Here is a 115,343-nt window from a genome sequence, read left to right on the forward strand (position 1 = left end):
GGTGGATGTTGTGCAGGTTGACCAGGACGCGCGAGCCCGCCGGCATCCGGTGGCCGCCCAACTCGGTGTCCTTCAGGGTCAGTCGGGGCACGATCGGCGCCGACGGATACATCCGCAGCGACTCCTCGAAGACCTGGAGCGTGTACGGCATGGCGCGCAGGTCCTCGACGGTGGGCAGGCGTCCGCCGAGGGCGTCGTCGACCTCGCGCTGCACGGCCGCCAGGACGTCACGGTGGCGGGAGAGGAGGTAGAAGGTCCAGCTGAGGGTGACCGCGGTCGTCTCGTGACCGGCGGCGAAGGTGGTGATCACCTCGTCGCGCAGCTGGCGGTCGTCCATGCCCTGGCCGGTGTCCTCGTCCCGGGCGGCGAGAAGCATGTCCAGCAGGTCGTCGGACCGGACGTCCGCGCTCTCCGACTCCGCCTCGGCCCGGCGTTCGCGGATGATGCGGCGGATCAGCGCGTCGATGCCGTCCATGACCTCCCGGAACCGCCGATTGCGCGGGGTCGGCCAGTGCGTCGGCGGGCTGAAGGGGTTCTGGAGGCGGTCGAACGCGAAGTTGATCGCCACGTCCACGGCGTCCGGCCCGAGTTCGCCGAGCCCCTCGGTGATGTCGGTGCTGAACATGCACCGGCTGACGATGTCGAGCGTCACCCGCATCAGCTCGGTGTGCAGGTCGACGGCGTCACCGGTGCGACAGGTGGCCGCCATGTGGGTCAGCTGGTCCTCGACCGAGGCGGACATCGTACGGAACATCGAGGACAGGGCCTGTTTGCTGTAGATCGGCTGCATCATGCGCCGGTTGGTCATCCAGCTCTCGTGGTCGCTGCTGGTCAGCAGGCCCTCGCCGAGCACCAGGCGCAGCGGGTTGTCGGGGCCGAGCTTGCCGTAGGCGGCGCTGTCGGTCAGCACCTCGCCGGCCAGCTCAGGGCTGGACACCCCGTGCACGGAGACCGGCCCGAGCCGGTACCGGACGAGGTCACCGCCCTCGCGCCAGCCTTCGCGCATCGCGGCGAGGATGTCCCGCCGGAAGGCCGGCACACTGCCGAGCAGGGGCAGTCCGCGTACCTCGGGGGCCAGTTGGTGCTTCACCTGATGGTTCACGTGGCTGCTCATTTGCTGCCGAGGGCGCAGACCCAGCCCAGCGAACGGCGGGGCTCGGCGACGAACCGGGTGTCCTTGAAACCGGCGACATCGAGCAGCGCCACGAGTTCGGCGCCGGACAGGATGCGCAGCCCGTCCTGCTCGGACCGCTCGGTGAAGCGCCGCCCGAACAGCCGCTGGGCGAGCGTCGGTACGGTCGCCGCCTCCCGGCTCATCTCCAGGGTGATCGCCAACTGCCCACCGGACTTGAGGACTCGGTACGCCTCGGCGAGTCCGCGCAGCGGGTCGGGCCAGAAGTAGAAGGTCTCGATCGCGCTGACCCGGTCGAAGGCACCGTCTTCGTACGGAAGTTGGCCCACGTCCCCCTGCCGGATCGCCACCCGCCCCTGCCCGACGGCCGCGGCATTGCGCCGTACGGCCTGCCGGACCATGGTCGCCGAGTAGTCGAGCCCGGCGACGAACCCCAACTCGGCCCGCCGGGCGAGCAGTTCGACGGCCATCCCGCTGCCGCAGCCGAGATCGAGCACATGATGGGTACGGCGGACGTCCAGATGCTCGGCCGACCACCGGGTGAGCCCGCGATGCTGCACGGTCATCAGATGCCCGACCAGGGCACCTGGCGCACCTGCCGGGCGCCGGAAGTTCTCTTGTAGCAGACGGTAGGGACCTCTGGTCAGTGTGTTCGCACCAGGCATGGGGCTCCCCCTCATTTCTCTCTCGGTCTCCACCAGGTTTTACGATCTCTCGCCGTGACGTCCCTCGCGCGGATTTGCGGGGAATTGAGAGCGAGTGTCAGAGATACGCGAGTATCAGGGCTGTGTACGGCACCGCACGTTCCGGTCCAGCCGGTCGAGGTACCGGCGCAGCACCACCCGCCCCGCTCCACCGAGCGGCAGCGTCGGAGCGGCCGACCGATGCCAGGGCAGAGCCGGACCCCCGCCCTCCCCACCCCCGACCAACTGCCGTGCCACATAAGCCCCGTGGGCGATGGACAGCGCCAGCCCGTGCCCGCAGCATCCCCCGATGAACCACATCTCCGGCGTCCCGACGAGCGGCCCCACGACGGGCAGATCGTCAAGAGTGACCCCGATACGGCCGGTCCACTGATGCGTGACGGCGGTTTCGGCGAGGAGCGGATGCAGGCCGCGCATGCGCTCCGCGAGCCACCGCCAGGTCGCAAGGCGGGCCCTGTCGTCCTTCCGCGCCCCGCCAGTGCCAGGAGGCCGCCCCGGCAGCGAGGCCCGCCCGCCCCCCACCACCAACCGCCCGTCAGGCGTCAGCCGGAAGTACGGCGCCAGCCGCGCCACATCGACCAGCGCCGCCCCCGATCCCTCCCCGAGCGCCTCGCGCACCGTCGGCTTCAACGGCTCGGTGGCGATGGCGTGCACCTCGAGCGGGGCGACCGTGCCGACCGGGAGCCCGAGGGCCCCGGCCCCGCCATTGACCGCGAACACCCCGGCGCCCGTACGGAGTTCACCGCGCGGAAAGACCAGCCGGGTGCCGCCGCTGCCGGTACCGGACCGGCCGACGACCGGTGAACGCCCGTACAGCCGGGCGCCGTTGGCCACGCAGACCCGCGCGAGGGCGGCGGTCAGCCGGGCCGGGTCCAGGGTGGCCGCCTGGCGGTGGAGCAGCCCCGCCTGGCACGGCACGTCGATGCGCTCACGCACCCCGGCCGCCGACAGGGGCGGTACGTCCAGGCCGAGGGCGCGATAGGCCGCCGACTGTCCGGACAGCCGGGCCAGTCCCTCCGGTGAGCGGGCGACGACCAGTTGCTCGCCGGTGCGCACGGGCACGTCGAGGGTGCGGCACAGCTCCAGGGCGTCGGCCACCGCGTCCTCGCTGGCCCGGTGCATACGACGGGCCGTGTCCGGGCCGAAGCGGCGGATCGCGCGGTCGACGGGCGGGCCTGCCCGGGGGCCGAGGAGGCCGGTGCCGTGGCCGCTGGCGCCGACCGCCGGATGGCCCGCGTCCACGACGGCGACATCGGCGCCGGGTGCGTACCGCAGCAGGTGGTACGCGGTGGAGAGACCGGCCAGACCGGCACCGACGACAGTGAAGTCGGCGCTCACCAGGCCCCGTACGGAAGGGAGTCGATGATCCTCGGGACGCCCGCCCCGCCACGGCGGAGCCACCACCACAGGCACCCCCGGGTACGACCGCCGCTCACCCATGCCGTGCCCCGCTCCGCCCATGAAAGCCCCGGTCGTACCAGAGCAGCGGATGCCCGGTGCCGGTGTGGGCGGCGAGTACCTCGCCGACGACCAAGTGGTGGTCGCCGTACGCCCGTACGTCCGTCACCGCGCACACGGACCAGGCGAGGGCGTCGGTGCGGACGGGCACGCCATGGACGTACTCCGCCTGTTCCTCGCCGAAGCGGTCGGCGGCCGTGGCGAGGGGATCGGCGCAGCGCTCGGCCCAGGGGCGGTGCCGTTCGTCGAGGACGTGCAGGGCGAAGGAGCCGTGGTCGCGGAGGGCGGCGAGGGTGCGGGAGGCGTTGGCCAGGCACAGGGACATCAGGGCCGGTGCCGCCGAGACGGCCGCCGCCGAGGAGACCGTCGCGCAGGCCGGCCGGCCGTCGGCACCCCGGGTGGTCACGACGCACACGCCGGACGCCAACTTGGCGTACATGTCGAGGCATTGGGCGACACCGGGCCGCGTCGCCAGGGACGGCAAGGAGGACAGGGACGACACCGGGTCAGCCATGCCGGGACGCGGCGAGGTCCAGGGGGCTCATCGGGGTCACCCGGCCCATGAGCCCTTCGAGGATGCGCAGGATGTTGTCCCGCAGCGTGCTCTCGGCCACGGGATCGAGGATCTCCGCGAGGGAGGGGATGCCGAGATCGAAATCGGACCGGAAGGTGACCACGGCACCCTCGCTCCGCTCCTCGCACACCCAGGAGCCCTGGAAGACCTCGAAGTCGCCCTTGATCTGGTCGAACTCGACGGTCAGTGTCTCCGGGACGAACCGGTCGCGTTCGCTCCACCGCATCAGCCCGTTGCGGAAGATGACACTCCAGTCCGACCGGAGCGAGCCGTCGGCCTCCGGCGGATGCACGACGACCTCGTTCACCTTGTCGGTCAGCTCGGGATAGCGGCGGAAGTCGCAGATCAGCTCGTACGCCTGCCGGGCCGTGCGCTCCTCGGCGATCACCTGGACGATTACTTCGCGCATACGCGATGTACTCCTTTTGATTCAGAGGATGTTGGTTTCCCGCCCGAGCCGCCACAACGCACTCGGCCGCACTCCACCCTGAAAGGCGATGTACTCGGGCAGCACGGCATGCGGCGCCCATTTCTCCTTGTATTCGAGCTGCGCGGCGGCCGGATAGACCCGCTCGCCACGCTCCCCGAGAAGACGCACGACACACGCCACCATGCCACTTGCGCCGGGTGCCTCAAGGGACGGTTCAAGCCCGACGAAGGGAGTGAATCCGAAATGCAGCCACTCGCCGCCCTCTCCGATGAACCGCTCGATGGCGGTCGAGTTGAGGAGTTCCATGGTGCCGGGTGGGGCGTCGGCGCGACGGCGACTGAGATCGTGCAGCCGGCCCGGGCGGCTGCCGAAGGCGGGGGAGTAGCTGATGTACGCCACGATCCGTCCGTTGACGGTACCGGTGAAGACCCGTTGATGTTTCTGCTCGGGTCCACCGCGTTCCCCGACGAGAAAGCGGAGTTCCTTCGCGTGTTTCCCTTTCCCGAGGAGCCATTCCCGGTCGATGAGATCGAGTTCGCCCGAAACGTCCGAGAGGTCGACCTCGGTGACCTCCACCCCCGCCCGCCGGGCCCGGGAGATCTTGTTCCGCAGCCGCACGAACGGTGACCCGCGCAGGGTGAACCGCGCCAGATCGACGGCGTACGAAGACCCCATCTGGTTCACGGTGAACCCGTGGTCCGCGTACAACCGGGCGTCCTCGGCCTGGAGTTGTACGGCGATGACGCGCCGCCGTCCGCCCGCGGCCCGGTCGAGGAAGGCGTCCAGCAGCCCGGCGCGGTCGCCGGGGGCGGCGAAGGGACCGCCGAGCTGAAGCAGATGCCGTCCCGCCGGACGGAAGGCGCAGACGCCGTCGTACCGATCGTCGACGAAGAACTCGTTCCCGCTGTTGAGGGCGAGAAAGGCACTGGGATTGTCGGCGTGGGCCGACACCAGATCAAACGCGGACGGCATCGCTCCCCTTCCCGTCGTAGGCCCGCTGGAACGCTGCGAAGTCCGGATGGGTGCACGGCTCGAAGGGCACCCCGAAGGGTTTGAGGGAGTTCCCGAAGAGGGCCCGGTCGCCCATGAGATGGATAGGCAGGGCGAGCAACGCCCATTCCGCACCCACCAGCCAGCTCCACAGCCCCGCGAAAATCGCCCAGGTGACCAGTGAGTGCATGAGGTTGTAGGCGACGTAGTATCCGCGCCCGACCCGCCCGTCCGGGCTTCTTCGACAGGCGATGGCGCCCGGGACGTACCCGATGAGATCGATGACGAGAAACAGGGAGACGAAAAGCCACCAGCGGATCTCGGAAAGATGCGTCAGAGCGGCGACGGAGGAAACGGCGAGAGCGACCGACCACTCAAGTCGGGCGAGCCGAGACGTGGTTCTGGTGTAGAAGAGATTCCTGGCATCCACAAAGGCCCCCGTACACCCGGAGTGAGACATTCTCACCTGTCTTACGGCCCGGGGACGGGGCGTCCCTCGCGGGAATGTCGGACCCGGGTCAGTTCCCCGGCGGAGGCCCGTAGAGCTCGGCGGGATCGCCCCCGAGAGCGGCCTTCACGAAGCGGCTGGGGTCGTCGACCAGGACCTCGATGGTGCCGGCCTGTACGCCGTCGAGGCTGGCCCGGGCGACTTCGGTCGGGTCGATCATGGGAACGTCGCGTCCCGCCATCATGTCGGTGTCCGCGGCGCCCAGATGCACACCCTGGACAAGGGTCCGCTGACCGGCGAGCTCCAGGCGCACACCGTTGGTCATGTTCCACTCCGCGGCCTTGGCCACGGCGTAGGACCCCGTCCCTTCGGTGGCGACCCACGACAGCACGGACAGGATGTTCACGATCGCCCCTCCACCGCCCGCGGCGAGGGCAGGCGCGAAGGCGCGAATGACCCGGAGCGTGCCGAAGAGGTGGGTCTCCAGGTCCTCCCGGACGGTGTCCAGGTCGTCGGTCATGAGGTTGGCCCCGGTCGCGATGCCGGCGTTGTTGACCAGCAACGTGACGTCCTGTGCCGCCTCGGCGGCGTTCACGATCGACTTCTCGTCCAGCAGGTCCAGGTACAGCGGTGTGACCCGCGGGTCGGACGTGTCGATCAGCTCCGGGCGGCGGGCGGTCGCGTAGACCTTCCTGGCTCCCCGGGCCAGCAGTTGATCGACGAAGCGTCGACCGATCCCGCGATTGGCGCCTGTCACGAGCGCGGTGGAACCGGCGATGTCCATGTTCGTTCCTTTCGGCGGGCGGTGGGAGATCGCGTCCGCCCGGTGCCGCCTACGCTAAAACCTGACGTCAACGTGAAGGGCAAGTCGTGACGGGCGACAGCGCGAGCAGCGGGAGGGGCCGGATGCGTATCGGCGGACTGGCCCAGAAGGCCGGAGTCAGCACGCGTGCGCTGCGGTACTACGAGGAGCAGGGCCTGCTGTGTCCCCAGCGCACGGCCAGTGGCCAGCGCGTCTACCCGGAGTCGGCCGTGGACCGCGTGGGGCTCATCCAGGAGCTCTACACGGCCGGACTCGGCAGCCGTCTGATCGCGACCCTGTTGCCCGCCATCGACGCCCAGCACGTCGGCCCCGAGATGCTGGAGCGCCTGCTCGACGAACGTGCCCGGATCGGGGCCAAGGTCACCGAACTACAGGCGGCAGGCCGTCGACTCGACCTGCTGATCAGTCTCGCCACGAGCCCGGGCGCACAGCCGTGCCCGGCCTCACTGGACCAGGCGCTCACCGGAGGCTCCGCCTGAGCCCGAAACCGCCTCAGCCCGAAGGCGATGAAAAAAATCTTGGTTCCCCGTACAACCCTCCCCCCACCTCGCCGGTCGTACATGGCATCAGGACTTCTGGAGGGGGATCTGGGGGGATCGCTGGGGTTCTGATGTGGAGGGGAAGCCGAGGGGGCCCGGTCGACGGACCGGGCCCCCTCGAAGCTGTTCCCGGCCGTACCCCGTATCCCGTTCCGGTGGCGCACGGCGCGGCGGTCCGGGGAGACTGGACCGGCGGAGACAAAGGAGGCGTCAGCCATGTCACTCGCCCGCGTCCACAACTTCACGATCTCGCTCGACGGCTTCGGCACCGGTGAGGGGCTGACCCGTGATGCGCCGTTCGGCCACGCCGGCGAGCGGCTGCACCAGTGGATGTTCACCACCCGGTTCTGGCACGAGATGACCGGCCAGTCCGGCGGGACCGGCGGTATCGACGACGCCTTCGCACAGCAGTTCGCGCCCGGGATCGGCGCCGAGATCATGGGCGCCGGGAAGTTCGGCCCGCCCGGCTGGCACGAGGACCCGGACTGGAAGGGGTGGTGGGGGCCCAACCCGCCCTTCCACACACCGACCTTCGTCCTCACCCATCACACGCGCCCGCCGATCGAGATGGAGGGCGGTACGACGTTCCACTTCCTCGACACGTCACCCGCCGAGGCGCTCGAAACGGCCCGCAAGGCCGCGGACGGCCAGGACGTACGCATCGGCGGCGGGCCCACCGTCGTCCGCGACTTCCTCGCCGCCGGACTCGTCGACCACCTGCACGTCGTGGTGGCCCCGGTGCTGCTGGGCCGGGGCGTACGCCTCTGGGACGGCCTGGAGGACATCGAGAAGGACTACGAGGTCGAGGCCACGTCCTCACCCACCGGGGTCACGCATGTGACCTTCACTCGTGCGGCCCGCTGAAGCGCCGCACACCACCGGCCTCGACTCAGAAGAAGACCCCGCACCGCAGCAGCACATTCGCGTACGGCCGTGCCTCCCCCGTCCGTACGACCAGTCGCGCCCCCGCCGACAGCTCCTTCAGCCGCTCGTGCGAGACGAGGGTGAGGCCGCCGTCGGGAAAGTGCCCGTCCAGCAGCTTCGCGGCCCCCGGATTGGCTCCCCGTACCTCCGCCGCCGCTGTCGCGCCCTCCACGACCAGCTCCGTCAGCAACCCGTCGAGCACCTCCGCGAAGGACGGCACCCCGGCCCGGAAGGCCAGGTCGACGACGCGCGGCCCGGCCGGGATCGGCATACCGGCATCGCACACCAGCACCCCGTCCCCGTGCCCCAACTCGGCGAGCGCGCCCGCGAGATGACGGTTCAGGATTCCGCCGCGCTTCACTGGAACTCGCCTCGTCCGGTCCCGCCGGTTGGCTCTCCCCGCCCGTCTTTCCGGCCGGGGGTCCGGGGGTTGTCCCCCGGGAAAGCACAGTACAGAGCCTCGACCTCCTCAGCGGTGGGAAAGGAGTCCTGGGCCCCGGCCCGCGTCACCGCGACCGCGCCCACCCGGGCCGCGTACGCCGCCGCCTCCGCCAACGACTCGCCCGCGCCCAGCCGCCAGGCCAGTGCCGCGGTGAACGCGTCGCCCGCCCCGGTCGTGTCCACGGCCTCCACCGGCATCGACGGCACCCGCACCCGCTCCCCGGCCCGTACGGCGACCAACGCGCCCTCCGCGCCCAGTGTGATGACGACCGAGCGCGGCCCGAGCGCGAGCAGCGTCTTCGCCCAGTCCTCCGGCGAGTCGCCCAACTCGGCGTCCGCACCGGCGATCACCCGGGCCTCGTGCTCGTTCACGATCAACGGGTCGCAGGCGGCCAGGACTTCACGCGGCAGCGGGCGGGGCGGGGAGGGATTCAGCACGAACCGGCCCTCGGGAGCCAGGTTCCGTACGACCTCCACCACCGACTCCAGCGGAATCTCCAGCTGCGCCGACACCACCCGCGAGGCCTGGAACAGGCTCCCGGCGGCCCGGACGTCCTCGGCGACCAGCCGCCCGTTGGCGCCCGGTGACACCACGATGCTGTTGTCGCCGGACGGGTCCACCGTGATCAGCGCGACCCCCGTCGGCGCCCCGCCGACCAGCACCCCCACCGTGTCGACTCCGGCGCCCCGCATCGAGTCCAGCAGCAGTCGGCCGTGGCCGTCGTTGCCGACCCGTGCCAGGAGCGCCGTACGGGCCCCCAACCGGGCGGCGGCGACCGCCTGGTTGGCGCCCTTGCCGCCCGGGTGGACCACCAGGTCGGAACCGAGCACCGTCTCACCGGCCGCGGGCCGCCGCTCGACCACGGTCACCAGGTCGGCGTTGGCCGATCCCACGACCAGCAGGTCGTAGTCGTACATGAACTGTCTCCCCATACACATCAGTTGTACCGGCCGACAGGCCGGGCCGCCCCGAAAAGAGGCGCCCGGCCGTTCCTACTCCACCCGTTCGAGGTGCTGCTCAGACACTGAACTCAGCCGCCGAACTCCGCCACGTTCTCCTCCGTGACGACCTTCACCGGCACCATCACCGTCTTCTCGACACTCTTGCCCTCGGCGACCCGCAGCGCGTTCTCCACCGCGATCCGCCCGAGTTCCTTGGGCTGCTGGGCCACCGACGCGTACAGCGAACCGTCCGCGACCGCCTTCAGCCCGTCGGGCGTGCCGTCGAAGCCGATCACCGAGACCGACTTGCCGGCCTTGCTGCCGAGCGCCTTGATCGCGCCGAGCGCCATCTCGTCGTTCTCGGCGAAGACACCGTTGATGTCGGGGTTGGCCTGGAGCAGGTTGGTCATGACGTCGAGACCCTTGGTGCGGTCCCAGTCGGCGGGCTGCTTGGCGACCACCTTGATGCCGGGGTAGGCCTTCAGCCCCTCGGCGAAACCGGCGCCGCGCTCACGGCTGGCGGACGTGCCCGCCTGGCCCTGGAGGACGACGATCGTGCCCTGCCCGCCCAGCTTCTCGGCGAGCGCCTTCGCGGCCAGCACACCCCCGGCGGTGTTGTCGGAGGCTACGAGGGTGTCCGTCTCCGCGCCGTTGACCGACCGGTCCACGGCGACGAGCGGGATCCCGGACTTGTTGACCGACCGTGCGGCCGGACCCGTCGCGTCCGAGTCCACCGGGTTGACGATGATCGCCCCGAGGCCCGAACTGGTGAAGTTCTCCAGCTGGTTGGCCTGCTGCGAGGCGTCGTTCTGGGCGTCCGTGACGGTCAGGTCCACGCCCAGCTTCTTGGCCTCCGCCTGCGCACCGGCCCGGATCTGCACGAAGAAGGGGTTGTTCAGCGTCGACAGGGACAGACCCACCTTCTGGGTCGACGCGGAGGACGAACCGCTGTGCAGCAGGGACGTCGCGCCCACGATCGCCGCCGCGACCACGGCGGCCAGCACATATGTGAAGGCCTGCTTGCGCCGGTCACCACCGCCGGAGGCACCGGTTGCCACGGGAGTGGACCCGCTCTTCCGCCGCACCGTGTCGAACAGCACCGCCAGCGCGATCACGACCCCGATGACGACCTGCTGCCAAAAGGCGGACACGGAGAGGAGGTTGAGCCCGTTCCGCAGCACCGCCAGGATCAACGCGCCGATCAGCGTCCCGGACGCCTTGCCGGTACCACCCGCCAGCGAAGCCCCGCCGATGACCACGGCCGCGATGGCGTCCAGCTCGTACCCCTGGGCGGCCTGCGGCTGGGCGGAGGACAACCGCGACGCGAGCACGATGCCCGCCGCGGCGGCGAACAGCCCGGACAGCGCGTAGATCGCCAGCTTCTGCTTCTTCACCCGCAGCCCGGACAGCCGGGCCGCCTCCTCGTTGCCGCCGATCGCGTACATGGAGCGCCCCAGGTACGTACGGCCGAGGATGAACGCCGTGACGAGCCCCATGGCCACCATCACCAGCACGGGCACCGGCAGCCAGCCGCCCAGCGTGTCACCGAGGTGCGAGACCGACTCGGGGAACGCGATCGGCGAACCCTGCGAGATCACCAGCGACAGTCCGCGCCCCACCGACAGCATGGCGAGCGTCGCGATGAACGGCGGCAGTTTGCCGTACGAGATCAGGAAGCCGTTGACCAGGCCGCACGCGATTCCGGTGACGACGGCGAGGAGGACGGCTATCGCGACCGGTACGCCCTCCGAAGTCGCCGCCCAGGCAAGGACGGTGGCCGACAGGGCGGCGACGGAACCGACCGACAGGTCGATGCCCGCCGAGACGATCACGAAGGTGACGCCGAAGGCGAGGACGGCGGTCACGGCCGCCTGGACGCCCACGTTGAGCAGGTTGTCCGTCGTCAGGAAGTCGCCGGACAGCGCCGACATCGCGATGACGAGGACGATGAGCGCGGTCAGCGCGCCGTTGTCGAGCAGGACGCGGCGCAGGCCGCTCGTGGCGCCACTCGCGCCCGCGTTGCTCTTGAGCGTGTCAGTGGCCACGAGAGCCCTCCACAGCGGTAGTTCCAGTAGTTCCAAAAGAAGTCGGTGCGCTGACGGCGAGCGCCATCACGGAGTCCTGGGTGGCCTCGGCGGCCGTGAGTTCACCGGCGATCCGGCCCTGCGCCATCACCAGCACCCGGTCGCTCATCCCGAGCACCTCGGGCAGATCGCTGGAGATCATCAGTACGGCGGCACCGGCGGCCGTCAGTTCGTTGATCAGCTGGTAGATCTCGACCTTGGCGCCGACGTCGATCCCGCGCGTCGGCTCGTCGAGGATCAGCACCCTGGTGTTCGCGAGCAGCCACTTGCCGATGACGACCTTCTGCTGGTTGCCGCCGGACAGGGTCCGCACATGCTGGCCGAGCCCGGCCATCCGTACGCCCAGCTGCTCGGCGACCTTCGCGGCGGCGACCCGCTGCCCCTTGAGGTCGACAAGACCGCCCTTGGTCGCGGCCCGCAGGGTGACCAGGCCGAGGTTCTCCTCGACGGAGGCGTCGAGCACCAGCCCCTGCCCCTTGCGGTCCTCGGGCACGAGCCCGATCCCGGCGGCCATGGCGGCCCCGACATCGCTCCCGCGCACGATGGCACCCGCGACGGACACGGACCCCTTGTCGTACGGATCGGCGCCGAACACGGCCCGCGCGACCTCCGTACGCCCGGCCCCGACCAGCCCCGCGATGCCGACGACCTCACCGGCCCGCACCTCGAAGCCGATGTCGTGGAAGACCCCGTCCCGGGTGAGCCCTTCCACCTTGAGGAGAGCGGCACCCGTCTCCACGGCCTCCCGGGGGTACTGCTGTTCGATCGACCGCCCGACCATCAGCCGTACGAGTTCGTCCTCGGGCGTGTCGGCAGGCACCTGTCCGACGCTCTTGCCGTCGCGGATGACGGTCACCCGATCCCCCAGGGCGGCGATCTCGTCCAGGTGATGGGTGATGAAGACGATCCCGACGCCGTCCTCGCGCAGGGTGCGCACGATCGCGAAGAGCTTCTCGACCTCCTCGGAGGTGAGCACGGCGGTCGGCTCGTCCATGATCAGCACGCGCGCGTCCAGGCTCAGCGCCTTCGCGATCTCGACCATCTGGAGCCGCGCGATCCCGAGTTCACGCACCCGCGCGCGTGGAGACACGTTTACGCCCACCCGCTCCAGCAGCGTGGCGGCCTCGGCCTCCATCCGCCCCCGGTCGATCATCCCGTAGCGGCGCGGCTGCCGCCCCAGGAAGATGTTCTCGGCGACCGTCAGATCGGGTACGAGGTTGAACTCCTGGTAGATGGTGGCGATCCCGAGTCGTTCGGAATCCTGCGCCCCGTGGATACGGGTCTCCTCGCCGTCGACAAGGATGCGGCCGGCATCGGGGCGATAGGCGCCGGAGAGCATCTTGATGAGGGTGCTCTTGCCCGCTCCGTTCTCACCGAGCAGCACATGCACCTCGCCCCGGCGCAGATCGAAGTCGACGCCGTCGAGCGCGACCACACCGGGGAAGGACTTCCGTATGCCTTCGATGCGCAGCAACTCGTCCGGGTTGCTCACGACGTACTCCTGTTCGTAGCGGAGGGCTGTACTGATGAGGTCGGCGGCGGCTCACCGCACGACCGCCGTACGACGAGCCGCGCGGCCAGCGTCACGGACTGCGGGGGCCGTCCCTCGATCACGTCGACCAACGCCCGGACGGCGGCCCGCCCCAGCTCACCGGTCGGCTGCGCGATGGCCGTGACCGGCGGATCGGTGTGCACGAACCACGGGATGTCGTCGAAGGCCGCGAGCGCGATGTCCTCGGGAACACGCATCCCGCGCGCGCGTACGGCGTCCAGCGCGCCCAGTGCCATCAGGTTGTCGGCCGCGAAGACGACCTCGGGCGGCTCGGCCAGGTCGAGGAAGGCGTCGGTCACCCGGCGCCCGCTCTCGGCCTGGAAGTCGCCCTGCCCTATGTAGGCGTCGGGCAGCGGCAGCCCGTACTCGGCCAGGGCCTCCCTGAAGGCCTCGACGCGCTCACTGCCGGTGGTGGTGGCCGCCGGGCCCGCGATGATCGCGAGCCGCCGGTGACCGAGCCCGTGCAGATGGGAGACGAGATCCCGGACCGCCTGGCGCCCGTCCGCCCGTACGACCGGCACGTCCACGCCCGGGATCCAGCGGTCCACGAAGACCATCGGGGTCCCCGCGCGCGCGGCGTCCAGCATCAGCGGGGAGCCGCCGTCGGTGGGGGAGACGAGGAGGCCGTCGATACGGCGGTCCAGCAGGGTCCGTACGTGGTGGTCCTGGAGGTCGGGGCGTTCGTCGGCGTTGCCGATGATGACGCTGTACCCCAGTGCGCGGGCCTCCTCCTCGACGGAGCGGGCCAGTTCGGTGAAGTAGGGGTTCATCACGTCGCTGATGACCAGGCCGAGGGTGCGGGTCTGGTCGGTGCGCAGGGAGCGGGCCACGGCGTTCGGGCGGTAGCCCAGCGCCTCGACGGCGGCCAGCACGCGCGTGCGTGCGTCGACGCTGACCGACGGATGGTCGTTCAGGACCCGCGACACCGTGGCGACGGACACGCCTGCCTCGGCAGCGACGTCCTTGATGCTCGCCATCGCCGCTCCACCTCCTTGTGGATCGTTCCTTGCTGATCGTCGTCGTGGAATCGATTACACGACGACGTGTACCGAGGATTGGAATCGATTACACGGAGGTAAATCAAGCCCCTGAGGGGATCCTGAGACCTGATCGTGATGCGGCGGCCATGTGGTGGGGCGAGCCCCACGCGCGGGCGACCCGCTCCGCCAGGGCGTACGCGTCCTGCGCCCGCCGCTCCTCGCCGACGAACCGGTACAGGTCCCCGAGGGCGTGGGCCAGGGGACGCGTGGCGTAGGCCCCGCCGGCCGTCCCCGCGAACTGCTCCCGCAGCGGCAGCAGATGGCGGATCAACAGGTGCGCGGCGTCCCGGTCGCCCAGCAGGACGGCGAGTTCGGCGCGGTAGTCGAGCTCCATGCCGTAGAGGTGGTCCGTCACCGGACGCGCGGGGAAGTCGACGGCCAGGGCCTCCTCCAGCCGCCCCTGGCGGGCCAGGACGAGGGCGAGGGCCACCGCCACGGGCGTACCGATGGCCGAGTGCACCGCACGCACGTCGGCCTCGATCTCCGCCTCCCGGCCCTGCGTGAGCCGGATGGTCCACAGGCCCAGGGTGCGCGGAGCCGTGGCGTGGTGCGCCCCGACGCGCTGGAAGAGCCCGTCCGCCTCGGCGTACCGGGCCTCCGCCTCGTCGAACAGTCCGGCGATCGTGGCCAGCATGGCCGACGTGGCGACGTTGATGCCCTGCGCCCAGCGCATCCGGTAGCGGTGGGCCAGTTCCAGTCCGGCGGCGGTGTGCCGTCGTACGGCCTCCGGATCGTTGCGGGTCGCGGCCGTCAGCCCGTCGAGGTGCTCGCACACCCACAGGTGGGCGGGCAGGTCATGTGCGACGGCCAGTTCGCGCAGTTCGTCGACGAGCGGGGTGCGGACCGCGCCCTGCGTCTCGTGCGGCAGCACGCGCGCGGACGTCATCAACGCCGAGGCCAGCAGCCGGGGTTCGCCCGCGGCCCGCGCCAACTCCAGCTGGGTGTGCGCCGCGTCCAGGGCCCGGGGCGCGTCCTCGCCGGCCACCGCGTCCGCCAGGACCTGGAGCACCCGGGCCCGGGTCGGCCCGTCCAGCGCGGGGTCACGCGCGAGCCGCTCCAGATGGGCCAGCGCGGTCCGGTCCAGGAAGCCCTCCAGCCGGGTGCGCCAGGGCGAGGGCTCGGTCCAGCCGCCGTAGACCGCCGCGACCAGATCGTCCCGCCCGGCCCGCTCGGCCAGGTCCACGGCCCGCCCCCGGGTGCGCAGGGCGCCGCCCGTCGCCCCGGCCCGCACCTGCGCACCCAGCAGCCGCACCAGCAGCGCGACGGTCCCGTCCGGGTCGCCCTCGGGATCGGCCGTGGCCGCGGTGTGCGCCTCCAGCGCCTGCTCGATCAGCCCCACGGCCACGTCGTGGGCGTACCGCCGCTCGGCCCGCTCGGCCGCCCGCAGCGCGTAGTCGACGGCCAGGGGCGCGTTGGCCGTACGGCCCGACCTGGCGAAGTGGTGGGCCAGCGCGGCCAGATCGTCGGGCCGGTGATGGCGCAGTGAGGCGGCGATACGGTCGTGCAGCCGGGCCCGCCGGGTGCCGGACAGGTCGGTGTACACGGTGTCGCGGACCAGCGCGTGCACGAAACGGACCCGACCGGGCCCGGGCTCGGTCAGCAGATCAGCGGCCACGGCGGCATCGAGTCCCGCCAGCACGGCCTCCTCGTCGGCCTGGGCGGCGTCCACCAGCAGCGCGACATCGGACTCCAGCCCCGCCACGGCCGCGAGCCGCACGGCCGAGAGCGCGTCGACGGGCAGCAGTGCGAGTCGCCGACGCAGCACGTCCCGGACGCCCTGCGGCACTTCAGATACGGCGACCAGGGCGCCCTCGTCGGCCAGCAGCCGCGCGCTCTCCCAGACGTAGAACGGGTTGCCGCCGGTGCGCTCGGCAAGCGCCGTGACCGTGTCCTCGGCCACGGCCTCCCCTCGGACGGCCTCGACGACGGTGGCGACATCCCGCCGCGACAGCCCGCCGAGCGCGATGCGGTGCGGGAAGCGGGGCGCGAGCTGGGCCAGGGTCTTGGCCAGTTGCCCGTTCACCTCGGCGGGCCGATAACAGACGACGGTGAGCAGCGGCACACCGGTGACCGCGGCCGCCGCCTCCAGCAGGGCGAGGGTCTGCCCGTCGGCCCGATGCAGATCCTCGACGACGACAGCGACAGGCTGAACGCCCGCAGCGTCCCGCAGCCACGCGGCGAAGGCCCGATGGAGACGGAAACGGCCGGCGGTTGCTTCGTCGCGGGTGGTGGGGGTGCGGGTGGGGGTGGGGTGTGGGTTTGGCGCGTCGGGGGTGGGGGTGGTGCCTTCGGGGCGCGGGTGAGCCATGCCTGGCGTGGCGGTGGTGCTTTGGGGTGCTGGGTTCGCCATGTCTGGGGTGGCGGTGGTCTCTTCGGGGTGACGGCTTGGCAAGTCGGGGGTGTTGGCGGTGTTTTCGGGTGCTGGGTTCGCCGTGCCGGGGGTGTTGGCGGTGTTTTCGGGCGTCGGGTTCACCGTGCCAGGGGTGGTGGTGTCTTCGGGGTGTGGGCTTGGCAAGTCGGGTGTGGTGGCGGTGCTTTGGGGTGCTGGGTTTGGCATGCCTGGGGTGGCGGTGGTGTCTTCGGGGTGTGGGCTTGGCAAGTCGGGTGTGGTGGCGGTGCTTTGGGGTGCTGGGTTTGCCATGCCTGGGGTGGGGGCGGTGCCTTCGGGGCGGGGGCGCGGCACGCCCGGGGTGATGGCGGTGCCTTCGCGTGCTGGGATTGCTGCGTCAGGGGTGGTGGCGGTGCCGGCAGGGGCCGGGCTCGCCATGTCGCGGACGGTAGCGGTGTTGGCAGGGCCCGTGTTCGCCAGGTCGCCGGTCGCGGTGGCCGTGCCGTCGGACTCGCGCAGGAGGGCCGCCAGTTCCTCCGGCCGTGCCGGGGGTACGGCCTGGGCGAGTGCGCCGAGCGCCTCCGTCCAGGCCCAGGCCGGCGGGGCGCCCTCGTCCTCCGGGCAGCGGCCGACGACCACCGTCCAGCCCTCGCCCCGCAGACGGTCCGCGAGTCGGCCGAGCAGGGCGGACTTGCCCGCGCCCGCCTCTCCGGAGACCAGCACCATGCCGCCGGCTCGGCGGGCTGCCCGGGCGGTGGCGTCCAGGGCACGCAGTTCGTCGGTCCGGCCGACGAAGAGGCCGCCACCCGCGGTCGCCGCCCTGCCCGAACCGGCCGTACCGCTCCATCCGGGTGCCGCCCCCGCCCCGCTGGAAGTGGCAGCCGCAGGTCGCGGCACCGCCAGGCCGGGCAGAGTGGCCCCCGTCGGCGGCGATGCCGGAACGGCCGCGTGCAGTACCTCCAGGCGTTGGGTGAGGACCGCGTGTTCCAGTTCCGCCAGGGGCGGTGAAGGGTCGCAGCCGAGTTCGTCGCGCAGTATCGCCCGGGCACGGCGCAGTGCGGTGAGGGCGTCGGCGCGGTGGCCGGTCGCCCAGTGGGCGAGGGTCAGCAGGCGCCAGCCCTCCTCGCGCAGGGGCCGGTCCCGCACCATGGTCTCGGCGGCGAGGACGGCCTCGGCGGTGTGCCCGGTGCGCAGCGCGGCCGCGACGGCGAGTTCGTGGGCCTCCCCGCACAGCGCGTCCAGGCGGACCGCCTCCGGCACCGCCCACGTCTCGTCCGCGTGCTCCAGGAACGCCGGCCCCTGCCACCACCCCAACGCCTCGGCCAGCAACTCCCGCGCCCGCGCCGCCGACGCGTGCCGGGCGCGGCCCACCCAGATCTCGAAACGCCAGGCATCCACCGCGCCCTCGGGCAGCCGCAGGGCATACCCGGGAGCGGAGGAGACCAGGACCGAGGCGGGGGTACGGGGCGCCCGCCCGGGTTCGAGCACCCGGCGCAGATTCGACACGTACGCCTGGAGGGACACGGTCGCCTTGGCCGGCGGCGCCCCGCGCCACAGCTCGTCCACCATCCGGTCGACGGACACCACCCTGCCGCGCGCGGCGATCAGCAGCGCCAGGACAGCCCGCTGTCGCGGAGGCCCCAACTCCACCGGAGCACCCGCGACATCGGCACCCAGGGGACCCAGGACTCTGATGGACAGCACAGCGCCGGAATGTAGCCGAGTGCTGTGTCCGTCCCGTCAACAGGGGCTAAATGACCTGGTCGGGCACGTCATCGGCACCCGCGCCGACCCGCCTCCAAGCGGACGCCATGTCACCGCCAAGCGGGTACCGCCACCGTGGGCGCCATCTGTATCCGAACGTCGAAGGACATCCGCGTGACCCCCAGCAGTACACCGTCCGGCCTTCCCGCCGACGGCCGCCCTTACACCCACGAGATGGTCGTGGTGCACCGCGTCTTCCGCCGGGAGTCCGCGCTGCTGCCGCGCCTGGTCCGTGCCGTACCGGACGGGGCGTCGGCCCGGGCCGAGGAGATCTCGGCGTACCTGAACGACTACGTGACGGGACTGCACCATCACCACGCCCTCGAGGACGAGTTGATCTGGCCGCTGCTCCGCGCCCGTGCCGCCGAGCAGGACGACCTGGTGGCTCGCATGGAGGAGCAGCACGGACACATCGACCGGACCCTCGCGGCGGTCGGGGAGTGGGCACCCCAGTGGCAGCGGTCGGCCGACAGCATCGCCGGGCAGGAACTCGCCCTGGCCCTGGAGGAGCACCGTCTCGCCCTCCTGGACCACCTCGATGACGAGGAGAAGCTGGTCCTCCCGCTGGTCGCCGAGCACCTGACCGTCGCCGAGTGGGACGAGGTCGGCCGCCGAGGCCTGGAGACCCTCCCCAAGAACAAGGTCATGATCGCCATCGGCGCGATCCTGGAGGACGCCACGGAGGCCGAGCGGGCCTACTTCCTCGGCCGGGCCCCGCTGCTGGGACGTCTGGCCTGGCGGCTCGTGGGACGGCGGCAGTACGCCGCGTCCTGCCGCGCCGTGCGGGGCCCGCTGACCGAGGGGACGGGCCGGTGACCGTACTCGACTCCGCCCCTCTGGACGTCCTCGACGCCTACCGGACCTGCGAGTTCGTCACCCTGGGCCGGGACGGCACACCGCTGGCCTGGCCGACGGCCGTACGGCGCCGCGAGGACGGCACCCTGGTGCTGACCACCTCCCTCGCCTTCGCCCAGAAGGCGCTGAACATCCGCCGAGACCCCCGCGTCGCGCTCCTCTTCTCCGACCCCACCGGCAGCGGCCTCACCGACGCCCCGCAGATCTTCGTCGGCGGCACGGCCGAGTGCCCCGACGACATCAGGACGGGCCCCGAAGACCTCGACGACTACTGGCGGACACTCTTCGAACGGCAGCCGCACAGCCGGTCGTACCTCCTCCGCCCGATGAGACGCCTGATGGACTGGTACTACCTGCGACTCGTCATCACCGTCACCCCGGAACAGGTGATCGTGCGACCTGCCGCGGAGTCACCCCGCCCGAAGGCGTCCGCCGAGCCGTCGACCGGCGAACCGCTGCCCGGCGCCGTACAGCTCTCCCGCCACCCCACCGCGGTCCTCGCCGCCCGCGACGGGTCCGGGGCCCCCGTCCTGGCCCGCACCCTCACGACCCCGTCGTCCGGCGGCTTCGCGGTACGCCCGCCCGACGACCACACCGTGGCGCCCGGCCCCGCCTCGCTCCTGGTCCACCGGCACGACGAACGGCTCAACCACATGCAGAACGCCCTCGTCCGCGGCGAGTTGACGCGGACCGACGACGGCTGGCTGCTGGTGCCGGAGAAGGTGCTGGAGCCGATGGGCTCGGGCCGGCCGACCGACGCGATACGGCTCCTGCGCAGCACCCAGCGGGCCACCGACCGGTATCTGCGACGCCGCGGTCTGTCACGGCCCCCGGTGGAGTGGGACCGCTTCCGCGCGCTCGCGCGGTCCGACCGACGGCGCGGCCCGGCCTGATCCATGGCGTACCTGGCAGTAGCGGCGAGTGTCCTGACCGTCGCGATCGTGGCGGTGATCCGGCTCGCCCGCCGACCCCCGGGCCCACCGGTCGACGAGGACCGGATGCGGAGCGTGATCCGCTCCCCGCACCACTGAACTCCCGCACCACTGAGCCCGCCTGTGGATACCCCCGCCCGTTGTCACACCCCACCGGTACCGTCGGATCATGGCTCAACAGGCGGGGAACCCCACCGGCGAACGACGACTCGCCGTCCTCGAAGGTGTGCTCGAACGCATCACGTACGCCAACGAGGAGAACGGCTACACGGTCGCCCGGGTCGACACCGGCCGGGGTGCCGGCGACCTCCTCACCGTCGTGGGCGCGTTGCTCGGCGCCCAGGCCGGCGAGTCCCTGCGCATGGAGGGCCGTTGGGGCTCCCATCCGCAGTACGGCAAGCAGTTCACCGTCGAGAACTACACGACCGTCCTGCCCGCCACCATCCAGGGCATCCGCCGCTATCTGGGCTCGGGGCTCGTCAAGGGCATCGGACCGGTCTTCGCCGACCGGATCACCCAGCACTTCGGCCTGGACACCCTCCGGATCATCGAGGAGGAGCCCAAGCGGCTCGTCGAGGTGCCGGGCCTCGGCCCCAAGCGCACGAAGAAGATCGCCGACGCCTGGGAGGAACAGAAGGCGATCAAGGAGGTCATGCTCTTCCTCCAGAGCGTCGAGGTGTCCACGTCCATCGCCGTGCGCATCTACAAGAAGTACGGCGACGCCTCGATCTCGGTCGTCAAGAACCAGCCCTACCGCCTCGCCTCCGACGTCTGGGGCATCGGCTTCCTCACCGCCGACAAGATCGCCCAGTCCGTCGGCATCCCGCACGACAGCCCCGAGCGCGTCAAGGCGGGCCTCCAGTACGCCCTTTCGCAGGCCACCGACCAGGGCAACTGCTATCTCCCCGAGGAACGCCTGATCGCGGACGCGGTGAAGCTCCTCCAGGTCGACACAGGCCTCGTCATCGAGTGCCTCGCCGAACTCGCGGCACCCCCGGAGGAGGGCGAGGACCCGGGCGTCGTACGGGAGAAGGTGCCCGGCCCCGACGGCGACGCGGAACCGGTGACGGCCGTCTACCTGGTCCCCTTCCACCGCGCCGAACTCTCCCTCTCCGCCCAGCTGTTGCGCCTCCTGCGCACCGGCCAGGACCGGATGCCCGCCTTCCACGACGTGGCCTGGGACAAGGCGCTGTCCTGGCTCCAGGGGCGTACGGGGGCCGATCTGGCCCCCGAGCAGGAGGCGGCCGTCCGGCTCGCGCTGACCGAGAAGGTCGCCGTCCTCACCGGAGGGCCCGGCTGCGGCAAGTCCTTCACGGTCCGCTCGATCGTGGAGCTGGCCCGCGCCAAGAAGGCCAAGGTCGTCCTCGCCGCCCCGACCGGCCGCGCCGCCAAGCGCCTCGCCGAACTCACCGGCGCCGAGGCCTCCACCGTCCACCGCCTCCTGGAGCTGAAACCCGGCGGCGACGCGGCCTACGACAAGGACCGCCCGCTCGACGCCGACCTGGTGGTCGTGGACGAGGCCTCGATGCTGGACCTGCTCCTCGCCAACAAGCTGGTGAAGGCGGTCCCGCCGGGAGCGCACCTGCTGTTCGTCGGAGACGTGGACCAACTCCCCAGCGTCGGCGCGGGCGAGGTGCTCCGCGACCTCTTGGCCGACGGCAGCCCGGTCCCCGCCGTCCGGCTCACCAAGGTCTTCCGGCAGGCCCAGCAGTCGGGCGTCGTGACCAACGCGCACCGCATCAACTCCGGGCAGCATCCGGTCACCGACGGCATGAAGGACTTCTTCCTCTTCGTCGAGGACGACACCGAGGAGGCCGGCCGCCTCACCGTGGATGTGGCCGCACGGCGAATTCCGGCCAAGTTCGGCCTCGATCCCCGACGCGATGTCCAGGTGCTCGCGCCGATGCACCGGGGCCCGGCGGGCGCCGGCAACCTCAACGGGCTGCTCCAGCAGGCGATCACGCCGGGGCGCCCGGACCTCCCGGAGAAGCGGTTCGGCGGCCGGGTCTTCCGCATCGGCGACAAGGTCACGCAGATCCGCAACAACTACGACAAGGGCCAGAACGGCGTCTTCAACGGCACGGTCGGCGTAGTCACCTCCCTCGACGAGGTCGAACAGCGCCTGACCGTACTGACGGACGAGGACGAGGAGGTGCCGTACGACTTCGACGAGCTGGACGAACTCGCCCACGCCTACGCCGTGACCATCCACCGCTCCCAGGGCAGCGAGTACCCGGCGGTCGTCATCCCGGTCACCACGGGCGCGTGGATGATGCTCCAGCGCAACCTGCTCTACACGGCCGTCACCCGGGCCAAGAAGCTGGTGGTCCTGGTCGGTTCACGCAAGGCGATCGGCCAGGCGGTGCGCACGGTTTCGGCGGGAAGGCGTTGCACGGCACTGGATTTCAGGCTGCGGTCGCAGGGGTAACGGGACGGTTGCGGGACCGGCGTCGGAGCGATCGCGAAAAATGATCGATCAAATGAGTCACAAAGGTCACACAGCACTTCCGGAACCAGGGCGAAGGGGGGCAGGATGAGTAGGTTGGCGGCACTGAGTGCCGCCAATAGGCCCAATGGTCGACCCCGAGTGCACTCTCCTGCGCCAAATGGGGGATGGTAGAGACAGTCAGGGCACCTCGAAGAAGAGGCACTACGTCGGTGAGGGATGACGTGAGCGAGCACACCAATAACGCTGTAGTACTGCGGTTCGGCGACGGCGAGTACACCTACCCGGTGATCGACAGCACCGTCGGCGACAAGGGCTTCGACATCGGGAAGCTCCGCGCTCAGACCGGTCTGGTGACCCTGGACAGCGGCTACGGCAACACCGCCGCCTATAAATCCGCGATCACCTACCTCGACGGTGAGCAGGGCATCCTGCGGTACCGCGGCTACCCGATCGAGCAGCTGGCCGAGCGCTCCACCTTCCTCGAGGTGGCGTTCCTGCTCATCAACGGCGAGCTGCCGACCGTGGACGAGCTCGCCGTGTTCAAGAACGAGATCACGCAGCACACCCTGCTGCACGAGGACGTCAAGAACTTCTACCGCGGCTTCCCCCGTGACGCGCACCCGATGGCGATGCTGTCGTCGGTCGTCTCGGCGCTGTCGACCTTCTACCAGGACAGCCACAACCCGTTCGACGAGAAGCAGCGCAACCTTTCGACGATCCGGCTGCTCGCCAAGCTTCCGACGATCGCCGCGTACGCGTACAAGAAGTCGATCGGTCACCCCTTCGTCTACCCGCGCAACGACCTCGGCTACGTCGAGAACTTCCTCCGTATGACGTTCTCGGTGCCGGCGCAGGAGTACGACCTCGACCCGGTCGTCGTCTCCGCCCTCGACAAGCTGCTCATCCTGCACGCCGACCACGAGCAGAACTGTTCGACGTCGACGGTCCGTCTGGTCGGCTCCTCCCAGGCGAACATGTTCGCGTCGATCTCGGCCGGCATCTCCGCGCTCTGGGGCCCGCTGCACGGCGGCGCCAACCAGTCCGTCCTGGAGATGCTGGAGGGCATCCAGGCCAACGGCGGCGACGTCGACTCCTTCATCCGCAAGGTGAAGAACAAGGAGGACGGCGTCCGCCTGATGGGCTTCGGCCACCGGGTGTACAAGTCCTTCGACCCGCGCGCGAAGATCATCAAGGCCGCCGCGCACGACGTCCTCTCGGCCCTCGGCAAGTCCGACGAGCTGCTGGACATCGCGCTGAAGCTGGAGGAGCACGCGCTCTCCGACGACTACTTCGTCTCGCGCAACCTCTACCCGAACGTCGACTTCTACACGGGCCTCATCTACCGCGCGATGGGCTTCCCGACGGAGATGTTCACGGTCCTGTTCGCCCTCGGCCGCCTCCCGGGCTGGATCGCCCAGTGGCACGAGATGATCAAGGAGCCGGGTTCGCGCATCGGGCGCCCGCGCCAGATCTACACGGGCGTGGTGGAGCGGGACTTCGTCCCGGTAGAGCAGCGCTGATGAACGCCGGTGGTTGGGCCGACCCAGGGGCGCGGGGAACTGCGCGATCGGCCCCCACCGGCCCGCAGCCGAGAACGACCTGTAGTACCCCGGCTTGATCCGCGAAGCGCAAAGCGGAAGGCGCCCTGCCGACGGTCCCCCCACGGGCCGGCGTACAGGGCGCCTTCCCATGTCCCGGTGCGGATTCCCCCCACGGGATCCGGCCGGGCGTTCGAGAGGACAGCGCCTGAATTCGCTATCACTGGTGTGCAGGCCGCCGAAGCAACCGTTGTTGTGCGCACCGCCGGGTGGGCGGTGGGTTGAGCAGAACGAGCAAAACTCGTCGCACTCCTGCTGTGTGCGGTCTGCCGGGACGCGCACGCTGGGGTGGGCCGCTCAAGCTTCCCGGTGTACGTGTCCCGGCAACGCATCTCCGAGGACGTCCCCCAAGACATCCTCAGACGTCAGCCAACGCCCCCCAAGACGCTGTCTGACATCGCCAACTTAGACCTTCGAACCCCTTCGATGGTTACGTTCACAGCACTGTGATCTGCGTCTCTCGCATTTGTCCTTCAGATACGCCAGATCCCGGTTGTCGCGACCGGGACCCAAGCGTAAGGATGATGCGCGAGCCTTGTGAAGAGCTTATGTGAGGCTCGCGTTGGACTCCATAGGCACTTTGACAACGACTTGGGCATACTCGCGGTAACTTCGGGCAGATCCGGGTTGCCCTCAGCGGAACGTACGCAGTCGGAGGCTGTTCGTCACCACGAACACCGACGAGAACGCCATCGCCGCCCCCGCGATCATCGGATTGAGCAGTCCGGCGGCGGCCAGCGGCAGCGCGGCCACGTTGTAGCCGAAGGCCCACAGCAGGTTGCCCTTGATGGTCGCGAGCGTCTTCCGGGACAGCCGGATGGCATCGGCGGCCACCCGCAGATCCCCGCGCACCAGCGTCAGATCGCTCGCCTCGATCGCCGCGTCCGTGCCCGTACCCATCGCCAGGCCCAGATCGGCGGTGGCCAGCGCCGCCGCGTCGTTGACCCCGTCGCCGACCATCGCGACGGCCCGCCCCTCGCCCCGCAGCCGCCGTACGACGTCGACCTTCTCCTCGGGCAGCACCTCGGCGATGACATCCGCGGAGTCGATCCCGACGGCCTTCGCGACCGCCTCCGCGACCGCCCGGTTGTCCCCGGTCAGCAGCACCGGAGTGAGCCCCAGCGCACGCAGTTCGCGCACGGCCTCGGCGCTGGTCTCCTTGACCGCGTCGGCGACGGTGAGGACACCGCGTGCCACCCCGTCCCAGGCCACCACGACGGCCGTACGTCCGCCGCTCTCGGCCTCGGCCTTCGCGCGGGCCAATTCCTCCGGAAACGGTTCCGACAGCCCGTCCACGAGCCGCCCCACGGCCACCTCATGGCCGTCCACACGCCCTCGTACGCCCCGCCCCGGCACGTTCTCGAAGGACGCGACCTCCGGCAGCGCCCCGACCCGTTCCTCCGCCCCCGCCGCGATCGCCCGCGCGACCGGATGCTCGGAGGCGTGTTCGAGGGCGCCCGCGAGCCGCAGCACCTGCTTCTCGTCGGCGCCCTCGGCGACGTACACCTCCTGGAGGGTCATACGTCCCGTCGTCACCGTCCCCGTCTTGTCCAGGACGATCGTGTCGACGCGGCGCGTGGACTCCAGGACCTCGGGGCCCTTGATGAGGATGCCGAGCTGCGCCCCGCGCCCGGTGCCGACCATGAGCGCGGTCGGGGTGGCGAGCCCCAGCGCACAGGGGCAGGCGATGATCAGCACGGCGACGGCGGCGGTGAAGGCGGCGACGCTGTCACCCGTGCCCCCGAGCCAGACCCCGAACGTACCGACGGCGATCAGCAGCACCACCGGCACGAAGATCCCGGAGATCCGGTCGGCGAGCCGCTGCACCTCGGCCTTGCCGTTCTGCGCGTCCTCCACCAGCCGGGCCATCCGCGCGAGTTGGGTGTCCGCGCCGACCCGGGTGGCCTCGACGACCAGCCGCCCCCCGGCGTTCACGGTCGCACCGGTGACGGCGTCGCCGACACCGACATCCACCGGTACGGACTCGCCGGTCAGCATCGACGCGTCGACCGCCGAGACGCCCTCGACGACGGTGCCGTCGGTGGCGACCTTCTCCCCGGGCCGTACGACGAACCGGTCCCCGATCGCCAACTCACCTACGGGAACCCGCACTTCACGCCCACCGCGCAGCACGGAGACGTCCTTGGCGCCGAGTTGCATCAGCGCCCGCAGAGCGGCGCCCGAACGCCGCTTGGCGCGGGCTTCCAGATACCGCCCGAGGAGGATGAACGCGACGACTCCGGCGGCGACTTCGAGATAGATCTCGGAGGTGCCGCCGGCGCGGGAGGCGGTGAAGGAGAAGCTCTCCCGCACCCCCATCCCCTCCATGCCGTCCATCCCGGGCATCGCGGCTCTGCCCGCATCGCCCCAGAACAGTGCCCACAGGGACCAGCCGAAAGCGGCGAGCGTACCGACCGACACCAGGGTGTCCATGGTGGCCGCACCGTGCCGCGCGTTGGTGAACGCGGCCCGGTGGAACGGCAGTCCGCCCCAGACGACGACCGGCGAGGCGAGCGTCAGCGCGAGCCACCGCCAGTTGTCGAACTGGAGCGCGGGAATCATGGACATCAGGACGACGGGCGCGGCGAGCAGGGCGGAGACGAGGAGCCGCTGCCGGAGGGCGTCCAGCTCGGGGTCGTGATCGGCCGCCGTGCTCTCCTGGACGACGACCGGCGGAGGCGGCTCCTCGGCGGTGTACCCCGTCTTCACGACGGTGGCGATCAAGTCGTCGACCCCGACCCCGTCGGCGTACGAGACCTTGGCCTTCTCCGTCGCGTAGTTGACCGTCGCGGAGACGCCCTCCATACGGTTGAGCTTCTTCTCGACACGGGCCGCGCACGAGGCGCAGGTCATCCCGCCGATGGTCAGCTCGACCTCGTGGGGAGTGGCTATCGGGGCCTCGGTGCTGGTGCCGATGCTGGACATGGTCGCCGCGTCCGTCCGTACGGTCAGACCCGGCCGGCCAGCTCGAAGCCCGCCTCGTCCACCGCGGCGCGTAGGGCGGCCTCGTCGAGCGGGGCCTCGGACACGACGGTGACCTCGCCGGTGGCGGCGACGGCCTTCACGGAGGTCACCCCGGCCAGCTCCGAGATCTCGCTCGACACCGAGCCCTCGCAGTGCCCGCAGCTCATTCCGGTCACCTGGTAGACGGCGGTGACGGAACTCGGGGTGTCGGTCTGAGCGGTCATGTCGTTGCTCCTCTTCGAGGCGTCAGCGTGGCTCACGAGCCTTGTGAGTCTCACCCTACTATACCCCTGGGGGGTACTTCACTCGTGACAGTGGCAAGATCTCCGGTACGAGGGACGGCGACTGCGAAGGCGAGGGGCCCATGCGTGCGGTGGTGTTCGAGCGGTACGGGGAGCCGGCCGAGGTGCGGGAGGTGCCGGACCCGGTGCCCGCGCCGCACGGGGTCGTGGTGCGCGTCGAGGCCACCGGGCTGTGCCGCAGCGACTGGCACGGCTGGATGGGCCACGACTCCGACATCGCGCTGCCGCACGTGCCGGGCCATGAACTCGCGGGTGTCGTCGAGGCGGTCGGCGCCGGAGTGACCGGCTGGCGTTCCGGCGACCGGGTGACGGTCCCCTTCGTCTGCGCCTGCGGGAGCTGCCCGTCGTGCGCGGCCGGGGACCAACAGGTGTGCGAGCGGCAGACCCAGCCGGGGTTCACGCACTGGGGTTCGTTCGCGGAGTTCGTGGCGCTGGACCACGCCGACGTGAACCTGGTCGCCGTACCGGAGGGCATGTCCTACGCCACGGCGGCCTCGCTGGGCTGCCGGTTCGCGACGGCGTACCGGGCGGTCGTCCAGCAGGGCCGGGTGGCGGCGGGGGAGTGGGTCGCGGTGCACGGGTGCGGCGGGGTGGGCCTGTCGGCGGTGATGATCGCGGCGGCGGCCGGGGCGAGGGTGGTCGCGGTGGACGTGTCGCCCGGGGCCCTGGAACTGGCGCGGAAGTTCGGTGCGGTGGAGTGCGTGAACGCGGCGACGACGGGCGACACGGCGGCGGCGGTACGCGACCTGACCGGCGGCGGCGCCCATGTGTCCCTGGACGCACTCGGCTCCCCGATCACCTGCGCGTCCTCGGTGAACGGCCTGCGCCGCCGGGGCCGCCACGTCCAGGTGGGCCTGCTCCCGTCGTCTGCCGGCACGACCCCGGTCCCGATGGCCCGCGCGATCGGCTTCGAACTGGAGCTCCTGGGCAGCCACGGCATGGCGGCCCACACGTATCCGCCGATGCTGGAGCTGGTCGGGGCGGGCGTCCTCCGCCCGGACCTCCTGGTCACGTCGACCATCCCCCTGACGGAATCCCCGACGGCCCTGGCGGAGATGGGCACGGCGCCGGGGGCGGGGGTGACGGTCATCGAGCCGTGGCGCTGAAGCAGACTTTCCTCGCCCCCGCCGCTCCTACCCGTTCTCATCCTCGGGGGCTCCGCCCCCGAACCCCCGCTCCTCAAACTCCCCCAGAGGGGGGACCCCCAAGGGGCTGGATCTTTCAGCCCGTCCGGCGTTTGAGGACAAAGGGGGGTCTGGGGGCGCAGCCCCCAGGGATGGGAACGGGTAAGGGCGGCGGGGGCGAAACAACAGTCGCCTCAGTCGTCTCTTCGGCCCCGGTTGCCAGGCCGGGCCGCGACCCACGCCCGCACCGTATCCGCGTACCAGAAGGGTTTCCCGCTCTCCACATGGTCGGGCGGGGGCAGCAGGCCGTGTTTGCGGTACGAGCGGACGGTGTCCGGCTGGACGCGGATGTGTGCGGCGATCTCTTTGTACGACCAGAGCCGTCGGTCGGTCATCGGTGCACCTCCCTGCGCGCGTCACGGGGTCGGCCAGGGTCGGCCGTCGGGGGAGCCGGACGCGGCGCTTGGCGATCACAAGGCCTTTGCCCGGTGAACGGTGCGCGGTGACCCTAAGTAGGCATCTGTCGACACGACGTGACGCATAACCCGCGTACACGCGACATGTGTGACGGAAGGGGAGCGTTTGTGACACGAGTGAAGCAAAGGCGCACGCTCGCGGCCCGGAGTGGCGCGTTGACCGGCGGGCGTACGCCACGTATCGGGGGCGGGCGCTTGCGCCCCGCCAGGGGCGCGGGGAACTGCGCGACCAGCCACGACGGACCCGCAGCCGACCGATTACCCCTCGCCGCCCACCCAGCGGAGCTACGCCCCGCAGGACCGAAGAAACGCCCGAGTCCGCTGCGCGATGGGCAGTGGCTTGTCCGGCTCGCACGGATACATGTCCTGCTCGACGATCGCGAACAGCTCCACGTCCAGCTTCTGTGCGGCAGCCAGCACCGGACCCAACTCCGGTACGCCGGCCGGCGGCTCGCACATCACGCCGCGGGCGACCGCCGGACCGAACGGGACCTCGTTCGCCCGTACGTCGGCCAGGATCTCGGGGTCGACCTGCTTGAGGTGGAGGTAGCCGATCCGCTCGCCGTAGGTCTCGATCAGCTTGACGCTGTCGCCGCCGCAGTAGGCGTAGTGGCCCGTGTCCAGGCACAGCGAGACGAGCGACGAGTCGGTGCCGTCGAGGAAGCGTGTGACGTTCGCCTCGCTGTCGATGTGGGTGTCGGCGTGCGGGTGGACGACGATCTGGAGGCCGTACCGCTCCCGCACCTCGTGGCCGAGGCGCTCGGTCAGCGAGGTCAGATTGCGCCACTGCTCGGGCGTCAGCGTGTCCGGCTCCAGCACCTCACCGGTCTTGTCGTCCCGCCAGAAGGACGGGATGACCACCAGGTGGGACGCGCCCATGGCCTGTGCGAGTACCGCGTTGTCCGCGACGTGCGCCCAGGTCTTCTCCCAGACGGACTCGCCGTGGTGCAGCCCGGTGAAGACCGTACCGGCGGACACCTTCAGGCCGCGCTTGGCCGTCTCCTCGGTGAGGACGGCGGGGTCGGTCGGCAGGTACCCGTAGGGGCCCAGCTCGATCCACTCGTACCCGGACTGCGAGACCTCGTCGAGGAAGCGCTGCCAGGGAACCTGCTTGGGGTCGTCCGGGAACCACACGCCCCAGGAGTCGGGCGCCGAGCCGATCCTGATGCGCGACAGCGGGGAACCCGACGGGGACGAAGGGGACTGAGGCGACAACGTAGTCATGGGCGCCAGCTTCAGCCGATCCCGGGACGCGTGTCAAGGTCTGGTCCGAATGTCCGGACAAAGTATTGACAGGGCTCCGGGAGGCGGGCTAGACCTGACTGCGAGCCGCTGTGCCGCGAAGAGATGTCGCGAAGAGTTGTGATGAGAACCGAGGGGAAGTCGATGGCGTACGACCTGATCACCATGGGGCGGATCGGAGTGGACCTGTATCCACTTCAGACCGGTGTGCCGCTCGCCCAGGTGACGTCCTTCGGGAAGTTCCTCGGCGGATCGGCGACGAACGTCGCGGTGGCCGCGTCCCGCCTCGGGCGGAGCACCGCGGTGATCACCCGGACCGGCGACGACGCCTTCGGCCGCTATCTGCACGACGCCCTGCGCGACTTCGGCGTCGACGACCGCTGGGTCACGTCGGTCCCTGGGCTGAACACCCCGGTCACGTTCTGCGAGGTGTTCCCGCCGGACGACTTCCCGCTGTACTTCTACCGGCAGCCCAAGGCGCCGGATCTTGCGATCGACGCCCACGAGCTGGACCTGGACGCGGTCCGCGAGGCGAAGATCTTCTGGGTCACTGGCACCGGCCTGAGCGAGGAGCCCAGCCGCACGGCGACCCTGGCCGCCCTCACCCACCGCGCCAAGTCCGGTACGACGGTCTTCGACCTCGACTGGCGCCCCATGTTCTGGAAGGACCCGGCGGAGGCCCGGCCCTTCTACGTCGAGGCCCTCCGCCACACCACCGTCGCCGTCGGCAACCTGGACGAGGTCGAGGTGGCGACCGGCGTACGCGAGCCGCACGCCGCCGCCCGCGCGCTCCTCGATGCCGGAGTCGAACTGGCGGTCGTCAAGCAGGGCCCGAAGGGTGTTCTCGCGGTCAACAGCAAGGGAGAGAGCGCCGAGGTGCCCCCGCTCCCCGTGAACGTCCTCAACGGCCTCGGCGCCGGCGACGCCTTCGGTGGCTCCCTCTGCCACGGCCTCCTCGAAGGCTGGGACCTGGAGCGCATCATGCGCCACGCCAACGCGGCCGGCGCGATCGTCGCCTCCCGCCTGGAGTGCTCGTCGGCGATGCCCACCCCGACCGAGGTCGAGGCGGCACTGGCGGCGGGGGCGGTTCTGTGAGCGCCACCGCACCGGTCGGCAACGGCACCAACCCCGTTGCCCCCCTCACCCCGCTCGCCCCCGCCGACATCTCCGCCCTCGCCACCACCCGCGCCCGGCACCCCGAGGCCATCGCGGAGGCCGCCGCTCGCCGGACCCGGCGCCCCCTCCTCGGTGACTCCGGCCGGCTGATGATCGTCGCCGCCGACCACCCGGCCCGTGGCGCCCTCGGGGTCGGCAACCGCAAGCTGGCCATGGCCAACCGTGCCGACCTGCTCGAACGCCTGTGCCTGGCACTCTCCCGCCCCGGTGTCGACGGTGTCCTCGCGACCGCCGACATCCTGGACGACCTGCTCCTCCTCGGTGCGCTCGACGGCAAGGTCGTCATGGGGTCGATGAACCGCGGCGGCCTCTCCGGCGCCCGCTTCGAACTCGACGACCGCTTCACCGGCCACCGCCCCGAGGACATGGCCCGCCTCGGCTTCGACGCGGGCAAGCTCCTCGTACGCATCGACTACGACGACCCGGGCTCCCTCACCACCCTGGAGTCCACGGCCCACGCGATCGACGCGATGGCGGAGCGCCGACTCCCGCTCTTCGTCGAGCCGTTCATCAGCAGGCGCGGCCCCGACGGCAAGGTCCGCAACGACCTCTCCGCCGAGGCCGTCACCAAGTCCATCGCCATCGCCTCGGGCCTGGGCGGGAGTTCGGCGTACACCTGGCTGAAGGTCCCCGTCACGGAGAACCCGGACGACATGGCCGAGGTCATGCAGACCTCCACCCTGCCCGCCGTGCTCCTCGGCGGCGAGGTCGGGGACGACCAGGAGGGCGCGTACGAGAAGTGGCGCGGCGCGCTCCAACTCCCCACCGTCCAGGGCCTGGTGGTCGGCCGCTCGCTGCTGTACCCGGCGGACGGCGATGTGGCCGCGGCCGTGGACACCGCCGTCGGACTTCTGTGAGGCGCGCGATGACCGGCGACAACAGCAACCACCTGTACGTCGAACGCGGCACGTCCACGAACGCGCAGTACGCCGTCGACATCGACCCCAAGCGGGCCGGCTGGACCCACAGCAGCCTGCGCGTCGTCGAGTTGCCGCCCGGCGGTACGCATATGTTCACCACCGGTGACAGCGAGTGGATCGTACTGCCGCTGAGCGGCGGCTGTACGGTGCGAGTAGAGGACGGCACGGCGCACGACGAGTTCCAACTCCTGGGCAGGGAAAGCGTGTTCGCGTCGGTCTCCGACTTCGCATACGTACCCCGCGACGCCCGGGCACAGATCGCCTCCGGCGCGGGAGGCCGCTTCGCCCTGGCAGGAGCGAAGTGCGGGCGACGACTCCCCGCTCGCTACGGCCCCGCGCCGGAGGTCCCGGTCGAAGAACGCGGCAGCGGCACCCAGTTGCGGCACGTCCGCAACTTCGCCTCCGCCGACGCCTTCGACTGCGACAAGCTGATCGCGGTCGAGGTCATCACTCCCGGCGGCAACTGGTCCTCGTACCCGCCGCACAAGCACGACGAGCAAGTGCCGGGCGTGGAAGCGGAGTTGGAGGAGATCTACTACTTCGAGATCAACGGCCCGAACGGTTTCGGCTATCAGCGCGTATCCCCTTCCCGTGAGGGCGGATCCGACGTCCTCGCGGAGGTCCGCTCCGGCGACGCCGTCCTCGTACCCGACGGATGGCACGGTCCGTCCATCGCCCAGCCCGGCCACGACATGTACTACCTCAACGTCATGGCGGGGCCGGGTGAGACGAGGGAGTGGCGGATCTGCTTCCACCCGGACCACACGGAGGGATACCGATGACGGTGCAGACCTCGACGACGAGGCTCACGGTCGCGCAGGCGCTCGTACGCTTCCTGGCCGCCCAGTACACCGAACGGGACGGCGTCCGCCGCCGGTTGATCGAGTCGACCTGGGGCATCTTCGGCCACGGGAACGTCGCCGGCCTCGGCCAGGCGCTCATCGAGTACGGCGACGAGATGCCGTTCCACCAGGGCCGCAACGAACAGTCCATGGTGCACGCGGCAGTCGGCTACGCGCGTCAGTCGGGCCGCCTCTCCACGCACGCCGTGACGACGTCGATCGGCCCGGGCGCGACCAACCTGGTCACCGGCGCCGCGCTCGCCACGATCAACCACCTCCCGGTCCTGCTCCTCCCCGGCGACACCTTCGCGACCCGCCCGGCGGACCCGGTCCTCCAGCAGCTCGAAGTCCCGTACGCCGGCGATGTGTCGGTCAACGACTGCCTGCGCCCGGTGTCCCGTTACTTCGACCGAGTGACGCGCCCCGAGGCGCTGATCCCGGCAGCGCTGCAAGCAATGAGGGTCCTCACCGACCCCGTCGAAACCGGTGCCGTAACTCTCGCTCTCCCGCAGGACGTCCAGGCCGAGGCGTACGACTGGCCGGACGAGTTCTTCGCCGACCGCGTGTGGCACGTACGCCGTCCGGCGGCCGACCCCGACGAGCTGACGGAGGCGGTACGGGCGATCCGTGCCGCCCGCCGTCCCCTGATCGTCGCGGGCGGCGGAGTCCACCACAGCCGCGCGGAGGACGTGCTGGCGGAGTTCGCCGCCGCGACCCGCATCCCCGTCGCCTCCACCCAGGCCGGCAAGGGCTCCCTCCACTACCTCCACCCCCAGGACGTGGGCGGCATCGGCCACACGGGAACGGCCACGGCCGACGAACTCGCGCGCCTGGCAGACCTGGTGATAGGCGTGGGCACCCGCTACACGGACTTCACCACGGCGTCCAACACCCTCTTCGCGGCGCCGGACGTCCGCTTCCTGAACCTCAACATCGCCCCGTACGACGGCCACAAGCTGTCCGCCACCACGCTGATCGCGGACGCCCGCAGCGGCCTCCAGCAGCTGACGGAGGCGCTGGCGCTGCACGAGCACCGGGTCGCGGACGGGTACGTGAGCGAGTACACCGAGGACAAGGACCGCTGGGAACAGCGCGTCGACGCGGCGTACGAGGCCGACGAGCCGGATGTCCGGCCCACGCAGTCGCAGGTCCTGGGCGCGCTGGACGAGATCGCCGACGAGTCGGACGTGATCATCAACGCGGCCGGCTCGCTCCCCGGTGACCTGCACAAACTCTGGCGCGCCCGGTCGAGGGACCAGTACCACCTGGAATACGGCTACTCCTGCATGGGATACGAGATTCCGGCCGCGATCGGTGTGAAGCTGGCGGCGCCCGAGCGTCCCGTATGGGCGCTGGTGGGCGACGGCACGTACCTGATGATGCCGACGGAGATCGTGACGGCCGTACAGGAGGGGATCGCGATCAAGCTCCTCCTGATCCAGAACCACGGCTACGCGTCCATCGGCGGTCTGTCGGAGTCGGTGGGCGGCGAGCGCTTCGGCACCGCCTACCGCTACCAGTCGGACGACGGTACGTACACGGGTGCTCCGCTGCCCGTGGACCTGGCCGCCAACGTGGCGAGCCTGGGCATGCGCGTCCTGCGCGCGAAGACGGTACGGGAGCTGCGGGCGGCGCTCGCCGAGGCCCGTGCCGCCGACACTCCCACTTGTGTCTACGTCGAGACGGAAACGGCAGACACAGTGTCGGGCCCGCCTCCGGCGCAGGCCTGGTGGGATGTTCCTGTGGCCGAGACCGCGACCCGCCCGTCGGCGGTCAAGGCACGTGAGCTGTACGAACGGCACGTCTCTACCCGACGCCGCCATCTGTGAAGGAGAACCTGGGCATGACGAAGATCGTCAACCACTGGATCGGCGGCAAGACCGTCGAGGGCGCGTCGGGCACGTACGGGCCGGTCACCGACCCCGCGACCGGCGCGGTCACCACGAACGTCGCCTTCGCGACCGTCGACGAGGTCGACGCCGCGGTAGCTGCGGCCAAGGACGCGTACGCAACGTGGGGCAAGTCGTCCCTGGCCAAGCGGAGCACCATCCTCTTCAAGTTCCGCGCACTGCTGGACGCCAACCGCGACGCGATCGCCGAGCTGATCACGGCGGAGCACGGCAAGGTGCACTCCGACGCGCTCGGCGAGGTCGCCCGAGGCCTGGAGATCGTCGAGTTGGCCTGCGGTATCACCGTGCAGCTGAAGGGCGAGCTGTCGACGGAGGTGGCGAGCCGGGTCGACGTCTCGTCCATCCGCCAGCCCCTCGGCGTCGTCGCGGGCATCACGCCGTTCAACTTCCCGGCGATGGTGCCGATGTGGATGTTCCCCATCGCCATCGCGTGCGGCAACACCTTCGTGCTGAAGCCGTCGGAGAAGGACCCGTCGGCGGCGATGAAGCTGGCCGAACTGCTGGCCGAGGCGGGCCTGCCGGACGGCGTCTTCAACGTCGTCCACGGCGACAAGGTGGCGGTGGACCGCCTCCTGGAGCACCCCGACGTCAAGGCGGTCTCCTTCGTAGGCTCAACCCCGATCGCCCGCTACATCCACACCACGGCCTCGGCGAACGGCAAGCGGGTCCAGGCCCTGGGCGGCGCGAAGAACCACATGCTGGTCCTGCCCGACGCGGACCTGGACGCGGCGGCCGACGCCGCGGTGTCGGCGGCCTACGGCTCGGCGGGCGAGCGCTGCATGGCGATCTCGGCGGTGGTGGCGGTAGGCGCGATCGGCGACGACCTCGTGCAGAAGATCCGCGAGCGCGCGGAGAAGATCAAGATCGGCCCCGGCAACGACCCGACGTCCGAGATGGGCCCGCTCATCACGAAGGTCCACCGCGACAAGGTGGCGTCGTACGTCACCGGCGCGGCGGCGGAAGGCTCCGAGGTCGTCCTGGACGGCTCCGGCTTCACGGTCGAGGGCTTCGAGGACGGCCACTGGATCGGCATCTCCCTCCTCGACAAGGTCCCGACGACGGCGAAGGCCTACCAGGACGAGATCTTCGGCCCGGTCCTGACGGTCCTGCGCGTGGACACGTACGAGGAGGGCCTGGCGCTGATCAACGCCTCCCCCTTCGGCAACGGCACCGCGATCTTCACCCGCGACGGCGGCGCCGCCCGCCGCTTCCAGCTGGAGGTCGAGGCCGGCATGGTCGGCGTCAACGTCCCGATCCCGGTCCCCGTGGGCTACCACTCCTTCGGCGGCTGGAAGGACTCGCTGTTCGGCGACCACCACATCTACGGCAACGACGGCACCCACTTCTACACCCGGGGCAAGGTCGTCACGACCCGCTGGCCGGACCCGGCGGACGGCCCGTCGGGCGTGGACCTGGGCTTCCCGCGCAACCACTGAGCAAGTCCCCGCTGTACGCCGGTGCCCCGCCTCCCTCCGGAGGCGGGGCACCGGCGTACACGCACGTCATCAGCCCTGCTGCCCGAACTCCCAGCTCACCACCGCACACACCCCGTCGTCCTTCCCGCCCGCACTCCTGTACGTGGCAAGGGCGACCTCGTTGTCCGTGTCGACCAGGACCCACATCCCGTAGCAGCCGAGTTCGCGGCTCTGGCCGGCCAGCCGCCGGACCAGGGCCCGCCCGATCCCCCTGCGCCGGTACGGCTCGGCCACGCCCAGCTCGTACAGCAGCATCTCCGCGCCCTTGTCCGGGTGGATCGTCTCGACGCCGCTCACAAAGCCGACGGGGGCGGTTTCGGCCATCTCGTAGGCCAGATACAGGTGATGGCCGGCGGACGTCAGGAAGCGTTCCGCCCACTCCGTGCGGACCGGGTGGTCGAAGAGGTGCTCGGCGGCGGCCACCTCGGCGACCGTCTGAGCGCGGCGAATCTCCACAGACCCAGTTTTCATGGGCCCGTTCGTACCACGGCTGGTGTACGCGAGGCATGTGTCGTACGCCTCCAGGATGGCCGGAGGTTCCGACCGGTGGTTGCCCCGGATGTCACTGGCGGCCCGTACCGTTGACGCATGGATCTTCGAATGCCCGGACTGCGAGGAGCGCGGCCCCGGCGGCCGCGACGGCGGATCGCCGTTGCGGCCGCCGCCGTCGTCCTGCTCGCCGGTGCCGGTACGTGGACGGCCGTCGCCTCCGACGACGCGCCCGCGGTGCACCGCGCCGACCGGGTCATGGACGTCGGCGGCGGGGTGCGCATCGACACGTCGTACTTCACGGCGGGGTCGAGCAAGGACCGCCGCCCCGCAGTCCTGCTCGCGCACGGCTTCGGCGGCAGCAAGGACGACCTGCGCGACCAGGCCCAGAACCTCGCCCGCGACGGGTACGCGGTACTGACCTGGTCCGCGCGCGGCTTCGGCAGAAGCACCGGCAAGATCGGGCTGAACGACCCGAAGGCCGAGGTCGCCGACGTCTCGAAGCTCATCGACTGGCTGGCCGCGCGGCCGGAGGTCCAGCTCGACAAGAAGGGCGACCCGCGCGTCGGTATGGCCGGCGGGTCCTACGGCGGCGCCATCTCGCTGCTCGCCGCCGGGTACGACCAGCGGGTCGACGCCATCGCGCCCGCGATCACCTACTGGAACCTCTCGGACGCCCTCTTCCCGGGCGGCGTCTTCAAGAAGCTGTGGGCCGGCATCTTCTTCAACACCGGCGGCGGCTGCGCCGAGTTCGAGACGCAGCTCTGCGAGATGTACCAGCGGGTCGCCGAGTCCGGGCAGCCCGACGCCGCAGCGGTGAAGCTCCTCGACGAGCGCAGCCCCGAGGCCGTCGGCGACCGCATCAAGGTGCCCACCCTGCTGATCCAGGGCCAGACCGACTCCCTCTTCCCGCTCGGCCAGGCCGACGCCGCCGCCAAGGCGATCAAGGCCAACGGCGCACCCGTGGACGTCGACTGGATCTCCGGCGGCCACGACGGCGGCGACATGGAGACCTCCCGCGTCCAGTCCCGGGTCGAGTCCTGGTTCGACCGGTACCTCAAGGACGACAAGGGCGCCGACACCGGCTCCGCGTTCCGCGTCACCCGTACCCTCGGCTCCGGCTCCGGTGACGGCGAGCCCCGCCTCGCCGGTACGACGGACGACACCTACCCGGGCCTGGAGAGCGCCCCGAAGTCGATCGCCCTCACCGGACGCGAGCAGACCTTCGAGAACCCGGCCGGCGCCAGCCCGCCCGCCGTCTCGGCCCTGCCCGGCCTCGGCGCCGCCGGCGGCGGCCTCTCCCAGCTGTCCTCGCTCGGCGTCAGCATCTCCCTCGACTTCCCCGGCCAGTTCGCCGCGTTCGAGTCGAAGCCCGTCGCGGACGACCTCCAGATCACCGGCTCGCCCACGGCCACGGTCCATGTGAAGTCGACCAGCGAGGACGCCGTCCTCTTCGCCAAGGTGTACGACGTCGGCGCGGACGGCCGCTCCCAGGTCCTGCCCTCCCAGCTCGTCGAGCCCGTCCGGGTCGAGGGCGCCAAGGCCGGCAAGGACGTGAAGCTCACCCTCCCGGCCATCGACTACGAACTCGACGACGGCCACCGACTCCGCCTGGTCCTCGCCTCCACCGACCTCGGCTATGCCTCCCCGCTGACCCCGGCGACGTACACCGTCTCCCTGAAGGGCGACCTGGAGGTGCCCACGCCGCTCGGCCGGGCCGACCGTACGGACGTCCTGCCCGCCTGGGTCTGGTACCTGCCGATCGCCGGCGCCCTGATCGCCGCGCTCCTGCTGGTCACCGGCCGTCGCCGGATCGTCACCCCGGCCCCCGACCCCGCGCTCGCCGAGGTCCCGCTCCAGATCACCGACCTGAGCAAGAAGTACAAGAACGGCGACCGCTACAGCGTCCGCGATCTCACCTTCCGCGTGGAGAAGGGCCAGGTCCTGGGCCTGCTCGGGCCGAACGGCGCGGGCAAGACCACGACCCTGCGCATGCTGATGGGCCTGATCCAGCCGGACGCCGGCCAGATCCGCGTCTTCGGCCACGCGATCGTGCCGGGTGCCCCGGTGCTCTCCCGCGTCGGCGCCTTCGTCGAGGGCGCGGGCTTCCTCCCGCACCTGTCCGGCCGGGAGAACCTGGAGCTGTACTGGGCAGCCACCGGCCGCCCGACCGAGGACGCCCACCTGGACGAGGCCCTGGAGATCGCCGGCCTCGGCGACGCCCTGGCCCGCGCGGTCCGCACCTACTCCCAGGGCATGCGCCAGCGCCTCGCCATCGCCCAGGCCATGCTCGGCCTGCCCGACCTCCTCATCCTCGACGAACCGACCAACGGCCTCGACCCGCCGCAGATCCGCGAGATGCGCGAGGTGATGATCCGGTACGCGGAGGCCGGCCGTACGGTCATCGTCTCCAGCCACCTCCTCGCGGAGGTCGAGCAGACCTGCACGCACCTGGTCGTCATGGACCACGGCAAGCTCGTCCAGGCGGGCCCCGTGAGCGAGATCGTCGGCTCCGGCGACACCCTGCTGGTCGGTACGTCCGAGCCCGTGGACGAGCCCCTCGTCGAGAAGATCGCCGCCCTGCCCGGCGTCGACTCGGCCGTCCGCGCCGACGGCGGCCTGGTGGTCCGCCTCGACACCGACGGCAACGCCCGCCGACTGGTCGCCGAACTCGTCCGGCTGGAGGTCCCCGTGGAGTCGGTCGGCCCGCACCGCCGCCTCGAAGACGCCTTCCTCACCCTGATCGGAGAGTCCGCATGAGCACGCTGGCCGAGCGTGCAGAGCACGCAGAACCCGCACAGCCCGCAGACCCCGTGGGACCCGGACCCGTCGAGGTCGCCGACGGCTACCGCGCGGGCCGCACCCTGCCCTTCCGGGTCGAGCTGGTCCGGCAGCTGAAGCGCCGCCGCACCATGGTCATGGGCGGCATCCTGTTCGCCCTCCCGCTCGTGCTGCTGATCGCCTTCCAGGTCGGCGGCACGCCCGGCGAGGGCAGCAACCGGGTGAACCTGATGGACACGGCCACCTCGTCCGGCGCGAACTTCGCCGCGGTGAACCTGTTCGCCGCGGCGGGCTTCCTGCTCGTCATCCCCGTCGCGCTGTTCTGCGGCGACACGGTCGCGTCGGAGGCCAGCTGGTCCTCCCTGCGCTACCTCCTCGCCGCTCCCGTGCCGCGCGCCCGGCTGCTGTGGTCCAAGCTCGCCGTCGGACTCAGCCTCAGCCTGGCGGCGCTCGTGCTGCTGCCGGTCGTCGCGCTCGTCGTCGGCTCGCTGGCGTACGGCTGGGGCCCGCTGGAACTGCCCACCGGCGGCGAGATCGGGCAGGGCGCCGCCGCCCAGGCCCTGCTGATCACCGTCGGGTACATCTTCGTGTCCCAACTGGTCACCGCGGGACTGGCGTTCTGGCTCTCGACGAGGACCGACGCCCCGCTCGGCGCGGTCGGCGGCGCCGTCGGCCTCACCATCGTCGGCAACGTCCTCGACTCGGTGACCGCCCTCGGCGACTGGCGCGACTTCCTGCCCGCGCACTGGCAGTACGCCTGGCTGGACGTCGTCCAACCGAAGCCCGAGTACACCGACATGATCCAGGGCGTCTCCATCTCGGTAACGTACGCGCTGGTCCTGTTCGCCCTGGCCTTCCGGGGTTTCGCCCGCAAGGACGTCGTCTCCTAGGTCACCGGAGGATCACCTACCGGTCTCGGCGGCCGCCCCTCGTGGCCACTTCGAGATCCATCCGCAACACCCCGTACCGCACATTCCGGCCCCCTTCGCCGTCACAGTCACAGAAGTTGACGTCGGCCGACGTCAACCGACGGAGGGGGCACGTCAGATGGAGCGGAACCGAATACGAAGGCTGCGGGGCACGCTGATCGCGCTGACGGCCGCGAGCGGCCTGCTGCTCACCGGTTGCAGCGGGGGTGTCGGCGAGAGCAGCGGCGACAGCGGCCAGGACTACGGCCAGAGCGGCAAACAGGACTCCGGCGGCGGCTCGGGGGGCTACGCGCCCTCCGACCCCGACGGCTCCGGCGAACTACAGGACGGCGACGGGAGCGCACGCGAAGGCGCCACGGAAGGGGAGACGGAAGGCGAGTTCGCCCCGTCCCCCGACTACCTCTCCACCTTCGCCCTCGACGTCGACACCGCCTCGTACGGCTACGCGCGCCGCACCCTCGCCGACGGCCGCCTCCCCGACCCGTCGACGGTCCGGCCGGAGGAGTTCGTCAACAGCTTCCGCCAGGACTACGAACGCCCCGACGGCAACGGCTTCTCGGTCACCGTCGACGGCGCCCGCACCGAGCGCGAGGACTGGTCCCTGGTCCGCGTGGGCCTGGCCACCCGCACCTCCGGCCGCGAGGGCGAGCGCCCGCCCGCCGCCCTCACGTTCGTCATCGACATCTCCGGCTCCATGGCCGAGCCCGGCCGCCTCGACCTCGCCAAGGACTCCCTCGGCGTGATGACGGACCGACTGCGCGACGACGACTCCGTCGCGATCGTCACCTTCAGCGACGAGGCCGAGACGGTCCTGCCGATGACCCGCCTCGACGAAAACCGGGACCAGGTCCACGACGCGATCGACGACTTGGAGCCCACCGAGTCGACCAACCTCGGCGCAGGCGTCCGCACGGGTTACGCCACCGCGGTGAAGGGCCTCCGAGAGAACGCCACCAACCGGGTCGTCCTGGTCTCGGACGCACTGGCCAACACAGGCGACACGGACGCCGACTCGATCCTCGACCGCATCTCCGACGCCCGCCGCGAACACGGCATCACCCTCTTCGGCGTGGGCGTCGGCAGCGACTACGGCGACGCCCTGATGGAACAGCTCGCCGACAAGGGCGACGGCCACACCACCTACGTCTCGAACGAGACCGACGCCCGCAAGGTGTTCTGCGAGCAGCTCCCGCGCAACATCGACCTCACGGCCCGCGACGCCAAGGCCCAGGTCGCTTTCGACCCGGAGACGGTCGCCGAGTTCCGCCTCATCGGCTACGACAACCGCCGCGTCGCCGACGACGACTTCCGCGACGACAGCGTGGACGGCGGAGAGGTGGGCCCCGGCCACACGGTCACCGCCCTCTACGCCGTCCGCACCAAGCAGTCCGCCTCGGGCCACCTGGCCACGGCAACGGTCCGCTGGCAGGACCCCGAAACCCGCGAACCCCACGAGGAATCGGGCCAGTTGGAGTCGAACACCCTGGAAGACACCCTCTGGAAGGCCCCGCCCCGCTTCCAGGTGACAGCGGTGGCCGCCTACTTCGCCGACGCCCTACGCAGGGGCGACGACCGCTGGCCCACCCTCCCCGCAGCCCCAACCCTGGGCGAACTGACCGAGAGGGCCCACAACTTGGCAAACGCGACAGAGGACAAGGCAGTACACCAACTGGCAGAGGCTATAGACCAGGCGAGGCAATACAAGGACTAGGTGGCGCGAAGCGCCCCTTCCAGGGGCGCGGGGAACTGCGCGATCAGCCCCCACCGGCCGGCGGCCAACGAACCACCCATCCACGGCCACACCCGCTAGCCACACACGGACGGAACAGCCCGCCCAAGCCCCACCAAGTGCAACCCATCCAACCCGTACCCCCGCGCGGAGCGCCCCGCAGCAACCACAAGCCGCACCTCACACCCACCCCCCGACCGAACCCCCTCCGTCTCCGCCAACACCCCGAGCAACTCCGTAGTGATCCGATCCAGAACCGGCCGAACCTCCTTCACCAGATCAGGCCGCTCGACAGGCCGCAGCTCAGGATGCGCGTCCCAACGCGCGTACAACCCCCGCTGAACCACCTTGTTCGCCTCGATCTGATCCCGGAAAACCGCAGCGACCGCCGCCGGATCGAGCCCGAGCCCCACGGCCCGCGACGACACGTCATCCAGGATCTGCCGCTCCCGCACCGGATCGTCGATCGGCTTGTCGGTGCCGTACTTGGCGGCGGCGACCTTGTCGGCGACCAGCAGCCGCTCGGCGAACAGGTCGGTCAGCGGGGCAAGGGAGAGTACGGGGGAGGAGGCAACGGCAGTTGTCCGTACGGGAGTCGAGGTCTGAGCGACGGCAGGCACCGCACCGCACACGCCGAAGACCGCCGACGCGCATACAGCGACAAGAACGGAACGCATGGGATTCCTTTCAGTGGGGGGTGACAACAAAATATCTGTTCCTGCGCAACCCATTGAACTTCCGCTACGCCCAAGTAACTTGACTCGAACTCAGGAGGACCAAGACCACCACCGGGAGTCGGCGACATGGGCGTACGCAAGGACCTGAAGCAGGCGAAGCGCCGCACCGATCTGGCGGCCCGCCACCGGATCGAGCTGGTCCGCGACGAGCGGACCGGCACCGTCCGCGAGGCGAGTGCCGCCCCGATGGTGGCAGCCCCCACCACGGGCAGCACCGCCGACCTGCCCTACACCAACGCCGCCGAGGCCCCCGACGCGGTGATCCTGCGCCGCCGAGCGGACGACGGCACCTGGAGTCCGGTCACAGCCGCCGCCTTCGCCGCCGAAGTCACCGCCACCGCAAAGGGGTTGATCGCGGCGGGCCTCGAACAGGGCGGCCGGGTCGCGGTGATGTCCCGTACCCGCTACGAGTGGACGGTCCTCGACTTCGCGATCTGGGCGGCCGGCGGCCAGACCGTCCCCGTCTACGCCACCTCGTCCGCCGCCCAAGTCGACTGGATCGTAAGGGACTCGGGGGCCCGCCTGGTGGTGACGGAAACGCCGGACAACACGGCCACCGTCACCACCGGTACGGCCGACCACCCCGAACCCCCGCGCATCCTCACCCTGGACGAGGACGCGATGGCCCAACTCGCCACCCTGGGACGGGACTTGCCGGACGAGGAGGTGACCAAGCGGCGCGCGTCCCTGACCCCCGACACCACCGCCACCATCTGCTACACCTCCGGCACCACCGGACAGCCGAAGGGCTGCGTCCTCACCCACGCCAACCTGCACAACGAGGCCGCGAACGTCGTGGAGTTGCTGCACCCGATCTTCAAGGAGGTCACCGGCCAGACCGCCTCCACGCTCCTCTTCCTCCCCCTCGCCCACATCATGGGCCGGGCCCTTCAGGTCGGCTGTCTGATGGCCCGTATCGAGATCGGCCACTTCCCGAGCATCAAGCCCGACGAACTCCGCCCGGTACTGCGGGAGTTCAGACCGACCTTCCTGGTCGGCGTCCCGTACCTCTTCGAGCGCATCCACGCCACCGGCCGCGCGACCGCCGAGAAGATGGGCCGCGCCGCCTCCTTCGACCGCGCCCACCGCATCGGCGTCCGCTTCGCCGAGGCGTACCTGGAGAAGTTCCTCGCGGCAGCAGGCAAAGCCGCCAAGGGCCCCGGCCCGTCCCTCTACGCGGCCTGGGCCCTGTACGACCTGCTCGTGTACCGCCGTATCCGCAAGGAGCTGGGCGGACGCATGCGGTACGCCATCAGCGGCGGCTCCCCGCTCGACCGCGACCTCAGCCTCTTCTTCTACGCCGCCGGAATCATCGTCTACGAGGGCTACGGCCTGACCGAGACGACCTCCGCCGCCACCCTCGTCCCGCCCCTGGCCCCCCGCCCCGGCACGGTCGGCCTCCCCGTCCCCGGCACCGCCGTCCGGATCGCCGACGACGGCGAGGTCCTCGTCAAGGGCGGGGTCGTCTTCGGCGCCTACTGGAACAACCCGGCGGCGACGGAAGCGGTACTGAGCGGCGACGACTGGTTCGCGACCGGCGACCTCGGTGCCCTCGACGACGACGGCTACCTCACCATCACCGGCCGCAAGAAGGACATCATCGTCACCTCCGGCGGCAAGAACGTCGCCCCGTCCGTCCTGGAGGACCGGCTGCGCAGCCGAGCCCCGGTCGGCCAGTGCATGGTCGTCGGCGACAACCGCTCCTTCGTCGCCGCCCTGATCACCCTCGCCCCCGACTCCGTCGCCCACTGGCTGGCGGTACGGGGGATGCCCGCCGACACCCCCATGTCCGAGGTGATCGGCGACCCCCGGATGCGCGCCGACGTCCAGCGGGCCGTGGACCACGCCAACGCGGCGGTCTCCCGGGCCGAGTCGATCCGCGCCTTCGCCCTGGTCGAGGGCGAGTTCACCGAGGACAACGGCCAGCTCACCCCGTCCCTCAAGGTCAAACGCCATGCGGTACGGGAGGCGTACGCGGCCGAGATCGAGGCCCTGTACAGCAAGTGACCGACACAGCCCCGCGGAACGCCGAACGGCGGGCCACCGGAGAACCGGTGACCCGCCGTCGCAACCGAGCGGGGAGGCTCAGTGGTTGCCGGCGCCGTTGCCGGACAGCACGGGGATGTCGCTGAGGATGTGCGACAGGGGCTCGTCGCCCTTGGCCTGCGTCGAGTTCTCGACACACTGCTGGTTCTGCGGGGCCGACAGGATCGGGATGTCCTGGACGGCGATCGGCACCGCGCCGATGAGCGAACCGACGTTGAGCTTGGCCGGGAGGCCGATGCACGGCTTGTTCAGCGAACCCTGGACCAGCGAGAGCTGCGGGCTCATGTCACCGAACGTGGCCGAGTTGCCGAACTCCTGCTCGGCGCCGTTGCCGCTGATGGACGTGGTGCCACCGTCATCGGCGATCGCCAGGGCCTGGGGCGCTGCCGTGGCCGAGATACCGGCGACGGAGGCGGCGAGGGCCGCGGTTGCCCACAGCTTCTTCATGTTCATTCCCTTTCGAAAAGCGGACTCCGGTGAGGAGCTGCGTGATCGTCAACGGCCGAACCCCGGCCGGGGTTGCGGTGAATGCCCCGATTGGCCCAGCGTGCGAGGTGTACGAGCGGCCGTCCGGGGGAACGGCACAGCCTCCCTCTCCACGGGAACGAGGACGACCGGGCCTGCTCAGGGGCACGCCAGCCGGTTCCCGCGCACCGGTACGTCCTTCCCGAACACCGGTGGGTCGTCGGGCCGGGGATCCGTGCCCGCCGCGATCAGCGGCTGGTCCTCGCGCACCTTGGTGAACATCGCCTTCGCCTTCGCGTCGTGCCAGCGCAGGGTCGAACCGATGCCGTCCATCGGCGGGTTGAACCCGGCGACCGGCACGGTGGCGAACTCCGTCCGCGAGGCCGGCACCTTGCTCAGCGTCGACGCGAGCGTGACCAGCGCCTTCACGCCGTCCTTCCCGAAGCCCTGCTCGACCTTGGCCGGACCGAGCAGCGTCCGGGCGACCCGGCCCATGAGGACGGGGTCGGTCAGCACCTTCCGGGCGGTCAGCTGATCCAGCGCCGAGACCAGGAACCGCTGCTGGCGCTGGATCCGCCCCAGGTCGGCACTTCCGTCGACCTTCCGCGAGCGGACGTACTGCAAGGACTGCCCGCCCTTGAGCAGATGCCGTCCCGGCGCCAGGTTCAGCTTGGTCTTGGGGTCCTTGAGCCGCCGCGCGGTGCACACCTCGACCCCGCCGACCTGGTCGACGGCGTCGATGAACCGCCGGAAGTCGAGCTGTAGATACTGCTCGACACTCACCCCGGTCGCCGCCTCCACCGTACGTTCGACGAGGCGGGCGCCACCCTCCGCGTACGCGCCGTTGAGCTTCGCGGGATGCGCGGGGCGCTGCCGTCCGGACGGGGTGGTTCTGTACGCGGGGATCGTGGCGAAGGAGTCGCGGGGCAGGCCGATCACGCTGACGCGGTCGCGCCCCGCGGACACATGGATGAGCATCATCACGTCCGCGCAGTTGCAGGGGACGCCGCCCGCGTGGAACTTGCGGCGCTCCTTCTCGGTGATGGTGCTGCGGCCGTCCGTACCCAGCAGCAGGATGTCGGTGCCCTTGGCGGGGGCGGCGCCGCCCACGGGTGTCAGCGGCGGCTGCTCGGGCGTACCGCAGCCGATGGCGGTCGCCGCGCACAGCACCGCGACACCGCACAGCCGGGAGAGGCGAGAGGGGCGGGGCAGGCGGGAAAGACGGGAAAACCGGAACAGAGGATGTCTCGTCGTCACCTGACGCAACGTAGGCCAGCGGGCCGCCGAGAATTCGACGGCCCGCTGGTGAGAACTCGAAGAGAGCCCGGACGTACGCCCGACTCAGTCGTCTCAGTTGTTGCCCACGCCGTTGCCGGACAGGACCGGGATGTCGCTGAGGATGTGCGACAGGGGCTCGTCGCCCTTGGCCTGCGTCGAGTTCTCGACACACTGCTGGTTCTGCGGGGCCGACAGAACGTTGATGTCCTGGACGGCGATCGGCACCAGGCCGATGAGGGAACCGGCGTTGACCTTGGCGGGCAGACCGATGCAGGGCTTGTTCAGGGAGCCCTGGATGAGCGCCATCTGGGGGCTCATGTTGCCGTACGTGGCGGAGTTGCCGTACTTCTGGATGGCTCCGTTGCCGCTGGTGGACGTCGTGCCACCGTCGTTCGCGATCGCCATCGCCGGGGTCGCCACCGCAGCGGAGGCACCGACGACGGAAGCGGCGATCGCCGCAGCAGCCATAACCTTCTTGATCACTTGCAAGTCCCTTCTGAAGAAACCCCGTCCACCGGAGCCGTTCTGATCAACTGCCCTTCGACGCGCATGGTTGCTGTCATTCACTCTGATGGCCCACAACGGCCAACCGGGTGAAGCAGCGAAACCAATCCCCGTCCATCCGGTTGAAGCGGGAGCAGGAACGTGTGTCTCTGCCAGGAAAGGAAAGCGAAATGCTGAAGAAGGCAATGGCCGCGGCGGCGGTAGCCGCATCCGTCGTCGGAGTCTCGGCGGCGACCGCCCCCCAGGCGCTTGCCACAGCGGACGACGGCGGCACCACGTCCGTCAGCGGGAACGGGGCGGTCTCGAAGTTCGGCAACTCCCTGACCAAGGGCGACATGAGCCCCCAGATGAGCCTCGCGCAGGGTTCCCTGAACAAGCTCTGCGTCGGTCTGCCCGTCAAGGGCAACGTGGGCTCCCTCGTGGGCATTCTCGTCCCGGTCGCCGTTCAGGACATCCCGATCCTGTCGGCCCCGCAGAACCAGCAGTGCGCCGAGAACTCGACGCAGGCCAAGGGCGACGAGCCGCTGTCGCACGTCCTCAGCGACATCCCGGTCCTCTCCGGCAACGGCATCGCCAACAGCTGATCTGCCGCCGTCGGCTGACCGGTCGTCAACAGTCGTCCGGTCGCCCGCGGAAGCAAAACGAGCAGCCCCCGCACCGTGTGCGGGGGCTGCCCGCGTTTCCGTGCCTTCCCGAGCCCCGGATTTCTTCAGCCTTTCGTGTGGACCGTGTTTTCCGCTGCTTCGGGGCGTTCGAGTGAATTACCCGCCGGATCACGTTCCGTAGTTTCTTCGGCTGTCTATCTCTCGTTTTACAACTGCCGGTCATGGTGCGAGCCGTTCAAGTGTGCTCGCTCGGTTTCGGCCGACATAGGGGCATGACCGCAGAGAAGGGAAACTTCATGAAGAAGAGCGTTGCTGTCATCGCCGGCGCGATCATGGCGCTCGGAATGGCCTCCCCGGCGTTCGCGGACGCCGAGGCCGAGGGCTTCGCCGCCCACTCCCCGGGTGTGCTTTCCGGCAACGTCGTTCAGGTTCCCGTTCACATTCCGATCAACGTGTGCGGCAACTCGATCAACGTCATCGCGCTGCTGAACCCGGCGTTCGGCAACACCTGCGTCAACGACTGAGGTCGTCGCACCTGCCGTTCGGCGGTGTCTGGGCCGGTCTTGGATTGCCTCTCGGTGCCAAGGCCGGCTTTTTCTCACCTCTCCCATTAGAAGGATAATCAGAATGCGACCGACTCTGAGCAGGGGGATGGTCGTGGCGGCCGCCGCGACGAGCCTCTTGACCCTGTACGGCATTCCGGCCCTGGCCGACGTGGACACCTGCGGCACCTCCTGCACCAAGACCCCGGCTGCACACGGAGCCCCGCACGACAACCCCACCAAGCCCAACGGCCACGGCACCAACAACGGCTACGGCGAAGAGGAAGCCAACGGCCCCGCCGAACCGAACCCCCCTGGCGGCTACGGCGACACCCCACCGACGAAGCCGCCCACGAAGCCGCCCACGAAGCCGCCCACGAAGCCTCCGACGAAGCCTCCGACCAAGCCGCCCACGAAGCCTCCGACGAAGCCTCCGACGAAGCCTCCGACGAAGCCTCCGACCAAGCCGCCCACCAAGCCTCCGACGAAGCCTCCGACCAAGCCGCCCACGAAGCCTCCGACGAAGCCTCCGACGAAGCCTCCGACGAAGCCTCCGACGAAGCCTCCGACCAAGCCGCCCACGAAGCCTCCGACGAAGCCTCCGACCAAGCCGCCCACGAAGCCTCCGACGAAGCCTCCGACCAAGCCCCCCACGAAGCCCCCCACGAAGCCCCCCACGAAGCCTCCGACCAAGCCTCCGACGAAGCCCCCCACACACCCGCCGACGACAACAACGCCCCCCATCACCACCCCGCCGACGAAGCCGCCCCACCTGCCGCCGACCGGTAGCCGGGAGGAGTTGTTGGCGGCCTCGGCGGTCAGCGTCGCGATGATCGCGGGTGGATTCGTCCTGTACAGACGAGGCCGACGCGGCGGCCCAGGCGCCCACGAGTGAGACACGGGTAAGCCCCCGGCAACCCGAACGAGCCCCGCGCGCCCCGAAAGGGGGCGCGCGGGGCTCGTTCAGGGGCGCGGGGAACTGCGCGACCAGCCCCCACCGGGCCCGCAGTAGAACACTGCGCTCACCAGCGGAGCGTCGCGCCCCCACCGGGCCCGCACCAAATCACCGCGCCCCCAGCGAAAACCACCCCGCAGCCAACAAACCGCCTACCCCGCGGAGCGAACCCCCTCGCGCCGCCCAGGCGCCGGCACCCTCACGCCACCAACCCCAACCCCAACCCCCGCCCGCAACCGCCGCCGCACCCCCCGCACAAGCGTCTCCGCCGTGAACGTAGCCCCATGCACGAACCGCATCGTCGGTCCGAAGCCCGACGCCGTCACCAGCCCCGCCAGGAACAGGCCGGGGTACGAGGACTCGAAGTGCCGGCCGACCGTCGGTGACCCGTCCGTCAACGCGCCCAAGCCATCGGCCAGTTGCGCGTCCAGCAGACCCAGCCGGTCGGCCGTCGCCCTGAACCCCGTCGCCGCGATGACATGTTCGGTCTCCAGGGAGCGCCGCTCGCCGGACCTGCTCACCGTGTCCAGCCGTACGCCACCCGCCCCGCCCGCCAACTCCCGTGCCTCCGCCACCTCCTGACCCAGCAGCACCTCCACCGCCGGTTCGACGCGGGCGCGTACCCACCACGCGCCCGCAGGGCCGAGCGCCGTCGCGGCGATCCGGGCCCGGGTCGGTTCGGGGAGGCGGTGGAAGAGGCCGGGGCGTTCGGCGTAGAACCAGTTGCGCCAGCCGCAGCCCAGGCCGCTCTGCGGGGCGCGGGCCGAGCGCCACCAGGGGCGCTCCCATGCGGGCGGCACATCGTTCCAGGTGAGGTGCTCCGCCCGAGCCAACACCCGTACCCGCGTGCCCTGTTCGGCGAGCAGCGCCGCCGTCTCCAGGGCCGCCTGGCCGCCGCCGATCACTGTGACGTCCCGGCCCCGGAAGCGGTCGAGGTCGCCGTGGTGGCTGCTGTGGGACACCAGGTCGGGGTCGAGGTCGCGGAGGGCAGCCGGGATCTCTACGAAGGGGAGGACACCGACCGCCAGGGCGACCGTCCGGGCGCGTACCGTCTCGCCGTCCTCCGTAACCGCCTCGAAGCCCCCGCCTCCGGCCACCGGCGCCACCCGCGTCACCGTCCGCTCGTCGACCTCGGGGACCGCGTTGCGGGCGAACCACTGGCCGTACGCGGCGAACATCTCCAGTGGGATCGGCTCCCCGTGCCGTGCCTCGACACCCCGGGCGGCGCAGTACGTGTCCAGGCGCCAGCGGCCGTCGGGGTCGGACAGGTTCGACGCCCACGGCTCCGACTTGAGGTACATGCCCCGGGGCATGTGGTCCCGCCAGGACGCCATGGGCCGGCCGAACACGCGCTGCCGGAGCCCGGCGCCCGCGGCGTGGGAGGCGATGGACAGGCCGTACGGGCCCGCGCCCACCACCAGCAGGTCGTACATCAGCGACTGCTCGCTTTCTCGTCGTCGGACAGGGAGTCGTCGGTCAGGAGCCCCGGCGGGCTCGCCGCCTGGCGGACCACGCGGGCCCGCGTGTCGTCCGGCCCGGCCCGTTCGCACAGCCGGCGCAGCCGGGACGGCAGCCGGCGGCCGACGTGCCGTGCCCACAGGGCCCACATCGCCCAGCCGGGCGCGAGGTCGTCCGGGGCGTGCCAGGCCAGTTCGCGGCCGGCCGGCGCCGGACGCAGCGCGCTGAGCGGCGCGTAGTTCTCGACCACGAACGCCCGCCCCGGCCGGGGCGCCCCCTCCGGCACCGGACGGTGGGTCAGATCGAGGTGCTGGGCGCGTACGACGTCCAGTCCTGCCGTGTCGGTGAAGAGCCGGAACTGGGCGCCGGGGCGCGGGTTGAAGTCGAGCAGGTGGTAGCCGCCGGTCGTGGCGCAGCGGCGGAAGTCGAGGTCGAAGATGCCCCGGTAGCCCAGTTCACCGATCAGGCGTTCGGTGAGCGCCCGTACCGGCGCGTTCGGCGTCCAGTGGCCCACCGCGGTCAGTCCGGCGCCGCGCGGCCAGGCGTGCAGCTTGCGTCCGGGGCCGCCGCCGCGCACGGTCCCGGTGCGGTCGGCGTACCCGTGGCAGAACCAGTCGAGGTCGGGTCCCGGCGGCAGGAACTCCTGGAGCAGCAGCCGGCTGCCCGCCTCCTCCGTGCGCAGATACAGCTCGCGCGCCTGCCGTGCCGAGCGCACGACGACCGTGCTGCGCAGCCCGCTGCCCGCCGGGAGCAGCCAGGGCCGGCTCCACTTCGCCATCGTCGGAAGCCCGAGCCGCCAGGCCGCGGCGGCTGCCTCGGCCGCGCTGTCCGGGATGAGCGTCAGCGGGTGCGGTACGCCCACGGCCGCGCACACGGCGGCCAGTTCGGCTTTGTCGGCGACCCGTTCGGCCAGCGCGCCGGGCTGCTGCGGCAGCAGATAGGCGGGCGCCAGCTCGGCCCGCGCCCGGCCCACCGCGACGGCGCTCGCGTCGTCGAGCGGGATCAGTACGGCGGGCCGCGCGACCTGGGCGGCCACCCGCAGCAGGACGCGGGCGATGTCGGCGGGGGCGGCGCCGGGCGGCGGCGGGGGATGCAACTGTCGTACGAAACGGGATCTGCGTACGGGACTTCCGCTCACGTCGGCGATCAGGTGGACGTCGACGCCGGCCCGGCCGAGGGAGCGTACGGCGCCGAGAGTTCCGTGGTGAAAGGGATTCCTGTCGGTCCGCACCAGGACGGCGGGGACGCGGGTGTCGAGGAGCGACACGGACATGTGTTTTCGGGTTTCCTTCGGGTCGGTTCACTCGAAAGTCTTAGGCGCGGTGGCGGAATTCGCATTTGTATGACTGAGTGTCAGTAGGTGAAAAGCAGGAGAAGGAGCAGAAGAAGGAGCAGGAATGGCCGCACACAAGCGACGGGCCCGATCCGGACGGCTGGCGTTCATTGCGGCGGCGGTCGCCGCGTCGGCCGTCCTGGCGACGGGTCCGGGTCACGCCGTGGGCGCGGGGGTGGCCGATCCTCCCGTGCCCGTACCACCGACCGGGACGGTGGGCCCGGTCGCGCCCGTGGCCCCCGAACCCCCGGTGCCGCCCGAGCCACCCGAGCCGCCGAAACCCGAACCCCCTGAGCCGCCCGAGCCGCCCGAGCCGCCGAAGCTGCCCGCGTTCGGCGCGTACGTCGACTACGACGGCGCCCGTGGCACGGCCAGGATCGCCGAGCTGAGCCGCTGGCTGGGCGGCGCCGAGCTCACCGTCGGGCACACCTACCTGCCGGGTGACCTGTGGAGCAACATCGAGGGGCTGCCCGGGTTCCTCGACGTGTGGGCGGACTGGCGGCGGGCCGAGGAGGACCGGCTGTTCGTCCTCAACGTGCCCATGCAGGAGCGCAACGAGGAAGGTGTCTCCGACCGCGGGGTCCGCAAGCTGCTGCGGCGCGGCGCGGCCGGTCTCTACGATCACCACTTCCGCGCCCTGGCCGAGCGGCTGGTCGCGCTGAAGATCCCGGACACCGTGATCGTGCTCGGCTGGGAGATGAACGGCATCACCTACACCTCTCGCTGCGGGCCGGACCCGGAGGCCTGGAAGAAGTACTGGAACAGGATCGTCACCACCATGCGGTCGGTGCCGGGCCAGAAATTCCGGTTCGATTTCAATCCGACCCGGGGCCGTGACGCCATTCCCTGGACGCAGTGTTATCCGGGGGACGACACGGTCGACATCATCGGTATGGACTCGTACGACCAGCCGCGCGGGATCTCATTCGACGAGCAGATCAGCGAGCCCTACGGACTTCAGGCGCATGTGGATTTCGCCAAGGCGCACGGAAAGCCCATTTCCTATCCGGAATGGGGACTGTTCCGCAACGGCGACAACCCGGAGTACATGCGGCGCATGCTCGCGTGGATGGACGAGCACAAGCCGCTGTACAACACGCTGACCGACTACTGTCCGCACGGCGTGTGGCAGTGCGGCAGCAATCCGAAGGCGTCCGAGGTGTACCGCCAGATCCTGACGGGCCGTAAGGACCCGGAGCCGACGGTGCCGACCCCGGTGCCGACCGTCCCGACGCCCGACCCGACCCCGGAGCCGCCGAAGCCGACGGACCCGGTCACGCCGCCCGTGCCGCTGCCGCCGGACAACTGTTCGCCGCTGGAGCTGGGCGACTGGGTGGAGTACTGGCTCGGCGGGAAGCTGTGCCTGAAGTTCGACTGGTGGTCGCGCAACCGGTGACCGCCCGGTGGCGGCGGGTCGTTCACGATCCGCCGCCACCGTTCCCGTTCTCCCCTCCACCGCCGCTTCCCTCGCGGTCCCGCAGCCGGCGCAGGAGTTCCTTGCCCCGGCTGCGGGCGGCGACATCGCACACGACCGCCGACATCAGCGGCGCCGTCAGCCGCCGGGCCAGCAACAGCCGCTGGTTGACGACGGGTTCGGGCCGCCAGTGGTGCTTGTACGGCTCGTCACCGCGCAGCAGGCTCAGCGTGTCGTGCCCGCCGGCCCCGGTGTGCTCGGCGCACGCGTCGAGGAGCATCACGGCGACGTCCGCCTTCCGTTTCCGCAGGCCCGGATGGGCGCCGTACAGATAGCCGCCCGCGAGGCGTCCCGACAGCAGGGTCAGATCGACGGCGACCACGCTGTCGTCGAGGCGGAACTCGGTGACGACGGCGTCCCCGGAGCGGACCATCGGCCCGACCGAGCGGGCGAGGTGCTCGCGGAACCGCGGCTGGAGGTGTTCCGACGTCACCTTCCGCCCCTGCCACTGGAGTTGGTGCAGTTCGAGCAGCCGGACCAGGGCCGCGTCGACGTCGTCGGGCTGGACGACGCGCCGCTCGACGCCGAGCGCGGTCAGCTTGCGCAGCTTGGCGCGGACCCGCTGGGCCTTGGCGGAGGGGAGCCGGGAGACCAGGCCGTCCATGGAGACGGCGGGGAGTTCCAGGCACAGGGAGTCCCTGACCTGGCGACGGGGACCGCGCCAGCGCTCGTACACACGTTCCGCGGCGCCGCCCGGACGGACCTCGCGGAGGTCGATCAGCGCGGTGCGTGCGGCGTCGGAGAGGCCCTCGGCGAGGGCGGCGGCGGCCTCGTCGGCCGTGTCGTCGTCGAGGAGGACGTCACCGTAGTCGGAGATCGCGCCGCCGAGCGGCACCAGGGCGGGCAGCGGGCGGTGTACGCGCATCAGCGGGGCGGCGGCGAGGAGTTCGCCCTCCGGATCGCGGACCACGACGATCCGCAGCCGGCCCGGGACGCCGTACGACAGCCACCACGAGTGCAGCCAGGCATGGCTCTGGAACGGGGTCGCCGCGCCGCACCGTTTGTACAACCGGCCCCAGGCCGGGGCGAGTTCGGCGAAGGCGGTCTCGTCGCTGACGACTTCGGCGCGCAGGGCGCCCGTGGTCGTGACCGTCACAGCTGTCCGTGCACATCGGCGGCGGTGGCCGGGCCCGGTACGGAGGCCGCGGGCGCCGGTTCCTCCGTACCGCGCCGGGGCCGCACCAGGAGCACCAGGCCGCCGAGCAGCCCGCCCGCGCTCGCGCCGACCAGCCCGGTCACCGCCGCCGAGGCGGAGGACGGCTCGGCCGGCTTGACCGCGCGCGAGAACTGGAGCAGCTCCACGTGGGTGGAGTTCTTGGTGTCGTTGGCGTGCCGGGTGAGGGAGCGGGCCACGGCGTTGGCCATGTCGGCGGCGAGGTCGCGGCGTGAGGAGGTGGCGGAGACGGCGACCATGGGCGCGTCCGGCGAGGTCGCCGTCTGCACGCTCTTCCGCAGCGTCGACACCGGTACGCCCGCCCAGACCTGGGCGTCCCCGAGCACCGCGAGCTGCGTGGCGACCCGCCCGTACGCCTGCGCGAAACCGAGCGCGGACGCCGGGTCGGACTTCTCGGTCGGTACGGCGACGACGTAGCTGGTGGCCGTGTAGGTGGGGGACTTGAGGGTGCCGTACGCGCCGCCGAGGAGGCCGCCGAGGACGGCGCCGGCCGCGAGGAGGGTCCATGGGCGGAGGCCGCGGGTGCGGGGCGTGAGGTGGGGGGCTCTGCTGGGGGTGTCGGTCATGAGGAGGGGACTCCCTGGGGTGACGGGGACGGGGTCATGGAGGGGGTGGTGGCCGCGTACACGTCCATGAGCTGCGCGGCGCTGCGGGTGATGTCGTAGTGGTGGGCGGCAGCAGGCGGGGTGCGGTCCCGCGGGCCCAGCGCGCGGGCCTCGGCTAGGGCGCGTGCGAAGGAGTCCGCGCCGCCGGGTACGCGCCGGGCGCCCTCGGCGGACTCCGGGGGCAGGTCTTCGATCGCCGGGCAGGAGACGAACCGGACGGGCAGCCCGGCGGCCAGGCCCTCCACGACCGCGAGCCCGAAGGCCTCCTCCGGGCAGGGGGAGGCGAGCAGGTCCATCGCGGAGGCGAGGGAGGGCAGGTCGGGGCCGGGGGTGCCGTCCGGCACGTACGGCCGCTCGCCGGTGAACAGCACCCGGTCGGCCACGCCCGCTTCGTGCGCGGTGCGCCGCAGGGCCTGTTCCTCGGGGCCGCCGCCGACGAGCAACAGCCAGTAGTCGTCGGGGAGTTGGGCGAGCGCGTCGATGAGGTCGCCGAAGCGCTTGCCCGGTGCGAGCCGTCCGATGCCGCCGACGACGTACGCGCCCTCGGGCAGTCCGAGGCGCTCTCGGGTGCGGTGCCGGGCGACCGGGTCGAAGCGGAACCGGGCCAGGTCGATGCCGTTGGGGACGACCGAGATCCGGGGCGCGGGCACGCCCCAGCGGCGGAGCCGGTCGGCGACCGTGGGGGAGACGGCGACGGTGGCGCGGCCGAGGCGTTCGCTGGCGAGATACAGCGCGCGGACCCCGGCGGTCAGCGGCCGTCCCTCCATCTGCGAGTCGCCGAGGGAGTGTTCGGTGGCGACGATCGCCCGTACGCCCGCGAGCCGCGCGGCGATCCTGCCGTACACGCAGGCCCGGTAGAGGTGGGTGTGCACGAGGTCGTAGCCGCCCGAGCGGATGACGTCGACCAGGCGGGGCAGCGCGGCCAGATCCCGGTTGCCGGCCATGCCGAGGTGGACGACCCGGACGCCGTCGGCGACCAGACCGTCGGCGACCGAGCCCGGGTTGGTGAGCGTCACGACATCGCAGTCGACCGGCAAGTGCCGCAGCAGCAGCCGGAGTTGCTGCTCGGCGCCGCCGACCCCGAGCCCGGTGATGACATGCAGGGCCTTCACCGCGCTCACACCCCCTCGACCGGCCGGCGCCGCAGCCGGTGCAGCCGGTACTTGAGATGCAGGCGTACGGCGGTGTCGTTCTCGCCGATGTGGACGCGGGGGAGGACGTGGACGCCGTTGAGCTGCCCGGGGTCGATGGCGACGCCGTATCCGTAACCGGCGTCCCGCACGGCGTCGACGGCCCGCTGGTCGACGGTCCCGTACGGATAGCAGAATCCGTCGACCGGAGCACCGCTCAACTCCGAGAGCACCGCTCTGCTTTCGGCGACCTCGGCGCGCAGCAGCTCGTCGTCCGCCTTCGTCAGGTCGACGTGCGTCAGCCCGTGCGACCCGATCTCGATCCCCGCCTCGGCGACGGCCCGGATGCCGTCCGCCGTGAGCAGCGGCTTGCGCGGGCCCAGCGGGTCCCAGGCGTTCTCCCCGCCGAGCCGTCCCGGCAGCACGAAGAGGGTCGCGCCGCAGTCCCAACGCTCAAGCACCGGAAGGGCGCCCGTGAGGAAGTCGGCGTACCCGTCGTCGAAGGTCAGCCCGACCAGGCCGCGCCCCTCGCCCCGGGCACGGGCGGCGAGCAGCTCGGCCACGCCCGCGCCCCGCAGCCCGCGCCGGTGCAGCCACCGCAGCTGGGCGTCGAGGCGGTCGGGCGTGACCGTGATGCGGTACGGGTCGTCCGAGCAGTCGCCCACCGAGTGGTACATCGCCACCCAGGGGACGCGCAGGGCGCTTCTTCGGCGCCGGTCAGCGGACGCGGTCGCGTCGGCGGGGGCGGGCGTGGGTGCGGGTGCGCTTGCGGGCATGCGGGAGCCTTCGGGTCAGGGAGCGTAGGGAACGGAGGGCGAGGACGAAGCTCTGCACGGCCTGGGCCCGCATGAGCCGGCCCAGCAGGAAGAAGACGACGGTCACGGTCGCCGTACCGGCGGCGAGTCCCGCCACCGGCGCGTCGATCCGGCTGGTCACGAACGCCCCCGCGGCCGTCGCGCACACCGCCGCGCGCACCGGCTTGCTCAGCTCGGCCACCACCCGCCGGGTCCGGATCGGCACACTGCGCGGCACTCCTCCCAAAAGCGCTCGCCTACGGGATGCCACAGCCGGTGTCGAGGGCACGACCGTGCTCAGCCCTTCGGGCCTCCGCGCGCTCGCACCCTCGACACCGGCGCATCCCTTCGGCTCACGCGCCCCGTACAGCAGCAGGGCGGCCGACAAGGTGATCCCGGCCGCGTTGGCGGCGGCGATCCCGCTCACGCCCCACGGCCCGACCGACCAGGCGCCGATCCAGGAGGTCGCGACGATGCCCGCGGTCATCGCGGCCAGCGGGTACCAGGTGGGCCGGTTCGAGGAGAAGTACGAGCGGACGAGCGCGCCCACCAGGGTGTGCCCGAGCAGCCCGACCGCGTACACACGCATCACGGTGGCCGTCGCCTCGGTGTCCCGGGCGGTGAACGCGCCCCGCTGGAAGAGGAGTTCGATGATCTGCGGGGCGCAGGCGACCACGGCCGCCGCGCCGAGCAGCACGACCCAGGCGGCCAGCGCGAGGTCCCGCTCCACGCGGTCGCGGGCCCGCTCGGTGTCGCCCTCCGCGATCGCCTGCGCGACCACCGGGAAGGTGACCGTGCACAGCATGAGCGACAGCGTCATCGGGATCTGCGCGACCTTCTGCGCGTAGTTCAGGTGCGAGATAGCCCCGGCGGGCAGCGTGGAGGCGAGGAACCGCTCGATGAGCACCTGCGACTGCCGGGTCAGCGCGAACAGGAGCACCGGCGCGACGAGCGCGAACGCCATCGGCGCCCCGGACGCCTCCTCCACCACGATCTCGTCCGGCACGGCCGACCGGCGCCGCCGCAACTGCCGCAGCACGGAAGGCAGTTGGGTGACGACCATCAGGGCGCCGCCCACCGCCACCCCGACCGCCGCCGAGCGCACCCCCCAGTGCCCGCCCAGCACGAACATCGACGTGATGATGCCGACGTTGTAGGCCACGTAGATCGCCGCGGGGGCCAGGAACCGCCGGTGCGCGCGCAGGGCAGCGCTGCAATACCCGGCGAGCCCGAAGCTGAACACGCAGGTCGCGGTGAGGCGGGTGCAGTCCACGGCGAGCGACGGGTCGGGCAGCCCGGGGGCGAGCGCCTCGACCAGGTAGGGAGCCGTGGCGATCAGCAGCGCGCCGACCCCCGCGCATGCCAGCGCCAGCCGGGGCAGCGTCGACGCGACCAGCGCCCGCACCGGATCACCGGGGGCACCCTGGGCGCGGCGGGCCAGCGCCATGCTGAACGCCGGGATCAGGACGAAGGCCAGCCCGTCCTCGATGAGCAGCGTCGCCGCGAACTCCGGCACGGTCCACGCGACGAGGAACGCGTCCGTGTCACTCCCGGCCCCGAACAGCCGGGCCAGCGACTGGTCCCGGACCAGCCCGAGCAGCGCGCCCGCGACCGAGAGGACGGCCGTGATGAGCGTGGCCTTGGCGAGGAACTTCCGGGAGACGGGGGCGAGTTCGGCAGCCCCGGTACCTGTTCCGGCAGCGGCACCACCCCCCTCGTCCCCCTCCTCGCCGCTTCCCTTCGCGGACGGCGAAGCGGCGGCGCGTGCCGCGGGCAGCGTCACCCTGGTCTCTCCCTCGGGCCGAGGAGGCGTCGCGTTCGTCACGCCGAGGCCTTGGCCGCGGGCACGGAATCGCCGCCGACGAGGGCCCACCAGGCGACGAGCCCGAAGGCGAGGGCGGTCAGCACGGTCGCGGGCCCGCCGATGTCGGCGTACAGGAAGTCGATCAACTGCCAGAGCAGCAGCCCGCAGGCGACGAGCGCGCAGTCGAGCCCGGACGTACGGCTTCGGCGCACCCGCACGAGCCCGCGCAGGCCGCACACCAGCAGCGCCAGCCAGCTGCCCCCGAGGGCGAGCAGCCCGATGAGCCCCTGCTCGCTCAGCACCAGCAGGTACATGTTGTGCGGGGACAGCAGCGGCTGTTTGCGGTACGCGGCGCCCGCGCCCTCCGTGTCGCTGCCCGAGGACAGGGCCAACGAGGCGTGTCCGTCGCGGTGTTCGGGGAAGCCCTTCAACCCGACGCCGGTGAGCGGGTGTTCGCTCCACATGTCGGTCGCCGCCGCCCACATCGTGTACCGGTCGGTGACCGACTGGTCGGGGGCGTCGGCGACTTGGGTGATGCTGCTGATCCGCTCCTGCAACATCGCCGTACCGACACCGAGCCCGCCGACCAGGATCACCGCAGAGGCGGTCACCACCGCGCCCACCTTCAGCGCGCGCCGCATCCCGGCCAGCACCAGCTGGATCGCGCAGGCCGCCGCGGTGGCGATCCAGGCGCCCCGGCTGAAGGAGACGGCGAGCGGGGCGAGCAGCGCCAGGGCGCAGCCGGCGGCGACGGCCCGCTGCCGGGCGGCGGTCGACCCGAGGGCCAGCCCCACCGCGCACATCAGCCCGAACGACACCACGGTCGCCATGCCCATCACATCGGCGGGCCCGAAGGTGCCCACCGCCCGGATCTCCTCGCCCTGGTAGGAGGCGCCGGTCCCGGTCACGTACTGGTGCACCCCGACCGCCCCCTGGAACAGGGCGAAGGCGACGAACGCCCAGGCCAGCACCCGGAAGTCGCGCCGGTCCCGGACCAGCAGCACCACGGACGCCGGGACCAGCACGAAGATCTGGAGGTAGCGCCCGAGGCCCCCGATCCCGGCTGCCGGCGAGGACGCCCCGACGGCCGCGACCGCGAGCCCGACCACGGGCATCCCGAGCACCACGGCGGCCGTACGGGACAAGGGGCGCCGCCGCTCCCGTACGAGCCGGATCGCGCAGTACAGGACCACGAGCCCGGAGACGGCGTCGGCCGGGGTCGCCCCGCCGTCGGCGCCCTGCGCGGCCGGCAGCGCGAGCAGGGCGATCACCAGTATGACCGGCAGCAGCGGGGCGAAAGAGGCGAAGGGCACTCTGTACGGCAACGTCAGCGCGGGGCTGTGGCTCACCGCTCTCAACTTCCTGTCGGTCGGACGAGCGCGGCGGCGGTGCGCAGCAGGATGCAGATGTCCTGCCACAGCGACCAGTTGTCGATGTAGGCGTTGTCGAACCGGCAGCGGTCCTCGATCGAGGTGTCACCGCGCAGACCGTGCACCTGGGCGAGCCCGGTGATCCCGGTCTGCATCCGGTGGCGGGCCGCGTAGCCGGGGTAGGTCTGGCTGAACTGCCCCACGAAGTACGGGCGTTCGGGGCGCGGCCCGACCAGGCTCATGTCGCCCCAGAGGACGTTCCACAGCTGGAGCAGCTCGTCCAGCGAGGTCCGGCGCAGGAAGCGGCAGAACCAGTTCATGCGCCGCTCGTCGGCGACGCTCCAGCGGGTCGCCGCCTCCATCTCGTCGACCGGGCGGTGGGTGCGGAACTTGAGGAGGGTGAAGGGCCGCCCGTCCATGCCGATGCGCTCCTGCCGGAAGACCACCCCAGGCCCGCCGGTCAGCCGCAGCACGACCGCGCACAGCAGCAGCATCGGCGAGACCAGCAGGAGGAGAGTCCCCGAGACCACCACGTCGAGCATGCGCTTGCCGATGCTGCCCGGCCGGTCCGGCAGTATCGCGAGCCGCCGGCAGGAGAACCCGGCGAGCCGTTCGGCGCTCTCGTACGAGGGCGACTCGGCGTCGATCTCCCACACCGTGCAGCCCGACTCGGCCAACGCCCGCAGCAGCGGCCCCTGTTCGGCCCGTACGGAGGGATGGACGGCGAGCACGGCCCGGACACCGTTCTGGATCAGCGCCCGCTCGACCTCCTCGCCGGTGGTCAGCACGGGCAGGCCCGCCACACCGTCCGGGTGGTCGGTGACGAGCCCCACCGGCCGTACCCCGCACGCCGGGTGGCGCAGGAAGGCGGCGGCCACGCGCCGGGCGGTGCCGGCCGGGCCGATGACGAGGGCCGTGTGCGGGCGGCGCAGCAGCGCCCGGCGCCGCACCCGATGGACGGTCCCGCGGCCCAGCGCACTCGCCGTCGCCTGCACCGCACAGCCCAGCAGGAGGGTCCGCGCGGACAGCGCGTCGGCGGGCGCGTACGCCCCGACCAGGGCGGCGAGAGCCAGCCAGCCCATCGCGATCCGGCCGCAGACGGCGGGCAGTTCGTCGAGGAACGCGGGCACGGACTCGGGCCGGTAGAGCGAGGCGCGCGTGTTCAGCACGACCACACCGAGCAGCAGCGCGCCGACGAGGAGGGGGTGGCGCAGGGGCTCGGTCAGCGCCAGGACGCCGAGCAGGGCGGCGCTGCTGTCGACGGCGAGCAGGGGCAGCGGGGAGGCCGGCCGGGGCGCGGGACGCCGGCCGGCCGGGAATCTGAAGCCGCCGGCCGACCCGCGGGGCGGGATGACCGAGACGGCGGACGCAGATACGGCGGACACGGTCGAGAATCCGTGCTCCCGCGGCCCTCCGCCGGGGGAGGGGACGGTACTTTCCGCAGTCACGAGTGGATGGACTCCCTGTACTCGGCGCGCACGGGCGGCACGGCGTGCGCGGTGATCAGCTCGCGGTACACGCCCGCGACGGCCTCGGCGGTGTGCCGTACGTCGTGCGCGGACAGGACGTGCCGACGCCCCAGTTGGCCCAGCGACTCACGCAGCGGCGGGTCGAGCAGCAGTTCGGTGACGGCTCCGGCCAGCGCGGCGGGGTTCTCGGCCGCCACCAGACAGCGCGGTGCGAGAGCGGTGGGCAGACTCTCGCGCCCGCCGTCCACATCGGTGACGACCACCGGCCGCCCGCAGGACATCGCCTCCAGCGGCGCCAGCGCCATGCCCTCCCAGCGCGAGGGCAGGACGACCAGATCGGCGGCCCGGTACCAGGGGACGGCATCGGCGACGGCCCCCGCGAACAGCACGGAGTCCGGGGCGAGCGCCCGCAGCCGCCCGGCGTCAGGCCCGTCCCCGACGAGCACGAGCCGCGCCCCCGGCACCCGTTCCGCGATCTCGCCCCAGGCCCGGAGCAGCACGTCCTGCCCCTTCTGCCGGCACAGCCGCCCCACGCACACGACCAGCGGAGCACCCGGATCGACCGCGGCGAGCAGCGGAATCCCGGCCCGTACGGGGTTCTGGGCCGCAGGCCGGAAGTGCTGCGTATCGATCCCGTTCGGGATGACCCGCCACTGCCCGGTGATACCGGCGCGTACCCCGGTGGCCCGTTCGGCGTCGCTCACGCACACCACGCGGGAGGCCCAACGCGCCCCCCACCGCTCCCACTTGAGCGCCAGGGCCGCGGTGGACCCGCCGACCGCCTCGAACGACCAGGCGTGCGGCTGGAACACCGTCGCCACCCGCCCCCGTACCGCCAGCCGGGCGGCGAGCCCGGCCTTCGCGCTGTGCGCGTGCACGACATCCGGCCGCACCGCCCCGACCAGTCGCCCGAGCCGCCATACCTCACCGGCGAGGGAGGGCCCCGGGGCGCGCGTCGCGTGCCAGGGGCGTACGCCGGCGCCGAGCGCCCGCAGTCGCGCCGGGAGTTCACCGCCGTCCGGGCAGGCGACCGTGACGTCCAGACCGGCGGCGAGCTGGGCCCGCGCCAGGTCCGTCACGACCCGGGCCACCCCGCCGTCCACCGGCTGGGTGATGTGCAGGACCCGTGGCCGGGCGTCGGGTGCTGACAGTTGCATGCGCGGTTTCCTCGCTCACGGGTGGCGGCGTTGGACGCGCCTCGGCTACTGCCGGGCGTCGACGGCCACGAAAAGTGCGCCGGCCCACGCCGCGTCCCGCTGGGAAACGAGCCGGAAGGCCAGCTGGTCACCACCGCGCCGCAGCGCCGTACCCAGTTCGAACACGTCGGAGTCGTAGCCGAGGGTGTTCGCGTACGCCGGAACGCGCTCCGAGGCGGCGCCGCCGATCGTGGAGTTCAGCACGTCGTCGCCCGGGTTGGCCGCGTCCCCGAGCACGGTCGTGCGCCCCGCGACGGACACCGTCAGGGAGTCGCCGGGGCTGCCGCGGTCCCCGTTGTAGGCGACCAGGCCCGCCCGTCCGTTCGCGCCGGCCGGGAACTTCAGTTCGGCCGACCGGACCAACGGAACGTCACCCTCACGGGTTTCCAGCGTGTCGAACCCGTCCCACACGGCGAGGTGCCGCAGCGGCTCGGCCGCCTTCTCGTACGCCACGACCAGCGTCCAGCCGCCCCACGCCCCGGCCGCCGACTTCCCCATGGCCACATTGACCTGTGCGACCGTGTACAGCCCCGAACCGCTCTCCCGGACCAGCTTCGTGACATCGGCGGAGGCCTGGAAGGCGTCGGCGCCGCGCGCCACCCGGTGCCCGACGACCGAGTCCGCGAGCAGATCCTTGTACTCGCCGCCGGGCTCGGCGATCAGCACCCGCCCGTTGTCCTGCGGCGGCTTCTGCTCACCGACCTTGAGATTGCCGCCCCAGTACAGCCGTGCGTACGAGACCCGCCCGCCCTGCGGCACCCGGACCTCCGCACGGCTGGAGTTGTACGTGTTCGGATCGCTGTCGACATCGACGTAGAACATGTCGAAGTCACCGTTGACCGCCGCCTTCGCGCCGCCCGTCGCCGTCGTGAGCTGCTCGCCCTTGCGGACGCCCGCGCAGGTCCCGAGGGTGGCGCGGCAACTGATGGACGCGTTGGCCGCGCGGACGATCCCGCCGTGCTGGAGGGCGCGGTAGCGCGGGGCGAACGGGAGACGCGCCGCCTCCTTGGCGGGCTCGGCCGTCGCCGTACCTCCCGGAGTGCAGATCGCGGCGAGGACAAAGACGCCCACCATCGCACGGCGCAGCAGAAGACCCGGGGAAATACGCATGACCGGCGTTGCCCTTTCGGGGAAAAGGTCGTGGACCGACGGACAGAAAATGTGGACATCACTTATGTGCCGCATCCGTCCCCGGTCTGTTTCACGCGACGGATTCCGGGTGGCGGTCGACCTTTTGGGTGGCTTTGGGGCGGCTGGCGGAAGGTGAGTCACTCTAGCCGCTATGCGTATTTATTGGTGATTCATGGAGACTGTGTCGGAATCGTGTGCCCGGGCGATCCGAGAGATCACCCCATTGGCGGCACAACCCGGGCGCGCGCCACGCGTTGACACAGCGCCGGGCATCCCCGCCCGGATGTTTGTGACAACTCCCAAGGAGCACTTCTCCATGTCGCGTATCGCGAAGGGCCTCGCCCTTTCCTCCGTTGCCGTCGCCGCCGTGGCGGGTACCGCCGGTGTCGCCGCCGCCGACAGCGACGCGCACGGCGCCGCTGCCCACTCCCCGGGCGTCCTGTCGGGCAACGTCCTCCAGGTCCCGGTCCACGTTCCGGTCAACGTCTGCGGCAACACCGTCAACGTCATCGGTCTGCTGAACCCGGCGTTCGGCAACACCTGCGTCAACGACTGACGTAAGTCGGCGCGGACCCTTCTGTCGGCCGCTCTCCCTTCCGGGGAGGGCGGCCGGTTCGCGTTCCGGGCGTTCGCTTCGAGGTGTTTGCTCCGAATGGCGGCGGCGAATGCCGGACCGGTTGCAGGTGGCAACGGTGGATCTGACGGTGGACACATCTGTCCGGCACGTCACGGCTCCACCGCACCATCGAAAGGAACCTCCATGCGCGCTCTGCCCGCACGGCGTATCGCGTCCACCGCTCTCTGCGCCACCCTCCTGATCGGAATAGGCGCACCGGCCGCCCTGGCGGACGACGGCGACGCGGCCCGCGAGCGCGGCCACGCGGCTTCCCAGGCTCCCGTCCCCAACGCCGACGCGCTCCTCGCGCAGGTCAAGGCGCTGGGCGACCTGGGCGGCGTGGTCAAGCCGGTCACCGATCTGCTGAACGCCGTACTCAAGGCGGACAACGGCCAACTGCCGCTGGACGAGGCGACGAAGCTGGTCGACGCGGTGAAGGCGGCCATCGCCGCGGCCACGGCGGCGGCCCCGGCCCCGGTACCGGTACCGGTCACCCCGCCGGTGGACCTGCCGGCGACCCCGGAGGTCCCGGCGACTCCGGCCCTTCCCACGACTCCGGCGCTGCCCACCACTCCCGCCCTGCCGACGACCCCGGCGCTTCCGACGGCGCCTCCGCTGCCGATCTACTCCACGCTTCCGGCGCCCCTCACCGACGGCAAGGCGGTCAAGGGGCCGCTCGACATCAAGGGCGACGCGCTCACCGCGTTGCAGAAGGCGGTCGACACGCTGCTCACGGCGGTCACGTCCGGCGATGTCGCGAACGTCGTCCCGGCCGTCACCGGGGTGGTGACGAGCCTCGTCGGTCTCGTCGCCGCCACGCTGCTCGGCAGCGGACTGCCGGCGCCCGACCTGGCCGGACTGCCGTCGCTGCCCAAGCTGCCGGCGGAGGTGCCGCCGCTGCCGGTCCCGGTACCGCCCCTGCGACTGCCGGCCAGCTAGGGGTGCCGACGGAATTTCTGCGGCCCGTGCGTCAATCCTTTGAGACGTATTTCGTCTTTCGGGGATGGTGTGGGCCGCAGAAATTTTCTGCGTATGGGGTTTCCGTCCTCACCGGGGCTCGTTAGACACGGCGACAGAATTCCCGAAGAAAGGAACATGATGAAGTCCCTGAAGGCTGCCGCTGTTGTTGCCGGGTCCCTGGTCATCGCCGGAGCTGCCGCCCCCGCGTTCGCCTACGACACCGCCGACCTCACGCCCACCAGCCTCAACGGCGCTGTGAACACGCTCACCAAGGGCCCCCTCGACGTGGACCAGTTGCAGCCGCTCCAGCACCAGTCGAACGCGCTCGACACCGAGAACAAGGACTCGGTGCTCAGCACGGTGAAGGGCGCGACGACCGCCCTCAACTCGAACGGCGGGCTGCTCGGCGGCCTCCCCCTCCAGGGCTGACGCGAGTCTTGAAAGGACCGATTCCGGCGCGCGGAATCGGTCCTTCGCGCTGTTCGAGCCCGTCCCTCTTTCGTGTGGATACCGGCGGGAAATCCCCCGGTCGAGTGAGAACACGGCCGGCCGCGCCAATTCCCGTCGATAGGGTTCCGCGGTGACCTCAACCTCAAGCGAAACGCGCCCTTTCCGCATCGCCGACCTGGGCACGCTCGTCGTCATGGCCTGGAGCGGTGACGCCCCCGACGGCGACATGCCCTACCTCCTCGCCTACTCCCTCGGGGACGGCGAGGGCGGCCCGGAGGCCTCGGCGGTCGCCGTCGAGCAGCTCCTCGCCAACACCGGTCTGCCGGTCGGCGGCGACATCGTCGACGGCTCGACCCGGCCGAGCCTGCCGGTCAGTCTGCTCGTCGAGGCCGGTACGGCCGTCGTCAACATGCCGCAGCTCAACGCCCAGTGCACCCCGCCCCCGGAGTGGCTCACCGCGGTCGGCGAACGGGGCTTCGCCTACCTGGTGTTCACCACCCGCCCCTGGCCCGAGGCCCAGCCCGGCAAGGCCGTCGAGCCGGAGGCCCTGGCCGCCTTCGCGGGCGCCGAGGAGACCCTCACCGCCGCCGCCCACGTCATCCTCCCGGCCCGCAGCCTGCGCAGCTGACGACTGGCGGCCGAACGGCGAGCGGCCGAAGGCGGGGGCCGCTCTCCGGGCTGATCTGACGACTAATGCACCACTCGGGGGAATCTTGAGCTGATGCGGTTCTCAGGATCGTTACGCGGTACGGACGAACTCCCCCGATTCCTGTAAAGGACCGTACTTGCCATGAAGTCGACCACTCGAACCCTTGCCGCCGCCGTCCTCACCGGCGTGGCGGCGGCGGTGGGCGCCGCGGCCCCCGCCGTCGCGGCCGACACGGTCCCCGTACCCGTACCGCTGGACGGCGTCGAGAAGTCCCTCAACGTGAACCTGCCCAAGGTCGGCGGCGAACTGCCCCTGCTGACGCCGGGCGTGCCCGAGGGGCCGCGTTATGTCGAGGGCCAGATGATCCCGGCCAGTGCGCTGCCGCAGGTGCCGCTCGGTGCCGCGCTGCCCGGTCTGTCGGCCGAGACGCCGCTGCCGCAGGTGCTCGGGAAGGGCTTCGACGAGGCCTCCGTCAGCCTCCCCGCGGCCGACCTGCGGACCCTGACCCCCGGCCTGTCCGTGGAGACCCCGCTGACCGCGCCCAACCCCGAGGTGTTCGGCCTGCCCACGCTCAAGGAGCCCCAGGCCGCCGTACTCACCCCGCTGCTTCAGACGGCCCCGACGGGCGCCCTGGGACTCGGCTCGCTGTAGTCCACGGGCTGACGAGCCGGACGCGCTGGGACCGGGCGGTCGCATCACCGAACGAACGGAACCAGGAGAGAGGCGAGAGTCTTGTTCGTCAGCAGAGTGCCCCGGGGCCCGGCGGGTCCCCCCGCCCGCTCCGGAACGCGGCGGGACGCGCTGCGCGCCCTGTGCGTGTCGGCCCTCGCCCTGGCCGTGGTCCCGGTCGTCGCCGCCGCGTGGCCCCGACGGGAGCCCGGCGGCGACGAGGCGTCGTCCTTCGACGAGACGTACCGGGGCCGTCGGCTGCGGGGCATGAGGGCAGGCGCCGACCACATGACGCACGCCATGGGCACGCCCGGCGGCGGGCGGTGGCACGTCACCGTGGACGGGCGGCCCCTGCATCTGATGCGGCGCGCGGACGGGACGTATCTGAGCATGGTCGACCACTACCGCTCGTACCCCACACCCCTGGAGGCGGCCCGCGCCGCCGTCGACGAGCTGGGACCCGGACGGCGGTTGACGGTCGAGGGAGGGGGCGGTCGTGGCGTACACGCGTAAGGACGTCAGCACGCTGACGCGGAGCGAGCGGCGGCGGTTCGTCGGGGCGCTGATGGAGATCAAACGGCGGGGCGAGTACGACGAGTTCGTGCGCACGCACATCGAGTACTACGTCTCCGACGGCGAGGACGGGCTGCGTACGGCGCACATGGCGCCCTCCTTCCTGCCCTGGCACCGGCGGTTCCTGCTGGACCTGGAGGAGGCCCTCCAGCGGGTGGACCCGTCGGTGACGCTGCCGTACTGGGACTGGACCCGGGACCGTACGGCGGCCGGGGTGCCCTGGAGCGAGGATCTGCTCGGCGGGACCGGGCGGGCCTCCGACCAGCGGGTCATGAGCGGGCCGTTCGCCTACGACCACGGCGACTGGACCATCAAGGAGAGCGTCACCGACGGGGAGTTCCTCACCCGCGATCTCGGCCGCGCCCGCGAGCCGCTCACGCTGCCGACCAAGCTGGACCTGGACCGGGCCCTCGACGATCCCGTCTACGACGTGTCGCCGTGGAACTCGACGTCCGCGAAGGGGTTCCGCAACAGGCTCGAAGGGTGGGGGAGCGGGCGTGGCCCCGGTTCCTGGCGCAACCACAACCGCGTCCACCGGTGGGTCGGTGGGCACATGGTCGGTGGCGCGTCCGTCAACGACCCGGTGTTCTGGCTGCACCACGCCTTCGTCGACCTGTGCTGGTCGCGCTGGCAGCGCCGGCACGGCTCCGGTGCGCGCTATCTGCCCGAGCGGCCGCCGGGGTTCGGCGACGCGCAGCGCGGCCGGGTCGTCGCCCGGCACGAGTCGCTGCCGCCGTGGGACGTGACACCGGATCAGCTGGAGGACCACAGCCGGATCTATCGGTACGCCTGACGGGTCCTGGCAGGTTCCGGCGCATGCGGAAGAGCCCCGACGGTGGGACCGTCGGGGCTCTTCCGGTGCTTGCGTACGACGGGTCAGCTGCCGTAGCCGCCGGGGCCGGGGTTGCCCTTGTGGTCGTCGTCGCTGACGTTGACGCAGGTGTTGCCGAAGGCCGGGTTCAGCAGACCGATCACGCTGACCGAGTTCCCGCACACGTTGACGGGCACGTGGACCGGGACCTGCAGGACGTTGCCGGACAGGACGCCGGGCGAGCCGACGGCCTCGGCCTGGGCACCCGCGTCAGCCGTGGCCATACCGGCACCGCCGAGCACCACGGCACCGGTGCCGAGAGCGGCGACGGCAGCCTTCGCGATGCGAGACATCACGTTCTCCTTTGGTTCGATGAGCACGGGCGCTCGACTCGCGCCCGCACTTCCCCTACAACGCGCCCGCTCACGCCTGGTAACGGCGTCGGGCCGGGCGTCACCCTTTTCGAAGCGCACGGGTTAACCTCAGGCATGGCATCCGACCAGGCCGACCAGAGCAAGCGGCAGCAGACCCAGAACGTGTTGCGGACCTTCGTAGGGGCGGACGGCCGTCTCGCGCGGCTCCCCGAGCACTTCGAGACCGGCGTGGAGTATCCCGAGCGGCTCGTCGACGAGCGGCTCCGCGTGTGGTGCGAGGTGGACGCCGACGCAGCCTGACCGTTCCAACACCCTTGGCCCGCTTCCCGGATGACGGGGAGCGGGCCTTTGCGTGCCCGAACGGTATCGGGTCCATAACTGTCGTGGACCCGTTCGCGAATGCTGTGTGAAGGTCTCCAAGTGAGCGTAAGCGGAACCTTTTTGACGCTCTCTTGACTGCTAAGATCATCCCACTTTCAGTAGGCTGAGGCGTGCCGCGCGCACGGGGGACAGTCTCTAAGGGCCCCATCGCGAAGGAGTGGCTGAGTTGGTCCGCCGGTAAGGTTCGCCACCGGGCTGGGCCCGTGTTCCAGGCCGGACCCAACGGACTGCAACTGCTCCTGTCGCAAGGCGACTTGAAGAGAGTCTCATGACGTCATTGATCCAGGATCCACTGCTGTGGATCTTGCTCGTGGTCCTGGTCGCTGCGGTCGTCGCAGTGATGCGGGCCCGCAGAACCAACATGGCCCTCCGCAGGAAGAGCAACGACCTGCAGAGCGCCCGCGAAGCCGCGCAGAGCGACCGCGACCGCCTCTATGCGGAATACACCCAGCTGAACGCGCAGCACGCGGGCGACCTCGCCGCGGTGCGCAAGGATGCGGAGGAAGACACCAAGGCCGTCCTGAAGTCCGCGATGCGGACGCTCCAGGTCCTCGCCGACGAACAGCAGCTCATCATCGAGAAGTCGCAGCGCCGCTACGGCGACGACGAACAGGTCCTCGGCGACCTGATGATGATCGACCACACCAACAGCCAGTTCGGCCGCCGTGCCCAGGGCATCGCGGTGCTCTGCGGCGGCTGGCTCGGCCGGCGCGAGTCCACCGCCTCCGTGTACGACGTGGCCCGCAGTGCCCAGGGCCGCATCAAGCACTTCGACCGCGTCACCATCAACACCCAGGTGAACGTCTCGGTGGCCAGCCGGGCCGTCGAGCCCGTCGCGGTCGTCCTCGCCGAACTGCTCGCCAACGCCACCAACTACAGCGCGCCCGGCACCCGCGTCGACATCAACATCCAGGCCGTACCCACCGGGGTCTGCCTGATCGTCGACGACGCCGGCCTCGGGATGAACACCGAGGAGAAGGCGCGGGCCACCGTCCTGCTCTCCCCGCAGGCGCCGGTCGACATCACGAGCCTCGGCGACCCGCCGAAGTTCGGCTTCGCCGTGTCCGGGATGCTCGCCACCAGGTACGGCTTCAAGGTCTCGGTCGATTCGGTGTCCCCCTACGGCGGCGTACGGGCGGTGATTCTCTTGCCTGAGAACCTGTTGACGACGGACGTTCCCGAGCCCGAGGGCGGTGCCGCGAAGGCCGAACCCCAGGCGCCCGAGGCTCCTTCGGCCGCCCCGCAGCGGCTGACCCCGGTGGCCACGCCCGGCGGACCGCCGCGTCCGATCGGGACGACGGCCGGTGGCCTGCCCAAGCGACGGCGGCGCGGCAGCCCGGTCGCGGTGGTGCCCTCGCCGCCGGAGCCGGCCGAGCCGGAGTTCAACACAGAGGTGACGGCCTCACGTATCGGTGCGTTCCAGCGCGGAACGCTGCTTGGGCGGGATACGACCACCATGGAAGGACCACAGGACCAGTGAATCCCGATCTGTCGTGGGTGCTGAACGATGTGCTGCAAGTCCGCGGCGCCCGTCACGCGATCCTCGTATCGGCCGACGGCCTCCTGCTGGAGCGGTCCAGTGACATCGAGCGCGACGAGGCGGAGACCAACGCCGCCGCGATGAGCTCGATGCAGTCCCTCAGCCGGGCCGTCGCCCCCTTCGTCGGCTCCGGACGCGGTCTGTGGAAGCAGACCCTGATCGAGTACGACGGCGGCTGGATCTTCCTGATCGCCGCGGGCAGCGGTGCCTACCTCGCCGTGTCGGCCGCGCTGGACGTCGACATGGAGGCCATGTCCTTCCGGATGCAGCAGCAGGTGGGCGCGCTCGGCAAGGCGATGACCACCCCGCCGCGTCAGAACGCCGGTGCGGACGCATGAACGCCCACGGCGAGGAAGCTCCGGTCACGGTCACCAGCGACTTCGTCCGCTCGTACGTCATCACGGGCGGGCGGCGGCTGCCGACCGCCGATGACCTGTCCCTGCACACCCTGGTCACGCTGGCCCCCGAACGGGAACTGCCGCTCGGCGCCAGCCCCGAGGTACGGGCCATCTGGGACCTGTGCGGCGGCGGCTACCTCTCCGTCGCGGAGGTCGCCGCACACCTGACGCTCCCGGTGGGCGTCGCCCGTCTCCTGCTGACCGATTTATTCGAACAGGGTCATCTCCTGCGCCGTGCCGCGCCCCCACGCGCCCAGTCCGTCGACAGAGGAATCATCGAAAAGGTGCTGCATGGACTCGAATCCCTCTACGGCTGAGACGATCTACGTCTCAGACGCGGTGACCACCACCGCGAAGATCCTTGTCGTAGGGCACTTCGCGGTGGGCAAGACCACGTACATCGGCTCGCTGTCGGAGATCACCCCGCTGCGCACCGAGGAGAAGATGACGCAGGCGTCCGCCCACGTGGACGACCTCAAGGGTGCGCCGGACAAGGTGACGACCACGGTCGCGCTGGACTTCGGGCGGCTCACGCTGAGCGAGGAACTGGTGCTGTACCTGTTCGGTACGCCCGGTCAGCAGCGCTTCATGCAGCTGTGGGAGGACATGGCCCGCGGCGCGCTCGGAGCCCTGCTCCTGGTCGACCCGTCCCGGCTGGCCGAAACGTTTCCGGTGATCGACCTGGTCGAGAAGTACGGCCTGGAGTACGCCATCGCCGTCAACACCTTCGACCGGGAGGGCGGGGAGTTCGACGAGGACGAGATCCGTGAGGCCCTCGACCTGCTGCCCGACACCCCGGTCGTCTACTGCGACGCCCGGGACCCGAAGTCGTCCGCGAGAGCGCTGATCGCCCTCGTGCAGCACCTGCTCGCCCGCGCGGCCTGAGCCCCGGTCCCCCATCCGTCCGGCCCCTTCCCGCACAGGGGGTCCGGACGATCTCCTCACCCCCGTCCCCCGCCCCCGAGGCGCGGGGAACCCAAAGGAACCTCCATGGACATACAGCACGCGGGTGCCACGCCGAGCGCTCCCGCCAGATGCCCCATGCACGGCGCCGACTTCGCCGCCGACCCGCAGGGCATCTACGACAAGTTGCGCGCCCACGGCCCGGCGGCACCCGTCGAGCTGGCACCGGGCGTGGACGCCACGCTCGTCGTCCAGCACGAGATGGCCCTCAGGGTGCTCCAGAACACCACCCTGTTCGCCCGTGACTCGCGCCGCTGGGCCGCCCTGAACGAGGGCCGCATCTCCCTGGACAGCCCCGTCCTGCCGATGATGGCGTACCGGCCCAACGTCCTGTTCACCGACGGCGCGGTGCACCTGCGGCTGCGCAAGGCCGTCACCGAGAGCCTCGCCAAGCTGAACATCAGCCGCATCCGGCGGGACGTCGAGCCCATCGCCGACTATCTGATCGACCAGTTCAGCGAGCGGGGCCGGGCCGACCTCCTCAACGACTACGCCAAGCTGATCCCGCTGCTGCTGTTCAACAAGATGTTCGGCTGCCCGGCCGACATCGGCGACCGCCTCAACACCGGTATGTCCGCCATGTTCGACGGCCAGGACGACGCCATCAAGGGCATCGAGATCGTCGCCACCTGCCTCCAGGAGCTGATCACGCTCAAGCGCCGCGAGCCCGGCGACGACGTGACCTCCTGGCTGATCCAGCACCCCGCGGGCCTCAACGACGAGGAACTCCGGGACCAGCTCATCGTGCTGATGGGCGCGGGTCTGGAACCCCAGCGCAACCTCATCGCCAGCTCCCTGCTCCTGCTGCTGTCCGACAACCCCTCGGAGCGCGGCAGCGGCATGCTGGTCGAGGAAGCCATCGACCATGTGCTGTGGAACAACCCGCCCATCGCCAACTACGCGACGCACTACCCGATGCAGGACGTCGACCTCGGCGGCGTACCGGTCGACGCGAACACGCCGGTCGTCATCAGCTTCGCCGCCGCCAACAGCGACCCGGCCCTCAACGAGGCCCGGCAGATGGCCAGCAAGGGCGCCCACCTGGCCTTCGGCGCGGGCCCGCACGCCTGCCCCGCCAAGGACCCGGCCCTGGTCATCGCGCTCACGGCGATCGAGAAGGTCCTCAACGCGCTGCCCGACCTGACCCTCGCGGTCCCGCAGGACAGCCTCATGTGGCGCCCCGGCCCCTTCCACCGCGCGCTCGCCACTCTGCCGGTGCGGTTCAGCCCGACGCCCGCCACCCGGATCGCGGCGGCCCTGCGCAACCAGGCCCCGATGCCCGCGGCGGCGGACCCGGTGCACCGTCCGGCCCCGCAGCCGGCGGCGGCCCCGGCGGCCCGTCAGGAACAGCGCAAGAAGGGATTCTGGAGCTCCTTCCTCGATGTGTTCCGGCTCTGAGGACCAACTGCCCACCCACTTAGGCCGATTGGGCCGGTCGATCTTGTCGGGCCGGCTTGCGCGAGCGCCCTGTGTCCGAGGTTCTGCCTCGGACACAGGGCGCTCTGCTGTTCTCCCGCCCGTCCTCAGGCGAGCAACTCGTCCACCTCGGCCGCGAACAGCAGGGCCGGGTCGAACTCCATCCCGGTGAAGTGGCCCGCGAGTTCCAGGGACAGGACGCCGTGCAGCCGGGTCCAGCAGACCAGGGCCCGGCGGAGGACCGCGGGCGGTGCGGGGTGGCCGGCCGCCCACTTCCGGTGGTCCTCGACATGGGCGTCGAACGGGGTCCCGGGGCCGGCGGGGGGCAGCGCGGCGCAGGCGTCGAGCAGGGTCGTCATGATCTCGGACGCGATCCCGGTGATGTCGTCGGGCGCGTGGTAGCCGGGCACGGGTGTGCCGTACACGAGGAAGTACCGATGGGGGTCGGCCAGGGCCCACTCGCGCAGGGCGTGGGCGAGCGCGGCCAGGTCGGGGCCGGGCTCGGCGGCCGTACGGAGGGCGTCGGCGAGGCTTCGGTACGCGTCCCTGATCAGCTCGGTGATCAGCTCGTCGCGCCCGGCGAAGTACCGGTAGAGCGCGGGTCCGCTCATGCCCATCTGCTTGGCGACGGCGTTGAGGGAGAGCGCGGACGCCCCCGCCGCGGCGATCTGCTCCCACGCCCGTTCCTTGATCTCCGTACGCACCTGGGCGCGGTAGCGCTCGCGCGGGGTCTCGGTCATGGTTAGAGGTTATCACTCAAGTTATTGACACTCACATCCATTGAGTTATAACTTCTAACCAACGCGATAACAGGAAACTGGTCATGGAGGCCGTCATGGGCACAGAAGAACTCGTCGAGGTCGTTCTGCCGGGCAAGGTGGAGCCGGAAGGGCTGGAGGTCCGGCACGGAGCCGTGCCCACCGCCGGTCCCGGGCAGGTCGTGATCCGGATGGAGGCGACCGGTGTCTCCTTCGCCGAACAGCAGATGCGCCGCGGCCGGTACTACGACCAGCCGGCGTTCCCCTTCGTGCCCGGTTACGACCTCGTCGGCACCGTCATCGCCACGGGCGAGGGCGTCCAGCCGGACCTGGCCGGTACCCGGGTGGCCGCACTGCTCAAGGTCGGCGGCTGGGCCAGTCATGTGCTCGTCGACGCGGCGGACGTGGTGCCGGTGCCCGACGGGGTCGGCGCGGCGGAGGCGGAGACGGTCGTGCTCAACGGCATCACCGCCTGGCAGATGCTGCACCGCAAGGCCCGCGTCCGCGCAGGGCAGACCGTCCTGGTGCACGGTGCCAACGGTGGCGTCGGCACGGTCCTGGTCCAACTCGCCCACGCGGCGGGCGTGAAGGTGATCGGTACGGCGTCCGTACGGCACCACGAAGCCCTGCGCGCCCGAGGTGTCGTCCCCGTCGACTACCGCAGCGGGGACGTCGCCGCCCGGGTCCGCGAACTCGCCCCCGGGGGAGTGGACGCCGTCTTCGACCACGTCGGCGGGCGCAGCGTGACCGACTCCTGGCGGCTCCTCGCACCCGGCGGCACGCTCGTCTCGTACGGCAGCGCCTCCACGCGGGACGCCGAGGGCTCCAAGCAGTGGCCGGTGCTCAAGCTGCTCGGCCGGGTGTGGGTGTGGAACGCGCTGCCCAACCGCCGCCGCGCCTACTTCTACAACGTCTGGGCCGGCCGCGCCCTGGCGAAGAACCGGTTCAGGACCCGGCTGCACGCCGACCTCACCCAGCTCTTCGCCGCCCTCCGCAGCGGTGACGTCACCGCCGAGGTCGCCGCCCGGCTGCCCCTCGTCCGCGCCGCCGAAGCGATGCGGCTCGCCGAGTCGGGGACCATCGCCGGGAAGGTCGTGCTCACTCCGTAGGGCGGTCGTCGGGCAGTTCCGCGAACTCCGTCAGGGCGTGCGTGAGCCACTGGGTCCAGAAGGTCTCCAGGTCGATGCCCGCGCGCAGGACCAGGTGCTGGAGCCGGTCCTGGGGGTCGGTCGTACCGGGTGGGAAGTCCCGCTTCTCGATCTCCTGATATTCCGTCAGTTGCCGCTGGTGCAGGGCGAGATGGCGGCGCAGGTCGGCCTCGATGCCCTCCGTGCCGACCACCGCCGAGGCCCGCAGGCGCAGCAGCAGGGTGTCGCGGTACGGCTTGGGGTCCTGGGCTGCGGCGGTCCAGCGGGCCAGTTCCTCGCGGCCCGCGGGCAGGACCTCGTAGCTCTTCTTCTGGCCGCGGGTCGGCTGCTCGGAGGGCAGGGCGCGGATGTGTCCCTCGGTCTCCAGTCGGCCCAGCTCGCGGTAGATCTGCTGATGCGTCGCCGACCAGAAATAGCCGATCGACCTGTCGAAGCGGCGGGTCAACTCCAGTCCCGAGGACGGCTTTTCGAGCAGGGCGGTGAGGATCGCGTGCGGGAGTGACATGTCAGGGCTCCTAGAGGGTCGCTGCCAGTTCGGTGCCCTGCTTGATGGCGCGTTTGGCGTCCAGTTCGGCGGCCACGTCGGCGCCGCCGATCAGGTGCGCGCTGTGTCCGGCGGCCAGCAGGTCGTCGTACAGGTCGCGGCGCGGGTCCTGGCCGGTGCACAGGACGACGGTGTCGACCGGGAGGACGGTGCTGGTGCCGTCGACGGTGAGGTGGAGTCCGGCGTCGTCGATACGGTCGTACTCGACGCCCGGGGTCATGGTGACACCCCGGTGCTTGAGTTCGGCGCGGTGGATCCAGCCGGTGGTCTTGCCGAGGCCCGCGCCGACCTTGGTGGCCTTGCGCTGGAGCAGGTGGACGGTGCGCGGCGGGGCGGTCCGCTCGGGGGCGGTGAGGCCGCCGGGGGTGCGGTGGTCCATGTCGACGCCCCAGGCGCGGAAGTACGCCGCCGGGTCCTCGTGCGTCTTGTCGCCGGTGTCGGTGAGGTACTCGGCGACGTCGAAGCCGATGCCGCCGGCGCCGAGGATCGCGACGCGGTCGCCGACGGGGGCGTTGTCACGCAGGACGTCCAGGTAGCCGACGACGCTGGGGTGGTCGACGCCGGGGATGTCGGGGGTGCGGGGGGTCACTCCGGTGGCCACCACTACCTCGTCGTAGGCCGCCGTCAAGTCGTCTGCGGTTGCTCGGGTGTTGAGGCGTACGTCCACGGCGTGGGCGGCCAGCTGGTGGCGGAAGTAGCGGATCGTCTCGTCGAACTCCTGCTTGCCGGGGACCTTGCGGGCGACGTTCAGCTGGCCGCCTATCTCGGGGGCGGCGTCGAAGAGGGTGACCTCGTGTCCGCGTTCGGCGGCGGAGACGGCGCAGGCGAGTCCGGCGGGTCCCGCACCGACCACCGCGACGCGTTTGCGCAGGCGGGTGGGGGAGAGGATCAGTTCCGTCTCGTGGCAGGCGCGTGGGTTGACCAGGCAGGACGTGATCTTTCCGCTGAAGGTGTGGTCCAGGCAGGCCTGGTTGCAGCCGATGCAGGTGTTGATCGCCTCGGGCGTCCCGGCGGCGGCCTTGTTCACGAAATCCGGGTCGGCGAGCATCGGGCGGGCCACGGAGATCATGTCCGCGCATCCTTCGGCGAGCAACTGCTCGGCGAGTTCCGGGGTGTTGATGCGGTTGGTGGTGACGAGGGGGATGCCGACCTCGCCCATGAGCTTCTTCGTCACCCAGGTGTACGCGCCGCGCGGCACCGAGGTGGCGATGGTGGGGATACGGGCCTCGTGCCAGCCGATGCCGGTGTTGATGATCGTGGCTCCGGCGGTCTCGACGGCCTTGGCGAGCGTGATCACTTCGGGCAGGGTCGAGCCGCCGGGGACCAGGTCCAGCATCGACAGGCGGTAGATCAGGATGAAGTCCTCGCCGACTGCTTCGCGTACCCGGCGGACGATCTCGACCGGGAAGCGCATGCGGTTCTCGTAGGAGCCGCCCCAGCGGTCGGTGCGGTGGTTGGTCTGGGTGGCGATGAACTCGTTGATGAGGTAGCCCTCGGAGCCCATGATCTCTACGCCGTCGTAGCCGGCCCGGCGGGCGAGGACGGCGGTGCGGGTGTAGTCGGCGATGGTCTGTTCGACCTCGGCGTCGGTGAGTTCGTGTGGGGGGAAGGGGCTGATCGGGGCCTGGAGGGGGCTGGGGGCCACGAGGTTCTGGTGGTAGGCGTAGCGGCCGAAGTGGAGGATCTGGAGGGCGATCTTTCCGCCCTCGCGGTGTACGGCGGTGGTGATGGTGCGGTGTTGTTCGGCTTCGGCGTCGGTGGTGAGTTTGGCTCCGCCTTCGTAGGGGCGGCCGGCGTCGTTGGGGGCTATGCCGCCGGTGACGATGAGGGCGGTGCCGCCTCTGGCTCGGGCGGCGTAGAACTCGGCCATGCGTTCGAAGCCGTGGTCGGTTTCTTCCAGGCCTGTGTGCATGGAGCCCATGAGGATGCGGTTGGGGAGGGTGGTGAAGCCGAGGTTCAGGGGGGTCAGGAGGTGGGGGTATGGGCTCATGGGGGCCTCCGGGGGTGGGGTTGGGTTTGTTCTTTTGTAGGGGACGTGGGGGTTGTTTTGCAACTAGTTGCATAATGGCGTGCGGCACATGGGGGTGGGTTTTTCGCCCCCGCCGCCCCTACCCGTTCCCATCCCTGGGGGCTGCGCCCCCAGACCCCCCTTTCGGCCTGAACGGCCTCGTCCTCAAACGCCGGACGGGCTGAAATGCTCGGGCCTGCCTCGTCCTCGAGCGCCGGACGGGCTGAAGTGCGGGCCAGCTATCTTGGGGGTCGTGGAAGTCAGGAACGGTGGGCCCCAGCGCTCTGATGCGCAGCGCAATCGTGAGCGGATTCTGGAGGTCGCTCTGGTTGAGCTGGCGGTCGATGCAGACGCCCCGCTGAGCGTGATCGCCAAGAAGGCGGGTGTCGGGCAGGGCACGTTCTACCGGAACTTTCCCAGCCGTGAGGCGCTTGTTCTGGAGGTTCATCGTCACGAGGTGCGGCAGCTCACCGACAGTGCGACCGAGTTGCTCGGCGTGCGGGAGCCCGTGGTGGCTCTGCGTGAGTGGATGGACGGTCTCGCTCGCTTCGCCATGGCCAAGGCGGGGCTGGCCGACGCGCTGCGGCAGGCCATCGGTGTGACCGGGGGGCCGGAGCGGCCGGGGTATTCGCTGGTCGTCGACGCGATCGAACTTCTGCTCGATGCGAATCATGCCGTCGGCGCCATTCGTCCTGGCGTGACCGCCGACGACTTCATCCTCGCCATCGCCGGGATCTGGCAGCTGGATCCGGACGGGGAGTGGGAGTCGCGGGCCGGTCGGCTGTTCGACCTTGTCATGGATGGCCTGAGGGCTGGGGCTGAGAGGTCCGCCGGGTAGGTGGGTTGTTCGGTGCGGGTCGGTGGGGGCTGGTCGCGCAGTTCCTCGCGCCCCTATCGGGGGCGCGTCGTCTCCCCATCACTTACTTGGACGTCCTAGTATCCTATTTACTAGGACGTCCAAGTAAATGGGAAGGCATGACTGTGAACGATCTCCACCGTCCCGTGCACCCCGTCCGGCTGGTCACCGCCTCGGCGCTGTTCGACGGGCATGACGCCTCGATCAACATCATGCGGCGGATCTTCCAGTCCCAGGGCGCCGAGGTGATCCACCTGGGGCACAACCGGTCGGTGCGGGAGGTCGTGGACGCGGCGCTCGAAGAGGACGCGCACGGTGTCGCTGTGTCGTCCTACCAGGGCGGGCATGTGGAGTACTTCGAGTACCTCGTCGAGTCGCTGCGGGGGCAGGGGGCCGAGCACATCCAGGTGGTGGGTGGCGGGGGCGGTGTCATCGTGCCCGACGAGATCGCCCGGCTGCGGCGGAGCGGTGTCACCATCTTCTCGCCCGAGGACGGGCAGCGGATGGGGCTCGCCGGGATGGTCAACTCGGTCGTCAAGGACTGCGATTTCGATCTCTGGGACAGCAAGGCTGTTGACGCCGCCGCCGTGCTCACCGGTGATCGGTTCGCCATCGCCCGCGCCATCACCGGCGCCGAACTGGGCAAGCTGCCCGCCGAGCTGCTGGAGCAGGTGCGTACCGCCGCTGCCGCGCGGGTCACGCCCGTGCTCGGTATCACCGGTACCGGTGGTTCCGGGAAGTCCTCGCTGACCGATGAGCTGGTACGGCGGTTCCGGGTCGACCAGCAGGACAAGCTGCGGATCGCCGTGATCGCCGTCGACCCCACCCGGCGCCGGGGCGGCGGGGCGCTGCTCGGCGACCGGATCCGGATGAACTCCCTGGACGGCAGTCGGGTCTTCTTCCGGAGTCTGGCCACGCGGGGGAGTCGTGAGCTGCCCGAGCATCTGTCCGATGTCATCGATGTGATCAAGGCCGCCGGGTTCGATCTCGTCATCGTGGAGACGCCCGGTATCGGCCAGGGCGACGCGGCGATCGTGCCGTACGTCGACACCTCGATGTATGTGATGACGCCGGAGTTCGGCGCCGCCTCGCAGCTGGAGAAGATCGACATGCTCGACTTCGCCGATGTCGTGGCTATCAATAAGTTCGAGCGGCGTGGGGCCAAGGACGCGATGCGTGACGTGGGGCGTCAGCTTGTGCGCAACCGCGAGGCGTTCGGGCAGAAGCCCGAGGACATGCCGGTGTTCGGTACCTCCGCCGCCACCTTCAACGACGACGGTGTCACCGCGCTCTACCAGTATCTGAAGGCCGATCTGGGTGAGCGGGGGCTGCCCCTGTCCGACGGTGCCCTGGCGCCCGTCGCCGTGCGGCACTCCTCCGGTATCCGGCGCGTCGTGCCCGCCGAGCGCGTGCGCTACCTCGCCGAGATCACCGAGGCGGTACGGGCCTATCACGCCCGGACCGAGACGCTCGCCGAGGCGGCCCGGCGCGTGCAGCGGCTGGATGCCGTCATGGGTGAGCTGGTCGAGGCCGGCGCCGACGGGGAGGGCGTCGGAGCGCTGCTCGCCGACGCCCGCCGGGCCCTTCCGCCCGAGATCGGGGACCAGATCCAGAACTGGCCCGCGGTCGTGGCGTCGTACTCAGGGGACGAGCAGGTGGTGAAGGTACGGGACCGGGAGATCCGTACACAGCTGAACCGGGAGTCCCTCTCCGGCAACAAGATCCCCCGGGTCGCGCTGCCCGCCTTCACCGATCACGGGGAGTTGGTGCGGTTCTGGCGGCGGGAGAACCTGCCCGGTCTCTTCCCGTTCACCGCCGGGGTGTTCCCCTTCAAGCGGGACGGCGAGGACCCGGCGCGGATGTTCGCCGGGGAGGGCGATCCGTTCCGTACGAACCGGCGCCTCAAGCTGCTGTCCGAGGGGCAGCCGGCCACCCGGCTGTCCACGGCGTTCGACTCCGTCACCCTCTACGGCCGTGACCCCGACGAACGCCCCGACATCTACGGCAAGGTCGGCACGTCCGGGGTCTCCGTGGCCACCCTCGACGACATGAAGGCGCTCTACGACGGGTTCGACCTCGTCGCTCCCACCACCTCCGTGTCCATGACGATCAACGGGCCCGCGCCGACCGTTCTCGCCTTCTTCCTCAACACCGTCATCGATCAGCAGGTCGAGAAGTTCCGCGCGGCCGAAGGACGCGATCCTTCGGGCGAGGAGGCCGCCGAGCTGCGGGCGTCCGCCCTCGCGAACGTGCGTGGGACCGTACAGGCCGACATTCTCAAGGAGGACCAGGGGCAGAACACCTGTCTCTTCTCCACCGAGTTCTCGCTGCGGATGATGGCCGACATCCAGGAGTGGTTCATCGAGCAGAAGGTCCGCAACTTCTACTCCGTGTCCATCTCCGGCTACCACATCGCCGAGGCCGGGGCGAACCCGATCAGCCAGCTCGCCTTCACCCTCGCCAACGGGTTCACGTACGTCGAGGCCTATCTGGCGCGGGGCATGCGCATCGACGACTTCGCGCCCAATCTCTCCTTCTTCTTCTCCAACGGGATGGACCCGGAGTACTCCGTGCTGGGGCGGGTGGCGCGGCGGATCTGGGCCGTCGCGATGAAGGAGCGGTACGGGGCCAACGAGCGCAGCCAGAAGCTGAAGTACCACGTCCAGACCTCGGGCCGTTCCCTGCACGCCCAGGAGATGGACTTCAACGACATCCGCACCACCCTCCAGGGGCTCATCGCCATCTACGACAACGCCAACTCCCTGCACACCAACGCCTACGACGAGGCCGTCACCACCCCGTCCGAGGAGTCCGTGCGGCGGGCGCTCGCCATCCAGCTGATCATCAACCGGGAGTGGGGGCTCGCCATGAACGAGAACCCGCTCCAGGGGTCGTTCATCATCGACCAGCTCACCGACCTGGTCGAGGAGGCCGTGCTCGCCGAGTTCGATCGCATCAACGAGCGGGGCGGTGTGCTGGGCGCGATGGAGACCGGGTACCAGCGCGGGCGCATCCAGGACGAGTCGATGCTGTACGAGCAGCGCAAGCACGACGGCTCGCTGCCGATCATCGGGGTCAACACCTTCCGTCGGCCCGGTGGCGAGGGGACGCCTCACGAGGTCGAGCTGGCCCGCGCCACGGAGACGGAGAAGGAGTCCCAGCTCACGCGCGTCCGTGACTTCCAGAACGCGCACGGTGCGGAGGCCGCGCAGGCGCTCGCCCGGCTGAAGGAGGCCGCGGTGGGCGGCGAGAACGCCTTCGAGGCGCTGATGGCCGCCGCCAGGGTGTGCACGCTGCGCCAGGTCACCGAGGCGTTCTTCGAGATCGGCGGGCAGTACCGGAGGAACGTCTGAGGAAGCTCCAGCATTCTTGACCGCTGCTTGGCGCTCCACGATGCTGTGTTGCGGCACATGAGATGTGTGCCGCAATGAGCAACATCCAGGTTGTACCAGCCGAGGAGTGGCCATGACTCATCAGGTCCGTGCTGTCGTCGCCCGGGGGAAGGGCGCCCCCGTCAGCCTGGAGACGATCCTCGTGCCCGATCCCGGTCCGGGCGAGGCACTGGTGAAGATCCAGGCCTGCGGGGTCTGCCACACCGACCTGCACTACCGCGAGGGCGGGATCAACGACGACTTCCCCTTCCTGCTCGGCCATGAGGCGGCGGGGGTCGTGGAGTCGGTCGGGGAGGGGGTCACGGACGTGGCCCCCGGTGACTTCGTGATCCTCAACTGGCGTGCCGTGTGCGGGAACTGTCGGGCCTGTCTGCGCGGGCGGCCCTGGTACTGCTTCAACACGCACAACGCCAAGCAGAAGATGACCCTCACCGACGGCACCGAGCTGTCCCCGGCCCTGGGTATCGGTGCCTTCGCCGAGAAGACCCTCGTCGCGGCCGGGCAGTGCACCAAGGTCGACCCGGCCGCCTCGGCCGCTGTCGCCGGGCTGCTCGGGTGCGGGGTGATGGCCGGCATCGGTGCCGCCATCAACACCGGCAACGTGGGGCGTGGTGACACGGTCGCCGTCATCGGCTGCGGTGGGGTCGGGGACGCTGCGGTCGTCGGGGCCAACCTCGCCGGCGCCGCGAAGATCATCGCCGTCGACATCGACGACCGGAAGCTCGCCACCGCCCGCACGCTGGGCGCGACCCACACGGTCAACTCCAAGGAGACCGACGCCGTCGAGGCGATCCGGGAGCTGACCGGCGGCCATGGCGCCGACGTCGTCATCGAGGCGGTCGGCCGCCCGGAGACCTACAAGCAGGCGTTCTACGCCCGTGACCTCGCGGGCACGGTGGTGCTGGTCGGCGTACCGACACCCGACATGAAGCTGGAGCTTCCGCTGATCGACGTCTTCGGGCGCGGTGGCTCGCTGAAGTCCTCCTGGTACGGCGACTGCCTGCCCTCCCGGGACTTCCCCATGCTCATCGACCTCCACCTCCAGGGCCGCCTCCCGCTGGACGCCTTCGTGACCGAGACCATCGCGCTCGACGACGTCGAGAAGGCGTTCGAGCGGATGCACGGTGGCGATGTGCTGCGTTCCGTGGTGGTGCTGTGATGAGCGTCCGCATCGAATGCCTTGTCACCTCGGGCACGTTCTCGCTCGACGGCGGCACCTGGGACGTCGACAACAACGTGTGGATCGTCGGCGACGACCACGAGGCGATCGTCATCGACGCCGCCCATGACGCCGACGCCATCGCGGCGGCTCTCGGCGGCCGTACGCTCCGGGCCGTCGTGTGCACCCACGCCCACAACGACCACATCGACGCGGCCCCCGCACTCGCCGCGCGCACCGGCGCCCCGATCCTGCTCCACGGCGACGACCTGCCGCTGTGGAAGCAGACCCACCCGGAGCGCGCGCCCGACGGCGAGCTGGCCGACGGTCAGGTCCTCACCGTGGCCGGGGTCGAACTGACCGTGCTGCACACGCCCGGTCATGCGCCGGGCGCGGTCTGCCTGTACGTGCCCGCCCTGAACGCCCTCTTCAGCGGTGACACGCTGTTCGCGGGCGGTCCGGGGGCGACGGGACGGTCGTACAGCCATTTCCCGACCATCGTCGACTCGATCCAGGGTCGGCTGCTGACTCTGCCGGGCGACACGGTCGTATACACCGGGCACGGCGATACGACCACTGTCGCCGCCGAGGCGCCGCACCTCCAGGAGTGGATCGACCGAGGTTTCTGACCGTCCGGCCCGTCCGGCGATCCGTACGCCCCGCCCCCTGGGGTCCATTGCTGCCCGATGTCCGTCTGAGCTGCGCTGAAGCGCTCATTCCGGCATCGGGCTCGCTTGGTTTCAGGTTGTGCAATGTGATGTGTGTTGTCCATTGCGCAACTCGTGAGTTGGCTCATCCCGGTCCCTGGACTTCTTGACAAGGGTTCTGGGCGCCCTCAAACTGACGTTGCGCTTACCGCAATCCGTTTCGCTATACGCACCGAGGTGTCATGATGATTCCCGCGTGCCGTCTCGCGGATCTCCCGCGAGGTGAGGCCTTCCGGCTCGACATCGACCCGCCCGTCTCGGTGTTCCACACCGACGACGGCGAGGTCTTCGCCATCGACGACACCTGCACCCACCAGGATGCCTCGCTCGCCGACGGCTGGCTGGAGGGCTGCGAGGTGGAATGCCCGCTGCACGCCTCCAAGTTCGACCTGCGCACCGGCGCGGTGGACTCCCCGCCGGCCAAGCTGCCGGTGCGGACCCACGAGGTCGTCGTCGAGGACGGCATGATCTACGTACGGGTGTCCACGGACGCCCCCAACCTCCCGCCCTGCGTCGCCGCCCGGCTCGCCGGGGGTCCCGCGTGAGGACAGTGGCCGTGGTGGGCGCCTCGCTGGCCGGACTGTCGGCGGCGCGCTCCCTCCGGAAGCAGGGCTACGACGGACGGCTGGTCGTCATCGGCGACGAGACGCACCGCCCGTACGACAGACCGCCGTTGTCCAAGGAGTTCCTGGCCGGAACCCTCGGCGAGGCGGACCTCGGACTGGAGACGGACGGCGAGGACCTCGGCGCGGAGTGGCTGCTCGGCACCCGCGCCACCGGCCTCGACCGCACCGACCGGTCCGTCCGCCTCGCCGACGGCCGGGAGGTGCGCGCCGACGGCATCGTCATCGCGACCGGCGCCGCCGCCCGCACCCTGCCCGGGGCCGAGGGCCTCACCGGCGTGCACACCCTGCGCACCCTCGACGACGCCCGCGCCCTGCGCGACGAACTCGCCCGCGGTGGACGCCTGGTGGTGATCGGCGGCGGCTTCATCGGCGCCGAGGTCGCCTCCACGGCGTACGCCCTCGGCCTCGACGTCACGGTCATCGAGGCCGCCCCGACACCGCTGGCCGGCCCTCTGGGCGAGACCATGGGCGCCGTCGTCTCCGGCCTCCACACCGACCACGGCGTACGGCTGTTGTGCGGGGTGGGCGTGAAGGGGCTGAGTGGGGAACGGCAGGTGGACGCTGTTCTGCTGGACGACGGGCGCAGTGTTCCCGCCGACATCGTCGTCGTCGGGGTGGGGGCGCGGCCCTGCGTCGAGTGGCTGGACGGGTCCGGGGTCGTTCTCGACAACGGGGTCAAGTGCGGGGCGGACGGGCGTAGCAGTCTGGCGGGGGTTGTCGCGGTTGGTGACTGTGCCAACTGGTACGACCCTCGGGCGGGCGTTCATCGTCGTGTGGAGCACTGGACCGGGGCGGTGGAGCGGGCCGCTGCCGCGGTGGCCGTGTTGTTGGCGGGCGGGGCGGTGGAGTCGGGGGTGCCTCGGCCGCCCTATTTCTGGTCGGATCAGTACGGGGTGAAGATTCAGTTCGCCGGGTTCGCGGGGGTCGCTGACAGTGTGACGGTCGAGGAAGGGGCTGTTGGTGACCGTAATGTCCTTGCCGTTTATCGGCGGGGTGGGGAGCCGGTTGCCGTTCTTGGGATGAATCAGCCACGGCTTTTTGTGCGCTGGCGCAAGCAGTTGGCTCTGCCGGTTGTGCGGTGAATTTGGCTGCGGGCCGGTGGGGCTTCTCGCGCAGTTCCCCGCGCCCCTGTCGGGTGCGCCCCTGGCGGGGCGCTACCCGACATCAAGCGGGGCGTTGCCCGCCATCAGGTAGGGCTGCCCGTCATACAGGGGCGCTGCCCCACACAGAGTTGATCGATCCATGATGACGACGTTCTCCGAGGAGTGCACCGTGACCTCGACCAGTCTGCCCGACAGTCTGATCGCCACCCTCCCCGGCTCCTCCTATACGGACGCGGGGATCTTCGCGCAGGAGCAGGAGCGCATATTCGAGACCATGTGGTTCTGTGTCGCGCGTGCGTCCGAGCTGGCGAAGCCCGGTGCGTTCCGGACCGTCGACGTGGGCCGCGAGAGCATCCTGGTGACTCGGGCGCGGGACAACTCGATCCGCGCGTACTTCAATGTGTGCCGGCATCGCGGCGCCAAGCTCTGCACCGAGGAGACCGGCGAGGTCAAGCGGGCCTTCCAGTGTCCGTACCACGCCTGGACGTACGGCCTCGACGGCAAGCTCGTCGCCGCGCCCAACCTGACCAAGATGCCGGATGTCGGGCGTACCGAGTACGGCCTGGTGAGCGTGGCCGTGCGGGAGTGGCTCGGCTATGTCTGGGTGTGCCTCGCGGAGAACCCGCCCTCCTTCGAGGAGGACGTGATCGGCGAGGTCATCGGCCGGCTCGGTGACGTCGAGTCGATCGAGCACTACGACATCGACAACCTCTCGGTCGGCAAACGGATCGTCTATGACGTGAAGGCCAACTGGAAGCTCATCATCGAGAACTTCATGGAGTGCTACCACTGCGCCACGATCCACCCCGAACTCACCGAGGTGCTCCCCGAGTTCGCCGACGGCTACGCCGCCCAGTACTACGTCGGCCACGGCGCCGAGTTCGGCGGGGAGGTCCAGGGGTTCACGATCGACGGCTCCGAGGGGCTCGACCGCATCCCCGGCGTCGCCGAGGACCAGGACCGCCGCTACTACGCGATCACCGTCAAACCGCAGGTCTTCATCAACCTCGTACCCGACCATGTGATCTTCCACCGGATGTACCCGGTGGCCGCCGACCGCACGATCGTCGAGTGCGACTGGCTCTACCTCCCGCACGTCGTCGAGAGCGGCAAGGACGTCAGCCGGTCCGTGGAACTCTTCGACCGCGTCAACCGCCAGGACTTCGAGGCCTGCGAACGCACCCAGCCAGGGATGAGCTCCCGGCTCTACGCGAAGGGGGGCGTGCTGGTGCCGAGTGAGCACCACATAGGTGCCTTCCACGACTGGGTCAACGAACGGCTGGGGGCGCGGTAGCGCCCGTCAGGGGCGCGGGGCTGTATCTGATCTGCGGCTCCGCCGCGGGGCGCGACCAGCCCCCACCGGGCCCGCAGCCAACAAACTCACCCCAGATACCCCATCCGGTGACTGATCTCCGCCGCCCCCTTCACCAGCAGTGGCGCCAACTCATGCAACCGCTCCGTCGTAAACCGGTACGACGGCCCGGACGCACTCACCGCCGCCACAACCACCCCGTCCCGGTCCCGGATCGGCGCCGCCATGGCATGCAGCCCGACCTCCAGCTCCTCCTGCGTCCACGCATACCCCCGCTCCCGAGCCTCCGCGAGATCCTTCTCCAGCTTCGACTTCGCGGTGATCGTGTGCGGGGTGACCTTCTTCAGGCCGGCCCCGTTCAGCAGCGCGGCGCGCTCCTTGGAGGGCAGGTGGGCCAGCAGGATCTTGCCGCTGGAGGTGGCGTGCAGCGGGGTCAGCTGGCCGACCCAGTTGTACGCGCTGACCGCTCCGGGGCCGCGTGCCTCGAACAGGTTGACGGCGTAGTGCTCCTGAAGCACGGCGATGTTGACGGTCTCGCCGATCTCCTCGGCGAGCTGCTCGCAGACCGGGCGGCCCTGCTGCGTGATGTCGATGCTCCCCGTGACCGCACCCGCCAGCCGTACGATGCCGAAGCCGAGGCGGTACTTGCCGCGCTCGCCCGCCTGCTCCACCAGACCACGTGCCTCCAGCGCGCCTAGCAGCCGGAACGCGGTCGATTTGTGAACATCGATCTCGGCAGCGACCTCGCTGACGCCTGCCTCGCCGCGTTGGGCGAGGATCTCCAGAACGCTGATCGCGCGGTCGACCGACTGCACTCCGCCGGCCGGTGAATTGGACGTTTCGGTGTCTGTGCTGTGGTTGCTCACAACGAAACTATACGCGCAGTAAAAAACGCCCCTTCCGGTAACGGCTACGAAACCAAGACCTTGCATGTTGCGTGTCCCGCAACCTGGTGCGTATAGCGCTACTGGATTAGCATGCGTCGCGTATCTACGGCGCGAGCGAGACGAGAGATCATGGCTCCCCTGCAATACGACTTCGTCATCGTCGGCGGCGGATCGGCCGGCAGCGCACTGGCCAACAGGCTCTCGGCGGACCCGGCCAACCGGGTACTGGTCCTGGAGGCCGGCCGGTCCGACTACCCGTGGGACGTCTTCATCCAGATGCCCGCGGCCCTGACCTATCCCATCGGCAGCCGCTTCTACGACTGGAAGTACGAGTCCGAGCCCGAACCCCACATGGGCGGCCGGCGCATCTACCACGCGCGCGGCAAGGTCCTCGGCGGCTCCAGCAGCATCAACGGCATGATCTTCCAGCGCGGAAACCCCATGGACTACGAGCGCTGGGCGGCCGATCCCGGCATGGACAAGTGGGACTACGCGCACTGTCTGCCGTACTTCCGGCGCATGGAGAACTGTCTCGCCGCCGACCCCGACGACGAGTTCCGCGGCCACGACGGCCCCCTCGTCCTCGAACGCGGCCCGGCCACCAACCCCCTCTTCGGCGCCTTCCTCAAGGCCACCGTGGAGGCGGGGTACCCGGCGACGGACGACGTCAACGGGTACCGGCAGGAGGGCTTCGCCAAGTTCGACCGGAACGTCCACCGGGGGCGGAGGCTGTCGGCGTCCAAGGCGTACCTGAAGCCCGTCCGCAAGCGGCCCAACCTGACGGTGAAGACGCGGGCTCTGGTCACGCGTGTGCTCTTCGAGGGCAAGAAGGCCGTCGGGGTCGAGTACCAGCGGGGCAGGGGGCCGGTCCAGCAGGTCCGCGCCAAGGAGGTCATCCTCTGCGGGGGCGCGATCAACTCCCCGCAGCTGCTCCAGCTGTCGGGCGTCGGCAACGCCGAAGAGCTGGCGGCGCTGGGCGTCGACGTCGTCCACGATCTCCCCGGCGTCGGCGAGAACATGCAGGACCACCTGGAGGTGTACGTCCAGTACGCCTGCAAGCAGCCGGTGTCCATGCAGCCGTACATGGCGAAGTGGCGTGCCCCCTTCATCGGGCTCCAGTGGCTCTTCCGCAAGGGGCCGGCCGCCACCAACCACTTCGAGGCCGGGGGCTTCGCCCGCAGCAACGAGGACGTCGACTACCCCAACCTGATGTTCCACTTCCTGCCCATCGCGGTCCGCTACGACGGCTCCTCACCGGCGGGTGGCCACGGCTACCAGGTGCACGTGGGCCCGATGTACTCCGACGCCATCGGCTCGGTGAAGATCAAGAGCAAGGACCCGCGCGAGCATCCCGCGCTGCGCTTCAACTACCTCTCCACCGAGCAGGACCGGCGGGAGTGGGTCGAGGCGATCCGGGTGGCGCGCAGGCTGCTCAACCAGCCCGCGATGGCTCCGTACAACGACGGGGAGGTCTCGCCGGGGCCCCAGGTGGAGACGGACGAGCAGATCCTCGACTGGGTCGCCAAGGAGGGCGAGACGGCTCTGCACCCGTCCTGCACCTGCAAGATGGGGCCCGCGGCGGACGAGATGGCGGTCGTCGACCCGGAGAGTCTGCGGGTGCACGGGGTGGAGGGGCTGCGGGTCGTGGACGCGTCGGTGATGCCGTACGTCACCAACGGGAACATCTACGCGCCCGTGATGATGATCGCCGAGAAGGCCGCCGATCTGATCCTCGGCAAGGAGCCGCTGCCGGCCTCGAAGGCGGCGTACTACCGCCTCCGTGACGAAGAGCAGGCCGGGTAGACCTTGGCCGCGTCTGGGCTTCGGGGGCTCCGGGAGCTGCTGGAGCGGGTCCGGTACGAGGTGCTGCCCGCCAAGGCCACCGAGGACAAGGTTCTGGCCCATGTTCCGCGCGAGGTCGTCGTCACGGTGACGGCCTCGCCGGTCAAGGGGCTGGAACCGACCCTCGACCTGGCCGGGCGGCTGGCGGGACACGGTTATCGCGTCGTCCCGCATGTGCCTGCGCGGCTGCTGCGGGACGACGTCCATGTGAAGGACGTCGTCGACCGGCTGCGGGAGGTGGGGGTCGACGACGTCTTCGTCCCGGCGGGGGACTCGGATCCGCCTGCCGGGGCGTACGAGGGTGCGCTGCCGGTGCTGCGGCGGCTGGGCGAGCTGGGCAGTCCGTTCACGCATGTCGGCGTGACCGGGTATCCCGAGAGCCATCCGCTCATCCACGACGACGTCACCATCCAGGCGATGTGGGACAAGCGCGAGCATGCGACGTACATCGTGAGCAATCTGTGCTTCGACGCGCGGGTGCTGGGGGAGTGGGTGGGTCGTATACGGGGGCGGGATGTCTCCCTGCCTGTGTACGTGGGTGTGGCCGGGCCTGTGCAGCGGGCCAAGCTGCTGTCGATGGCCACGAAGATCGGCGTGGGGGAGTCGACGCGGTTTCTGACGAAGCACGCGTCGTGGTTCCTGCGGTTCGCGGCGCCCGGGGGGTACTCGCCGGAGCGGTTGCTGTCGCGGGCGGAGGGAGTGCTCACGGCGCCTGAGGCGGGGGTGGCGGGCTTGCACCTGTTCACGTTCAACCAGGTTGCGGAGACGGAGCGGTGGCGGCGGGGGGTGCTGGAGCGGTTGGGGGGCTGAGGTCTTGTTGTCTCGCCCCCGCCGCCCCTACCCGTCCCATCCCTGGGGGCTGCCGCCCCCAGACCCCCGCTACGGCCCTGAAGGGGCCTCGTCCTCAAACGCCGGACAGGCTGAGCTACTCAGCCTGTCCGGCGTTTGAGGAGGGTCTGTACCGTACTTGGTGTAACGGCGGGATCTGAGGAGGTCCCTGATGCCCGAACAGCCAAGCGAGCCACGCGACTTAGACGTCATCTCATTTGGTTCGGTAGCCTGTCCGTCGTGGTTTCGATCGTTGAGCGGCTGGTGCCGGATGAGTTGTGGGAGCTGTTCCAGCGAGTGGTGCCGGAGGCGCCGTCGCGGCCTCAGGGCGGCGGTCGGCGTCGGCATGGTGACCGGGAGGTACTGGCGGCAATCGTGTTCGTGGCCACGTCGGGCTGCACGTGGCAGCAGCTGCCGTCCGCGTCGTTCGGTCCGTCGGGAGCGACGGCTCACCGGCGCTTTGCCGAGTGGTCGAAGGCCCGGGTGTGGGCCAAGCTCCACCGCCTGGTCCTCGACGAACTCGGCTCCCGCGGCGAGCTGGACTGGTCCCGCTGTGCGATCGACTCCGTCAACATGCGGGCCCTGAAAAGGGGAGCTGACAGGCCCGAATCCTGTGGATCGAGGCAAGTACGGCTCGAAGATCCACCTGATCACCGAGCGGACCGGTCTGCCCCTGTCCGTCGGGATCTCCGGGGCGAACCTGCACGACAGCCAGGCGCTGATCCCGCTGGTGAAAGGGATACCGCCGATCCGCTCCCGGCGCGGACGCCGACGGCGCAGGCCGGCCAAACTCCACGCCGACAAGGGATACGACTACGACCATCTGCGGCGATGGTTACGCGGACGCGGCATCCGGCACCGCATAGCCCGCAGAGGCATCGAGTCCTCGACCCGCCTTGGCCGCCACCGCTGGACCATAGAACGCACGATGTCCTGGCTCGCCGGATGCCGCAGACTGCACCGACGCTACGAGCGCAAAGCCGATCACTTCCTGGCCTTCACCAGCATCGCCTGCACCCTCATCTGCTACCGTAGACTCGCCAAATGAGATGATGTCTTAGCGGATGGTGTTGAGCCCACCGAGGTCGTGTTGCATGACGAGCTGGATGCCCAGCTGATCCGCCGTCTGACCGACCGGGCCCGTTCCGAGGGGCTGGCGCTGACCGGGACCGGCGGGTTGTTGCAGCAGCTGACGAAGCTGGTCCTGGAATCGGCCCTGGAGGGCGAACTCGAAGACCATCTCGGCTACGCAAAACACGCGCCGGAGGGCCGGGACGGCGGCAACTCCCGCAACGGCCGGCGCGCGAAGACGGTAACCACAGAGTCCGGCCCGGTCGAAGTGGCGGTGCCACGGGACCGGGACGGCTCCTTCAGCCCGACGATCGTGCCCAAGCACGCCCGCCGCCTGCCCGGGGTGGAGGACCTGATCCTGTCGCTGTCCGCGAAGGGCCTCACCCACGGCGAGATCTCCGCGCATCTGGCCGAGGTCTACGGCGCGGAGATCTCCAAGACCACCATCACCACGATCACCGACAAGATCTCCGAACGCCTTGCGGAATGGCAGAAACGCCCGCTGGACGAGGTCTACCCGGTCCTGTTCATCGACGCCCTGCACGTGAAAATCAGAGACGGGCAGGTCGCCAACCGGGCGATCTACATCGCACTGGCAGTCACCGTGGACGGCGAACGCGACATCCTGGGACTGTGGGCCTCGGACGGCGCCGAGGGCGCCAAGTACTGGCAGCGGGTCCTCGCCGAGATCAAGAATCGCGGCGTGCGCGACACCTGCATCGTGGTCTGTGACGGCCTCAAAGGGCTGCCCGACGCGATCAATCTGACCTGGCCCGAGGCGATCGTGCAGACCTGTCTGATCCATCTGATCCGCAACACCTTCCGCTATGCCGGCCGCCAGGACTGGGCCGCCCTGGCCCGCGACCTCAAACCGATCTACACCGCGGTCTCCGAGGCCGCCGCCCTGGAGGAGTTCGCCCGCTTCGCCGGGATCTGGGAACAGAAATACCCGGCGATCATCAAACTCTGGGAGAACGCCTGGGCTGAGTTCGTGCCCTTCCTCCGCTTCGACCGGGAGATCCGCACTGTCGTCTGTTCCACCAATGCGATCGAGTCCCTCAACGCCCGCCTGCGCAGGGCCGTGCGGGCCCGCGGACACTTCCCCAGCGAGGCCGCCGCCCTCAAATGCCTGTTCCTCGCGATCACGGCGCTCGACCCGAAGGGAGACGGCAGAGCCCGCTGGGCCCGCCGCTGGAAACCCGCCCTCAACGCCTTCGAGCTCACCTTCGAAGGCCGCCTGACCCGACACACCAACATCAACTAACCAACATCAACAAGCCAGTTACACCAGGAACTTGACAGTCCCGGCGTGCGCAGAGGCACGCATGTGCACCAATGCTCTGAATGATGGAGCGTCGTTGGAGAACCTGGATATCATCACCCTCAACCAGAAGGGAAAGAAGTTTAAAATGTGCCCCAACTGTCAGGTGTGGGTGCCGGACGCTGTCGGGAATGTGCTCACCGGATGAGCGGGTTCAATGACACTTCCCGGCAGCAGAGATTGCGTGACACATTCCCCGACGCATCCCGAGTGGACCTGGGTCCAGCTTCTTTCGGTCATGTATCCAGGCTCTATGAAGAGGCTGGATACGAGGTAGGGCTGGAACTGCGTAAATTTCTCGAGGAATATCGAGAGTGCTCCATTTCGTGGATGTATCGCGAGATGGAGGTGAGTGTGCAAATTGACGCAGAAGAAGCCCTTTCGTTCTACCCTGGCAACATTCGCGTGTTTTCTCGGAGGGTGGGGCGCCCGCTGACGCCCATTGGCTCTGCGTTCGCTACCGAAGAGGTGGTCCTGATCGCGAACGGTGGAGACGTATTTCTCGCTGGGGATGCCGGAATCCAATATGTCGGGAATGGGTTTGTGCAATCCATGCAGGCTCTGATTTCTGGAACTTGGGACAAGACCTTCTTCTGAAGGGCGTAGACATCCGTCGGTGCCGTGGGGCACCTCCTGGTCGCCAACATCTGAGTGAGGATTGTGTCCTGATGGAAGTCGCCAAGATCTTTGTCTGCGCATTCGTAAATATCGTTGCATCGATCGAATTGACGGAATGACCCGTACGTACGATCCTGCGAGAAGAAGGGCTCAACGTCTCGATGCTGGACTCGGTTTCGGAGTGCTTCTCGCGGCTATCGGTCAGGCGCATCAGGAGAATCTTGGGTACTTGATTGGCGTAATATCGGGCAGTGTGTCGCGCTGCCTATATCCGTTGCGGTGAGGTGCTTTGGTGGTCAGTGATCAGGTTCGGGAATTCTTGCGGCTGGGTCATCCGCTTCCCTCGGAGGAAGACAACTCTGAGGAAGGTGACGAGGCATTTGAGGGGATGACTCAGGCGCTACATGCGATCGAGAAGCCTGTTACGAACGAAGAGGCCGCGCTCCTCATCGAATGTTTCGGTGATGACGAATGCTTCGGATTGGCTTGGACGCTACTGCATATCGTGGAATCGGCTCCATTGTCGCCGGTTTCCTCTCAGCCGCCGGATGGTTCGAACGTTTGGATCGCTAGGCTATGGATGCGCTATCAGAACTCGATGAGTGACTAGCTCGTGAGGCAGCGAGCGAGCGAGCGGCGCCGCGCGACGGCGGCCGGACCCTCTACGGGTGCAGTCCTAGTAGGTTCGTAGTGGTGGACAACAGGGGTGACGGTGCCTGACTGGTCGGCGCTTTTTGCGGAAATGGAAACGGCTAAGCGCAGGTTGGCGGTCAGCGACCGCGACGGGCTCTGGCGCCATGAGGCGCCTCGGCCTCCGGCCGCGCCTGAGCGGATCGCGGAGATCACCACGGTGACGCACTGCTCCCTGGACCCCGAGTATGCCGATTTCCTGCTGCATGCGGATGGTTGGCCTGCCATCTTGCAGGACATTGACCTCTTCGGGACGGCAGACTTCGGTACCGCTGTCTACGCCGAGGCCGAAGAACTGGTGCGTGTGATCGAGGATGAGGTGGAGATCGAGCGAGGAACGAACGCATCCCGCCTGATTCCTATCGGCGCGTCACGGGCAGACATTGACATCCTTGTGATGTCGCGCAGTGAAGAGCCGAATCGCCTGGCCCCGGTCATCTGGCTTGCAGGCGGGGAAATCGAAAGATACCGAACCTTCTCCGACTTCTTCCGAGGGATGATCACCGAGAATCTCGGAGAGGCGGGTTCGCTGGCGTGAACTTCTCGACGTGCGGTAGTGCGGTAGTGCGGTCGGCCGGGCTGTCGTAAGGGCGGCGTGGTGTGGGAACAGGCTTGGCTGGCGGTGTGTCAGTCATGGGTAGTACGACAGGGAAAGTGAACAAAGCACATCGTGAACAACTCGGGTATACGCCAATCTCGTTCCATCGCCCGGGCCCGTTCGGGTGCCGTGGCTGCTTGCGCCCTGGTGTCCCTTGCGGTGCTCACCGGATGCGGCGGCTCCGACAGCGGTGACTCGGCTGCCGCCGATGTCTCCCCGTCGGCGTCTGCCGAGGGGACCTCCGCTGCCGCCTCCGCCGTCAAGCCGCTGACCACCCCTCAGTTGGAGTCGGCGGCGCTGGTGAAGGCGGATCTGACCGGGTACGAGGTGAGCACACCTGCCGAGGCCGAGATCAAGGCCGCGGGCGGGGTGGAGGTGAGCGGGGAGGAGTGCCTGCCCTTGGGGCGTGCGGTGGCCGGGGCCGCGGTGGGGGAGCCCGCGGCGACCGCTCACCGGCGGGTGACCGGTGGAGACAGCAGCGGTGACACCTCCGCGGAAGCGGCACTGAACATCAACACCGGCACGGTGACCCTCGCCTCCTACGCTAGCGCCGCCGACGCCACCGCCGCGTTGAAGTCCGTCACCGACGCCGTCACCGCGTGTGCGGGCGGCTTTCAGTGGGCTGTCGGCGCCGAGCAGTTGGACGCGAGCAAGGTCACCGAGGGCACAGCGCCGGAGGCTGGTGAAGAGGCGGTCGCGTTCACCGCCGTCACCCCGATCGATGGCGTCGACGCCCCGTGGAAGGTGGTCGTCTTCCGCGACGGGGCCACCCTCGCCCACTTCACGGTCGCCAACGTGGCGGCCATGACCTCCGGCGAGGACTTCACCTTTCCGGCAGACCTTGTGACCGCCCAGGCAGGCAAGCTGGCCTGACCCGATCGGCACCGCACCCCCGCATGGGTCGACGCGTCAGGCGGCCGTGTGCGGGGTGCGGGGCGTGGGCGGCGGACGGGGTGTGGCGGGAGCGAGGGGCGGGGTCATGGGGAGAAGTGCTGTGCGGCGTCGTGGAGTTGCGGCGGCCGGGGTGCTCACGGTGGCGTTGCTGGCGGGGTGTTCGGGCTCCGGGGGCGAGCCGGACGACGGTGACGATGTGGCGGCGGCTGTCTCCGCGGAGGCGGAGGTGTCGGCGTCGGCGGTGGCGGGTGAGGGTGAAAGTGGGGGCGCGGGGGCGGTGGCTCTGTCGCCGGAGGGGCTGGAGGCGGTCGCGCTGGCGGATGGGCAGGCGGTAGCCGGGGGGACGGTGACGGCGCAGGTGTCGGACCGGGACTTCCCCAATGCCGGGACGGTGGTCGCCAAGGAGGCGGTGTGCACGCCGTTGGCGGCGGTGCAGGCCGGGTCGGTGCTGGGGGCGCCGGTGTCGGTGGTGCGGCGGATGTGGATCGGGCCGCAGGAGACGTCCGGGGTGGAGCTGGGGGCGGATCCGTCGGAGGAGGAAGTGGCGGCTGCGGCGCTGGACGCGACGACCTCCTTCGTCTCGCTGGCCTCATACGGGCAGGAGGCGGCGGCGAAGGCCGTGATGGCGGGGATCGGCCGGGCGGTGCGGGAGTGCGCGGGCGGGTTCGTGTACACGGTGGCGGGCGAGAACCCGGTGGAGACCGTCAAGGTCCGGAAAGCGGCGGCGCCGGACGGTACCGGCGGTGCGGACGAGGTGATCGCGGCGACCCTGGCCGTCAAGGTCGACGGGGTGAGCGGACCGGTGCGGGTGGTCGTGGTCCGGGAGGGCGGAACGGTCGGCTACTTCCCCGCCACGAACCTGGCTTCCCAGGCCACCGGGGACGCCTTCACCCACCCGGCCGCCTTGGTCCAGACCCAGCTCGCCCTGCTTGCCGAGGCCGGCTGAGCGAGCTGGTGAGGCGTGAACGGGGTTCGTCAGACGTCCCGGCCGACGAACCCCGCCCACGCCTCACGCGACACCGTGAACACGGGCCCGGCCACGGCCTTGGAGTCCCGGACGTGCACAACTGCCGTACCGGCCGCGACCTCTACGCACTGGCCGCCCTCGGTTCCGCTGTAGCTGCTCTTGAACCAGGCGAGGCCGGAGGCGATGGTCGAGGATTCAGCGTTGTTCATAGCTCTCCCAGCAACCCTTCGATGAACCTCATAGACTCTCGCGGAGTGAGAGCCTGTGATCGGATGATCCCATAGCGTGCGGCGGCGAGAACCGTCTGTTCCGGGTCGGTCTCAAGCGCGCTGGTGGCGTGCGTCTCGGCGTACACGAACTTCTTGCCGTCCTTCCGCGTGACAACCGTGAACGGCCCGTTCACGCCCGCGTTGTCCTCGCAGTCGATCGGCATGACCTGGATCTCGACGTTTCGCTTCTCGCCGATCAGGAGCAGATGTTCCAGCTGTCCCCGCACCACGTCCTGGCCGCCGTATCGGTGCCGTAGCACCGCCTCATCCATCACGAAGCTCAACAGTGGCGAGGGTCGCCGGTCGAAGATGTCGTGCCGAGCCAGCCGTGCCGCTACTCGCTGCTCGATGATCTCCTGGTCCAGGGACGGACGCCGCATGGCGAGCAAGGACCTCATGTAATCCTCGTTCTGGAGGAGGCCGTTGACAACATGCGTGTCATACATGAGCAGCTCAAGGCACTCCTTCTCCAGCACCGCCATCCCCTGGAAGAACACCGGATACTGAGCCTTCTCCACCTCCTCCTTCCACACGCTCAACAACCCACCCGCGCCCACCGCTTCGTCCGCCCGGTCGATCGTCTTCGGTGACGGAATCCGCCGCCCCTGCTCGTACGAGGCCACCGTCGCCGCCGAGTACCCGATCCGGCGTCCGAACTCCTCCCGGTCCATCCCCGCCCGTACCCGCCACGTCTTCATGGTCTGCCCGAAGGCGACGACGAAGCCCTTCCCGGCGCCGTCCTCCGGCCGCCGCCCACCTTCGTCGTCGTTCTCCCATCCGTCCCCGAGGCTCACCACCCCGCCGCCCTCGGGGACTTCGCCACCGGCGTCCGGAAGCGCCCCGCCCCTCGCCTCCGACCCCGAAACCGCCGTACCCTCGGTCATCGCCCACCGCCTCCCGAACCCAACGCCCGCCCGCCGGACGCCGTAACGCCGCGCGCCTCGTACCCGTACGTACACCGCGCGTACAGTCGGTTCACGTCGGTGCGTCACCACTGGTCACGCTACGCGACCGGCGACACCGTTGTCGGTATGACGACCAAACCCGCAGCCCCCGCAGCCCCCGCAGGCCCCACCGGCGCGGCCCAACTCGCCGCCCCCGCCCGCGTCTTCGAGATGCGCTTCACCTCCACGCCCCGGGGTGCCCGTCTCGCCCGCCGCCTGACGGCACTGCGCCTCGACTCGTGGGGCATCCCGTACGACACCGACGCGCACGACACCCTCGTACTGATCGTCGGCGAGCTCACCGCCAACGCCGTACTCCACGGTCACGTCCCCGGCCGGGACTTCCACCTCCGCGTGCACACCGTGGCCGACGGCCGTTCCGTCCGCGTCGAGGTCACCGACACCCGCGCCGAACGGCTGCCCCGGCGCCCGACCGCCGTCCCGGAGACCGGCGGCGCTGAGGAGACGGGCCGTGGCCTGCTCCTCGTATCGCGGCTGGCCACCCGCTGGGACTGGCACCCGCGCGCGGACGGGCCGGGCAAGACGGTGTGGGCGGAGTACGCGTGGGAGTGGTGATGCCGTGTCTGTTGTCAGGCTGTGCCGTCTGGATGTACGGCGATCACGCCGGCGTCCTCGTACGCGTCGGGTGTGAGAGTGAGGACCACGCGTCCGTCCGGCCGCTCGGCCGTGGGCCGGGCGGCACGGATGGCCTGGGACGCAGACCATGTGTACCCGTCCTCGACCAGGCGCACGCCGTCGGTGACGGCCTCGGAGTCGAATGCCTCCACTGTGAGGAACCGCCGGGACGTGGCGTGGCCTGCCGCTCCCTCGGCGGTGAGGTCTGCGATGACCAGGCACAGGGCTGGTGCCACCATGCGGCCGTGGCCGAACGAGGCTTCGACATAGAACTGGGTGACGGCCTGGTTGGCGGGGTTCTTGGGTTCGAACAAGGCGCGGACGGTGGTGTCGTCCAGTACGACCTCGGGCAAGGTCACGAGGCGGTTCGCAGGTTCTGGAGGCGGGCGAACATGTTGCCCTCGCGGGCCTTCTGCTTCATTTCCTCGGTGACGGTGATGCCCGCGGCTTCCAACTCCTCGCACGCCTGCCGCATACGGGTCTCTCGTTCTTCCCGGGTCAGCAGGGAGCCAAGGGTCTGCTCGGCGAGCTGGCGTGCGGTCATGCCGCGTTCCGCGGCGACGGCGCGGAGCCGGTCGCGGACCCCTTCGTCGATCTTGAGCGTGGTGTCAGTCATGCTCAGAGAATACCTCCAGAATACCGATCGGGTCGGCTGCTCCGGAACTCCCCCTATCAGCGACAGAGCCGCACGAGTAGGGCTCCTCGATCCTGTGCCGCACCACCCGACCCGTATACGAGCTCAGCGGAAGACCACCGTCCGATTCCCCTCCACCATCACCCTGCTCTCGCTGTGCCACTTCACCGCGTGCGCCAGCACCTGGGCCTCCACGTCCCGGCCCACCGTGACCAGCTCTCCGGGGTCCAGCGAGTGGTCCACTCGCACCACGTCCTGCTCGATGATCTGGCCCTCGTCCAGCTCGGGCGTGACGTAGTGCGCCGTCGCGCCTACGAGTTTCACGCCGCGGTCGTATGCCTGCTCGTACGGACGTGCGCCCTTGAAGCTGGGCAGGAAGGAGTGGTGGATGTTGATCGCCATGCCCTCCAGCTCCTTGCACAGGTCGTCGGAGAGGACCTGCATGTAGCGGGCCAGTACCACCAGGTCGATGTTCAACTCGCGGACCAGGTCCAGCAGCCTCGCCTCCGCCTCCGGCTTCGTCTCCCGTGTCACCGGGATGTGGTGGAAGGGGACCCCGTAACTCTCCGCCAGGCCCTCGAAGTCGCGGTGGTTGGAGACGATCGCCGGGATCTCGATGTTCAGGCCGCCCGTGCGGCGGCGGAACAGAAGGTCGTTCAGGCAGTGGCCGAACTTGGAGACCATGATGAGCGTGCGCGTCGGCGTCGACGCTTCCCGTAGGGTCCAGGAGATGCCGTACGCCTCCGCCACGGGACCGAATCGGTAACGCAGATTTTCCAGGTCCGCGTTTGGATCGGAAACATCGAAGTGGACCCTCATGAAGAAACGGCCCTGAAGTCGATCATCGAACTGCTGGCTCTCCAGGATGTTTCCCGAGTTACGGACGAGAAAGCCGCTCACGGCGTGCACCAGCCCCGAGCTGTCGGGGCACGAGAGGGTGAGGACGTACTCGCTGCCGGTCTGCGGTCGAGGGAACTTAGGGGACACGCCGGCCTCCGTCGGTGCGTATTGCACAACATGGTGAGCGATACGCAACATGGTCGGCTCGGTGGCCGGTCGCGTCAAGGGCGGTCGGGCGCGTGTGTGTACGGTCGCGCGCGCAACCGTCGCGCATGTCGAAATCGTCATCCGCCAACTACTTGACGTATGTCTGCACATTCGCCAGGGTGTTCCACCACAAGCAATTGGGTGCACGATGCGCAACGAATTCCTGTGGAAAGGCTTGGCGCGTGGCAGACCTGTATGTGGACGGTGAATGGCGGGAGCCGGTGGCCGGCGGCCGTCGGGAAATCCGATGTCCCGCCGACGGCAGGCTTGCCGCGACCGTCTCGGAGGGGACTCGTCCCGACGCCGAGGCCGCGATCGGCGCCGCCCGCCGCGCCTTCGACACGGGACCCTGGCCGCGTACCCCCGAACGGGAGCGCGGCGCGCTGCTGCTGCGTACCGCCGACCTCATCGAGCGCGACGCCAAGGAGTTCGCCCGCGCCGAATCGCTCGACACCGGCAAGCGGCTGGTGGAGAGCGAGTACGACATCGCCGATGTCGTTTCGTGTTTTCGGCACTACGGCGGGATCGGGGGCACGGACGCAGGGCGGGTCATCGATACCGGTCGTGACGATGCCGTCAGTCGGGTTGTTTATGAGCCGGTGGGTGTCTGTGGGCTCATCACTCCCTGGAACTACCCCCTCCTGCAAGCCAGTTGGAAGGTTGCTCCGGCCCTCCTCGCCGGGAACACCTTCGTCCTCAAGCCCAGTGAGCTGACTCCCTCCACCTCCATCCTGCTCGTGCGGGCGCTCGCCGAGGCCGGGCTTCCCGCCGGGGTCGCCAACCTCGTCCTGGGGGCCGGGCCCGAGGTCGGGGCGCCGCTCTCCGAGGATCCCGCCGTCGACATGGTCTCCTTCACCGGGGGGCTCGAGACCGGGAAACGGATCATGGCCACCGCCGCCGCGGGCGTGAAAAAGGTGGCCCTGGAACTCGGCGGGAAGAACCCCAACGTCGTGTTCGCCGACGCCGACTTCGAGACGGCCGTGGACTTCGCCCTCACGGCCGTCTTTCTGCACTCCGGGCAGGTCTGCTCCGCCGGGGCCCGCCTCATCGTCGAGGACTCCATCCACGATCGGTTCGTGGGTGAAGTGGTGCGGCGGGCCGCGCAGATTCGGCTTGGTGGGCCCTTCGACCCTGACGCCGAGACCGGGGCTCTCATCTCCGCCCAGCATCTCGCGAAGGTCGAGGCCTACGTCGCCGCCGGGATCGCCGAGGGAGCCGTGCTGCGGTGCGGGGGTGCGCGGCCGGATGACCCTGATCTTGCCGGCGGGCACTTCTACCCGCCCACCGTCCTCGACGAGTGCACGCAGGACATGCGGGTCGTGCACGAGGAGTCCTTCGGGCCCGTGCTCACCGTGGAGCGGTTCAGCGGCGACGAGGACGATGCCGTACGCATCGCCAACGACACCGAGTACGGGCTCGCGGGGGCCGTGTGGACGCAGGACGCGGGCAAGGCCCAGCGGGTCGCCCGGCGGCTGCGGCACGGCACCGTGTGGATCAACGACTACCACCCCTATGTGCCGCAGGCGGAATGGGGTGGCTTCGGGCACTCGGGCGTGGGCCGGGAACTGGGACCGTCCGGCCTGGACGAGTACCGAGAGCCCAAGCACATCTGGCAGAACATCCAACCCCGGCCGCAGCACTGGTTCCGCGGCTGAACGCCGAAAAGAGGTCGATCATGACCCCAGTACAGACCGAGGTGCCGCAGCGGCGCGGCACACCCCAGGACTCGGACGGCACGCCGGTCATCTCCGTGCGCGGCCTGTGGAAGGTGTTCGGGCCGAAGGCCGACCGGGTGCCGGAATCTGAGGAGCTGTGCGGGCTCACCCGACGTGAGCTCATGGACCGTACGGGATGCACCGCCGCCGTACGGGACGTGCACTTCGACGTGTCGCCCGGCGAGGTGTTCGTCGTCATGGGTCTGTCCGGGTCCGGGAAGTCGACCCTCGTGCGATGTCTCACCCGGCTGATCGAACCCACCGCCGGGGAGATCGTCTTCGAGGGCGAGAACATCCGGGACGCGGACGACAAGCGGCTGCGCGAGCTGCGGCGGCAGAAGTTCTCCATGGTCTTCCAGCACTTCGGGCTGCTGCCCCATCGGCGCGTCGTCGACAACGTCGGCTTCGGGCTCGAGATACGGGGGATGGGGCGGGCCGAGCGCGTCAAGCGGGCGCTTGAGGTCGTTGAGTTGGTCGGGCTCTCCGGGTACGAGAACTCCTACCCCGACCAGCTCTCGGGTGGCATGCAGCAACGAGTCGGTCTGGCACGGGCGTTGGCCGGTGATCCGGATGTTCTGTTCTTCGACGAGCCCTTCTCCGCCCTCGACCCGCTGATCCGGCGGGACATGCAGAACGAGGTCATCCGGCTGCACCACGAGGTCGGCAAGACCATGGTCTTCATCACCCACGATCTGTCCGAAGCCCTCAAGCTGGGCGACCGCATCCTCATCATGCGCGACGGCAAGATGGTCCAGTGCGGGACCGGCGACGAGCTGGTGGGCGCCCCGGCCGACGACTACGTACGCGAGTTCGTCAAGGACGTGCCGCGTGCCGATGTCCTCACCCTGCGCTGGATCATGCGCCCCCCGGCCGACGGTGACGCCCTCGACGGGCCCGAACTCGGGCCGGACGTCGTCGTACGGGAGGCCACCCGGGCCGTGCTCGCCGCCGAGAAGCCGGTCAAGGTCGTCGAGAACGGCAAGCTGCTCGGCATCGTCGGCGACGAGGAGATCCTCGCCGTCGTCGCCGGAGGCGGGGACCTCCCGGTCCAGAAGGGCGGCGACGCGCGATGACCGTCGCCGTGGAGAAACCTCCGACGCCCGAGCCACCCGGCCCGTCCGACGCCGTGCCCGAGGCCGCGCCCGTCGCCGCCGTACGGCAGGTCAGCCGGCGCGTGGTGGTCGGCGCGATCCTCGTCGTCTGGCTGGTGCTGTTCGCCGTACTGCGCGGCACGAACACCCTGACGCTCGCGGCGGCCGACCTCACGGGGCTGCACCGGTGGCTGAACGACGTCAACGACTCGATCGGCGCCAACCGCAACTCCAACCCGCTCTTCCTCTACTTCTTCAACGAGATCCGCCTCGTCATCGACAACCTGGTGACCTTCGTCCAGCACCTGATCTCCCAGCCCTCCGATGCCCGGCCCCTGCCGCAGATCGGGTGGCTCGGGGTCGTCGGGATCGCCGGGTTCGTGTCCTGGGCGGTCGGAAACTGGCGGGTGGCGCTGCTGACCGTCGCCGGGTTCACCTTCTTCGGGCTCCAGGGCCTGTGGCAGGAGAGCATGGACACCCTGGCGCTGGTCCTGTGCGCGGTGTTCGTGGCGCTGCTGTTCGCGATCCCGCTGGGCGTGTGGGCGGGGCTGTCCGACCGGGTCAACCGGATCATGACGCCGTTCCTCGACTTCATGCAGACGATGCCCACCATGGTCTACCTCGCCCCGCTGACCCTGTTCTTCCTCATCGGCGGCGCCTCCGCGACCATCGCCACCGTCATCTACGCGGCCCCGCCGACGATCCGTATCACCGCGCACGCCATCCGGACCGTGCCGGAGACCACCGTCGAGGCGGCCGACTCGCTGGGCGCGACCCGCTGGCAGTCCCTGCTGAAGGTCCTGCTGCCGATGTCCAAGCGGACCGTCGTCATGGGCGTCAACCAGACCATCATGGCCGCCCTCGCCATGGTGACCATCGCCGCCCTGATCGACGCGCCCGGCCTCGGCAAGACCGTCATGCAGGCCCTCCAGTCGCTCGACGTGGGTACGGCCTTCAACGCGGGCCTCGCCATCGTCGTCATGGCCATCGTCCTGGACCGGGTCACGACCGCGGCGAGCGTACGGGAGGAGGCGGCCCGGCGTTCGGCGGGCCCGCTCCTCGCCCGGCGACGGCAACTGGTGGTCGCGGGAGCGGCGGTCGCCGCGGTTCTCGTCTACCTCTCGCACACCTACGTATGGGCGGCGGAGTTCCCCGGCGAGGGCGATGTCGGCAGCTCCGTCGCGAGCGCCGCCGACACCGCGAGCACCTGGGTGCAGGACAACCTGTCCGGTCTCACCAACGCCTTCCGCGACGCCCTGACCAACGGTCTGCTGAACCCGTTCCAGTCGCTGCTCACCGACTCGCCCTGGTGGCTCGTCGGCGCGGTACTGATCGGGCTCGGCGTGGTGTTCGGCGGCTGGCGGGCGGGGGTGACGACGGCGGTGTGCGTCGGGCTGCTCGTGGCGACCGGTGTGTGGTCGGACAGCATGACGACCCTGGCGTCCACGCTCGTGGCCACGGTCATGACGATGCTGCTGGCCGTGATCGTGGGGGTGTGGATGGGGCGCAGTCCGCTCGCGGACCGGCTCATCAGGCCCACCCTCGACGCGGCACAGGTCATGCCGCCGTTCGTCTACCTCGTACCGTTCCTCGCGCTGTTCGGCGCGACCCGCTTCACGGCGATCGTCGCCGCGATCGTCTACGCGGCGCCCGTCGCCATGAAGATCATCGCGGACGGTATACGGAACGTCCCCGCGACCACCGTGGAGGCGGCCACCTCCGCCGGGTGCAACACCTGGCAGATCATCACCAAGGTCCAGCTGCCGATGGCACGCGGCGCCCTGACCCTCGCCACCAACCAGGGCTTGATCTATGTGCTGTCGATGGTTGTTGTGGGCGGCCTGGTAGGCGCGGGCGCCCTCGGCTACGACGTCGTGGCCGGCTTCTCGCAGGGGCAGCTGTACGGGAAGGGGCTGGCCGCGGGGCTGGCCATCGTCCTTCTCGGAGTCATGTTCGACCGGATCACTCAAGCAGCGGCGCGGCGTGCCGGGGCGTAAGGGAGCTACCACCATGGCAAGGCAAGCAACAAAGTGGAGAGTCGGCGCGGCCGGCGTAGTGGCGCTGGGCCTCGCCCTCACCGCCTGCGGTGGCGCGAAGGTCGGCGACAGTGCCTCGGGCTCCGACTCCTCCTCCGGGTCCTCCGGCAAGTGCGGCACGTTCAACCTCGCGGTCAACCCGTGGGTGGGCTACGAGGCGAACGCGGCGGTCGTCGCGTACGTCGCGGAGAACGATCTCGGCTGCAAGGTCACCAAGAAGGACCTCAAGGAGGAGATCGCCTGGCAGGGGTTCGGGACGGGCGAGGTCGACGCCGTCATCGAGAACTGGGGCCACGACGATCTGAAGAAGAAGTACATCACCGACCAGAAGACTGCCGTCGAGGCCGGTGCGACCGGCAACGAAGGGCTGATCGGCTGGTACGTGCCGCCGTGGCTGGCCAAGGCGTACCCGGACATCACCGACTGGAACAGCCTCAACAAGTACGCGGCGAAGTTCAAGACGTCGGAGTCGGGGGGCAAGGGGCAGCTGCTCGACGGTGACCCGTCGTTCGTCACCAACGACGAGGCGCTGGTGAAGAACCTGAAGCTGGACTTCAAGGTGGTGTACGCGGGGAGTGAGACGGCGCTCATCCAGGCCTTCCGCAAGGCGGAGAAGGACAAGGAATGGGTGATCGGCTACTTCTACGAGCCTCAGTGGTTCATGGCCGAGGTGCCGCTGGTGAAGGTCAAGCTGCCTGAGTACACGGCGGGTTGTGACGCGGACCTGGAGAAGGTGGCGTGCGACTACCCCGTGTACAAGCTGGACAAGATCGTCAGCGCGAAGTTCGCGAAGTCGGGTAGCCCGGCGTACGACCTGGTGAAGAACTTCACCTGGACGAACGACGATCAGAACACCGTGGCGAAGTACATAGCCGAGGACAAGATGACGCCGGAGGCGGCGGCGAAGAAGTGGGTGGACGCGAACCAGGCCAAGGTGGACGCCTGGATCAAGTGACGCCGGAGTCCGGTTGAGCATGACTGCCCGGTGGGTGGTGCGCGTACCCGTGCACTGCCTGCCGGGCATTGGCTTTTCCTCGCCCCCGCCGCCCCTACCCGTCCCTCCCCCAGAGGGGGGACCCCCATCGGGGACGCTGCCCCCGAACCCCCGGATCGCGCTGAACGCGCTCGTCCTCAAACGCCGGACGGGCTGAAATGCCAACCCCGGCCGGTGTTCGAAGGCGAGGCCTGTTCAGCCCGCCTCTACCCGCCCACCCAGGCTGGCCATCTCCAGCCCGTCCGGCGTTTGAGGACAAGGCCCCTTCAGGGCCGTAGCGGGGGTTCGGGGGCGGCAGCCCCCGAGGGATGGGAACGGGTAGGGGCGGCGGGGGCGAGAACAAGCCCCTTCTCGCGGCTTTCGGGGGCTCTTGACACCTACCTGCACGGAAGGCACATTGAGTTGCGCAACCTGAATCATGTTGCGTAGACAGCAACTGAACCGGAGGTGCGGCGATGGCGGGACCCCGAGTGGTCATCATCGGAGCGGGCGTCGTTGGCGCGGCACTCGCGGACGAGATCTCCGCACGAGGCTGGACCGAAGTGACCGTGGTCGACCAGGGACCGCTCCCCGCCACCGGGGGGTCGTCGTCCCACGCCCCGGGTCTGGTCTTCCAGACGAACTCGTCCAAGACGATGACCGAACTGGCCCGCTACACCGTCGAGAAGTTCTGCTCCCTCGACGTCGACGGCAAGCCCTGCTTCCTCCAGGTCGGCGGCCTGGAAGTCGCCACCACCCCCGAACGCCTCACCGAACTCCACCGCCGCCACGGCTGGATCACCGCCTGGGGCATCGAGGCGCGTCTGCTGACCGCCGACGAGTGTGTCGAGCAGCACCCGCTCGTCAACCCCGACCGCGTCCTGGGCGGCCTCCTCGTCCCCACGGACGGTCTGGCGAAAGCGGTCCTCGCCGTCGAGGCCCAGGTCCGCCGCGCCACCGAACGCGGCGTGACCTTCCTGCCCCACCACGAGGTACTCGACGTTCAGCAGGTCGATGGTCAGGTCACGGGTGTCGTCACCGACCAGGGCGAGATCCCTGCCGACATCGTCGTGTGCTGCGCCGGTATCTGGGGGCCGAAGATCGCCCGTATGGTCGGGCTGAATCTCCCTCTCACGCCCCTTGCCCACCAGCTCGCCTGGACCGGGCCGGTCCCCGCGCTCGCAGGTCAGACCGAGGAAGCGGTCCGGCCCATCCTGCGTCACCAGGACGCCGACCTCTACTACCGCGACCGCTTCGACGCCATCGGCATCGGCTACTACGGCCACCGCCCGATGCCGATCACCGCCGACGAGATCCTCTCCTTCGACGAGGCGGACACGGCCGGGGGAATGCCCTCGGTGCTGAAGTTCACCGAGGACGACTTCGAGCCCGCCTGGACGGAAACCCAGTCGCTCCTCCCCTCCACCAAGGACGCGAAGGTCGAGGAGGGCATCAACGGCCTGTTCTCCTTCACCACCGACAACTTCCCCCTCCTCGGCGAGTCCCCGGACGTCAAGGGCTTCTGGGTGGCGGAGGCGGTCTGGGTCACCCACTCCGCGGGCGTCGGCCGTGCCGTCGCCGAGTTGCTGGTCGACGGTTACTGCTCCTCCTTCGACCTGCACGAGTGCGACCTCAACCGCTTCGAGCCGCACCAGCTGTCCCCGGAGTACGTCCTGGCCCGCGACTGCCAGAACTTCGTGGAGGTGTACGACATCCTCCACCCGCTCCAGCCGTCCGGGCACCCCCGCCCGATCCGCACCAGCCCCTTCCACACCCGCCAGCGCGAACTGGGCGCCTTCTTCCTGGAGGCGAACGGCTGGGAGCGCCCGCAGTGGTACGAGGCCAACGCGTCCCTGGTGGCAGGCCGTTCCGTGCCGACTCCGAACGACTGGGCGGCCCAGTTCTGGTCCCCGATCGTCGGCGCCGAGGCCCAGGCGACCCGCGAGACGGTCGCGATGTACGACATGACGGCCCTGAAGCGCCTGGAGGTGACCGGCCCCGGCGCCGCCGACTTCCTGGAGGGCCTGACCACCAGCAAGGTGGCCAAGTCCGTCGGCTCGGTCACGTACACGCTCCTCCTGGACCACGACGGCGGCATCCGCAGCGACGTCACGGTCGCCCGCCTCGCCCGCGACCTCTTCCAGGTGGGCGCCAACGGCAACCTGGACCTCGACTGGTTCACCCGCCACCTCCCGGCCGACGGCACGGTCCAGGTCCGCGACATCACCCCGGGCACGTGCTGTGTCGGCCTGTGGGGCCCGCTGGCCCGCAAGGTTCTCCAGCCCCTGACGGACGAGGACTTCTCGAACGACGGCCTGAAGTATTTCCGCGCCAAGCGTGCCTACATCGGCAGCGTCCCGGTGACGGCGATGCGTCTGTCGTACGTCGGTGAACTCGGCTGGGAGCTGTACACGACGGCCGACCAGGGCCAGAAACTCTGGGACACCCTCTGGCAGGCGGCCCAGCCCCTGGGCGGCATCGTGGCGGGCCGCGGCGCCTTCAACAGCCTCCGCCTGGAGAAGGGTTACCGCTCCTTCGGCACCGACATGACGTACGAGCACGACCCGTACGAGGCCGGCGTCGGCTTCGCGGTCAAGCTCGACAAGGGCGAATTCATCGGCAGGGCGGCCCTGGAACGCCGTAAGTCCGATGTACGACGGAAGCTGACCTGCCTGACGATCGAGGACCCGCGACAGGTGGTCATGGGTAAGGAGCCGGTGTACGAGGGGGAGCGGGCCGTCGGTTATGTGACGAGCGCCGCGTACGGCTACACGATCGGCAAGGGCATCGCGTATGCGTGGCTGCCCGTCGAACTGGCCGCCCCCGGCACGGTGTTGCACATCGGCTACTTCGACGAGCGCGTGGAGGCGGTTGTCGCCGAGGAGCCGTTGTTCGACCCGACGATGTCCCGCCTCCGGGGCTAGGCCCCAGTCCACTCATGGCAGCAGAAGACGGAGACGCGCGATGAGCCCCCGTACACCCGGCGCCGAACTGCCGGAGCATCCTGACTGGCTGTGGCGTACGCCCGAGCCGAAGCGCAGCTATGACGTCGTCATCGTGGGCGGCGGTGGGCACGGTCTCGCCACGGCCCACTATCTGGCGAAGAACCACGGCATCACCAACGTCGCCGTGCTGGAGAAGGGCTGGCTCGCGGGCGGCAACATGGCCCGCAACACCACGATCATCCGCTCGAACTACCTGTGGGACGAGAGCGCCGGCATCTACGAGCACGCGCTGAAACTGTGGGAGGGACTGGAGGAGGAGCTGGACTACCCCATCCTCTTCTCGCAGCGAGGCGTGCTGAATCTGGCCCACAGCCTCCAGGACGTCCGCGACAGCGTGCGCCGGGTCGAGGCGAACCGCCTCAACGGCGTGGACGCCGAATGGCTCGACGAGCGGCAGGTCAAGGAGGTCTGCCCGATCGTCAACATCTCCCCGGACGTGCGCTATCCCGTGATGGGCGGCACCTACCAACCCCGCGCCGGGATCGCGAAGCACGACCACGTGGCATGGGGTCTGGCCCGCTCGGCGGACGCGGCGGGCGTCGACATCATCCAGAACTGCGAGGTGACGGGCCTGGATGTCGTCGGGGGGAGGGTGGTCGGGGTCCAGACGACCCTGGGTCCGATCGCGGCGGGCAAGGTGGCGCTCTGCTCGGCGGGCCACTCCTCGGTCCTGGCGGCGATGGCGGGCATCGAACTCCCGCTCCAGAGCCACCCGTTGCAGGCCCTGGTCAGCGAGCTGCTGGAGCCGGTGCATCCGACGGTGGTGATGTCCAACGCGGTGCACGTGTACGTCAGCCAGGCGCACAAGGGCGAGTTGGTGATGGGCGCGGGCATCGACTCGTACAACTCCTATACGCAGCGCGGCGCGTTCCACATCATCGAGGAGCAGATGTCGGCGGCGTTGGAACTCTTCCCGGTGTTCGCCCGAGCCCATGTGCTGCGCACGTGGGGCGGCATCGTGGACGTGAGCCCCGACGCGTCGCCGATCGTCGGCCTCACCCCCGTGGACAACCTGTACCTCAACTGCGGCTGGGGAACGGGCGGTTTCAAGGCCACCCCGGGCGTCGGCTGGGTCTACGCCCACACGATCGCCCACGACACGCCCCACCCGCTCAACGCCCCCTTCTCGCTCGACCGTTTCACCACCGGCGCGCTCGTCGACGAGCACGGCGCGGCCGCGGTGGCCCACTAGGGACCCTCAAGGGAGCCGAACGACATGCTGCTCATCCCCTGCCCGTGGTGCGGGCCCCGCGACGAGGCCGAGTTCCACTACGGCGGCCAGGCCCACGTCCCCTACCCGGAGGACCCGTCGGCCCTGACCGACGAGGAGTGGGCCCGGTACCTGTTCTTCCGCGCCAACCCGAAGGGCCCGTTCGCCGAGCGCTGGACCCACTCGGCGGGCTGCCGCAGGTGGTTCAACGCGGTACGGGACACGGGGACGAACGAGATCCTGGCGGTGTACAGGGCGGGGGAGCAACGTCCGGCGACTCCGCCGACTTCGGCAACTCCCCTGACTTCGGCAACTCCCGTAGCTTCGGCAACTGTTGAGGCGGGGGGCACCCCTCCAGCCAGTGGTCCGGCACCTCTTGAGCCGGGGCCGCACCACCCAGCCCGTCCGGCGTTTGAGGACGAGGCCCCTTCAGGGCCGACCGGGGGCCTGGGGGCGGAGCCCCCAGAAATTTCGGGAAGGGGTGGGGTGGGGGAGGAGAACCAGCCGTTCAGACTCCCCACCCGAGGTCGAATACACCGCGACGACCGTCTGACCTTCACTTTCGACGGCACCCGGTACGAGGGCTACCGAGGCGACACCCTCGCCTCCGCCCTCCTCGCCAACGGCATCATCCACACCGGCACCAGCATCAAACTCGGCCGCCCCCGAGGCATCTTCTCCGCCGGCCCGGAGGAACCCAACGCGGTCATCCAGATCGAGGCCCCGTTCCCCGAACCGATGCTCCCCGCCACCACGGTCGAGCTGTACGACGGCCTGGTCGCGACCAGCCTCCCCGGCCAGGGCCGCCTCGCCACCACCCCCGACCCGGCCCGCTACGACGCCGTACACGCCCACTGCGACGTACTGATCGTCGGCGCGGGCCCCGCAGGCCTCGCAGCGGCGGCGACCGCCGCCCGCACCGGCGCCCGCGTCATCCTCGCGGACGACCGCCCGGAGCCGGGCGGCAGCCTCCTGGGCACGGGCGAGCACCTCGACTGGGTGGACGAGACGGTCACCCACCTCCAGACGGCACCCGACGTACGCGTCCTGCCCCGCACCACGGTCTTCGGCTACTACGACGACAACCACCTCCTCGCCGTCGAACGCCGCACCAACCACCTGGGCGCCGCCGCCCCCGCGAACGTCTCCCGCGAACGCGTCTGGCGCATCCGCGCCCGCCGCGTGGTCCTCGCGACCGGCGCCCACGAACGCTCGCTGGCCTTCGCGGACAACGACCGCCCCGGCGTGATGCTGGCCGCCTCGGCACGTACGTACGTGAACCGCCACGGTGTCCTGCCCGGCCGCAGGGCGGTCGTGTTCACCACGAACGACAGCGCGTACGCGGCGGCACTGGACCTCGCCGCGGCGGGTGCGGACGTACCGGCGATAGTCGACACCCGCACCGACCCGGGCGAGTGGGCGGACCGCGCGAGGTCGGCCGGCATCGAGGTGCTGGCCGGATACGCGGTCGTCGGCACGGAGGGCGACGCGCGCCTGACGGCCGTGACGGTCGCCCCGTACGGAGAGTCCGACGGAGAACTCACCGGAGGACAGCGGGAGTTCGCCGCCGACCTCCTCCTCGTCTCCGGCGGCTGGAACCCGGTGGCCCACCTGTTCAGCCAGGCCGGCGGCAAGCTCCGCCACGACGACACGCTCGGCACGTTCGTCCCCGAGAGTTGCCGGCAGGCCGTCGAGGTCGCGGGCAGCGCGACCGGCGTCCTGGACCTGCCGGCGGTCCTCGCGCAGGGCGTGGCCGCCGCGTCCCGGGCGATCGAGGCGGAGGGCTACACGCCCCGGGAACCGAACCTCCCCGCCCCGGCCGTGGAACCGCACACCCCGCCCATGCACGTGTACGCGATCCCGGACGCCTCCGACACCCGCTCCTTCGTCGACCTCCAGCGTGATGTCACCGTCGACGACCTGGCCCGTGCGACCGGCGCCGGTATGCGCTCGGTCGAGCACACCAAGCGCTACACGACGGCGGGCACGGCCAACGACCAGGGCAAGACGTCCGGGCTGCTGGCCAGCGGGATCGTCGCCGCGCTGCTCGGCGTCGACATCTCGGCGCTCGGCACGACCACGTTCCGGCCGCCGTACACGCCCGTCTCCTTCGCCGCCCTCGCGGGCCGCGACCGGGGCGCGCTGCACGACCCGATCCGGACGACCGCCCTGCACACCTGGCATGTCGAGCACGGCGCGCTGTTCGAGAACGTGGGCCAGTGGAAGCGCCCCTGGTACTACCCGCAGGCCGGCGAGGACATGGAGACCGCCGTCCTGCGCGAGTGCGCCGCCGCCCGCGACAGCGTGGCCTTCATGGACGCCTCCACCCTCGGCAAGATCGACGTCCAGGGCCCGGACGCGGGTGTCTTCCTCGACCTGCTCTACACCAACATGATGAGCACCCTGAAGGTCGGCATGATCCGCTACGGCGTCATGTGCCGCCCGGACGGCATGGTCTTCGACGACGGTACGGTCATCCGCCTCGCCCAGGACCGCTTCCTGGTCACCACGACGACGGGCAACGCCGCCGCCGTGCTGGACTGGATGGAGGAGTGGTCCCAGACCGAGTGGCCCGATCTGCGCGTCCACTGCACGTCGGTCACCGAGCAGTGGGCCACGGTGGCTCTCGTGGGCCCGCGTTCGCGGGACGTCCTCGGCTCCCTCGCACCCCAACTGGCCGTCGCCAACGACGACTTCCCCTTCATGGCCTGGCGCGAGACCCCCGTCGCGGGCATCGACGCACGCGTGTGCCGGATCAGCTTCTCCGGCGAACTCGCCTACGAGATCAACGTGTCGCCGTGGGAGGCCCGCGCCCTCTGGGAGGCGCTGTACGAGGCCGGCGCCCCGTACGGCATCACGCCCTACGGCACCGAGACCATGCACGTCCTGCGCGCCGAGAAGGGCTACCCGATCATCGGCCAGGACACGGACGGCACCGTAACTCCGCAGGATCTCGGCATGAGTTGGGTGGTGTCGAAGAAGAAGCCCGACTTCATCGGCAAGCGGTCGTACGCCCGTGCCGACGCCGTCCGTCCCGACCGCAAGCACCTGGTCGGCCTGCTCCCGGACGACCCCGGCACCTTCCTCCCCGAGGGCACCCAGCTGGTCGCCGACAGCGTGCTGCCCGCGCCGCCCGTCCCGATGCTCGGCCATGTCACCTCCAGCTACCGCAGCGCCGCCCTGGGCCGGACCTTCGCCCTCGCCCTGATCAAGGGCGGCCGGGAACGCGTCGGCGAGCGGCTGTACGCCCCCGTGGGCGACCGGCTGGTCCCGGTGACCGTCGCGAGCCCCGTCCTCTACGACCCCGAGGGAGCCCGCCGAGATGGCTGACACCACCGCCCCGCTCCGCAGCCCCGTGTCCCCCCTGTCCCACGCGGCCGACCGTCTCGCCGCCGCGACCCGCGCCTCCGGTGGCGCGGTCCGGCTGGCCGAACTCCCCTTCCTGGCCCAGCTGAACGTGCGCCTCGACGCCAAGGGAGCGGCGGCGGACGCCGTCGGCCTGGCGCTGGGCGTCCCGCTGCCCGTCACCCCCAACACCGCCGTGCGCGCGGGGGAGTTGGTCGCCCTGTGGCTGGGTCCGGACGAGTGGCTGCTCGTGGGCCCGCCCGGCGCCGAACGGGACCTGGAGGGCCGTATCAGGGAGGCGGCCGGGGACGAACCGGTGTCCGTCACCGACGTCTCCGCCCAGCGCACCACCCTCCTCGTCACGGGCCCGCGCGCCCGCGACCTCCTGGCCCACGGCTGCGCCCTCGACCTGCACCCGCGCGCCTTCGGCCCCGGCCACTGCGCCCAGACCACCCTCGGCCGCACCCAGGTCGTCCTGGTCGCCCGGGACGAACCCAGGGCCGGCTTCTGGGTCCTGGTCCGCTCGTCCTTCGCCGGCTACCTGACGGACTGGCTGCTGGACGCGGCGACGGAGTACATCGCCTGACGGTCGGGCCGGGGTGCGTCGCTTGCCGGTTGGGCGGGAGTGGATTGCCTGTCGGTCGGGCCGGGGTGCGTTGCTTGCCGGTTGGGCGGGAGTGGATTGTCTGTCGGTCGGGCCGGGGTGCGTTGCTTGCCGGTTGGGCGGGAGTGGATTGTCTGTCGGTCGGGCCGGGGTGCGTCGCCTGACGCTCAGGCCGAAGTGCGCCCCGCCTGTCGGGCCGGAATGCACCGCCCGCCTGTCGGGCCTGAATGCACCGCCCGCCGGTCAGGCCGGAGTACATTGCCCGCCG

104 protein-coding genes (1 of these 104 running past the window's edge) are annotated in these 115,343 nt (G+C 70.3%); 59 read left to right on the forward strand and 45 right to left on the reverse strand.

Annotated elements, in window-relative coordinates:
* The 8 genes from OG787_RS31435 to OG787_RS31470 all read right to left on the reverse strand — a co-directional run.
* Positions 1 to 1,102, reverse strand: partial view of a cytochrome P450 gene (locus tag OG787_RS31435; RefSeq protein ID WP_405537351.1) — the 5' portion only. It extends 305 nt beyond the left edge of the window; 1,102 of the gene's 1,407 nt are visible here — the first part of the coding sequence; its start codon is at positions 1,100 to 1,102; the stop codon falls past the left edge of the window.
* A gap of 8 nt (positions 1,103 to 1,110) precedes the next feature.
* Positions 1,111 to 1,698: a class I SAM-dependent methyltransferase gene (locus OG787_RS31440; RefSeq protein ID WP_369036017.1), complete on the reverse strand. Its 588-nt coding sequence runs from the start codon at positions 1,696 to 1,698 to the stop codon at positions 1,111 to 1,113.
* A 213-nt stretch (positions 1,699 to 1,911) separates the two neighbouring features.
* Positions 1,912 to 3,276: an NAD(P)/FAD-dependent oxidoreductase gene (locus OG787_RS31445; protein WP_405537352.1), complete on the reverse strand. Its 1,365-nt coding sequence runs from the start codon at positions 3,274 to 3,276 to the stop codon at positions 1,912 to 1,914.
* Positions 3,269 to 3,808 carry a flavin reductase family protein gene (locus tag OG787_RS31450; RefSeq protein WP_369036015.1) on the reverse strand — a complete coding sequence of 180 codons (540 nt, stop codon included), beginning with the start codon at positions 3,806 to 3,808 and terminating at the stop codon, positions 3,269 to 3,271. Before OG787_RS31450 ends, OG787_RS31445 begins: the two co-directional genes overlap by 8 nt.
* The gene (locus OG787_RS31455; RefSeq protein WP_369036014.1) at positions 3,801 to 4,277 is read right to left on the reverse strand and encodes an SRPBCC family protein; all 477 of its coding nucleotides are present in this window, start codon (positions 4,275 to 4,277) and stop codon (positions 3,801 to 3,803) included. Before OG787_RS31455 ends, OG787_RS31450 begins: the two co-directional genes overlap by 8 nt.
* 21 nt (positions 4,278 to 4,298) lie before the next feature.
* Positions 4,299 to 5,270 carry a bifunctional lysylphosphatidylglycerol flippase/synthetase MprF gene (locus OG787_RS31460; RefSeq protein WP_405537353.1) on the reverse strand — a complete coding sequence of 324 codons (972 nt, stop codon included), beginning with the start codon at positions 5,268 to 5,270 and terminating at the stop codon, positions 4,299 to 4,301.
* Positions 5,254 to 5,718 carry a hypothetical protein gene (locus OG787_RS31465; protein ID WP_369036012.1) on the reverse strand — a complete coding sequence of 155 codons (465 nt, stop codon included), beginning with the start codon at positions 5,716 to 5,718 and terminating at the stop codon, positions 5,254 to 5,256. Before OG787_RS31465 ends, OG787_RS31460 begins: the two co-directional genes overlap by 17 nt.
* An 88-nt stretch (positions 5,719 to 5,806) precedes the next feature.
* Positions 5,807 to 6,520 (reverse strand): SDR family oxidoreductase, encoded by a 714-nt coding sequence (locus tag OG787_RS31470; protein ID WP_405537354.1) that lies wholly within the window; start codon positions 6,518 to 6,520, stop codon positions 5,807 to 5,809.
* An 86-nt stretch (positions 6,521 to 6,606) separates the two neighbouring features.
* Here OG787_RS31470 and OG787_RS31475 point away from each other — a divergent pair, with 86 nt between their 5' ends.
* Entirely contained in the window at positions 6,607 to 7,038 is a 432-nt protein-coding gene (locus OG787_RS31475; RefSeq protein WP_405537355.1) for a MerR family transcriptional regulator, read from the forward strand.
* 276 nt (positions 7,039 to 7,314) lie between these two features.
* Positions 7,315 to 7,962 carry a dihydrofolate reductase family protein gene (locus tag OG787_RS31480; protein ID WP_369036009.1) on the forward strand — a complete coding sequence of 216 codons (648 nt, stop codon included), beginning with the start codon at positions 7,315 to 7,317 and terminating at the stop codon, positions 7,960 to 7,962.
* Between the two features lie 25 nt (positions 7,963 to 7,987).
* Here OG787_RS31480 and rbsD read toward each other — a convergent pair whose 3' ends face one another.
* From rbsD to OG787_RS31510, 6 genes are all read right to left on the reverse strand, one after another.
* Positions 7,988 to 8,383: a D-ribose pyranase gene (gene rbsD / locus OG787_RS31485; protein ID WP_369036008.1), complete on the reverse strand. Its 396-nt coding sequence runs from the start codon at positions 8,381 to 8,383 to the stop codon at positions 7,988 to 7,990.
* On the reverse strand, positions 8,380 to 9,381 hold the full coding sequence (locus tag OG787_RS31490) for a ribokinase (RefSeq protein WP_405540646.1): 1,002 nt from the start codon (positions 9,379 to 9,381) through the stop codon (positions 8,380 to 8,382). Before OG787_RS31490 ends, rbsD begins: the two co-directional genes overlap by 4 nt.
* Positions 9,382 to 9,494: 113 nt before the next feature.
* The gene (locus OG787_RS31495; RefSeq protein WP_405537356.1) at positions 9,495 to 11,450 is read right to left on the reverse strand and encodes a substrate-binding domain-containing protein; all 1,956 of its coding nucleotides are present in this window, start codon (positions 11,448 to 11,450) and stop codon (positions 9,495 to 9,497) included.
* Positions 11,440 to 12,981 (reverse strand): sugar ABC transporter ATP-binding protein, encoded by a 1,542-nt coding sequence (locus OG787_RS31500; protein WP_369036006.1) that lies wholly within the window; start codon positions 12,979 to 12,981, stop codon positions 11,440 to 11,442. Before OG787_RS31500 ends, OG787_RS31495 begins: the two co-directional genes overlap by 11 nt.
* The gene (locus tag OG787_RS31505; protein ID WP_405537357.1) at positions 12,978 to 14,018 is read right to left on the reverse strand and encodes a LacI family DNA-binding transcriptional regulator; all 1,041 of its coding nucleotides are present in this window, start codon (positions 14,016 to 14,018) and stop codon (positions 12,978 to 12,980) included. The genes OG787_RS31500 and OG787_RS31505 overlap by 4 nt, the downstream gene beginning before the upstream one ends.
* Before the next feature lie 103 nt (positions 14,019 to 14,121).
* The gene (locus OG787_RS31510; RefSeq protein WP_405537359.1) at positions 14,122 to 18,114 is read right to left on the reverse strand and encodes a BTAD domain-containing putative transcriptional regulator; all 3,993 of its coding nucleotides are present in this window, start codon (positions 18,112 to 18,114) and stop codon (positions 14,122 to 14,124) included.
* Between the two features lie 174 nt (positions 18,115 to 18,288).
* Between OG787_RS31510 and OG787_RS31515 the strand changes: the two genes are divergently transcribed.
* The 5 genes from OG787_RS31515 (at position 18,289) to OG787_RS31535 (ending at position 23,930) form a co-directional block, all read left to right on the forward strand.
* The gene (locus tag OG787_RS31515; RefSeq protein WP_405537360.1) at positions 18,289 to 18,990 is read left to right on the forward strand and encodes a hemerythrin domain-containing protein; all 702 of its coding nucleotides are present in this window, start codon (positions 18,289 to 18,291) and stop codon (positions 18,988 to 18,990) included.
* Positions 18,987 to 19,922, forward strand: a complete 936-nt coding sequence (locus OG787_RS31520; protein ID WP_405537362.1) for a pyridoxamine 5'-phosphate oxidase family protein — start codon at positions 18,987 to 18,989, stop codon at positions 19,920 to 19,922. The genes OG787_RS31515 and OG787_RS31520 overlap by 4 nt, the downstream gene beginning before the upstream one ends.
* Before the next feature lie 3 nt (positions 19,923 to 19,925).
* The gene (locus OG787_RS31525) at positions 19,926 to 20,060 is read left to right on the forward strand and encodes a hypothetical protein (RefSeq protein ID WP_405537364.1); all 135 of its coding nucleotides are present in this window, start codon (positions 19,926 to 19,928) and stop codon (positions 20,058 to 20,060) included.
* A 70-nt stretch (positions 20,061 to 20,130) separates the two neighbouring features.
* Positions 20,131 to 22,389: an ATP-dependent RecD-like DNA helicase gene (locus OG787_RS31530; protein ID WP_405537365.1), complete on the forward strand. Its 2,259-nt coding sequence runs from the start codon at positions 20,131 to 20,133 to the stop codon at positions 22,387 to 22,389.
* A gap of 242 nt (positions 22,390 to 22,631) precedes the next feature.
* A complete protein-coding gene (locus tag OG787_RS31535) occupies positions 22,632 to 23,930 on the forward strand; it encodes a citrate synthase (RefSeq protein ID WP_369035999.1) in 1,299 nt (432 codons plus the stop codon).
* Between the two features lie 711 nt (positions 23,931 to 24,641).
* Here OG787_RS31535 and OG787_RS31540 read toward each other — a convergent pair.
* Complete coding sequence (locus OG787_RS31540; RefSeq protein WP_405537366.1) at positions 24,642 to 26,933, reverse strand: heavy metal translocating P-type ATPase; 2,292 nt, start codon at positions 26,931 to 26,933, stop codon at positions 24,642 to 24,644.
* Positions 26,934 to 26,956: 23 nt separating this feature from the next.
* Complete coding sequence (locus OG787_RS31545; RefSeq protein WP_405537367.1) at positions 26,957 to 27,196, reverse strand: heavy-metal-associated domain-containing protein; 240 nt, start codon at positions 27,194 to 27,196, stop codon at positions 26,957 to 26,959.
* Between the two features lie 140 nt (positions 27,197 to 27,336).
* Between OG787_RS31545 and OG787_RS31550 the strand changes: the two genes are divergently transcribed.
* Positions 27,337 to 28,380, forward strand: coding sequence for a zinc-dependent alcohol dehydrogenase family protein (locus OG787_RS31550; protein ID WP_405537368.1), 1,044 nt, complete (start codon positions 27,337 to 27,339; stop codon positions 28,378 to 28,380).
* A gap of 212 nt (positions 28,381 to 28,592) precedes the next feature.
* Here the strand turns inward: OG787_RS31550 and OG787_RS31555 are convergent, their stop codons facing one another.
* Both OG787_RS31555 and OG787_RS31560 read right to left on the reverse strand, forming a co-directional pair.
* The gene (locus OG787_RS31555; protein WP_019056510.1) at positions 28,593 to 28,793 is read right to left on the reverse strand and encodes an AlpA family transcriptional regulator; all 201 of its coding nucleotides are present in this window, start codon (positions 28,791 to 28,793) and stop codon (positions 28,593 to 28,595) included.
* A gap of 366 nt (positions 28,794 to 29,159) precedes the next feature.
* Positions 29,160 to 30,098, reverse strand: coding sequence for a sugar phosphate isomerase/epimerase family protein (locus OG787_RS31560; RefSeq protein WP_369035994.1), 939 nt, complete (start codon positions 30,096 to 30,098; stop codon positions 29,160 to 29,162).
* 162 nt (positions 30,099 to 30,260) lie between these two features.
* On the opposite strand from OG787_RS31560, the gene iolC reads away from it, so the two are divergent.
* The 5 genes from iolC to mmsA all read left to right on the forward strand — a co-directional run bounded on the left by iolC (position 30,261) and on the right by mmsA (position 36,400).
* Positions 30,261 to 31,211 (forward strand): 5-dehydro-2-deoxygluconokinase, encoded by a 951-nt coding sequence (iolC, locus tag OG787_RS31565; protein WP_405540647.1) that lies wholly within the window; start codon positions 30,261 to 30,263, stop codon positions 31,209 to 31,211.
* Positions 31,212 to 31,279: 68 nt separating this feature from the next.
* Positions 31,280 to 32,149, forward strand: a complete 870-nt coding sequence (locus tag OG787_RS31570) for a deoxyribose-phosphate aldolase (protein ID WP_369036036.1) — start codon at positions 31,280 to 31,282, stop codon at positions 32,147 to 32,149.
* 8 nt (positions 32,150 to 32,157) lie between these two features.
* Positions 32,158 to 32,994 (forward strand): 5-deoxy-glucuronate isomerase, encoded by an 837-nt coding sequence (iolB, locus tag OG787_RS31575; protein ID WP_405537370.1) that lies wholly within the window; start codon positions 32,158 to 32,160, stop codon positions 32,992 to 32,994.
* Positions 32,991 to 34,883: a 3D-(3,5/4)-trihydroxycyclohexane-1,2-dione acylhydrolase (decyclizing) gene (iolD, locus tag OG787_RS31580; protein WP_405537371.1), complete on the forward strand. Its 1,893-nt coding sequence runs from the start codon at positions 32,991 to 32,993 to the stop codon at positions 34,881 to 34,883. The genes iolB and iolD overlap by 4 nt, the downstream gene beginning before the upstream one ends.
* A 14-nt stretch (positions 34,884 to 34,897) precedes the next feature.
* On the forward strand, positions 34,898 to 36,400 hold the full coding sequence (gene mmsA, locus OG787_RS31585; protein WP_235478538.1) for a CoA-acylating methylmalonate-semialdehyde dehydrogenase: 1,503 nt from the start codon (positions 34,898 to 34,900) through the stop codon (positions 36,398 to 36,400).
* 69 nt (positions 36,401 to 36,469) lie between these two features.
* On the opposite strand, the gene OG787_RS31590 is transcribed toward mmsA, so the two are convergent.
* Positions 36,470 to 36,910, reverse strand: a complete 441-nt coding sequence (locus tag OG787_RS31590) for a GNAT family N-acetyltransferase (RefSeq protein WP_405537373.1) — start codon at positions 36,908 to 36,910, stop codon at positions 36,470 to 36,472.
* Between the two features lie 117 nt (positions 36,911 to 37,027).
* Between OG787_RS31590 and OG787_RS31595 the strand changes: the two genes are divergently transcribed.
* The 3 genes from OG787_RS31595 to OG787_RS31605 all read left to right on the forward strand — a co-directional run bounded on the left by OG787_RS31595 (position 37,028) and on the right by OG787_RS31605 (position 42,349).
* On the forward strand, positions 37,028 to 39,688 hold the full coding sequence (locus tag OG787_RS31595) for an alpha/beta fold hydrolase (protein ID WP_405537374.1): 2,661 nt from the start codon (positions 37,028 to 37,030) through the stop codon (positions 39,686 to 39,688).
* Positions 39,685 to 40,599: an ABC transporter permease gene (locus tag OG787_RS31600; RefSeq protein WP_405537375.1), complete on the forward strand. Its 915-nt coding sequence runs from the start codon at positions 39,685 to 39,687 to the stop codon at positions 40,597 to 40,599. Before OG787_RS31595 ends, OG787_RS31600 begins: the two co-directional genes overlap by 4 nt.
* A gap of 157 nt (positions 40,600 to 40,756) precedes the next feature.
* Complete coding sequence (locus OG787_RS31605; RefSeq protein ID WP_405537376.1) at positions 40,757 to 42,349, forward strand: von Willebrand factor type A domain-containing protein; 1,593 nt, start codon at positions 40,757 to 40,759, stop codon at positions 42,347 to 42,349.
* Positions 42,350 to 42,444: 95 nt separating this feature from the next.
* On the opposite strand, the gene aroQ is transcribed toward OG787_RS31605, so the two are convergent.
* Positions 42,445 to 43,044, reverse strand: coding sequence for a gamma subclass chorismate mutase AroQ (aroQ, locus tag OG787_RS31610; RefSeq protein WP_369036085.1), 600 nt, complete (start codon positions 43,042 to 43,044; stop codon positions 42,445 to 42,447).
* A 126-nt stretch (positions 43,045 to 43,170) separates the two neighbouring features.
* On the opposite strand from aroQ, the gene OG787_RS31615 reads away from it, so the two are divergent.
* On the forward strand, positions 43,171 to 45,111 hold the full coding sequence (locus OG787_RS31615) for an AMP-dependent synthetase/ligase (protein WP_405537377.1): 1,941 nt from the start codon (positions 43,171 to 43,173) through the stop codon (positions 45,109 to 45,111).
* Between the two features lie 78 nt (positions 45,112 to 45,189).
* On the opposite strand, the gene OG787_RS31620 is transcribed toward OG787_RS31615, so the two are convergent.
* From OG787_RS31620 to OG787_RS31630, 3 genes are all read right to left on the reverse strand, one after another.
* Entirely contained in the window at positions 45,190 to 45,597 is a 408-nt protein-coding gene (locus OG787_RS31620) for a rodlin (RefSeq protein ID WP_369036087.1), read from the reverse strand.
* Positions 45,598 to 45,774: 177 nt separating this feature from the next.
* Positions 45,775 to 46,872, reverse strand: coding sequence for an LCP family protein (locus OG787_RS31625; protein WP_369036088.1), 1,098 nt, complete (start codon positions 46,870 to 46,872; stop codon positions 45,775 to 45,777).
* A 93-nt stretch (positions 46,873 to 46,965) separates the two neighbouring features.
* Positions 46,966 to 47,376 carry a rodlin gene (locus OG787_RS31630; RefSeq protein ID WP_369036089.1) on the reverse strand — a complete coding sequence of 137 codons (411 nt, stop codon included), beginning with the start codon at positions 47,374 to 47,376 and terminating at the stop codon, positions 46,966 to 46,968.
* Positions 47,377 to 47,567: 191 nt separating this feature from the next.
* On the opposite strand from OG787_RS31630, the gene OG787_RS31635 reads away from it, so the two are divergent.
* Together OG787_RS31635 and OG787_RS31640 are read left to right on the forward strand one after the other, a co-directional pair.
* Positions 47,568 to 47,981, forward strand: coding sequence for a rodlin (locus tag OG787_RS31635; RefSeq protein WP_235478547.1), 414 nt, complete (start codon positions 47,568 to 47,570; stop codon positions 47,979 to 47,981).
* Positions 47,982 to 48,274: 293 nt separating this feature from the next.
* Positions 48,275 to 48,526, forward strand: a complete 252-nt coding sequence (locus OG787_RS31640) for a chaplin (RefSeq protein ID WP_405537378.1) — start codon at positions 48,275 to 48,277, stop codon at positions 48,524 to 48,526.
* A 339-nt stretch (positions 48,527 to 48,865) separates the two neighbouring features.
* Here OG787_RS31640 and OG787_RS31645 read toward each other — a convergent pair whose 3' ends face one another.
* The 3 genes from OG787_RS31645 to OG787_RS31655 all read right to left on the reverse strand — a co-directional run bounded on the left by OG787_RS31645 (position 48,866) and on the right by OG787_RS31655 (position 52,230).
* Positions 48,866 to 49,444: a hypothetical protein gene (locus tag OG787_RS31645; protein ID WP_405537379.1), complete on the reverse strand. Its 579-nt coding sequence runs from the start codon at positions 49,442 to 49,444 to the stop codon at positions 48,866 to 48,868.
* A 207-nt stretch (positions 49,445 to 49,651) separates the two neighbouring features.
* Positions 49,652 to 50,932, reverse strand: a complete 1,281-nt coding sequence (locus tag OG787_RS31650; protein ID WP_405537380.1) for an NAD(P)-binding domain-containing protein — start codon at positions 50,930 to 50,932, stop codon at positions 49,652 to 49,654.
* Positions 50,932 to 52,230 (reverse strand): ATP-grasp domain-containing protein, encoded by a 1,299-nt coding sequence (locus OG787_RS31655; protein ID WP_405537381.1) that lies wholly within the window; start codon positions 52,228 to 52,230, stop codon positions 50,932 to 50,934. Before OG787_RS31655 ends, OG787_RS31650 begins: the two co-directional genes overlap by 1 nt.
* A gap of 124 nt (positions 52,231 to 52,354) precedes the next feature.
* Between OG787_RS31655 and OG787_RS31660 the strand changes: the two genes are divergently transcribed.
* A complete protein-coding gene (locus tag OG787_RS31660; protein WP_405537383.1) occupies positions 52,355 to 53,686 on the forward strand; it encodes a glycoside hydrolase family 26 protein in 1,332 nt (443 codons plus the stop codon).
* Positions 53,687 to 53,708: 22 nt separating this feature from the next.
* Here the strand turns inward: OG787_RS31660 and OG787_RS31665 are convergent, their stop codons facing one another.
* The 9 genes from OG787_RS31665 to OG787_RS31705 are packed head-to-tail and all read right to left on the reverse strand — an operon-like array spanning position 53,709 to position 64,416.
* A complete protein-coding gene (locus tag OG787_RS31665; protein ID WP_405537384.1) occupies positions 53,709 to 54,860 on the reverse strand; it encodes a GNAT family N-acetyltransferase in 1,152 nt (383 codons plus the stop codon).
* Positions 54,857 to 55,504 (reverse strand): lipopolysaccharide biosynthesis protein, encoded by a 648-nt coding sequence (locus OG787_RS31670; RefSeq protein WP_369036096.1) that lies wholly within the window; start codon positions 55,502 to 55,504, stop codon positions 54,857 to 54,859. The genes OG787_RS31665 and OG787_RS31670 overlap by 4 nt, the downstream gene beginning before the upstream one ends.
* Positions 55,501 to 56,655, reverse strand: coding sequence for a glycosyltransferase (locus OG787_RS31675; protein WP_369036124.1), 1,155 nt, complete (start codon positions 56,653 to 56,655; stop codon positions 55,501 to 55,503). Before OG787_RS31675 ends, OG787_RS31670 begins: the two co-directional genes overlap by 4 nt.
* Positions 56,656 to 56,660: 5 nt before the next feature.
* The gene (locus OG787_RS31680) at positions 56,661 to 57,350 is read right to left on the reverse strand and encodes a polysaccharide deacetylase family protein (protein ID WP_405540648.1); all 690 of its coding nucleotides are present in this window, start codon (positions 57,348 to 57,350) and stop codon (positions 56,661 to 56,663) included.
* Positions 57,351 to 57,390: 40 nt separating this feature from the next.
* Positions 57,391 to 59,250, reverse strand: a complete 1,860-nt coding sequence (locus OG787_RS31685) for a lipid II flippase MurJ (RefSeq protein WP_405537385.1) — start codon at positions 59,248 to 59,250, stop codon at positions 57,391 to 57,393.
* Between the two features lie 38 nt (positions 59,251 to 59,288).
* Complete coding sequence (locus OG787_RS31690) at positions 59,289 to 60,620, reverse strand: O-antigen ligase family protein (protein WP_369036099.1); 1,332 nt, start codon at positions 60,618 to 60,620, stop codon at positions 59,289 to 59,291.
* A 5-nt stretch (positions 60,621 to 60,625) separates the two neighbouring features.
* Positions 60,626 to 62,089, reverse strand: a complete 1,464-nt coding sequence (locus OG787_RS31695; RefSeq protein WP_369036100.1) for an exopolysaccharide biosynthesis polyprenyl glycosylphosphotransferase — start codon at positions 62,087 to 62,089, stop codon at positions 60,626 to 60,628.
* Positions 62,086 to 63,267, reverse strand: coding sequence for a glycosyltransferase (locus OG787_RS31700; RefSeq protein WP_405537386.1), 1,182 nt, complete (start codon positions 63,265 to 63,267; stop codon positions 62,086 to 62,088). The genes OG787_RS31695 and OG787_RS31700 overlap by 4 nt, the downstream gene beginning before the upstream one ends.
* A gap of 45 nt (positions 63,268 to 63,312) precedes the next feature.
* Positions 63,313 to 64,416: a DUF3344 domain-containing protein gene (locus tag OG787_RS31705; RefSeq protein WP_369036102.1), complete on the reverse strand. Its 1,104-nt coding sequence runs from the start codon at positions 64,414 to 64,416 to the stop codon at positions 63,313 to 63,315.
* A gap of 337 nt (positions 64,417 to 64,753) precedes the next feature.
* Between OG787_RS31705 and chpG the strand changes: the two genes are divergently transcribed.
* The 7 genes from chpG to OG787_RS31740 all read left to right on the forward strand — a co-directional run bounded on the left by chpG (position 64,754) and on the right by OG787_RS31740 (position 69,147).
* The gene (gene chpG / locus OG787_RS31710; RefSeq protein ID WP_369036103.1) at positions 64,754 to 64,993 is read left to right on the forward strand and encodes a chaplin ChpG; all 240 of its coding nucleotides are present in this window, start codon (positions 64,754 to 64,756) and stop codon (positions 64,991 to 64,993) included.
* Positions 64,994 to 65,197: 204 nt separating this feature from the next.
* Positions 65,198 to 65,992: a hypothetical protein gene (locus OG787_RS31715; protein ID WP_405537388.1), complete on the forward strand. Its 795-nt coding sequence runs from the start codon at positions 65,198 to 65,200 to the stop codon at positions 65,990 to 65,992.
* Positions 65,993 to 66,151: 159 nt separating this feature from the next.
* The gene (locus OG787_RS31720) at positions 66,152 to 66,442 is read left to right on the forward strand and encodes a hypothetical protein (RefSeq protein ID WP_369036125.1); all 291 of its coding nucleotides are present in this window, start codon (positions 66,152 to 66,154) and stop codon (positions 66,440 to 66,442) included.
* A gap of 151 nt (positions 66,443 to 66,593) precedes the next feature.
* Positions 66,594 to 67,091 carry a DUF5949 family protein gene (locus OG787_RS31725; RefSeq protein WP_369036105.1) on the forward strand — a complete coding sequence of 166 codons (498 nt, stop codon included), beginning with the start codon at positions 66,594 to 66,596 and terminating at the stop codon, positions 67,089 to 67,091.
* Between the two features lie 162 nt (positions 67,092 to 67,253).
* Entirely contained in the window at positions 67,254 to 67,763 is a 510-nt protein-coding gene (locus OG787_RS31730) for a hypothetical protein (protein WP_369036106.1), read from the forward strand.
* A gap of 81 nt (positions 67,764 to 67,844) precedes the next feature.
* Entirely contained in the window at positions 67,845 to 68,294 is a 450-nt protein-coding gene (locus OG787_RS31735; protein ID WP_369036107.1) for a tyrosinase family oxidase copper chaperone, read from the forward strand.
* Positions 68,278 to 69,147: a tyrosinase family protein gene (locus OG787_RS31740; protein WP_369036108.1), complete on the forward strand. Its 870-nt coding sequence runs from the start codon at positions 68,278 to 68,280 to the stop codon at positions 69,145 to 69,147. The genes OG787_RS31735 and OG787_RS31740 overlap by 17 nt, the downstream gene beginning before the upstream one ends.
* A gap of 83 nt (positions 69,148 to 69,230) precedes the next feature.
* On the opposite strand, the gene OG787_RS31745 is transcribed toward OG787_RS31740, so the two are convergent.
* Positions 69,231 to 69,518 carry a chaplin gene (locus OG787_RS31745; RefSeq protein ID WP_369036109.1) on the reverse strand — a complete coding sequence of 96 codons (288 nt, stop codon included), beginning with the start codon at positions 69,516 to 69,518 and terminating at the stop codon, positions 69,231 to 69,233.
* 135 nt (positions 69,519 to 69,653) lie between these two features.
* On the opposite strand from OG787_RS31745, the gene OG787_RS31750 reads away from it, so the two are divergent.
* The 6 genes from OG787_RS31750 to OG787_RS31775 all read left to right on the forward strand — a co-directional run bounded on the left by OG787_RS31750 (position 69,654) and on the right by OG787_RS31775 (position 74,219).
* Positions 69,654 to 69,839 carry a hypothetical protein gene (locus OG787_RS31750; protein ID WP_369036110.1) on the forward strand — a complete coding sequence of 62 codons (186 nt, stop codon included), beginning with the start codon at positions 69,654 to 69,656 and terminating at the stop codon, positions 69,837 to 69,839.
* Between the two features lie 349 nt (positions 69,840 to 70,188).
* On the forward strand, positions 70,189 to 71,400 hold the full coding sequence (locus OG787_RS31755; RefSeq protein WP_369036111.1) for an ATP-binding protein: 1,212 nt from the start codon (positions 70,189 to 70,191) through the stop codon (positions 71,398 to 71,400).
* On the forward strand, positions 71,397 to 71,798 hold the full coding sequence (locus OG787_RS31760) for a roadblock/LC7 domain-containing protein (RefSeq protein ID WP_105973205.1): 402 nt from the start codon (positions 71,397 to 71,399) through the stop codon (positions 71,796 to 71,798). The genes OG787_RS31755 and OG787_RS31760 overlap by 4 nt, the downstream gene beginning before the upstream one ends.
* The gene (locus tag OG787_RS31765) at positions 71,795 to 72,175 is read left to right on the forward strand and encodes a DUF742 domain-containing protein (protein ID WP_235478569.1); all 381 of its coding nucleotides are present in this window, start codon (positions 71,795 to 71,797) and stop codon (positions 72,173 to 72,175) included. Before OG787_RS31760 ends, OG787_RS31765 begins: the two co-directional genes overlap by 4 nt.
* On the forward strand, positions 72,150 to 72,743 hold the full coding sequence (locus tag OG787_RS31770) for a GTP-binding protein (protein WP_405537391.1): 594 nt from the start codon (positions 72,150 to 72,152) through the stop codon (positions 72,741 to 72,743). The genes OG787_RS31765 and OG787_RS31770 overlap by 26 nt, the downstream gene beginning before the upstream one ends.
* Positions 72,744 to 72,899: 156 nt before the next feature.
* Complete coding sequence (locus OG787_RS31775) at positions 72,900 to 74,219, forward strand: cytochrome P450 (protein WP_369036126.1); 1,320 nt, start codon at positions 72,900 to 72,902, stop codon at positions 74,217 to 74,219.
* A gap of 125 nt (positions 74,220 to 74,344) precedes the next feature.
* Here the strand turns inward: OG787_RS31775 and OG787_RS31780 are convergent, their stop codons facing one another.
* Positions 74,345 to 74,977 carry a TetR/AcrR family transcriptional regulator gene (locus tag OG787_RS31780; protein WP_369036113.1) on the reverse strand — a complete coding sequence of 211 codons (633 nt, stop codon included), beginning with the start codon at positions 74,975 to 74,977 and terminating at the stop codon, positions 74,345 to 74,347.
* Positions 74,978 to 75,072: 95 nt separating this feature from the next.
* On the opposite strand from OG787_RS31780, the gene OG787_RS31785 reads away from it, so the two are divergent.
* Entirely contained in the window at positions 75,073 to 76,104 is a 1,032-nt protein-coding gene (locus OG787_RS31785; RefSeq protein ID WP_405537392.1) for a medium chain dehydrogenase/reductase family protein, read from the forward strand.
* Here OG787_RS31785 and OG787_RS31790 read toward each other — a convergent pair.
* Positions 76,094 to 76,648: a PadR family transcriptional regulator gene (locus OG787_RS31790; protein WP_405537393.1), complete on the reverse strand. Its 555-nt coding sequence runs from the start codon at positions 76,646 to 76,648 to the stop codon at positions 76,094 to 76,096. The genes OG787_RS31785 and OG787_RS31790 overlap by 11 nt on opposite strands.
* A gap of 10 nt (positions 76,649 to 76,658) precedes the next feature.
* Entirely contained in the window at positions 76,659 to 78,677 is a 2,019-nt protein-coding gene (locus OG787_RS31795) for an FAD-dependent oxidoreductase (protein ID WP_405537394.1), read from the reverse strand.
* Positions 78,678 to 78,948: 271 nt separating this feature from the next.
* Between OG787_RS31795 and OG787_RS31800 the strand changes: the two genes are divergently transcribed.
* The 7 genes from OG787_RS31800 (at position 78,949) to OG787_RS31830 (ending at position 87,832) form a co-directional block, all read left to right on the forward strand.
* On the forward strand, positions 78,949 to 79,533 hold the full coding sequence (locus tag OG787_RS31800; RefSeq protein WP_405537395.1) for a TetR/AcrR family transcriptional regulator: 585 nt from the start codon (positions 78,949 to 78,951) through the stop codon (positions 79,531 to 79,533).
* A gap of 143 nt (positions 79,534 to 79,676) precedes the next feature.
* The gene (gene icmF / locus OG787_RS31805; RefSeq protein ID WP_405540649.1) at positions 79,677 to 82,904 is read left to right on the forward strand and encodes a fused isobutyryl-CoA mutase/GTPase IcmF; all 3,228 of its coding nucleotides are present in this window, start codon (positions 79,677 to 79,679) and stop codon (positions 82,902 to 82,904) included.
* A 112-nt stretch (positions 82,905 to 83,016) separates the two neighbouring features.
* Positions 83,017 to 84,102 carry an S-(hydroxymethyl)mycothiol dehydrogenase gene (locus tag OG787_RS31810; RefSeq protein ID WP_405537396.1) on the forward strand — a complete coding sequence of 362 codons (1,086 nt, stop codon included), beginning with the start codon at positions 83,017 to 83,019 and terminating at the stop codon, positions 84,100 to 84,102.
* On the forward strand, positions 84,102 to 84,731 hold the full coding sequence (locus tag OG787_RS31815; RefSeq protein ID WP_405537397.1) for an MBL fold metallo-hydrolase: 630 nt from the start codon (positions 84,102 to 84,104) through the stop codon (positions 84,729 to 84,731). The genes OG787_RS31810 and OG787_RS31815 overlap by 1 nt, the downstream gene beginning before the upstream one ends.
* A gap of 260 nt (positions 84,732 to 84,991) precedes the next feature.
* Positions 84,992 to 85,354, forward strand: coding sequence for a bifunctional 3-phenylpropionate/cinnamic acid dioxygenase ferredoxin subunit (locus OG787_RS31820; protein WP_319207347.1), 363 nt, complete (start codon positions 84,992 to 84,994; stop codon positions 85,352 to 85,354).
* Entirely contained in the window at positions 85,351 to 86,517 is a 1,167-nt protein-coding gene (locus tag OG787_RS31825) for an NAD(P)/FAD-dependent oxidoreductase (protein ID WP_405537399.1), read from the forward strand. The genes OG787_RS31820 and OG787_RS31825 overlap by 4 nt, the downstream gene beginning before the upstream one ends.
* A 190-nt stretch (positions 86,518 to 86,707) precedes the next feature.
* A complete protein-coding gene (locus OG787_RS31830) occupies positions 86,708 to 87,832 on the forward strand; it encodes an aromatic ring-hydroxylating dioxygenase subunit alpha (RefSeq protein WP_369036121.1) in 1,125 nt (374 codons plus the stop codon).
* Positions 87,833 to 87,918: 86 nt separating this feature from the next.
* Here OG787_RS31830 and OG787_RS31835 read toward each other — a convergent pair whose 3' ends face one another.
* Positions 87,919 to 88,665, reverse strand: coding sequence for an IclR family transcriptional regulator (locus tag OG787_RS31835; RefSeq protein WP_369036128.1), 747 nt, complete (start codon positions 88,663 to 88,665; stop codon positions 87,919 to 87,921).
* 201 nt (positions 88,666 to 88,866) lie between these two features.
* Between OG787_RS31835 and betA the strand changes: the two genes are divergently transcribed.
* The 9 genes from betA to OG787_RS31880 all read left to right on the forward strand — a co-directional run bounded on the left by betA (position 88,867) and on the right by OG787_RS31880 (position 97,545).
* Positions 88,867 to 90,540, forward strand: a complete 1,674-nt coding sequence (gene betA, locus OG787_RS31840) for a choline dehydrogenase (protein ID WP_405537401.1) — start codon at positions 88,867 to 88,869, stop codon at positions 90,538 to 90,540.
* Between the two features lie 3 nt (positions 90,541 to 90,543).
* On the forward strand, positions 90,544 to 91,389 hold the full coding sequence (locus tag OG787_RS31845) for a 5,10-methylenetetrahydrofolate reductase (RefSeq protein WP_369036123.1): 846 nt from the start codon (positions 90,544 to 90,546) through the stop codon (positions 91,387 to 91,389).
* Between the two features lie 267 nt (positions 91,390 to 91,656).
* Positions 91,657 to 92,455 (forward strand): IS5 family transposase gene (locus tag OG787_RS31850; protein WP_405540650.1). Its coding sequence is split into 2 segments (ribosomal slippage): positions 91,657 to 92,003 and positions 92,002 to 92,455, totalling 801 coding nucleotides; the frame shifts between segments, so codons are not numbered across the junction.
* A 42-nt stretch (positions 92,456 to 92,497) separates the two neighbouring features.
* Positions 92,498 to 93,742: an IS256 family transposase gene (locus tag OG787_RS31855; protein ID WP_405537403.1), complete on the forward strand. Its 1,245-nt coding sequence runs from the start codon at positions 92,498 to 92,500 to the stop codon at positions 93,740 to 93,742.
* Positions 93,743 to 93,943: 201 nt separating this feature from the next.
* Complete coding sequence (locus OG787_RS31860) at positions 93,944 to 94,396, forward strand: SUKH-3 domain-containing protein (RefSeq protein ID WP_405537404.1); 453 nt, start codon at positions 93,944 to 93,946, stop codon at positions 94,394 to 94,396.
* Between the two features lie 313 nt (positions 94,397 to 94,709).
* Positions 94,710 to 95,027 carry a hypothetical protein gene (locus OG787_RS31865; RefSeq protein ID WP_405537405.1) on the forward strand — a complete coding sequence of 106 codons (318 nt, stop codon included), beginning with the start codon at positions 94,710 to 94,712 and terminating at the stop codon, positions 95,025 to 95,027.
* Positions 95,028 to 95,123: 96 nt separating this feature from the next.
* Positions 95,124 to 95,645 carry an SMI1/KNR4 family protein gene (locus OG787_RS31870; RefSeq protein ID WP_405537406.1) on the forward strand — a complete coding sequence of 174 codons (522 nt, stop codon included), beginning with the start codon at positions 95,124 to 95,126 and terminating at the stop codon, positions 95,643 to 95,645.
* A gap of 189 nt (positions 95,646 to 95,834) precedes the next feature.
* A complete protein-coding gene (locus OG787_RS31875; RefSeq protein WP_405537407.1) occupies positions 95,835 to 96,578 on the forward strand; it encodes a hypothetical protein in 744 nt (247 codons plus the stop codon).
* A 106-nt stretch (positions 96,579 to 96,684) separates the two neighbouring features.
* On the forward strand, positions 96,685 to 97,545 hold the full coding sequence (locus OG787_RS31880; RefSeq protein WP_405537408.1) for a hypothetical protein: 861 nt from the start codon (positions 96,685 to 96,687) through the stop codon (positions 97,543 to 97,545).
* A 29-nt stretch (positions 97,546 to 97,574) separates the two neighbouring features.
* Here the strand turns inward: OG787_RS31880 and OG787_RS31885 are convergent, their stop codons facing one another.
* Together OG787_RS31885 and OG787_RS31890 are read right to left on the reverse strand one after the other, a co-directional pair.
* Positions 97,575 to 97,775, reverse strand: coding sequence for a DUF397 domain-containing protein (locus tag OG787_RS31885; RefSeq protein ID WP_405537409.1), 201 nt, complete (start codon positions 97,773 to 97,775; stop codon positions 97,575 to 97,577).
* Positions 97,772 to 98,719 carry a helix-turn-helix domain-containing protein gene (locus OG787_RS31890; RefSeq protein WP_405537410.1) on the reverse strand — a complete coding sequence of 316 codons (948 nt, stop codon included), beginning with the start codon at positions 98,717 to 98,719 and terminating at the stop codon, positions 97,772 to 97,774. Before OG787_RS31890 ends, OG787_RS31885 begins: the two co-directional genes overlap by 4 nt.
* Before the next feature lie 147 nt (positions 98,720 to 98,866).
* On the opposite strand from OG787_RS31890, the gene OG787_RS31895 reads away from it, so the two are divergent.
* Positions 98,867 to 99,355, forward strand: coding sequence for an ATP-binding protein (locus tag OG787_RS31895; protein ID WP_405537411.1), 489 nt, complete (start codon positions 98,867 to 98,869; stop codon positions 99,353 to 99,355).
* 14 nt (positions 99,356 to 99,369) lie between these two features.
* Here OG787_RS31895 and OG787_RS31900 read toward each other — a convergent pair whose 3' ends face one another.
* From OG787_RS31900 to purU, 3 genes are all read right to left on the reverse strand, one after another.
* Positions 99,370 to 99,774, reverse strand: coding sequence for a hypothetical protein (locus OG787_RS31900; protein ID WP_405537412.1), 405 nt, complete (start codon positions 99,772 to 99,774; stop codon positions 99,370 to 99,372).
* Complete coding sequence (locus OG787_RS31905; RefSeq protein WP_369033327.1) at positions 99,771 to 100,031, reverse strand: hypothetical protein; 261 nt, start codon at positions 100,029 to 100,031, stop codon at positions 99,771 to 99,773. The genes OG787_RS31900 and OG787_RS31905 overlap by 4 nt, the downstream gene beginning before the upstream one ends.
* Positions 100,032 to 100,154: 123 nt before the next feature.
* Positions 100,155 to 101,036 (reverse strand): formyltetrahydrofolate deformylase, encoded by an 882-nt coding sequence (gene purU, locus OG787_RS31910; RefSeq protein WP_369033326.1) that lies wholly within the window; start codon positions 101,034 to 101,036, stop codon positions 100,155 to 100,157.
* A gap of 242 nt (positions 101,037 to 101,278) precedes the next feature.
* Here purU and OG787_RS31915 point away from each other — a divergent pair, with 242 nt between their 5' ends.
* From OG787_RS31915 to OG787_RS31950, 8 genes are all read left to right on the forward strand, one after another.
* The gene (locus OG787_RS31915; protein WP_405537413.1) at positions 101,279 to 102,751 is read left to right on the forward strand and encodes an aldehyde dehydrogenase family protein; all 1,473 of its coding nucleotides are present in this window, start codon (positions 101,279 to 101,281) and stop codon (positions 102,749 to 102,751) included.
* A gap of 20 nt (positions 102,752 to 102,771) precedes the next feature.
* Positions 102,772 to 103,884: a glycine betaine/L-proline ABC transporter ATP-binding protein gene (locus OG787_RS31920; protein WP_369033324.1), complete on the forward strand. Its 1,113-nt coding sequence runs from the start codon at positions 102,772 to 102,774 to the stop codon at positions 103,882 to 103,884.
* Complete coding sequence (locus OG787_RS31925; protein WP_405537414.1) at positions 103,881 to 105,899, forward strand: ABC transporter permease; 2,019 nt, start codon at positions 103,881 to 103,883, stop codon at positions 105,897 to 105,899. The genes OG787_RS31920 and OG787_RS31925 overlap by 4 nt, the downstream gene beginning before the upstream one ends.
* Before the next feature lie 13 nt (positions 105,900 to 105,912).
* A complete protein-coding gene (locus OG787_RS31930) occupies positions 105,913 to 106,893 on the forward strand; it encodes an ABC transporter substrate-binding protein (protein ID WP_405537415.1) in 981 nt (326 codons plus the stop codon).
* A 494-nt stretch (positions 106,894 to 107,387) separates the two neighbouring features.
* Positions 107,388 to 109,835, forward strand: a complete 2,448-nt coding sequence (locus tag OG787_RS31935) for an FAD-dependent oxidoreductase (RefSeq protein WP_405537416.1) — start codon at positions 107,388 to 107,390, stop codon at positions 109,833 to 109,835.
* A gap of 40 nt (positions 109,836 to 109,875) precedes the next feature.
* Entirely contained in the window at positions 109,876 to 111,108 is a 1,233-nt protein-coding gene (locus tag OG787_RS31940; protein ID WP_369033320.1) for a sarcosine oxidase subunit beta family protein, read from the forward strand.
* Between the two features lie 24 nt (positions 111,109 to 111,132).
* On the forward strand, positions 111,133 to 114,456 hold the full coding sequence (locus tag OG787_RS31945; protein WP_405537417.1) for a sarcosine oxidase subunit alpha family protein: 3,324 nt from the start codon (positions 111,133 to 111,135) through the stop codon (positions 114,454 to 114,456).
* Complete coding sequence (locus OG787_RS31950; protein ID WP_405537418.1) at positions 114,449 to 115,057, forward strand: sarcosine oxidase subunit gamma; 609 nt, start codon at positions 114,449 to 114,451, stop codon at positions 115,055 to 115,057. The genes OG787_RS31945 and OG787_RS31950 overlap by 8 nt, the downstream gene beginning before the upstream one ends.
* The last annotated feature ends 286 nt before the right edge of the window (positions 115,058 to 115,343 follow it).

The organism is Streptomyces sp. NBC_00075 (assembly GCF_045041225.1).
Classification (GTDB): domain Bacteria; phylum Actinomycetota; class Actinomycetes; order Streptomycetales; family Streptomycetaceae; genus Streptomyces; species Streptomyces adonidis.

Coding starts and splice junctions, on each gene's coding strand:
- OG787_RS31440 (WP_369036017.1), bottom strand. CDS start 1,698: ATGACCGTGCAGCATCGCGGGCTCACCCGGTGGTCGGCCGAGCATCTG.
- OG787_RS31445 (WP_405537352.1), bottom strand. CDS start 3,276: ATGGGTGAGCGGCGGTCGTACCCGGGGGTGCCTGTGGTGGTGGCTCCG.
- OG787_RS31450 (WP_369036015.1), bottom strand. CDS start 3,808: ATGGCTGACCCGGTGTCGTCCCTGTCCTCCTTGCCGTCCCTGGCGACG.
- OG787_RS31455 (WP_369036014.1), bottom strand. CDS start 4,277: ATGCGCGAAGTAATCGTCCAGGTGATCGCCGAGGAGCGCACGGCCCGG.
- OG787_RS31460 (WP_405537353.1), bottom strand. CDS start 5,270: ATGCCGTCCGCGTTTGATCTGGTGTCGGCCCACGCCGACAATCCCAGT.
- OG787_RS31470 (WP_405537354.1), bottom strand. CDS start 6,520: ATGGACATCGCCGGTTCCACCGCGCTCGTGACAGGCGCCAATCGCGGG.
- OG787_RS31480 (WP_369036009.1), top strand. CDS start 7,315: ATGTCACTCGCCCGCGTCCACAACTTCACGATCTCGCTCGACGGCTTC.
- OG787_RS31490 (WP_405540646.1), bottom strand. CDS start 9,381: ATGTACGACTACGACCTGCTGGTCGTGGGATCGGCCAACGCCGACCTG.
- OG787_RS31505 (WP_405537357.1), bottom strand. CDS start 14,018: ATGGCGAGCATCAAGGACGTCGCTGCCGAGGCAGGCGTGTCCGTCGCC.
- OG787_RS31525 (WP_405537364.1), top strand. CDS start 19,926: ATGGCGTACCTGGCAGTAGCGGCGAGTGTCCTGACCGTCGCGATCGTG.
- OG787_RS31530 (WP_405537365.1), top strand. CDS start 20,131: ATGGCTCAACAGGCGGGGAACCCCACCGGCGAACGACGACTCGCCGTC.
- OG787_RS31540 (WP_405537366.1), bottom strand. CDS start 26,933: ATGTCCAGCATCGGCACCAGCACCGAGGCCCCGATAGCCACTCCCCAC.
- OG787_RS31545 (WP_405537367.1), bottom strand. CDS start 27,196: ATGACCGCTCAGACCGACACCCCGAGTTCCGTCACCGCCGTCTACCAG.
- OG787_RS31550 (WP_405537368.1), top strand. CDS start 27,337: ATGCGTGCGGTGGTGTTCGAGCGGTACGGGGAGCCGGCCGAGGTGCGG.
- OG787_RS31555 (WP_019056510.1), bottom strand. CDS start 28,793: ATGACCGACCGACGGCTCTGGTCGTACAAAGAGATCGCCGCACACATC.
- OG787_RS31560 (WP_369035994.1), bottom strand. CDS start 30,098: ATGACTACGTTGTCGCCTCAGTCCCCTTCGTCCCCGTCGGGTTCCCCG.
- iolC (WP_405540647.1), top strand. CDS start 30,261: ATGGCGTACGACCTGATCACCATGGGGCGGATCGGAGTGGACCTGTAT.
- iolB (WP_405537370.1), top strand. CDS start 32,158: ATGACCGGCGACAACAGCAACCACCTGTACGTCGAACGCGGCACGTCC.
- iolD (WP_405537371.1), top strand. CDS start 32,991: ATGACGGTGCAGACCTCGACGACGAGGCTCACGGTCGCGCAGGCGCTC.
- mmsA (WP_235478538.1), top strand. CDS start 34,898: ATGACGAAGATCGTCAACCACTGGATCGGCGGCAAGACCGTCGAGGGC.
- OG787_RS31590 (WP_405537373.1), bottom strand. CDS start 36,910: ATGAAAACTGGGTCTGTGGAGATTCGCCGCGCTCAGACGGTCGCCGAG.
- OG787_RS31595 (WP_405537374.1), top strand. CDS start 37,028: ATGGATCTTCGAATGCCCGGACTGCGAGGAGCGCGGCCCCGGCGGCCG.
- OG787_RS31600 (WP_405537375.1), top strand. CDS start 39,685: ATGAGCACGCTGGCCGAGCGTGCAGAGCACGCAGAACCCGCACAGCCC.
- OG787_RS31605 (WP_405537376.1), top strand. CDS start 40,757: ATGGAGCGGAACCGAATACGAAGGCTGCGGGGCACGCTGATCGCGCTG.
- aroQ (WP_369036085.1), bottom strand. CDS start 43,044: ATGCGTTCCGTTCTTGTCGCTGTATGCGCGTCGGCGGTCTTCGGCGTG.
- OG787_RS31615 (WP_405537377.1), top strand. CDS start 43,171: ATGGGCGTACGCAAGGACCTGAAGCAGGCGAAGCGCCGCACCGATCTG.
- OG787_RS31620 (WP_369036087.1), bottom strand. CDS start 45,597: ATGAAGAAGCTGTGGGCAACCGCGGCCCTCGCCGCCTCCGTCGCCGGT.
- OG787_RS31635 (WP_235478547.1), top strand. CDS start 47,568: ATGCTGAAGAAGGCAATGGCCGCGGCGGCGGTAGCCGCATCCGTCGTC.
- OG787_RS31640 (WP_405537378.1), top strand. CDS start 48,275: ATGACCGCAGAGAAGGGAAACTTCATGAAGAAGAGCGTTGCTGTCATC.
- OG787_RS31650 (WP_405537380.1), bottom strand. CDS start 50,932: ATGTACGACCTGCTGGTGGTGGGCGCGGGCCCGTACGGCCTGTCCATC.
- OG787_RS31655 (WP_405537381.1), bottom strand. CDS start 52,230: ATGTCCGTGTCGCTCCTCGACACCCGCGTCCCCGCCGTCCTGGTGCGG.
- OG787_RS31660 (WP_405537383.1), top strand. CDS start 52,355: ATGGCCGCACACAAGCGACGGGCCCGATCCGGACGGCTGGCGTTCATT.
- OG787_RS31670 (WP_369036096.1), bottom strand. CDS start 55,504: ATGACCGACACCCCCAGCAGAGCCCCCCACCTCACGCCCCGCACCCGC.
- OG787_RS31680 (WP_405540648.1), bottom strand. CDS start 57,350: ATGTACCACTCGGTGGGCGACTGCTCGGACGACCCGTACCGCATCACG.
- OG787_RS31700 (WP_405537386.1), bottom strand. CDS start 63,267: ATGCAACTGTCAGCACCCGACGCCCGGCCACGGGTCCTGCACATCACC.
- OG787_RS31705 (WP_369036102.1), bottom strand. CDS start 64,416: ATGCGTATTTCCCCGGGTCTTCTGCTGCGCCGTGCGATGGTGGGCGTC.
- chpG (WP_369036103.1), top strand. CDS start 64,754: ATGTCGCGTATCGCGAAGGGCCTCGCCCTTTCCTCCGTTGCCGTCGCC.
- OG787_RS31715 (WP_405537388.1), top strand. CDS start 65,198: ATGCGCGCTCTGCCCGCACGGCGTATCGCGTCCACCGCTCTCTGCGCC.
- OG787_RS31720 (WP_369036125.1), top strand. CDS start 66,152: ATGAAGTCCCTGAAGGCTGCCGCTGTTGTTGCCGGGTCCCTGGTCATC.
- OG787_RS31730 (WP_369036106.1), top strand. CDS start 67,254: ATGAAGTCGACCACTCGAACCCTTGCCGCCGCCGTCCTCACCGGCGTG.
- OG787_RS31745 (WP_369036109.1), bottom strand. CDS start 69,518: ATGTCTCGCATCGCGAAGGCTGCCGTCGCCGCTCTCGGCACCGGTGCC.
- OG787_RS31750 (WP_369036110.1), top strand. CDS start 69,654: ATGGCATCCGACCAGGCCGACCAGAGCAAGCGGCAGCAGACCCAGAAC.
- OG787_RS31755 (WP_369036111.1), top strand. CDS start 70,189: ATGACGTCATTGATCCAGGATCCACTGCTGTGGATCTTGCTCGTGGTC.
- OG787_RS31765 (WP_235478569.1), top strand. CDS start 71,795: ATGAACGCCCACGGCGAGGAAGCTCCGGTCACGGTCACCAGCGACTTC.
- OG787_RS31770 (WP_405537391.1), top strand. CDS start 72,150: ATGGACTCGAATCCCTCTACGGCTGAGACGATCTACGTCTCAGACGCG.
- OG787_RS31775 (WP_369036126.1), top strand. CDS start 72,900: ATGCACGGCGCCGACTTCGCCGCCGACCCGCAGGGCATCTACGACAAG.
- OG787_RS31780 (WP_369036113.1), bottom strand. CDS start 74,977: ATGACCGAGACCCCGCGCGAGCGCTACCGCGCCCAGGTGCGTACGGAG.
- OG787_RS31785 (WP_405537392.1), top strand. CDS start 75,073: ATGGGCACAGAAGAACTCGTCGAGGTCGTTCTGCCGGGCAAGGTGGAG.
- OG787_RS31790 (WP_405537393.1), bottom strand. CDS start 76,648: ATGTCACTCCCGCACGCGATCCTCACCGCCCTGCTCGAAAAGCCGTCC.
- OG787_RS31795 (WP_405537394.1), bottom strand. CDS start 78,677: ATGAGCCCATACCCCCACCTCCTGACCCCCCTGAACCTCGGCTTCACC.
- OG787_RS31810 (WP_405537396.1), top strand. CDS start 83,017: ATGACTCATCAGGTCCGTGCTGTCGTCGCCCGGGGGAAGGGCGCCCCC.
- OG787_RS31815 (WP_405537397.1), top strand. CDS start 84,102: ATGAGCGTCCGCATCGAATGCCTTGTCACCTCGGGCACGTTCTCGCTC.
- OG787_RS31820 (WP_319207347.1), top strand. CDS start 84,992: ATGATGATTCCCGCGTGCCGTCTCGCGGATCTCCCGCGAGGTGAGGCC.
- betA (WP_405537401.1), top strand. CDS start 88,867: ATGGCTCCCCTGCAATACGACTTCGTCATCGTCGGCGGCGGATCGGCC.
- OG787_RS31860 (WP_405537404.1), top strand. CDS start 93,944: ATGAGCGGGTTCAATGACACTTCCCGGCAGCAGAGATTGCGTGACACA.
- OG787_RS31880 (WP_405537408.1), top strand. CDS start 96,685: ATGGGGAGAAGTGCTGTGCGGCGTCGTGGAGTTGCGGCGGCCGGGGTG.
- OG787_RS31885 (WP_405537409.1), bottom strand. CDS start 97,775: ATGAACAACGCTGAATCCTCGACCATCGCCTCCGGCCTCGCCTGGTTC.
- OG787_RS31890 (WP_405537410.1), bottom strand. CDS start 98,719: ATGACCGAGGGTACGGCGGTTTCGGGGTCGGAGGCGAGGGGCGGGGCG.
- OG787_RS31895 (WP_405537411.1), top strand. CDS start 98,867: ATGACGACCAAACCCGCAGCCCCCGCAGCCCCCGCAGGCCCCACCGGC.
- OG787_RS31905 (WP_369033327.1), bottom strand. CDS start 100,031: ATGACTGACACCACGCTCAAGATCGACGAAGGGGTCCGCGACCGGCTC.
- OG787_RS31920 (WP_369033324.1), top strand. CDS start 102,772: ATGACCCCAGTACAGACCGAGGTGCCGCAGCGGCGCGGCACACCCCAG.
- OG787_RS31925 (WP_405537414.1), top strand. CDS start 103,881: ATGACCGTCGCCGTGGAGAAACCTCCGACGCCCGAGCCACCCGGCCCG.
- OG787_RS31930 (WP_405537415.1), top strand. CDS start 105,913: ATGGCAAGGCAAGCAACAAAGTGGAGAGTCGGCGCGGCCGGCGTAGTG.
- OG787_RS31935 (WP_405537416.1), top strand. CDS start 107,388: ATGGCGGGACCCCGAGTGGTCATCATCGGAGCGGGCGTCGTTGGCGCG.
- OG787_RS31940 (WP_369033320.1), top strand. CDS start 109,876: ATGAGCCCCCGTACACCCGGCGCCGAACTGCCGGAGCATCCTGACTGG.
- OG787_RS31945 (WP_405537417.1), top strand. CDS start 111,133: ATGCTGCTCATCCCCTGCCCGTGGTGCGGGCCCCGCGACGAGGCCGAG.
- OG787_RS31950 (WP_405537418.1), top strand. CDS start 114,449: ATGGCTGACACCACCGCCCCGCTCCGCAGCCCCGTGTCCCCCCTGTCC.